This is a genomic window from Luteibacter jiangsuensis, from assembly GCF_011742555.1.
In the GTDB taxonomy this organism is placed as follows: Bacteria; Pseudomonadota; Gammaproteobacteria; order Xanthomonadales; family Rhodanobacteraceae; genus Luteibacter; species Luteibacter jiangsuensis.
The window spans coordinates 1-115,343 of sequence record NZ_JAAQQR010000007.1; the positions used below are offsets into that span (position 1 = coordinate 1).

At 65.8% G+C, this 115,343-nt stretch carries 100 protein-coding genes and 1 riboswitch (1 of these 101 running past the window's edge); of the genes, 42 read left to right on the forward strand and 58 right to left on the reverse strand.

The features are described 5' to 3' along the window. Positions 1–104 precede the first annotated feature (104 nt). From HBF26_RS14740 to HBF26_RS14750, 3 genes are read right to left on the reverse strand one after another with little or no spacing between them, the layout of a single operon-like run. Complete coding sequence (locus HBF26_RS14740; RefSeq protein ID WP_167128076.1) at positions 105–818, reverse strand: hypothetical protein; 714 nt, start codon at positions 816–818, stop codon at positions 105–107. A gap of 2 nt (positions 819–820) precedes the next feature. Beyond that, positions 821–1,777: a ParB/RepB/Spo0J family partition protein gene (locus HBF26_RS14745; protein ID WP_167128079.1), complete on the reverse strand. Its 957-nt coding sequence runs from the start codon at positions 1,775–1,777 to the stop codon at positions 821–823. Continuing rightward, a complete protein-coding gene (locus HBF26_RS14750) occupies positions 1,774–2,979 on the reverse strand; it encodes a DNA adenine methylase (protein ID WP_167128082.1) in 1,206 nt (401 codons plus the stop codon). Before HBF26_RS14750 ends, HBF26_RS14745 begins: the two co-directional genes overlap by 4 nt. A gap of 419 nt (positions 2,980–3,398) precedes the next feature. Between HBF26_RS14750 and HBF26_RS14755 the strand changes: the two genes are divergently transcribed. Continuing rightward, complete coding sequence (locus tag HBF26_RS14755; RefSeq protein WP_167128085.1) at positions 3,399–4,769, forward strand: glutamate--cysteine ligase; 1,371 nt, start codon at positions 3,399–3,401, stop codon at positions 4,767–4,769. Positions 4,770–4,870: 101 nt separating this feature from the next. On the opposite strand, the gene HBF26_RS14760 is transcribed toward HBF26_RS14755, so the two are convergent. Next, on the reverse strand, positions 4,871–6,298 hold the full coding sequence (locus HBF26_RS14760; protein ID WP_167128088.1) for an OmpP1/FadL family transporter: 1,428 nt from the start codon (positions 6,296–6,298) through the stop codon (positions 4,871–4,873). A gap of 239 nt (positions 6,299–6,537) precedes the next feature. On the opposite strand from HBF26_RS14760, the gene HBF26_RS14765 reads away from it, so the two are divergent. Continuing rightward, a complete protein-coding gene (locus HBF26_RS14765) occupies positions 6,538–6,840 on the forward strand; it encodes a YcgL domain-containing protein (protein WP_167128091.1) in 303 nt (100 codons plus the stop codon). 90 nt (positions 6,841–6,930) lie between these two features. Further along, positions 6,931–10,359 (forward strand): ankyrin repeat domain-containing protein, encoded by a 3,429-nt coding sequence (locus HBF26_RS14770; protein ID WP_167128094.1) that lies wholly within the window; start codon positions 6,931–6,933, stop codon positions 10,357–10,359. A gap of 67 nt (positions 10,360–10,426) precedes the next feature. Here HBF26_RS14770 and HBF26_RS14775 read toward each other — a convergent pair whose 3' ends face one another. The 3 genes from HBF26_RS14775 to HBF26_RS14785 all read right to left on the reverse strand — a co-directional run bounded on the left by HBF26_RS14775 (position 10,427) and on the right by HBF26_RS14785 (position 14,539). Beyond that, positions 10,427–12,235, reverse strand: coding sequence for a monovalent cation:proton antiporter-2 (CPA2) family protein (locus tag HBF26_RS14775; protein WP_167128097.1), 1,809 nt, complete (start codon positions 12,233–12,235; stop codon positions 10,427–10,429). Positions 12,236–12,350: 115 nt separating this feature from the next. After that, complete coding sequence (gene hemB, locus HBF26_RS14780; protein WP_167128100.1) at positions 12,351–13,340, reverse strand: porphobilinogen synthase; 990 nt, start codon at positions 13,338–13,340, stop codon at positions 12,351–12,353. Between the two features lie 104 nt (positions 13,341–13,444). After that, complete coding sequence (locus HBF26_RS14785) at positions 13,445–14,539, reverse strand: ABC transporter ATP-binding protein (protein ID WP_167128103.1); 1,095 nt, start codon at positions 14,537–14,539, stop codon at positions 13,445–13,447. Between the two features lie 214 nt (positions 14,540–14,753). On the opposite strand from HBF26_RS14785, the gene glk reads away from it, so the two are divergent. Next, the gene (gene glk, locus HBF26_RS14790; RefSeq protein WP_167128106.1) at positions 14,754–15,794 is read left to right on the forward strand and encodes a glucokinase; all 1,041 of its coding nucleotides are present in this window, start codon (positions 14,754–14,756) and stop codon (positions 15,792–15,794) included. Between the two features lie 9 nt (positions 15,795–15,803). Here the strand turns inward: glk and HBF26_RS14795 are convergent, their stop codons facing one another. The 5 genes from HBF26_RS14795 to secB all read right to left on the reverse strand — a co-directional run bounded on the left by HBF26_RS14795 (position 15,804) and on the right by secB (position 21,141). Further along, positions 15,804–16,088 carry an addiction module antidote protein gene (locus HBF26_RS14795; RefSeq protein ID WP_167128108.1) on the reverse strand — a complete coding sequence of 95 codons (285 nt, stop codon included), beginning with the start codon at positions 16,086–16,088 and terminating at the stop codon, positions 15,804–15,806. Beyond that, positions 16,085–16,387 carry a type II toxin-antitoxin system RelE/ParE family toxin gene (locus HBF26_RS14800; protein WP_167128111.1) on the reverse strand — a complete coding sequence of 101 codons (303 nt, stop codon included), beginning with the start codon at positions 16,385–16,387 and terminating at the stop codon, positions 16,085–16,087. Before HBF26_RS14800 ends, HBF26_RS14795 begins: the two co-directional genes overlap by 4 nt. A gap of 89 nt (positions 16,388–16,476) precedes the next feature. Beyond that, positions 16,477–19,485 (reverse strand): DEAD/DEAH box helicase, encoded by a 3,009-nt coding sequence (locus HBF26_RS14805; RefSeq protein ID WP_167128114.1) that lies wholly within the window; start codon positions 19,483–19,485, stop codon positions 16,477–16,479. Between the two features lie 126 nt (positions 19,486–19,611). Then, positions 19,612–20,646 (reverse strand): NAD(P)H-dependent glycerol-3-phosphate dehydrogenase, encoded by a 1,035-nt coding sequence (locus HBF26_RS14810; RefSeq protein WP_167128117.1) that lies wholly within the window; start codon positions 20,644–20,646, stop codon positions 19,612–19,614. A 3-nt stretch (positions 20,647–20,649) separates the two neighbouring features. Then, positions 20,650–21,141, reverse strand: a complete 492-nt coding sequence (gene secB, locus HBF26_RS14815; RefSeq protein ID WP_167030705.1) for a protein-export chaperone SecB — start codon at positions 21,139–21,141, stop codon at positions 20,650–20,652. A 302-nt stretch (positions 21,142–21,443) separates the two neighbouring features. Between secB and rpmB the strand changes: the two genes are divergently transcribed. Further along, positions 21,444–21,680, forward strand: a complete 237-nt coding sequence (rpmB, locus tag HBF26_RS14820) for a 50S ribosomal protein L28 (protein WP_089981369.1) — start codon at positions 21,444–21,446, stop codon at positions 21,678–21,680. 12 nt (positions 21,681–21,692) lie between these two features. Next, positions 21,693–21,857 (forward strand): 50S ribosomal protein L33, encoded by a 165-nt coding sequence (rpmG, locus tag HBF26_RS14825; RefSeq protein WP_036109728.1) that lies wholly within the window; start codon positions 21,693–21,695, stop codon positions 21,855–21,857. Between the two features lie 50 nt (positions 21,858–21,907). On the opposite strand, the gene HBF26_RS14830 is transcribed toward rpmG, so the two are convergent. The 3 genes from HBF26_RS14830 to HBF26_RS14840 form a co-directional block, all read right to left on the reverse strand. Continuing rightward, positions 21,908–22,339, reverse strand: coding sequence for a nuclear transport factor 2 family protein (locus tag HBF26_RS14830; RefSeq protein ID WP_167128119.1), 432 nt, complete (start codon positions 22,337–22,339; stop codon positions 21,908–21,910). A gap of 14 nt (positions 22,340–22,353) precedes the next feature. Next, positions 22,354–23,211, reverse strand: a complete 858-nt coding sequence (locus tag HBF26_RS14835) for an AraC family transcriptional regulator (RefSeq protein WP_167128121.1) — start codon at positions 23,209–23,211, stop codon at positions 22,354–22,356. Positions 23,212–23,325: 114 nt separating this feature from the next. Beyond that, positions 23,326–24,519: a DesA family fatty acid desaturase gene (locus HBF26_RS14840; protein ID WP_167128122.1), complete on the reverse strand. Its 1,194-nt coding sequence runs from the start codon at positions 24,517–24,519 to the stop codon at positions 23,326–23,328. A gap of 235 nt (positions 24,520–24,754) precedes the next feature. Between HBF26_RS14840 and HBF26_RS14845 the strand changes: the two genes are divergently transcribed. From HBF26_RS14845 to HBF26_RS14870, 6 genes are all read left to right on the forward strand, one after another. After that, positions 24,755–25,486 (forward strand): ABC transporter ATP-binding protein, encoded by a 732-nt coding sequence (locus HBF26_RS14845; protein WP_167128123.1) that lies wholly within the window; start codon positions 24,755–24,757, stop codon positions 25,484–25,486. Next, positions 25,483–26,238 carry an ABC transporter permease gene (locus tag HBF26_RS14850; RefSeq protein ID WP_167128124.1) on the forward strand — a complete coding sequence of 252 codons (756 nt, stop codon included), beginning with the start codon at positions 25,483–25,485 and terminating at the stop codon, positions 26,236–26,238. Before HBF26_RS14845 ends, HBF26_RS14850 begins: the two co-directional genes overlap by 4 nt. Beyond that, positions 26,238–27,584, forward strand: a complete 1,347-nt coding sequence (locus HBF26_RS14855) for a GldG family protein (protein WP_167128127.1) — start codon at positions 26,238–26,240, stop codon at positions 27,582–27,584. Before HBF26_RS14850 ends, HBF26_RS14855 begins: the two co-directional genes overlap by 1 nt. Before the next feature lies 1 nt (position 27,585). After that, positions 27,586–28,074 (forward strand): hypothetical protein, encoded by a 489-nt coding sequence (locus HBF26_RS14860; protein ID WP_167128130.1) that lies wholly within the window; start codon positions 27,586–27,588, stop codon positions 28,072–28,074. A gap of 64 nt (positions 28,075–28,138) precedes the next feature. Then, complete coding sequence (mutM, locus tag HBF26_RS14865; RefSeq protein WP_167128133.1) at positions 28,139–28,951, forward strand: bifunctional DNA-formamidopyrimidine glycosylase/DNA-(apurinic or apyrimidinic site) lyase; 813 nt, start codon at positions 28,139–28,141, stop codon at positions 28,949–28,951. A 158-nt stretch (positions 28,952–29,109) separates the two neighbouring features. Next, a complete protein-coding gene (locus HBF26_RS14870; RefSeq protein WP_167128135.1) occupies positions 29,110–30,036 on the forward strand; it encodes a phosphoinositide-specific phospholipase C-related protein in 927 nt (308 codons plus the stop codon). 4 nt (positions 30,037–30,040) lie between these two features. Here HBF26_RS14870 and HBF26_RS14875 read toward each other — a convergent pair whose 3' ends face one another. After that, positions 30,041–30,814 (reverse strand): hypothetical protein, encoded by a 774-nt coding sequence (locus HBF26_RS14875; protein WP_167128138.1) that lies wholly within the window; start codon positions 30,812–30,814, stop codon positions 30,041–30,043. Beyond that, complete coding sequence (locus tag HBF26_RS14880; RefSeq protein ID WP_167128141.1) at positions 30,811–31,464, reverse strand: thymidine kinase; 654 nt, start codon at positions 31,462–31,464, stop codon at positions 30,811–30,813. The genes HBF26_RS14875 and HBF26_RS14880 overlap by 4 nt, the downstream gene beginning before the upstream one ends. A gap of 87 nt (positions 31,465–31,551) precedes the next feature. Here HBF26_RS14880 and HBF26_RS14885 point away from each other — a divergent pair, with 87 nt between their 5' ends. Continuing rightward, entirely contained in the window at positions 31,552–33,546 is a 1,995-nt protein-coding gene (locus HBF26_RS14885; protein ID WP_167128144.1) for a UvrD-helicase domain-containing protein, read from the forward strand. An 11-nt stretch (positions 33,547–33,557) separates the two neighbouring features. Here the strand turns inward: HBF26_RS14885 and HBF26_RS14890 are convergent, their stop codons facing one another. Together HBF26_RS14890 and HBF26_RS14895 are read right to left on the reverse strand one after the other, a co-directional pair. After that, positions 33,558–34,577 (reverse strand): AI-2E family transporter, encoded by a 1,020-nt coding sequence (locus HBF26_RS14890; RefSeq protein ID WP_167128148.1) that lies wholly within the window; start codon positions 34,575–34,577, stop codon positions 33,558–33,560. Positions 34,578–34,625: 48 nt separating this feature from the next. Next, positions 34,626–35,645, reverse strand: coding sequence for an AI-2E family transporter (locus tag HBF26_RS14895; RefSeq protein ID WP_167128151.1), 1,020 nt, complete (start codon positions 35,643–35,645; stop codon positions 34,626–34,628). 139 nt (positions 35,646–35,784) lie between these two features. Here HBF26_RS14895 and HBF26_RS14900 point away from each other — a divergent pair, with 139 nt between their 5' ends. The 6 genes from HBF26_RS14900 to HBF26_RS14925 all read left to right on the forward strand — a co-directional run bounded on the left by HBF26_RS14900 (position 35,785) and on the right by HBF26_RS14925 (position 44,367). Beyond that, a complete protein-coding gene (locus tag HBF26_RS14900; RefSeq protein ID WP_167128154.1) occupies positions 35,785–36,693 on the forward strand; it encodes an HAD family acid phosphatase in 909 nt (302 codons plus the stop codon). A gap of 254 nt (positions 36,694–36,947) precedes the next feature. Continuing rightward, positions 36,948–37,922 carry a hypothetical protein gene (locus HBF26_RS14905; protein WP_167128157.1) on the forward strand — a complete coding sequence of 325 codons (975 nt, stop codon included), beginning with the start codon at positions 36,948–36,950 and terminating at the stop codon, positions 37,920–37,922. A gap of 32 nt (positions 37,923–37,954) precedes the next feature. Continuing rightward, positions 37,955–40,552: a glycerol-3-phosphate 1-O-acyltransferase PlsB gene (gene plsB, locus HBF26_RS14910; protein WP_167128444.1), complete on the forward strand. Its 2,598-nt coding sequence runs from the start codon at positions 37,955–37,957 to the stop codon at positions 40,550–40,552. Between the two features lie 57 nt (positions 40,553–40,609). Then, the gene (gene ubiE, locus HBF26_RS14915) at positions 40,610–41,359 is read left to right on the forward strand and encodes a bifunctional demethylmenaquinone methyltransferase/2-methoxy-6-polyprenyl-1,4-benzoquinol methylase UbiE (protein WP_167030652.1); all 750 of its coding nucleotides are present in this window, start codon (positions 40,610–40,612) and stop codon (positions 41,357–41,359) included. A 64-nt stretch (positions 41,360–41,423) separates the two neighbouring features. Next, complete coding sequence (locus tag HBF26_RS14920) at positions 41,424–43,274, forward strand: M1 family metallopeptidase (RefSeq protein WP_167128160.1); 1,851 nt, start codon at positions 41,424–41,426, stop codon at positions 43,272–43,274. A gap of 94 nt (positions 43,275–43,368) precedes the next feature. Beyond that, positions 43,369–44,367 carry an alpha/beta fold hydrolase gene (locus HBF26_RS14925; protein WP_240151372.1) on the forward strand — a complete coding sequence of 333 codons (999 nt, stop codon included), beginning with the start codon at positions 43,369–43,371 and terminating at the stop codon, positions 44,365–44,367. Positions 44,368–44,500: 133 nt separating this feature from the next. Here the strand turns inward: HBF26_RS14925 and HBF26_RS14930 are convergent, their stop codons facing one another. The 4 genes from HBF26_RS14930 to ttcA form a co-directional block, all read right to left on the reverse strand. Further along, on the reverse strand, positions 44,501–45,268 hold the full coding sequence (locus HBF26_RS14930) for a M48 family metallopeptidase (RefSeq protein WP_167128163.1): 768 nt from the start codon (positions 45,266–45,268) through the stop codon (positions 44,501–44,503). A gap of 71 nt (positions 45,269–45,339) precedes the next feature. Beyond that, the gene (locus tag HBF26_RS14935) at positions 45,340–46,248 is read right to left on the reverse strand and encodes a recombination-associated protein RdgC (protein WP_167128166.1); all 909 of its coding nucleotides are present in this window, start codon (positions 46,246–46,248) and stop codon (positions 45,340–45,342) included. 77 nt (positions 46,249–46,325) lie between these two features. Further along, positions 46,326–47,513, reverse strand: a complete 1,188-nt coding sequence (locus tag HBF26_RS14940) for an amino acid aminotransferase (protein WP_167128169.1) — start codon at positions 47,511–47,513, stop codon at positions 46,326–46,328. Positions 47,514–47,544: 31 nt separating this feature from the next. Further along, positions 47,545–48,417 (reverse strand): tRNA 2-thiocytidine(32) synthetase TtcA, encoded by an 873-nt coding sequence (gene ttcA, locus HBF26_RS14945; RefSeq protein ID WP_167128172.1) that lies wholly within the window; start codon positions 48,415–48,417, stop codon positions 47,545–47,547. Positions 48,418–48,516: 99 nt separating this feature from the next. Between ttcA and HBF26_RS14950 the strand changes: the two genes are divergently transcribed. Together HBF26_RS14950 and HBF26_RS14955 are read left to right on the forward strand one after the other, a co-directional pair. Continuing rightward, positions 48,517–48,723, forward strand: a complete 207-nt coding sequence (locus HBF26_RS14950; RefSeq protein ID WP_167030632.1) for a YdcH family protein — start codon at positions 48,517–48,519, stop codon at positions 48,721–48,723. A gap of 4 nt (positions 48,724–48,727) precedes the next feature. Beyond that, complete coding sequence (locus tag HBF26_RS14955; RefSeq protein ID WP_167128175.1) at positions 48,728–49,318, forward strand: GNAT family N-acetyltransferase; 591 nt, start codon at positions 48,728–48,730, stop codon at positions 49,316–49,318. A 99-nt stretch (positions 49,319–49,417) separates the two neighbouring features. On the opposite strand, the gene HBF26_RS14960 is transcribed toward HBF26_RS14955, so the two are convergent. The 8 genes from HBF26_RS14960 to HBF26_RS14995 form a co-directional block, all read right to left on the reverse strand. Next, positions 49,418–50,437: an HlyD family secretion protein gene (locus HBF26_RS14960; protein WP_167128178.1), complete on the reverse strand. Its 1,020-nt coding sequence runs from the start codon at positions 50,435–50,437 to the stop codon at positions 49,418–49,420. Positions 50,438–50,448: 11 nt separating this feature from the next. Then, on the reverse strand, positions 50,449–50,646 hold the full coding sequence (locus HBF26_RS14965) for a DUF1656 domain-containing protein (protein WP_167128181.1): 198 nt from the start codon (positions 50,644–50,646) through the stop codon (positions 50,449–50,451). Then, the gene (locus tag HBF26_RS14970; RefSeq protein WP_167128183.1) at positions 50,636–52,762 is read right to left on the reverse strand and encodes an FUSC family protein; all 2,127 of its coding nucleotides are present in this window, start codon (positions 52,760–52,762) and stop codon (positions 50,636–50,638) included. The genes HBF26_RS14965 and HBF26_RS14970 overlap by 11 nt, the downstream gene beginning before the upstream one ends. 15 nt (positions 52,763–52,777) lie before the next feature. Further along, a complete protein-coding gene (locus HBF26_RS14975; protein ID WP_167128185.1) occupies positions 52,778–53,269 on the reverse strand; it encodes a MarR family winged helix-turn-helix transcriptional regulator in 492 nt (163 codons plus the stop codon). 153 nt (positions 53,270–53,422) lie between these two features. Next, positions 53,423–55,663 (reverse strand): NADP-dependent isocitrate dehydrogenase, encoded by a 2,241-nt coding sequence (locus tag HBF26_RS14980; RefSeq protein WP_167128188.1) that lies wholly within the window; start codon positions 55,661–55,663, stop codon positions 53,423–53,425. 240 nt (positions 55,664–55,903) lie between these two features. Further along, the gene (locus tag HBF26_RS14985) at positions 55,904–59,032 is read right to left on the reverse strand and encodes an efflux RND transporter permease subunit (RefSeq protein WP_167128191.1); all 3,129 of its coding nucleotides are present in this window, start codon (positions 59,030–59,032) and stop codon (positions 55,904–55,906) included. A gap of 133 nt (positions 59,033–59,165) precedes the next feature. After that, the gene (locus tag HBF26_RS14990; protein ID WP_167128194.1) at positions 59,166–62,408 is read right to left on the reverse strand and encodes an efflux RND transporter permease subunit; all 3,243 of its coding nucleotides are present in this window, start codon (positions 62,406–62,408) and stop codon (positions 59,166–59,168) included. A gap of 69 nt (positions 62,409–62,477) precedes the next feature. Beyond that, entirely contained in the window at positions 62,478–63,725 is a 1,248-nt protein-coding gene (locus HBF26_RS14995) for an efflux RND transporter periplasmic adaptor subunit (RefSeq protein WP_167128197.1), read from the reverse strand. A gap of 358 nt (positions 63,726–64,083) precedes the next feature. Between HBF26_RS14995 and HBF26_RS15000 the strand changes: the two genes are divergently transcribed. Continuing rightward, entirely contained in the window at positions 64,084–64,581 is a 498-nt protein-coding gene (locus HBF26_RS15000) for a c-type cytochrome (RefSeq protein ID WP_167128450.1), read from the forward strand. A gap of 62 nt (positions 64,582–64,643) precedes the next feature. Here HBF26_RS15000 and HBF26_RS15005 read toward each other — a convergent pair whose 3' ends face one another. After that, the gene (locus HBF26_RS15005) at positions 64,644–65,228 is read right to left on the reverse strand and encodes an ACP phosphodiesterase (RefSeq protein ID WP_167128200.1); all 585 of its coding nucleotides are present in this window, start codon (positions 65,226–65,228) and stop codon (positions 64,644–64,646) included. A 48-nt stretch (positions 65,229–65,276) separates the two neighbouring features. On the opposite strand from HBF26_RS15005, the gene HBF26_RS15010 reads away from it, so the two are divergent. The 4 genes from HBF26_RS15010 to HBF26_RS15025 all read left to right on the forward strand — a co-directional run bounded on the left by HBF26_RS15010 (position 65,277) and on the right by HBF26_RS15025 (position 68,406). Continuing rightward, the gene (locus HBF26_RS15010; protein WP_167128203.1) at positions 65,277–65,975 is read left to right on the forward strand and encodes an alpha/beta hydrolase; all 699 of its coding nucleotides are present in this window, start codon (positions 65,277–65,279) and stop codon (positions 65,973–65,975) included. Then, on the forward strand, positions 65,972–67,084 hold the full coding sequence (zapE, locus tag HBF26_RS15015) for a cell division protein ZapE (RefSeq protein ID WP_167128206.1): 1,113 nt from the start codon (positions 65,972–65,974) through the stop codon (positions 67,082–67,084). The genes HBF26_RS15010 and zapE overlap by 4 nt, the downstream gene beginning before the upstream one ends. A 90-nt stretch (positions 67,085–67,174) precedes the next feature. Beyond that, positions 67,175–67,621, forward strand: a complete 447-nt coding sequence (locus HBF26_RS15020) for a hypothetical protein (protein WP_167128209.1) — start codon at positions 67,175–67,177, stop codon at positions 67,619–67,621. Next, positions 67,618–68,406 carry an N-acetylmuramoyl-L-alanine amidase gene (locus HBF26_RS15025; protein WP_167128211.1) on the forward strand — a complete coding sequence of 263 codons (789 nt, stop codon included), beginning with the start codon at positions 67,618–67,620 and terminating at the stop codon, positions 68,404–68,406. Before HBF26_RS15020 ends, HBF26_RS15025 begins: the two co-directional genes overlap by 4 nt. Before the next feature lie 64 nt (positions 68,407–68,470). Here HBF26_RS15025 and ltaE read toward each other — a convergent pair whose 3' ends face one another. Further along, positions 68,471–69,481, reverse strand: a complete 1,011-nt coding sequence (gene ltaE / locus HBF26_RS15030) for a low-specificity L-threonine aldolase (RefSeq protein WP_167128214.1) — start codon at positions 69,479–69,481, stop codon at positions 68,471–68,473. Positions 69,482–69,622: 141 nt separating this feature from the next. Here ltaE and HBF26_RS15035 point away from each other — a divergent pair, with 141 nt between their 5' ends. Continuing rightward, entirely contained in the window at positions 69,623–70,120 is a 498-nt protein-coding gene (locus HBF26_RS15035; protein ID WP_167128217.1) for a gluconokinase, read from the forward strand. Between the two features lie 64 nt (positions 70,121–70,184). Continuing rightward, positions 70,185–71,408 carry an MFS transporter gene (locus HBF26_RS15040; protein WP_167128220.1) on the forward strand — a complete coding sequence of 408 codons (1,224 nt, stop codon included), beginning with the start codon at positions 70,185–70,187 and terminating at the stop codon, positions 71,406–71,408. Here the strand turns inward: HBF26_RS15040 and HBF26_RS15045 are convergent. From HBF26_RS15045 to HBF26_RS15055, 3 genes are all read right to left on the reverse strand, one after another. Continuing rightward, entirely contained in the window at positions 71,401–73,857 is a 2,457-nt protein-coding gene (locus tag HBF26_RS15045) for a membrane-bound PQQ-dependent dehydrogenase, glucose/quinate/shikimate family (protein ID WP_167128223.1), read from the reverse strand. The genes HBF26_RS15040 and HBF26_RS15045 overlap by 8 nt on opposite strands. A gap of 130 nt (positions 73,858–73,987) precedes the next feature. Beyond that, a complete protein-coding gene (locus tag HBF26_RS15050; RefSeq protein ID WP_167128226.1) occupies positions 73,988–75,679 on the reverse strand; it encodes a methyl-accepting chemotaxis protein in 1,692 nt (563 codons plus the stop codon). A gap of 71 nt (positions 75,680–75,750) precedes the next feature. Next, positions 75,751–78,303 (reverse strand): alpha-L-rhamnosidase, encoded by a 2,553-nt coding sequence (locus tag HBF26_RS15055; protein ID WP_167128229.1) that lies wholly within the window; start codon positions 78,301–78,303, stop codon positions 75,751–75,753. A gap of 157 nt (positions 78,304–78,460) precedes the next feature. Here HBF26_RS15055 and HBF26_RS15060 point away from each other — a divergent pair, with 157 nt between their 5' ends. Beyond that, positions 78,461–79,369, forward strand: coding sequence for an SDR family oxidoreductase (locus HBF26_RS15060; protein WP_167128232.1), 909 nt, complete (start codon positions 78,461–78,463; stop codon positions 79,367–79,369). A 22-nt stretch (positions 79,370–79,391) separates the two neighbouring features. Here the strand turns inward: HBF26_RS15060 and HBF26_RS15065 are convergent, their stop codons facing one another. Continuing rightward, positions 79,392–81,011, reverse strand: a complete 1,620-nt coding sequence (locus tag HBF26_RS15065) for a response regulator (protein WP_167128235.1) — start codon at positions 81,009–81,011, stop codon at positions 79,392–79,394. 159 nt (positions 81,012–81,170) lie between these two features. Further along, positions 81,171–81,380, forward strand: a riboswitch (cobalamin riboswitch). Positions 81,381–81,532: 152 nt separating this feature from the next. Here HBF26_RS15065 and HBF26_RS15070 point away from each other — a divergent pair. From HBF26_RS15070 to HBF26_RS15105, 8 genes are all read left to right on the forward strand, one after another. Continuing rightward, entirely contained in the window at positions 81,533–84,052 is a 2,520-nt protein-coding gene (locus HBF26_RS15070; RefSeq protein ID WP_167128238.1) for a ribonucleoside-diphosphate reductase subunit alpha, read from the forward strand. A gap of 31 nt (positions 84,053–84,083) precedes the next feature. After that, positions 84,084–85,112, forward strand: coding sequence for a ribonucleotide-diphosphate reductase subunit beta (locus HBF26_RS15075; RefSeq protein WP_167128241.1), 1,029 nt, complete (start codon positions 84,084–84,086; stop codon positions 85,110–85,112). A gap of 58 nt (positions 85,113–85,170) precedes the next feature. After that, positions 85,171–85,563, forward strand: coding sequence for an acyl-CoA thioesterase (locus HBF26_RS15080; protein ID WP_167128454.1), 393 nt, complete (start codon positions 85,171–85,173; stop codon positions 85,561–85,563). Between the two features lie 51 nt (positions 85,564–85,614). After that, positions 85,615–86,607: an aldo/keto reductase gene (locus HBF26_RS15085; protein ID WP_167128244.1), complete on the forward strand. Its 993-nt coding sequence runs from the start codon at positions 85,615–85,617 to the stop codon at positions 86,605–86,607. Positions 86,608–86,662: 55 nt separating this feature from the next. Further along, a complete protein-coding gene (gene queF / locus HBF26_RS15090) occupies positions 86,663–87,490 on the forward strand; it encodes an NADPH-dependent 7-cyano-7-deazaguanine reductase QueF (RefSeq protein ID WP_167128247.1) in 828 nt (275 codons plus the stop codon). A 129-nt stretch (positions 87,491–87,619) separates the two neighbouring features. Then, on the forward strand, positions 87,620–88,225 hold the full coding sequence (locus tag HBF26_RS15095; protein WP_167128251.1) for a hypothetical protein: 606 nt from the start codon (positions 87,620–87,622) through the stop codon (positions 88,223–88,225). A gap of 95 nt (positions 88,226–88,320) precedes the next feature. Further along, entirely contained in the window at positions 88,321–88,743 is a 423-nt protein-coding gene (gene arfB / locus HBF26_RS15100; RefSeq protein WP_167128254.1) for an alternative ribosome rescue aminoacyl-tRNA hydrolase ArfB, read from the forward strand. Beyond that, positions 88,740–89,327, forward strand: a complete 588-nt coding sequence (locus tag HBF26_RS15105; RefSeq protein ID WP_167128257.1) for a 1-acyl-sn-glycerol-3-phosphate acyltransferase — start codon at positions 88,740–88,742, stop codon at positions 89,325–89,327. The genes arfB and HBF26_RS15105 overlap by 4 nt, the downstream gene beginning before the upstream one ends. Before the next feature lie 36 nt (positions 89,328–89,363). Here HBF26_RS15105 and HBF26_RS15110 read toward each other — a convergent pair whose 3' ends face one another. Beyond that, complete coding sequence (locus HBF26_RS15110) at positions 89,364–89,762, reverse strand: hypothetical protein (RefSeq protein ID WP_167128260.1); 399 nt, start codon at positions 89,760–89,762, stop codon at positions 89,364–89,366. A 230-nt stretch (positions 89,763–89,992) separates the two neighbouring features. Between HBF26_RS15110 and HBF26_RS15115 the strand changes: the two genes are divergently transcribed. Then, a complete protein-coding gene (locus HBF26_RS15115; RefSeq protein WP_167128263.1) occupies positions 89,993–90,454 on the forward strand; it encodes a hypothetical protein in 462 nt (153 codons plus the stop codon). On the opposite strand, the gene HBF26_RS15120 is transcribed toward HBF26_RS15115, so the two are convergent. Beyond that, on the reverse strand, positions 90,455–91,474 hold the full coding sequence (locus tag HBF26_RS15120) for a LysR family transcriptional regulator (RefSeq protein WP_425483004.1): 1,020 nt from the start codon (positions 91,472–91,474) through the stop codon (positions 90,455–90,457). Positions 91,475–91,605: 131 nt separating this feature from the next. Here HBF26_RS15120 and aceB point away from each other — a divergent pair, with 131 nt between their 5' ends. The 3 genes from aceB to HBF26_RS15135 all read left to right on the forward strand — a co-directional run bounded on the left by aceB (position 91,606) and on the right by HBF26_RS15135 (position 95,813). Beyond that, entirely contained in the window at positions 91,606–93,204 is a 1,599-nt protein-coding gene (aceB, locus tag HBF26_RS15125) for a malate synthase A (protein WP_167128266.1), read from the forward strand. 18 nt (positions 93,205–93,222) lie between these two features. Continuing rightward, positions 93,223–94,512 (forward strand): isocitrate lyase, encoded by a 1,290-nt coding sequence (gene aceA / locus HBF26_RS15130; protein ID WP_167128268.1) that lies wholly within the window; start codon positions 93,223–93,225, stop codon positions 94,510–94,512. 359 nt (positions 94,513–94,871) lie between these two features. Continuing rightward, positions 94,872–95,813, forward strand: a complete 942-nt coding sequence (locus HBF26_RS15135) for an MBL fold metallo-hydrolase (RefSeq protein WP_425483005.1) — start codon at positions 94,872–94,874, stop codon at positions 95,811–95,813. On the opposite strand, the gene HBF26_RS15140 is transcribed toward HBF26_RS15135, so the two are convergent. From HBF26_RS15140 to HBF26_RS15220, 17 genes are all read right to left on the reverse strand, one after another. After that, positions 95,808–96,764, reverse strand: coding sequence for a TauD/TfdA family dioxygenase (locus tag HBF26_RS15140; protein WP_167128274.1), 957 nt, complete (start codon positions 96,762–96,764; stop codon positions 95,808–95,810). The genes HBF26_RS15135 and HBF26_RS15140 overlap by 6 nt on opposite strands. 25 nt (positions 96,765–96,789) lie before the next feature. After that, positions 96,790–97,926 (reverse strand): ATP-grasp domain-containing protein, encoded by a 1,137-nt coding sequence (locus tag HBF26_RS15145; protein WP_167128277.1) that lies wholly within the window; start codon positions 97,924–97,926, stop codon positions 96,790–96,792. Further along, on the reverse strand, positions 97,926–98,999 hold the full coding sequence (locus tag HBF26_RS15150) for a cupin-like domain-containing protein (protein ID WP_167128280.1): 1,074 nt from the start codon (positions 98,997–98,999) through the stop codon (positions 97,926–97,928). The genes HBF26_RS15145 and HBF26_RS15150 overlap by 1 nt, the downstream gene beginning before the upstream one ends. Then, positions 98,996–99,868, reverse strand: a complete 873-nt coding sequence (locus HBF26_RS15155) for an arginase family protein (protein ID WP_167128282.1) — start codon at positions 99,866–99,868, stop codon at positions 98,996–98,998. Before HBF26_RS15155 ends, HBF26_RS15150 begins: the two co-directional genes overlap by 4 nt. Further along, positions 99,865–101,061, reverse strand: coding sequence for an arginase family protein (locus tag HBF26_RS15160; protein ID WP_167128284.1), 1,197 nt, complete (start codon positions 101,059–101,061; stop codon positions 99,865–99,867). The genes HBF26_RS15155 and HBF26_RS15160 overlap by 4 nt, the downstream gene beginning before the upstream one ends. A 5-nt stretch (positions 101,062–101,066) precedes the next feature. Continuing rightward, positions 101,067–102,140 (reverse strand): cupin-like domain-containing protein, encoded by a 1,074-nt coding sequence (locus HBF26_RS15165; protein ID WP_167128286.1) that lies wholly within the window; start codon positions 102,138–102,140, stop codon positions 101,067–101,069. A 22-nt stretch (positions 102,141–102,162) separates the two neighbouring features. After that, positions 102,163–103,005 (reverse strand): arginase family protein, encoded by an 843-nt coding sequence (locus HBF26_RS15170; RefSeq protein ID WP_167128288.1) that lies wholly within the window; start codon positions 103,003–103,005, stop codon positions 102,163–102,165. Next, entirely contained in the window at positions 103,005–104,207 is a 1,203-nt protein-coding gene (locus HBF26_RS15175; protein ID WP_167128290.1) for an arginase family protein, read from the reverse strand. The genes HBF26_RS15170 and HBF26_RS15175 overlap by 1 nt, the downstream gene beginning before the upstream one ends. 1 nt (position 104,208) lies before the next feature. After that, positions 104,209–105,507: a hypothetical protein gene (locus HBF26_RS15180; protein ID WP_167128292.1), complete on the reverse strand. Its 1,299-nt coding sequence runs from the start codon at positions 105,505–105,507 to the stop codon at positions 104,209–104,211. Between the two features lie 114 nt (positions 105,508–105,621). Next, positions 105,622–105,759, reverse strand: a complete 138-nt coding sequence (locus tag HBF26_RS15185) for a hypothetical protein (RefSeq protein ID WP_167030490.1) — start codon at positions 105,757–105,759, stop codon at positions 105,622–105,624. Between the two features lie 87 nt (positions 105,760–105,846). Continuing rightward, a complete protein-coding gene (locus HBF26_RS15190) occupies positions 105,847–105,984 on the reverse strand; it encodes a hypothetical protein (protein ID WP_167128294.1) in 138 nt (45 codons plus the stop codon). Between the two features lie 118 nt (positions 105,985–106,102). Next, positions 106,103–107,401 (reverse strand): lysophospholipid acyltransferase family protein, encoded by a 1,299-nt coding sequence (locus HBF26_RS15195; protein WP_167128296.1) that lies wholly within the window; start codon positions 107,399–107,401, stop codon positions 106,103–106,105. After that, positions 107,398–108,852 carry a radical SAM/SPASM domain-containing protein gene (locus tag HBF26_RS15200; protein WP_205287654.1) on the reverse strand — a complete coding sequence of 485 codons (1,455 nt, stop codon included), beginning with the start codon at positions 108,850–108,852 and terminating at the stop codon, positions 107,398–107,400. The genes HBF26_RS15195 and HBF26_RS15200 overlap by 4 nt, the downstream gene beginning before the upstream one ends. 150 nt (positions 108,853–109,002) lie before the next feature. Beyond that, on the reverse strand, positions 109,003–110,253 hold the full coding sequence (locus tag HBF26_RS15205; protein ID WP_167128298.1) for an ABC transporter permease: 1,251 nt from the start codon (positions 110,251–110,253) through the stop codon (positions 109,003–109,005). 9 nt (positions 110,254–110,262) lie between these two features. Continuing rightward, a complete protein-coding gene (locus tag HBF26_RS15210; protein ID WP_167128299.1) occupies positions 110,263–111,579 on the reverse strand; it encodes an ABC transporter permease in 1,317 nt (438 codons plus the stop codon). A gap of 479 nt (positions 111,580–112,058) precedes the next feature. Next, on the reverse strand, positions 112,059–113,558 hold the full coding sequence (locus HBF26_RS15215) for a YifB family Mg chelatase-like AAA ATPase (RefSeq protein ID WP_167128301.1): 1,500 nt from the start codon (positions 113,556–113,558) through the stop codon (positions 112,059–112,061). A 171-nt stretch (positions 113,559–113,729) separates the two neighbouring features. Then, positions 113,730–113,984, reverse strand: coding sequence for an accessory factor UbiK family protein (locus HBF26_RS15220; protein ID WP_167032269.1), 255 nt, complete (start codon positions 113,982–113,984; stop codon positions 113,730–113,732). Between the two features lie 181 nt (positions 113,985–114,165). On the opposite strand from HBF26_RS15220, the gene glnK reads away from it, so the two are divergent. Further along, positions 114,166–114,504, forward strand: a complete 339-nt coding sequence (gene glnK, locus HBF26_RS15225; RefSeq protein ID WP_166699925.1) for a P-II family nitrogen regulator — start codon at positions 114,166–114,168, stop codon at positions 114,502–114,504. Between the two features lie 24 nt (positions 114,505–114,528). Here the strand turns inward: glnK and HBF26_RS15230 are convergent, their stop codons facing one another. After that, positions 114,529–115,056 (reverse strand): CcdC protein domain-containing protein, encoded by a 528-nt coding sequence (locus HBF26_RS15230; RefSeq protein WP_167128303.1) that lies wholly within the window; start codon positions 115,054–115,056, stop codon positions 114,529–114,531. Positions 115,057–115,168: 112 nt separating this feature from the next. Beyond that, a protein-coding gene (gene gpmA, locus HBF26_RS15235; protein WP_167128305.1) for a 2,3-diphosphoglycerate-dependent phosphoglycerate mutase crosses the window boundary here: on the reverse strand, positions 115,169–115,343 show its 3' portion. It continues 563 nt past the right edge of the window; only the last 175 of its 738 coding nucleotides appear in the window; the start codon falls outside the window, past its right edge; it ends in the stop codon at positions 115,169–115,171.

Genomic DNA, 115,343 nt, shown 5'->3' on the forward strand with positions numbered 1-115,343 from the left:
CGTCAGCCTGCTTGATAAACCCGATGATCTGCTCGGTGGTGAAACGACTCTTCTTCATATCCGTCCTCGTGATTGACGGACTTTACAGCTTCATGTGGTACGGCTCAGTGGGGGCAGGTCAATTCGCTGATGTAGCTCTGGACACCGCCAATCGCGGCAGCAGCATTTTTAAATTGCGGGCCTTGTTGCATCGCCAACAAAGTCTTAGCCGGAGCGCCCGCACTCGCATCACTCTTGGCTAGCCAGCCTTTCTTCACAGCATCGCGACCAGCCTTGAGAACAAGACCTTCAAAAACCTCGGCGATATCTGACGCCCCCGACAAAGGGTCGCTGTTATAGCGCTCAAAAGATTCCGCAAGGCGGGTTCTTAAAGAGCGAGGCAGGCCTTTCATAGCATCCGCAAACTCACTCGAAGGTATCAACTGAATTAGCGGAACACAGGGATTGCGTCTTGTGACGTTGCCTTCCGCATCAACAGTTAGCAAGCCATAGCCGTGCGAGACCAACTCCTTAACCTGCGATTGATCATCCAGATATGCCTGCTCGGTACAAACTGAGTAGATGGCTATGGGCATATTCAATGCGAGGATATCAGCTCTTCGCATCCTTAGAATAAGCGGATATGGCTTGTCGGGCGAAACCTCCGCAACTATCATCCGATGGTTGTGAATTTTGAAACTTAAGGAAGGGCTCCAATTAAGACTGCGATCTATAGGCTGCCCCAAAAGAATCGAATTAGTCTGATAGGTCTGCGCGAAAAAACTTTGTGCCGAAGCGGTAAGAAATGCTGATCCTGATGTAATCCCCTCTGAGGACATATTCAGCCCCTCAACACGGCATCAATATGCGCCTGCAGCTCGCGCAACAACGAGATCAACTCCGCATCCAGATCCTCTGCCCGCTCTTCATCCTCAACCGCTTCCAGGAATTCAGTCAGGCCCGTCACGAGGCGTGAAGCGCGCTTCTCGATATATTCGAAAGCAACAGTTGACTCGTAAGCCTCTCTGATTCCGGTTGGCTTCGTGATATCAAAGACCTTATCGAGAGCCTTTCTCGCGACTCTCTCTTTCAGTCCAAGTGAATGCACGGCCGTCGCAATCTTAGCCAACTGACGAAAATCCGTTACGGCAGGAATCGATCCCTTCTGAAACTTCTCGACAAGTGCGTCACGAATATCGTCCAACCTCTCCTCATACTCGGGGAGGCGGCGAGTTACGGTCTTGAGCGATCGTTCCATTTCAATGAAAAAGTCCTCAGACAGCCGCTGGCTTGACTTAGGCTTTTCAAGCTCATGCAGAAGTAAATCTTTGAATCGAGAGGGCAAGTCGATCAGAAGCTGGCAGCGGCGAATTGCTCCACGAGTTAGCCCTGTTAACTCGGAAAGCCTCACTTCGTTCGGCCTCTCCCCATATTCAACAGCATAGAGCTCGATCACCCTCTGGAGCTTTGAGGCAATGGTGTAATAATCCCATTGCTCGCGAAGAGAGTGAATGTTGTACATCAGAACGAGATTTTCCAACTCGCTCGGCCGTGTTTGGACAATTACTGGAACCGTGCGGAGATTGAGCTTGGTCGCGCAGCGCCAACGCCTTTCACCATCTAGGAGCGTATAGTGGTCACCGTCTCGATATACCGTCAGAGGAACTTGGATCCCATGACGGTCGATCGAAAGCATCAGGCTCTCCATCTCCTCTTGACGAAATACCAACCGCGGATTCTCCGGATTCGGCCGAATCTCCGCTGGCGCCACCAACTTGAGCTTCTGTTGTTCGCTCATTTGATATTGACCCTATAAAGAATCTCGGTCACAGCCTGACGTTGCGACCCTTTCGATGCCCCCATCGTCGAATGTGAGTAGTCGATCTTTACAATCTGGGGCGCACGTTTGTAAAACCGCCTTAGGAGGTCAGGGATTCTTCTTTCCGAATCCTCAAGCAATCCATTCGCTGGATAGCTGATAATTAGGTCGGCCCGGAGCTGTGCTGCATTGCGAATAAGCTCATCGAAAGAACGCTCAACGGTGCTCTTTTGCGAAAACGTTGACGCGTGACGCCCGTCCCGATACATGCCTCGCCCTGAAGCAGATGGGTAGTCGTACAGCACCGCTGTTTCATATATATGGTAGTACCGTGAGTACTGATCCGCGGTGTATGGAGGATCCGCATATATGACTGAGGGTTTGCGTGTTGACGTCGTCAGTGAGGGTAGTAGCCCCAACACGTCCGACCTGAAGGCGCGGTTAGATGCCCGCCATTGCCTCGATCCTACGGGCGCTAATTGCTCCATTGCTCGAAGCCACTCGAACCGAAGCGACCGCGCACGCTGCGCCTTGAATCTTGTAAACGTATTGTCTTTTGGGCGCAATGCCTGGGCGAAATGCCCGGTCGTAGTCGAACATTTTGACAATGCAACGCAAAGCCCGAGGATCGACCAATGGTGCCCTTCCTCACAAAGCTTGCCGTTTTTCAGCAGAACATCAAGAGCAAAGCGCAGCGCATCGAAATCCATCGCTTGCTCGTATCCGATATAGCTTCCCGCGAATCTCCGCATAAATAGATCGTAGGATCCATATCCAGCGCCTTTAATCAGTCCATTCGCTCTCTCAATCGAATGGTCAAAGACAAGGTTGTAGCCAGAGCAAGAAGGCAATGCTAGAGCGAGACGCTCCGCTGCAAGTTCTTCGGCAAACTTGTGCCGCAATGAAGCACGATGAGCTTCATAAGAACACGCGCACAGGTCGTTAAGCGATTCACTTGCGGGAGCTAGATTACTGGAGCAGAAGGTCGCGTTCGCAACAAGATGTGCAAAATGCTGTACGTCGTTTGTCCAGATAGATCTAGAGGTACCGACCGAGTGACCAACAGCGCACATACCTGAGAACACGTCTAAGAGCGGGCCAGGACGACTCTCCCTCACGAGATCACCGACCCTTCCCGCCAAGTTACGCTTTGTCCCCATGTAGGAAATCAGCTGCGTCATAGCAAATCCATAGCCTTCCCTGCGGCCCCTGGTCCCAATGCTAGCTAATTTTTCTTCATTCGGATATCGAAGGCCGGATAGCCAGTCAGACCGTACCCAATCCCATATCCCGCCCCCCTTTCCTCGTAGAAACATTGATTTGCCGCTACCGAACGAGCCCGAATCGTCCATCCAACTATTCTTCACGACTCAGGAAGACCAATCTCGTAGGCCTTAGGTCATACGAGGGACTGGCGATAGGTGCCCCGAATTCGGAGAGGGAGTTCTGACATTTGTTGGACTAGCTCGCCGCCGGAGGACACTTTGGAGACGGCACCGACCTGCGATGCTACGCTCCGCGCCCAGGCACCTTTTGCTTGCCGCCAGCCGCCCCCATGTCGACCGGCTATCGGCCGTCAGCCCTACGTCAAGGAAAGTCCGTGTCCATCCCCAGCGCCGCGAAGAACACGCCCATTGGCGACCGCCACGATCTGGCCGCCTATCTCGCCAAGGGCGAGAAGCCGCGTGAAGACTGGCGCATCGGCACGGAGCACGAGAAGTTCGGGTTCTACACCGACGACCTCACGCCGCCGCCGTTCGATGGCGACCGCCCGGGCATCCGTGCCGTCCTCGAAGGGCTCGCGTCGCGATACGACTGGAACATCGCCCGGGAAGGCGATACACCTGTCGCGCTGACGAAGGGCAAGGCGAACATCACGCTCGAACCCGCCGGGCAGCTCGAACTTTCCGGCGCACCGCTGGAGACGATCCACGAGACCTGCGACGAAGTCACCAACCACCTGAAGGAGGTGCGTTCGGTGGCCGAGGAGCTCGGCATCGGCTTCCTCGGCATGGGCTTCCAGCCGAAGTGGCGCCGCGACCAGATGCCGTGGATGCCCAAGGGCCGCTACAAGATCATGCGCGAGTACATGCCCAAGGTCGGCTCGCTCGGCCTGGACATGATGACGCGTACCTGCACCGTGCAGGTCAACCTCGATTACGCGAGCGAGGCCGACATGGTGAAGAAGTTCCGCGTGGGTCTTGCACTGCAGCCCATCGCCACCGCGCTGTTCGCCAACTCGCCTTTCACCGAAGGCAAGCCGAACGGTTACAAATCGTATCGCTCGCACGTGTGGACCGACACCGACGCCGACCGCACCGGCATGCTCGACTTCGTGTTCGAGGACGGCTTCGGTTACGAGCGCTATGTGGATTACATCCTCGACGTGCCGATGTATTTCAGCTACCGCGACGGCAAGTACGTCGATCTTTCCGGCCAGGACTTCAAGACCTTCATGCGCGGCGAACTGCCCGCGTTGCCGGGCGTGAGGCCCACCCTGACCGACTGGGCCGACCATCTCACCACGGCGTTCCCGGAAGTTCGCCTGAAGCAGTATCTGGAGATGCGCGGCGCGGATACCAGCACATGGAATTCGCTGTGCGCATTGCCTGCATTCTGGGTGGGTCTGCTGTACGACGACACCGCTCTCGACGCCGCCTGGGACCTGGTGAAGGATTTCAGCCGGGAAGAACGCCATGCGCTGCGCGACGGCGTACCGAAGGAGGCGCTCGATCTGCGTTTCCGGAGCCATACGGTGCGCGATCTGTCGCTCGAAGCGCTGAAGATCGCGCAAGCCGGACTGAAGCGCCGCAACCGCCAGGGCAATCGCGGCGTGGACGAATCGATCTACCTCGAACCGCTGATGGAGATCGCGATCTCGGGCAAGACGCAGGCCGACGCGAAGCTCGAACTGTTCCACGGCAAGTGGAACGGCAGCGTCGATCCGGTGTTCCGCGAATACGCGTACTGATGCACGTACTGCCTGCATCTGGCGGCTCCCACAGGGCACAAAAAAACCTCCCCGTTGCCGGGGAGGTTTTTTTATGGGCCATCAGCCGATCGGGGAGCCGATCAGAACTGGTACTTGGCCGACACGCTGAGCAGGTTGCCCTTGTCGTCGCTGGCACCGACCAGGCGGTCGCCCGTACCGTCGGTCACGCCGGCGATGTGCGCGTTGTTCACGAAGATGTGAGCGTAGCCGGCGTTGATCTCGAAGCGATCGGTGGCCTTGTAGCCGATACCGAAGGCAAGCCACTTACGGGTCGAGTCGGGCACGCGCGGCGAACGCGTATCGTCGTAGGTCGGGGTGGTGTCAACGGCCACACCGCCGCGCAGGGTCAGCTTGTCGTTGACGTAGTACTCGCCACCGACCGACGCGAACCAGGTGTTGCGCCAGCCGTAGTGCTCGGTGGTCGGCGGCTGGTTCGGGTTCGAGTAATTGACCGTGAGGTCCTGGAACGAATCCCACTTCGTCCACGACAGGTCGAAGCCCAGGCCGAACTTCTCGTCCTGGTGCCAGAAGCTGGCGGTGGCGATGGCCGGCGTGGTGAAGCCCGCCGTACCGTCGGTGTGGGTGAACGGCGGCTGGCCGCTGCCGAGCAGGGCGCCCACGGTGGGATTCGACAGCACGGCGCTGACGTTGGTCGGCATCGTGAAGTTGCCGGTACCTTCGAGCGTGTGCTTGATCTTGCTGCGGTAGTTGAGCGCGATGCGGTCGTTCTGGGTCAGCTTCCACAGACCGCCGACCTGCCAGCCGTAGGCCCAGTCGTCGCCCTTGATCTTGGCGTAGCCGTCGCTACCCGGCGGCACCACGGCGGCGTACTGCGCGGCAAGCGCGCGGGCGGTGGCGGGCGGCAGCTGGCCAGCGGCAGCGGCGCGCTGGATCAAGCCGAGGCCGACAGTGTTGTAGTTGATGGCGCTGGTAAGTTCCGCGCTGGTCTTCTGCGCGATGGCGCTGACGCCGACGGCGAAGTCGTCCGTCACGTCGAACGAGGCCGAGAGGGTGGCGTCGAACGACTTGAAGTCGGACTTGATGGCGTTGTAACGGCCCTTCCAGTCGGAGTCGTATTCGGTCTTGAAGCCGAACGGAGCGGTGAGGCCCAGACCGATGTGCCAGCGGTCGCCGACCTTCGACGCGAAGTACAGCGCCGGGACGGGAATGGTGGTGCCGGCGTCGCCGCCGTTACCGCCGCTGATGGGGCGGCCCTGCGCGTCGGTGGCGGTGCCGTGGAACTTGGTGCTGAAGTTGATGCCGGTGACGTCGGCCTGGAACACGTTGCCCTGGAGCATCGACATCGCGGCCGGGTTGTTGACGATCACCGAGGCGTCGTCACCCGCCGCGGCGGAGCCGGCGAAGGCGCGGCCGAGAGCCTTGGCGCTGTTTTCCTTCAGCTGGAAAGCACTGGCCTGGGCAGCCTGGGGAGCCACCAGGGCACCGGCGATGGCCAGCGAGAGGGCGGCAATGGCCAACGGACGGGTATGGAGGTTCAGCTTCTGCATTGGGTTCGGCTCCTGCTTTTCGTTACTGCTCGGGGGCGATGGAATACGCGGCCGAAAGCGGAAACTTTCCCGTTTTCATACGCGCGTTTAACATTCTGGGTTTGAACTCTGGACGAGTTGACGGCCGTTTTGCAAGTCTCGGTGCAACAAAGGTGAAACGGGCGGCTCCCGCGTCGCCCCGTTCGCGGCCGGCATTTGCTAGGGTGTAGAGCCCGCCCCCGCCAGCGAGACCTGCCGTCATGCACTGCTTCGTCTACGCCAGTCAGCGCAAACCGGACACCTACGTCTGGCTCGCTCGTCGCGAGGGTTTCGACCTTCTTCCCGAACCGCTCGCGCTCCTGCTGGGCGAACTGCGCTTCGTCCTCGAAGTGGAACTGACACCGCAGCGCAAGCTGCCCCACGACGACACGGAGCGTGTTCTTGCCAATCTCGCCGCACAGGGCTGGCACATGCAGACACCGCCCAACGAAACGCTGAGCGTGTGCAACCAGCCGAACCACAATCGCGAGATCGATCCCGACGAAACACTGGTGCGCGCTTGATCCGGTCGGCTCCGCCCATGCGGGAAACGTGCAACCCGAGTTAACGTCGCGTTACCGCGTAGGGCGGAACGGCTCCGTATACTCGCGCGCATGGCCAATTCCAAACGTCGTCGCCCGCCGCTGATCAAGGCGCTGCCCTGGTTCCTTCCTGCCCTCGCCGCGGTCGCCTGTGCGGGCCTGACAGCGTCGCCACTCGCGCTCATTCCGCTGCTCCTGGCAAACGCCCTGGCGATGGGCGCGGTGTGCCACGCCATCGGCTTCGATCCGGAGACGAGCTACCTGCGTACCGTGTTGCGGCGCGGATCCGCGCACCTGGTGATGTTCACGGCCTACACCTTCGTCGTTTTCGTACTCGTGGCCTGGCCACTGCTCAAGCTCACCCAGGCACCGAGCCTGGGGGCCGCCCTGCTGCTCGCCGCCACGCTCGTGGTCGCCCTCGCCGCCCTGTGGCGCGTGTGGCCGGCATTCGGGCTGGTGTTCGTCTGGGACGATGCCTACCCCGAAAGCAGCGGGGACGGATCGTGGATATTCACCGCCATGGCTCGCTCGATCACGTTCGGTCGGCACCTTTCCGCCGAGGAGCGGTTCTTCTCCCATTTCCTCCCCGCCTCCTTCGCCCTGCTCGTTCTGGCCTTCAGTGCCGTGGCGCTGTCCGGACTCTATGGCGTGCTGCCGCCGGAGATGCGCATCGCGGCGCTGGGCATCTACGGGCTGGTGCTGCTGCCGCTCGGCTGCATGCTCATCGCCAACCGCACCTTGCGCGCCCTGCTCTGCGATCGCCGCGAACATATCCGCGCGTCGCGGGCCGAGCCGCGGGACGGCACAGCGGCCACGCCCGCCGAGACCGTCCGCCCACCCATCCCCGTGCTCGCCAGCGAGGAAAGCGAGCCCGGCGTGCGCGAGCGCTCCCTGCTGGCGGCCACGCGCGCCGGCGACATCGCCCGGGCCGTCGCGCTGGTCGAAGCGGGAGCCGATCCCGAAACGGGTGCGGAGCCGGGCGACCGCGACCAGCGCCCGGTGCTCACGCTTGCGGCCCTGTCGCCGGATACGCGGCTGCTTCGTGCACTGATCGGAAAGGGCGCCCAGGTGAACCGCGCGCATAACGGCATGACGGCCCTGCTCGCGGCCAGCCGCGACAGCTGGCACGGCCGCCCGGAAGCCGTGCTCACCCTGCTCGCCAACGGCGCCAACCCCGCGGGCGCCGACCCGGAAGGCAACACGCCCCTGCATGGCGCGGCGCTCAGTGCGGAACCGACGGTGGCCGCCATGCTCCTGGATGCCGGAGCGCCCGTGGATGCCGTGAACCATGCAGGCGATACCCCGCTGGTGATCGCCTGCCGCGCCGCGAACTGGACGCTGGCCCGCTTTCTCCTCGATCACGGCGCCAAGCCCGCGCCGGTGGGCGGCGAGCCGGCGCTGGTCGCCGCGGCCGGCATTCCCGACGACGACAACGAGGGCGCCAGGCTGCTGCTGCGCTACAAGGCCCCCGTGAATGCGACCGATGCCGATGGCCGCACCGCGCTGCTGACCGCGGCGGCCGAAGGACACGAGCAGATCGCACGGGTGCTCCTTCAGGCCCATGCGAATCCCAACCTCGCGGACAAGAACGGCACCACGCCGCTCATGGAGGCCGCCCGTGCCGGGGCGCATGGCATCGTCCAGATGCTCGCCGACGCGAATGCCGATGCCTCGCCACGCGACGGCCATGGCCGCGACGCCCTCACGCTCGCCTGCCAGTCGCCCCGGGCCCAGGCGGCCACCGTCCGCGCCCTGCTGACCCTTGGCGCGCAACCGAAGGAACCCGCCGCGGACGGTCGCAGCGCACTCGACCATGCCGCAGCCATGGGCCGCTGGGATTTCGTCGCGCTGCTCGACCCGGAAACACCGCTGCCGAGTTCGCTGAGCGAATCGGTCGTACCGGAAGCCGGCGCGGACTCGCCACCGCACCTATACGATGCGCTGCGCTTCGGTCACTGGGCGGTCGCCTCCACCTTCGCCGCCAAAGCGCGGGAGTGGCCAACGCAGGCGCTGGCGGCCCTGTATGTGGACCTTGCCGGTACCGGCTTCGACGCCGCCCGGGCATGGCTCCTGGATCACGGTCTTCCCGCGGAAGCGCGCCTCGCACCGCCGGCCGACGACGAAGGGGTACTCGGCCGTCGCCTGTTCGACGCCCTCCTTCCGCAGTTGCCGCACTCCGCCGACGCGTTGCTGCAGCTCATGCGGGCCGGCGCCAGCCCCGCCGGCGCGGGGCTGCTCGGACACGCGATCTGCCGTCTGGAAGACACCGACGAGCGACTGACGCTGGCGATGCTCGAGGCGGGCGCCGACCCGTTCGGTACCGACGCACGCGGGCGCACGCCGCTGCACATGGCCGCCGCGACGGGGCGAGCGGGCCTGCTCGCCGCGCTGCTGGCGCGGGGCCTCGATCCCAACGTTCGCGATGCCAGCGGCCGCACCCCGCTGCATGCGGCGCTCGAACAGGGTGGCGACAGCCTTCCGCTCGTGCGCCAGCTGGTGGCGCACGGCGCCGATCCCGAGGCCGCCGACATCAACGGCGAAACGCCGTACGGACTGGGCATCGGGCACGGCGACGTGGAACGCTGGCTGAGCTGGTCCACATGGCCGTTGCCGCGGCGCGCGCTGCGGGCGGACGACCTTCCCTCCGCGGCTGCCGCCGGCGATCTCCAGGCCGTCGAGCGTCTGCTCGAACTCGGCTTCGCCGTTGACACGCGCGACAGCCAGGGTGCCACCGCCCTGCTCCGCGCGGCCGGTGCCGGCCACCGGGACGTGGCGGAGCGACTTCTGGCGGCGGGAGCGGATTCCACAGCCAGCGCGGCGTCGGGCGTCACGGCGCTCGCCGCGGCGGTGAACGCACGCCGCGACAACGTGGTGTCGCTCCTGATCGATCGAGGCGTCACCGTGGATCAGCGTCTCCCCGGCGACGCCACGGCGCTGATGATCGCCGCAACACTCGGATACCCCGACATCGCCGACCTCCTGCTGGGTGCCGGTGCCGACGTGACCGCGCAGGACGCGCACGGGCATACCGCCTTGCACGCAGCCGCGCAGTACTGCTTCGGCAGCAGCGACAGCCTGCGCGCGCGGCGCCTGCTCGACACCCTGATCGGCAAGGGCGCGGACGTGAACAAGCCCGACAAGGAGGGCGTAACGCCCTTGCTCATTCTCCTCGGGGCGCACATGCGTCCCGGCACCCAGGCCGACCCCACCCACCTGGGCGCCCTCGTACCGGTGCTGCTCGACGCGGGGGCGAAGCTGGAGCACGCCGACCATCGCGGCGTCAGTGCGCTTCATGCCTGTGCGATGCACGCGCTGCTGGCACCGGCCCGCGTGCTGTTGAACCGAGGCGCCAACCGCAACGCCGCCGATGCGTTCGGCCGCACGGCGGGCGACGTGGCGCGGCACCTCGGTTACGTGGACATCGCGCACGAACTGGGCACGCGCATCGGCGCCATTCCCAGCGTCAGGCAGACCTTGCGGCAGCCCGCGCAGCCTGACTGAGGCCCTAGCCCCACACGCGCCAGCTCCGAGGCACGGCCTCAAAACATGTCGCGCGCACGGCGCGCTCCTACCGCTCCCCTTCGCGGACGCGCTCTTCGACCGCGTCCGCCTCGAAGAGCTGCTGCAGGTCGTGCAGTGCCTCCTTCGTGGTCTGCACGAGCGCCGTTTCGTCGTCGTAGACGAGGTATTGCGCGCGAAGCACCTGGTCGTCATGCCTGCGGAAGCGCTCGAGGCGGCTGTGTGCCACTTCGGCACTCATGCCCAGCGACTCGAGCACGTGGCGGGTCATCTCCAGGCTGGAATAGAAGGTTTCGCGCACCGGATCCTCGACGCCTATGTCCATCAGACGGAACACGTGCTGACGATTGCGCGCGCGGGCAACGATCTTGAGGTGCGGGTACTGCCTGCGCACCAGCCGCGCCGTGCGCAGGTTCGCTTCGGGATCGTCCGTCGCGATGACGAAGACCTCGGCCTTGTCCGCCTGCGCGGCGCGCAGCATTTCCGGCCGCGCCGGATCGCCGAAGAAAAGCGAGGTGCCGCCGAAGCGGCGCGAGGTTTCCACCTGCTCCACCGAACTTTCCAGCGCCACGAACTGGATGCCCTGCGCGCGCAGGATGCGCGCGACTATCTGGCCCATGCGCCCGAAGCCGGCGATGATGACGCGCGGCGTGTCGGCCTCGATGTTGTCGAACTCGCGGTCGGGCTTGCGCACGCGCTCGGTCACCATGCGCGATGCCACCAGCACGAGCAGCGGCGTGAGTGCCATGGACAGCGAGATAGCCATCACCATCAGCCCGCGCTGGGCGTCGTCGATGACGCGCCCCTGCTGGGCCAGGTTGAGGATGACGAACGCGAATTCGCCGCCGCACGCAAGCACGGCCGCCAGGCGTACGGAGTCGGCCGTGGTCAAGGCGCCCACCAGCCTCCCAAGCGGCATGATCAGGACGGCCTTCACCACCATCAGCAAGGCGACCATGCCGAGCACCAGCAACGGCTTGTCGACCAGCATGGCCAGATCGACCGACATGCCCACGCTGATGAAGAACAGACCCAGCAACAGCCCCTTGAAGGGCTCGATGTTCGACTCGAGTTCGTGCCGGTATTCCGAATCCGCCAGCAGCAGGCCGGCGAGGAAGGCTCCCAGCGTCGTGGAGATGCCCGCCACCTCCATCAGCCACGCGGTGCCCATGACCACCAGCAAGGCGGTGGCCGTGAACACTTCGGTGCTCTTCGCGCGCGCCACGAAACGAAACACGTGGCGCAACAGCAGTCGTCCGCCCACGATCACGGCGAGGATCGTGCCGACCACCCGGACCACGCTCATGAGGTCGGGCGCATGCGCGTCCCGGGCGATGGCCCCGCCCAGCAGCGGTACCGCCGCGATCAGCGGAATGGCCGCAAGGTCCTGGAAGAGGAGGATGGCGAAGGCCTGTCGGCCATAGACGGTGCCGGCTTCCTTGCGTTCGGCCAGGATCTGCAGGCCGAACGCGGTGGACGACAGCGCAAGGCTGCCGCCGACGATCACCGCGGCCTTCCAGGTAAGACCGAACAGGAAATAGCCGATCGCACCGAGGGCCGCCGCACAGGCGAGCACCTGCAGGCTGCCGGTTCCGAACACCGCGCGGCGCATCACCCACAATCGCGATGGAGAGAGTTCGAGTCCGATGACGAAGAGCATCAGCACGACGCCGAAATCGGAAATCGTCGCGACGCCTTCCGTATCGCTCACCAGGCCCAGCACGGACGGACCGATGACCACGCCGGCGAGCAGGTAGCCGAGAACGGCGCCGAGGCGAAATCGCTTGGTCAGCGGAACGGCGATTACCGTCGCCAGCAGGAAGACGACCGCCGTCTCGAGAAAATGATGCCCGTCCATCCCGGCTCCCCGATAAGTCGCAAGGATTATGTCATGCGGGCGGACCGCCGTTTTGGCGAATCCTGTGGGAAGTGCGCCGTCGCGCCTCCCACAGGCTACGGCTGCCGTTGCAGGATCAGGTTTTCAACCAGCGTGCCACGTCGAGCGCGAAGTAGGTGAGGATCGCATCGGCGCCGGCGCGCTTCATCGACATGAGCGACTCCAACACCACGGCCTTCTCGTCCACCCAGCCGTTCTGCGCGGCGGCCTTGATCATCGCGTACTCGCCGCTGACCTGGTACACGAAGGTCGGCGCACCGAAGGTGTCCTTCACCCGGCGCAGGATGTCGAGATACGGCAAGCCCGGCTTCACCATGACGGCGTCGGCGCCCTCCGCGAGATCGAGTTCCACTTCGCGCAGGGCCTCGTCACTGTTGCCGACGTCCATCTGGTAGGTGTGCTTGTTGCCCTTGCCCAGGTTCGCCGCCGAGCCCACGGCGTCGCGGAACGGACCGTAGAAACTCGACGCGTACTTGGCGGAGTACGAGAGGATGCGGGTATGGATGTGCCCGGCGTCTTCCAGCGCCTCGCGGATGGCACCGATGCGGCCGTCCATCATGTCCGACGGGGCCACGAAGTCGAAACCCGCCTCGGCCTGCGCCACGGACATCTTGATGAGCGCCTCGACGGTCGGCTCGTTCATGACGTAACCGTCGGCGTCGATCAGCCCGTCCTGGCCATGCGTGGTGTACGGGTCCAGCGCCACGTCGCCGATCAGGCCCAGCTCCGGAAAGCGGCGTTTCAGTTCGCGCGCGGCGCGCTGGAAGAGGCCGTCGGGATTCCACGCCTCGCGTGCGTCCTCGGTTTTCGCCGAGGCATCCACGGAGGGAAACAGCGCCAGCGCGGGAATGCCGAGTTCGACGCATTCCGCGCCCAGCTTCACCAGCTCGTCGATGGAAAGGCGATCCACGCCCGGCATGGACGACACCGGCTGCCGCACGCCCTCCCCGTCGACCACGAAGGCCACCATGATGAGGTCGGACACGGTGAGCACGGTCTCGCGCATCAGGGCGCGGGAGAATGCGTCGCGACGCATGCGGCGCATTCGGACGGCGGGGAAGGTCATGGGACGGGCCTGTTCGTTGGCGATCCGCCCATTTTACTCCTCATGGCCCAGCCCTCGGGGGACACGGCGTCGCAGGCGGCGCCGGTACACGAACGGGCGCTCGCTCACGCCGCTATGCGCAACGTCGTCTCCGGATCGAAGAAGTGCAGCCTCTCCGCCTGGAAGCCGAGCGCCACGTCCGTGCCGGGCTGGATCGCCGAATGCGGAGGCACGCGGGCAACCAGCTCGGCGTCGCCGTGCCGCATGTTCAGGAACACCTCGTTGCCCACCGGTTCCACCACTTCCACGTGCGCGCGCAGGCGTTCCTCCACGCCCGTGTGATCGGCCACGGTAAGCAGGTCCTCGGGGCGAACGCCGACGATGACCGCCTTGTCCAGCCATGTTTCGAGAGCGTGCGCCTGCGTGCCCAGGGCGATGGTGCCGTTGCGCGTTTCCAGCTGCAGGCCATCGGCACGGCGCAGCGTGCCCTGAAAGAGGTTCATCGCCGGGCTGCCCAGGAATCCCGCGACGAAGAGGTTCGCCGGCCGGTTGTAGAGGTTCATCGGCGTGTCCAGCTGCTGCACGACGCCGCCGTTCAGCACCACGATGCGCTGGCCAAGCGTCATCGCCTCGATCTGGTCGTGCGTGACGTAGACCATCGTCGCGCCCAGGCGGCGATGGATGCGCGCGATTTCCACGCGGGTGGAGAGGCGCAGCTTCGCATCGAGGTTCGACAGGGGTTCGTCGAGCAGGAACACGGCCGGGTCGCGCACGAGCGCGCGGCCCAGCGCCACACGCTGCCGCTGACCGCCCGAGAGCGCAGCAGGACGGTGTTCCAGGCGCTCATTCAGCCCCAGCATGTCGGAGGCCACCGCCACGCGCCTGTCGATCTCCTCACGCGCCACGCCACGCAGGCGCAGCCCGAAGCCAAGGTTCTCGCGCACCGTCATGTGCGGATACAGCGCGTAATTCTGGAAGACCATGGCGATGTCGCGGTCCTTCGGTGCCACGTCGTTCACCACCCGGTCGCCGATACGCATCGTGCCGCCCGTAATCGACTCCAGGCCGGCGATCATCCGCAGCAAGGTGGTCTTGCCACAGCCCGAAGGGCCCACCAGGACCAGCAATTCGCCGTCCGCGATCTCGAAACTCGCCTCCTCCAGGGCCACGTGCCCGTTGGGATACACCTTGCGCACCTTGTCGAGGCGAACTGCTGCCATTTCCTGCTCTCCCGTGGGTCCGGGTCTGACGGGCGATGCCTGCCACTGCCCCGGGCAATAAGGTATTCTGCCGACGTAATCGTTTACGTCAAAGCCTCCGCCGGATAATCCGCTCCTGTAGGGCTTCATCCCCGCCCGGAGTAGGCCTTCACTAGACGTCAGCGCCCGCGCGAGGCACCCTTGCGGGCTTCCGTGACATGACAGGTTCCTCAACATGGCCAACGTTAGCGCCCCGGCGCCGACCCTGCTCGCCGACCTCGGCGGCACCAACGTGCGCTTCGGCATCGCTCATCCGGATGAAGACACGCCGCTCATTCAGGAAAGCATCCGGCGCTACCACGTCAAGGACTACGCATCGCTCGGCGAAGCCGCCCAGCAGTACTTCAGGGAAACGGGCCACCAGGCCCAGCGCGCCATCATTGCCGCCGCGGGCCGCATCGACAACGGCGAGACCGTAAAGGTCACGAACAATCCGTGGGCCATCTCGGCAAAGAACCTCACGAAGGAACTCGGGCTCGAGTGGGTCCACCTCGTGAACGACTTCGCCGCGCAGTCGATGGCGGTCATGCTGATGACCGACACCCCGGACGCCAAGGGCCATGCCGATCTGGTGCAGGTCGGCAATCCGACCATCCCGAAGATCGGCAGCAAGGAAGAGCAGACCTTCGTGGTCGTCGGCCCGGGTACCGGTCTCGGCGTGGGCGGTCTGCTGATCCGCGGCGACAAGGTGAGCGTGCTGCAGACCGAGGGTGGCCATGCCGGCTTCGCCGCGCACAGCGCCGAGGACATCGAGATCCTCAAGGTGCTCAACCTTCACTACGGCCGCGTGTCGAACGAACGCCTCATCAGCGGCGCCGGCCTCGTGAACCTCTACAACGCGATCTGCGAGATCTCCGGCCAGAAACCGGACGAGACCATCACGCCGGAAGACATCACGCGCCGCGCCACCGACGAATCCTGCCCGATGTGCAATCGCGCGGTCGAAACGTTCGCGGGCATCTTCGGCAGCGTGGCCGGTGATCTCGTCCTGACGCTGGGTGCGTGGGACGGCGTTTACCTCACCGGCGGCATGACGCCGATCCTGCTGCCGTGGATCCAGAAGGGCCACTTCCGTGAGCGCTTCGAAGCGAAGGGCCGTTTCCGCGACACGATGGAATCGGTACCCACGCAGGCCATCATGAACCCGGAACCGGGCCTTATCGGCGGCACGGCGCTGGCGATCGTCGAGGCCGGCGGCACACCGCTGCGCCGCTGAAGCACGGCGTCATGCCGCGCGCAGGTTGACCCCCAGCGCGCGCATGACGCGCATGACGGTTGCGAATTCAGGATTGCCGTCTGACGACAGGGCCCGATAGAGGCCCTCGCGAGAGATGCCCGTAGCGCGCGCGACGCTACTCATGCCGCGTGCGCGGGCGATGTCTCCCAAGGCTGCTCTCACGAGGCTTCCATCGCCGGGATCGTCTTCGAGGCATGCATTGAGGTAAGCCGTCTGCTCCGTCTCGGAGTGCAAGTGATCGACGGCGTCCCACCGGGTGAATTTCTCTTTCATTCGCTTTGGTCCCAAGCTGCCGCCAACGTGATGGCCTGCGCGATATCGGACTGCTGACTGCTCTTGTCCCCGCCGGTCAGCAAGACCACGAGTACCGATCGTCGGTGGATGTAGTAGAGGCGATAACCCGGGCCGTGATCGATGCGCATCTCGCGAACGCCCTCTCCAACGTGCTTTACATCGCCCGGATGACCGAGCGACATGCGGCGGAGACGAGCCTGAATTCTCGCCACTGCCATGCCGTCGCGAAGCCTGGAAACCCACCGGCGAAACGTTTCACTCTGGACGATCTCGTACATGGATCGACCGTAACCCATAAGTTACGGTATGTGACCCATGGATTACAAGGCCAGCGATCTCGACCGACGCATGTTTCGTCCGAAGGACATCAGACGGACGGCGCCAACAGCGCGTCGAGGTCGCTTTCGTCAAAGCTGAGGCGTTCGCGGCTACCGCCGCCTTCGAGCACGGCGTCGGCAAGTTCCGCCTTGCGGGCCTTCAGTTCCTCGATGCGTTCTTCCACCGTGCCGGCCGTGATGAGGCGGTAGACGAACACCGGCTTGTCCTGGCCGATGCGGTGCGCGCGATCGCTCGCCTGCGCTTCCGCCGCAGGGTTCCACCACGGGTCGTAGTGGATCACGGTGTCCGCGCTGGTGAGGTTCAGACCGACGCCGCCGGCCTTCAGCGACAGCAGGAACAACGGCACCTCGCCGTCCTGGAAACGCTGCACGGGTTCAGCGCGGTCGCGCGTTTCGCCGGTGAGGGTGACATAGCTGATGCGGCGGCGGTCGAGTTCGCCGGCAATGAGCTTGAGCATCTCCGTGAACTGGCTGAAGAGGAGCACGCGCCGGCCTTCGGCGAGTAGCGCGGGCAGCATGTCCATCAGCAGTTCGAACTTCGCCGATTCGCGCACGCCGCGCGCGGCTTCGAGCTTCACAAGGCGCGGATCGCAGCAGACCTGGCGCAGCTTGAGCAACGCATCGAGGACCACGATGCCGCTGTGTGCGATGCCACGCTGCGCGATCACCTCGCGCAGTTCCTCGGCAAGCGAAAGGCGCAGGCTCTCGTAGAGGTCGCGCTGCTTCGGCTCCATCACCACACGGCGCGTGATCTCCGTCTTCGCCGGCAATTCCGACGCTACCTGTGCCTTCGTGCGGCGAAGGATGAAGGGCGCGATACGGCGATTGAGCCGTTCCTGGCATTCTAGATCCTGGTGTTTCTCGATCGGCACGCGGTAATGGCGGCGGAAGGCGCCTTCGTCGCCGAGCAACCCCGGTACGGCGAGGTCGATCTGCGACCAGAGTTCGCCGAGGTGGTTTTCCAGCGGCGTGCCGGTGAGGCACAGGCAACGCGGCACCTTCAGCGTGAGCAGCGCACGGCGCGCCTGCGTGCGTGGGTTCTTCACCTGTTGCGCCTCGTCCAGCACCACCAGCGAGAAGGCCTGCTTCTTCAGGGTGTCGACATCGCGCGGCAGGAGCGCGTAGGTCGTCAGGATGACGTCGTGCTCGGCGATACGCGCGAACGTTTCCGCGCGTTGCGGTCCGTGCAGGGCGAGAAGGGTGAGGCCGGGCGCGAAGCGCGCCACTTCCGAGATCCAGTTGGGCACGAGACTGGTCGGCACGACCACGAGCGCGGGCGAGGCGAGGTTGCCGCTTTCCTTCAGCGCGAGCAGGTGCGTGATCAGCTGCAAGGTCTTGCCGAGGCCCATGTCGTCGGCGAGCACGCCGCCCGTACCGGCTTCGGCGAGCGCGTTCATCCAACGCAGGCCGTCGCGCTGATAGCCGCGCAGTTCGGCGCGCAGGCCCTCGGGTACTGCGTCGCTCGCGCGCTCGGCCGCCTCGCGCAGGCGCCGCGTGAAGCCGCGCAGTCGCTCGGGCGCTTCGAAGGAGCCACCGCTCGGCAGCGCCTGCGCCAGTTCCTCCAGGCGCCCGGCCTGCACCCGGGGAAGGTGCAACTGCTGCCGCGGCTTCTCCAGATATTCCGCCAAAGGCGCGAGAAGGCCGCGTAGTTCCTTCAGGCGCACCGGCACGCGGCGGCGCTCGTCCACGGGGGCGTACCAGACCGAGTCTGCCGCCTCGCCCGGCATAGGGCTGAGACTGAGCTGGTGCTCGGCCAGGGCCTGCGCCACGGCGGGCAGCAGGTTCACGCGCTTTCCTTCCACCTCGATGCCGATTTCCAGATCGAAGGCGCGGTCCGCGTCGTCCTCGTTCGCCTGGCCGTACCAGCGCACCGGCCCCTCGAGGACTTCGAACGGAAAGCTCGCGGCGTATTCGAGGAGGAAGCCGTCGGCCTCGAGCCTCGGCCGCAGGGCCAGCCAGCGGGCCGGTGTGTTCACCTCGAGCGCCCCCGCATACCCCTTCCCCGGGAACAGCCATGCGTCGTCGGGAAGCGTGTCGGCCATGTCCCAGGGAAGGCCCTCGGTGTCCACCGCCGGATTGAGGCCCGCGGTTTCGAGGGTTTCCATGGTGGCCAGTTCCTCGGCGCGACGCCGGGTGATTTCCAGCAGCACGCCGTTGCGTACGCGACGGACCAGCGGCTCGCCGCCGCGCCCCGGCAGGCGCTCACCGGCGTAATCGAAGGCCAGGCGCCCATAGGCCAGCGGCGGCGTGCCGGCCGCCAGCCGCGCATGCCGGGTCAGGGCATGCAGCACGAGCACGGGCCGAGGCGACACCTCGGCGCGGCGTACTTCGCCGAACACCTGCGGCACCGGTACGCGAGGACCCATGCGCGTGGATTCCAGCGACGTGCGGAAGGCGGCGGTGCTTTCGGGTGGCAAGGGCGGCAGGTCGAGCCAGGCGCTTTCTTCCTGCTCGCCCTCCAGCGGACCGACCTCGGCATGTTCGGCGTCGAGGAACCAGAGCGCCCCCACGCGGAACAGGCGCTGGCTCGCAGGAACGTCGGGCAAGAGCTTCTGGCTGCCGTCTTTTTCGAGGTTCCAACGCCAGCGCAGCGGCTGTGGTTTTCCGCGCGACAGTTGGAGGCCGGCCACACCGCCGAAGAAACAGGGTGCGCTGTCCAGGATCTCGGCAAGCAGCTGGTCACCGAGGTCGCCGGTGAACCGCGCGTAGCTGCGGCTCTTTCGGAGCGTCTGGGGAAGGCCCAGCAGCGTGGCGGCGAGGCGCTTCTCCACCACGGTGAGCGTCGCCTCCGGCAAGTGCCGGCTATCCAGCGGCAACGGTCGCGAGAAGCGGCCATCCGTGCCGACCGTCAGCAGGACCGGGGCAACGTCGAGGTACGCGGCAGGCTCGTGGTCGTCGTTGACGCCCTCGAGGAAGAAGCCGAGGACGGAGCCCTCCGTTGCGACCGCCCGCGCGGCCGAGCCCATGGCTCGCTGCCACGCCTGCGGCAGCGACTCCACGACGTCGTTCCGCCTGCGCTTGTCGTCCGGTTGATGCATCCGTAGCGATCCTGCCCGCGCGACCAAAACAGGAAGCTTAGCAAAGCCCGACGGCGTTACCCGTAGGACTTTTTACCCAGCGGACCGGGCCGGTTCAGGCAGTACGGGACGGCCGTGGTGCCGATCTCAGTCGCGTGCGGGGAAGAGATTCACGGGATATTCGGCCTTCTGCTCACGACTCATCAGTGTGCGCAGGGCTTCCTCAGGCGTGACCTCGCCATGGAGTACCGCCCGCACGCCGGCGGAAATCGGCAGGTCGAGACCGTGGAACCCGGCCAGACGGGCAACCTCGTCCGCCGTGACCACGCTTTCGACCACCTGGCCGATCTGGCGGATGGCCTCGGGCAACGGAACGCCCCGACCGAGGGCGAGGCCCAGGCGGCGGTTGCGCGACAGGTCGCCCGTGCAGGTGAGCACGAGGTCGCCCAGGCCGGCCAGCCCCATGAGGGTTTCCGCCCTGGCCCCCAGGGCCACCCCCAACCGCAGCATCTCGTTCATGCCCCGGGTAATGAGGCCGGCGCGGGCGTTCAGGCCGAGCTCCATGCCGTCGGCCACGCCGGTGGCCACGGCCAGCACGTTCTTCATCGCGCCGCCGAGTTCGGCACCCAGGATGTCGTTGCCGGTATAGGCGCGGAAATTCGGCGCATGCAGCAGCACCGCCAGTTCCTTGCCGAACGCTTCGTCGGTGGCGTGCACGGTGACCGCGCTCGGCAGGCCGGCCGTGACCTCGCGAGCGAAGGAGGGGCCCGTGACGACCGCCGCCGGGCGGCCCGGGAGTTTCTCGTTCACCAGCTCGTGCAGAAAGCGCCCCGTGCCGGTCTCGAAGCCCTTCGTGGCCCACGAAACCCGGGCGTCGGGTTCGAGAAGGGGCACGATCTGGTCGAGCATGGCGGCGAAGGCGTGGCTCGGCACCACCAGCAGGACGATACCGGCGCCCCGCAGCACGGCGGCGAGGTCGGCCTCGTAGACCAGTTCCGGCGGAAGGTCGAGGTCGGGCAGGTAGCGCAGATTGCGGCGCGCCTCGGCCATGGCCGCGAGCGCCTCGGCGTCGCGGCCCCACAGGCGCGTGGGAACGTCGTTACGCGCCAGCAGGGCTGCCAGCGCGGTGCCCCAGGACCCGGCGCCGAGGACGGCGACGGTGGGTCGGGAGGTGGCGCTCATCGCTCAGCTGTTGAGCGAGTGCGTACCTGCGCCTTCGAGCTGCTGGCGCTGCTGTTCGGCGTAGAGTGCATCGAAGTTGATCGGCTGGAGCAGGAACGGCGGGAATCCACCCTCCTGAATCATCGCGGAGACCATCTGGCGCGCGTACGGGAACAGGAGGTTCGGGCAGTACGAACCGAGGATGCCGTCGCGGTCGTCGCCCGAGAAACCGGCGATGCCGAAGATGCCGGCCTGGTGGACTTCGGCGAGGTAGGCGGTGCGCTCGCCCAGGTTGCAGGTGAGCGTGAGGCTCAGCACCACCTCGAAAAGGTCGTTGCCGAGGTCGACGGCCTTGTGGCCCAGGTTGAGCTGGACCTGGGGCTGTGCTTCGGTCTCGCCCATTTCCTGGAACACCTGCGGGGCGTTCGGGGCTTCGAAGGAGGCATCCTTCACGTAGATCTTCTGCAGCACGAGCTGCGGCTGGCCGGCCTGGCCGTTGGCGTTGATGTCTGCCATTGCGTGGTCCTCGAAAGAGCGTCGTGTGGGGTCGTGTGCCGCTGGCACGAAAGCACGGATTGTTTCACACAACCCGCCGCGCCGCACAGTCCGGCTTGCGCGTGGGCACCGGCTTCTGAGAGAATGCCCGGCTTCCCTATGCCAGCCCGACACGTCGGGAAAGTCCGTTACGCGATGCGGGCTTATACGGGCGGAAGCGCTCCACCCTCCAGCCATCGCGTGGCAGCCGGTCGAACGGCACGCCGCTGGGCCGATGCCGTCCTGGCCAAAGGGCGGTCCAACGAATCTATAAGGAGGCCCCCATGGCCCGTAGATGCCAAGTCACCAACAAGGGTGTGCAGACCGGCAACAACGTCTCGCACGCGAACAACAAGACCCGCCGCCGCTGGCTGCCGAACCTGCACGAGCGTCGCTTCTGGGTCGCCAGCGAGAACCGCTGGGTGAAGCTCCGCGTTTCCAATCACGCGCTGCGCACCATCGACAAGAACGGCATCGAGGCTGTGCTGGCCGACCTCCGTTCCCGCGGCGAAAAGATCTAAGGAGATCGAACCATGGCAAGCAAGCGCGATAAGCACCGCCTGATTTCCACCGCGGGCACCGGTCACTTCTACACGACCACGAAGAACAAGAAGAACACCCCGGAAAAGATGGTCTTCATGAAGTACGACCCCGTCGTCCGGAAGCACGTCGAATACAAGGAAGGCAAGATCAAGTAAGCGCCCGGCGCTTCGGATCTTCTGAAAAACCCGCCTCACGGCGGGTTTTTTTATGGCAAGCAGGCCCCAGGCGATGGCTGGAAGACGCTTCTGTCGCGCACGATCAATCCGTCGGAAACGGTAATGAACGCGGCGATCGGCACGTCGAACGGTTGCCCGCCCGCCGTGCCGCGGGAGTGGAACAGCACCGCTACCCGGTCGCCCTGCACCACCATCTCGTCGACGGTGTCGACGATATCCGGCGCCTCGTCGAAAAGCGCCTGATAGGTGCGCCGCACATCCTCGCGCCCACGCCGTGGGGCACAGAAGTCGGGCGACAGCAGCTCGGCATGGGGCGCGTACGCCGCGACCATGGCCGCGGCGTCGTGGCGATTGAATGCGTCGAACATGGCGCGAACCACGCTGGCGGCGTCGCTGCGCTCGCCCGCGGCGGCAGACGTGCCGGCGATCAGCATGGCCGCGGCGAATCCCATGGTTTTCATCGCTTGGAGTCCTCTCACAGAGGCTGCAACGGCAGGTAGATGTCCGTGCGGAGTGCGTGCTCCGGCGTCGCTTCGGGGTCGTCGATGTAATGGTGGAAAAGTGGCGCATCGGCAGGCTCCCTGCCCGAAGCCGGGAGCCAGTCTCGATAGAGCGCCGCGCAGGCGTCATCGATACCCACGTAGGACCCCGTCACCCGGGTGACGGCGTAATCGCCGCCATCCAGCACCATCACCTCCAGCGGCGCCGGTGGCGGTGGGCAGGCACCCAGATCCAGTCCGGCAAAGAAGATGGGCACCTCCGCCAGCTCCGGTTCGTTCCAGGGCACGCCGTAGATGCCACGCAGCCCCTCCAGGCGCCCTTCCCGCTCGGCCCATGCCCATGGCACCTGAAAATCCTCGGCGAGGTCGCTGTCGGTGTACGCGCCTGTGCGTCGCATCGCGACGATGGAAAGCGGCTCGATGTGCACAAGCCTCACTTCGATCACGGAGGATGCTGCCGACGACCCGGCGAGTGACCAGGGCGCCCACTCCGAGGGCGCGGCGCGATACTCGCTCGGCGTGGAGCCGCAAGCCGCCCGGAAAGCCCTGGCGAACGCTTGCGCCGAGGCGAAGCCCGCGGAAAGCGCGATATCCGTGACCGGGGCGGCGGACGCCCGCAGTTGATGCGCGGCGTGCTGCAGGCGCAACCGGCGAACGCTCGCCGCGACGGTCTCGCCGACCATCGCCGTCCAGAGGCGATGGAAATGGAACGGCGACATGGCCGCCACCTCCGCAAGCCGATCGAGCGACAGCGGCTCGTCGAGGTGGGCGGCCAGGTGGTCGGCCACGCGTTTCAGCCGGGACTCGAAGCGATTGACGGTTGTCGGTTTCATGGGCGCAAGATAATGCGCCCCCGGGACGGCCAGCGTTACATGGCTTGCGCTTTTGACGCAAAAAAAGACCCGCCGTCTTTCGACGGCGGGCCGGTCTTTACCGCGCAGCGACGCTTATGCGCCGACGGCGGAATAACCCTTCAGGCGCTGGGCGAACTGCTGGAGCGAGCGAATGCCGCTCTGTTCAGCTTCGACGATCCACTGCTGGAGCGCCTTCAGCGACTTCTCCGCGCCACGCTCTTCCATCAACGCGACGAGACGCGCGCGGAAGTCGCAGACCGTCTTGAGGGCCGGGCGGTTGGCCAGCGCGGCCTGCAGGCGGTCACGGGCGTCGTTGTCGAGCCAGCGGCCGCCGTCGGCCAGTGCGCGGCGCAGCCGGCGCGGCACGGACTTGATGCTCTCGCCGGCCTGGCCCATCTCCTCGCGCATCGTCGGAAGGATGACGTTGCGGTAGTAGTCGGTGGTGGCCTGGAAGCGCAGCGCAAGCACGCCCTTGAGCGTTTCGGCGTCCGGCAGGTGCACGTTGGGACGGATGTTGAGCGTGGGCGCCACGCGCAGCACCTTGGCCAAACCCACGAAGCGCAAGCCGCAGATGGCCACCCAACCGATGTCGAACTCCCACTTGCGCAAGGCGAACTTCGCCGAGCTGGGGAACGCATGGTGGTTGTTGTGGAGCTCTTCGCCGCCGATCCAGAAGCCCCACGGCGAGATGTTGGTCGCGGTGTCGGAGCTCTCGAAGTTGCGGTAACCCCACCAGTGGCCGATGCCGTTGACGAAACCGGCGGCCCAGAACGGGATCCAGATCATCTGGATGGCCCAGATCGCCATGCCCACCACGCCGAACAGCGCGATGTTGATGATGGCCATCAGGGTCGGGCCCCAGTAGGGGTGACGACCGAACAGCGTGCGCTCGAACCAGTCGTCCGGCGTGCCGCGGCCGTACTTTTCCATGTCCGCCTTGTTGTAGCTGGCTTCACGGTAGAGCGAGACGCCGTCGAGGAAGACCTTCTTGATGCCGAAGACCTGCGGGCTGTGCGGATCTTCTTCCGTCTCCACCTTGGCGTGATGCTTGCGGTGGATGGCCACCCATTCCTTCACGACCATGCCCGTCGTCAACCAGCCCCAGAAGCGGAAGAAGCCGTTGAGCGTCCAATGGAAGTCGACGCCGCGATGGGTGGCGCTGCGATGGTAGTAGAGCGTCACGGTGAAGATGGTGAGCTGCGTGACGACCAGCAGATAGACCAGCATCTCGCCCCAGCTTGCGCGGGTGAGGCCGTTGGCCAGGAAATCGAGCAGGGTGTCGAGCATCGGAGTCGTTACCGCACGGGTAGTTAGGGAGTTTTGCGCTATCAGTCTAGCGACCCGTCCCCATACCCACCAGCATGGAAATGGGCAAAGTGTGAAGACAGCGGTTGTCGGACCGAGAGGCCATTGCGCACAATCGCCCGATGACAGCGACCTCCCACGTTCAGCCAGGTCAACAGCCCTCGGCACGATCCTTACGCGATGGCCGACGTAGCACGCCGATCGGCGACGTAACCGCATGAGCGCGGCCCCATTGCTGAATGTCGAAGGTGTGTCCCGGCGCCGGGCCGGGCGCGCGGCCGTCGTCGACGTATCCTTTTCCCTGAACGCCGGTGAAGTCATGGGCCTCCTCGGCGTCAATGGGGCCGGCAAATCCACCTCGCTGGCCATGCTTGCCGGTGCGCTCCGGCCGGATGCGGGCAGCATCCGGCTCCGTGGGGAGGACTTCGTCGCCCAACCCGGGCTCGCCCGCCAGCTGATCGGCTGGCTTCCCGAGAACGCGCCGTCCTGGCCCGAGTTGTCCGTCGAGGAACACCTCGTGGCTTTTTCGCGGTTGCGCGGCGCCAACCGTCCCGCGGCGCGGCGGGCTGCCGATGCGATCGTCGAACGGCTGCGGCTGGGCGATCTGCGCCGGCGGCTGGCCGGCGTATTGTCGCAGGGCCAGCGGCAGCGCCTGGGCCTCGCCTGCGCGCTCGTGCACGAGCCGGCCCTCATCATTCTCGACGAACCCGCGAACGCGCTCGACCCGGTGCAGGTGGGCGAACTGCGCCGGCTGATCCGCGAACGCGCCGCCGCGGGCGCCGCGGTGATCCTTTCCACGCACGTGCTGGCCGAGGTGCTGGCCGTATGCGACCGGGTGGCGGTCCTCCACGAAGGGCGCCTGCGCCACGACGCGCCGCTGCGCGGCGACGAAGGCGCGGCCGCGCTCGAAGCCACGTTCTTCGCCATCGCCACGGGAGCTGCCGCATGAGCACCATGGCCGTCGCGCGCCTCGAACTCCGTCGCCTCGCCGTGCGTCCCCTGGCCTGGGCGCTGGCCGCGCTCACCATCGCCTGGCTGGCCTGGACCTTCATCCTCGGCCTGGGCCAGTTCCTCGGCGCGCAAGTGAAGCTGGCAGCCGTCGCCGATGCCCCCGGGTTCACGGACCTCGTGGCGATTCCCTTGCTCGCCGAACTGGCGAAACTGGCCTTCCTTGTCGTGCCGCTGATGACGATGACCCAGCTCGCCGGAGAGCGCCGCGGCGGCACGCTTGCCCTGCTTGCGTCGACCGGCCTCTCGCCTCGACACATCGTCATCGGGAAGTACCTCGCGGTGCTCGTCTGGCTGGGGCTGTGGTTGCTCGCGACCGTGGCCATGCCGCTCGTCGTCGGCGCGGAGTCCACCGCCGACTGGGGCAAGCTGGCATCGGCCACGCTCGGCACCGCACTGCTTCTGGCCACGCTCGCGGCCATCGGCATCGCCTGCTCCGCCGCCACCTCGTTTCCCGCGATCGCGGCGGCGATGGCGCTGATCGTCACGCTCATCCTCTGGACCATCGACCGGGGCGCGCAAGCCGCCGGCGTGACCGGCGGCTTCCTGGAGTGGCTGACCATGGCCACGCACCTGCAAAACCTCTTGCGCGGCCTTGTCGTGACCAGCGACCTCGTGTGGTTCGCCCTTGCGATCGCGTTGTCGCTGGCCCTCGCCATACGCCGTCTTGGCGCCGATCGGGAGCGCCAGTGATGCGCCGCTTCGACCGCTGGTTCGTCGTCATCGGGCTTGTCGTCGCGACAGGCTGCATCGGTTTCCTGAGTTCCCGGCACGCGTGGACGTTCGACTGGACGCGCGGCGCGCGCGCGAGCCTCGCCCCCGAGAGCGTCGCGGTGCTGGACAAGCTCCGCGGCCCGGTCGACGTCGTCGGCTACATCTCGCCCACGGGCCCGCTTCGCGAGCAGATCGCCGCCGTCATGGAGCGCTACGTGAGGGAAAAGAAGGATCTTCGCCTTTCCTTCGTGGATCCCGATCTCGATCCCGCGGCGTCGCGCCAGCTGGGCATATCCGGCGACGGTGCGCTCCTGGTTCGCTACGCGGGTCGCGAAGAGCGCGTGGAAAGCCCCATCAACGAACGCAACCTCTCGAATGCACTCGAACGCCTGGCGCGAGGCGGGGAACGCATCGTCGCCTTCGTCACGGGCGACGGCGAGCGGCAGGCCGATGGGCACGCGAACGCGGACCTCGGCACCTTCATGAGCCAGGTGGAGCGCCGCGGCATCCGTGCGGTCCCGCTCAATTTCAGCCAGACCCGCGGCGTTCCGGAGCATACCGATCTCGTCGTGCTCGCCAGCCCGATCGCACCCTTGCCCGCGGCAAGTGTCGCGGCGCTCGTCGATTACGTGCGCGGTGGCGGCAACCTGCTGTGGCTGACCGAACCGGACAACCAGGACCTCGGCACCGGTCCGCTGGCCGACGTGCTCGGCATCCGCGTGCTGCCCGGCGTGCTCGTCGACGGCCAGGGCAGTACGCTCAACGTGAACGATCCACGCATCGTGGTGCTTGGCGACTACCCCTTCCACGCGATCACGCGGGCGTTCCGCGACACGACGCTGTTCCCGCAAGTGTCGGCCCTCGCGCAGGTGTCGGCACACGAATGGGCCGTCGTCCCGTTCCTGCGTTCGGGCGAGCGCAGCTGGACCGCCTTCGGCGGCATCGACAACGACAAGCCGTCGACCGTTGCCTTCCATCCCGAAGCGGGGGAACTCAAAGGCCCCCTCGACTTCGGTTTCGCGCTGAACCGCCTGTCGCCGAGTCCGGCGAAAAGCGAGCAGCGCGCCGTCGTCATCGGCGACGGCGACTTCCTCTCGAACACCTATGTCGGTAACGGCGGCAACCGCGCCCTGGGAGAACGCATCCTGGACTGGCTGCTCGGCGATGATGTGCTGGTCGACCTTCCCTCCCGCGGCGCGCCCGACCGGGTGATCTCCCTGTCGCAGGACGGGCTCAACCTGGTGACCTTCGGCTTCCTCGTTGGTCTTCCCCTCCTTCTCCTCGGCCTCGGTGGCGGCATCGCGTGGCGCCGGAGGCGGCGCTGAAGTGAGGGCCCGACTCGCCGGCATCGCATGCGTCGTCGCACTCGTTGCGGCGGTCGCCTGGCAATGGCGCGCCGACGACGCCGACGCTCGCGCCCATACGCTGACCGGGCTCGACCCGGATGCGGTGCGGCATATCGACGTGCAGCTGCGCGGCTTGCCCGACCAACGTTTCGACCGGCATGACGGCCATTGGACGAACGCGGGCGCGAAGGCGGACGAAGGCCGCGCGGAGGACCTCGCATCCCTTGCCGCCACGCCGGTCGCTTCCTGGCGGGCCGCTTCGGAATTCGACGCGGCGAAGATCGGCCTGTCGCCGCCCGTGGCGGTGCTTGTGCTCGACGATGTGCGGCTGGAGTTCGGCGACATGACCGCGCTCGGCAAGCAACGCTATGTGAAGGTGGGCAATCGCATCGCCATCGTTCCCGCGCAGGCGTTACCTCGCGCGCCGCGCACGGCGTCGCTGCCGACGACCGCCGGGGCCGTGCCCTAGCGGGTCGCTTGCCTGGGAATCGGCAGCGCTTGCCAGCGGCGTCCCCGCCCCCCATCTTTCCGTCATGCCTGAATTGCCCGAAGTCGAAACCACCCGCCGCGGCATCGCCCCGCACGTGTCGGGCCGCCGCATCACCGGCGTCGTGCTGCGCCGTCCGGACCTGCGCTGGCCGATTCCTCCGGAAATCTCGACGCTGCTGCCCGGACAGGTGATCGACGATGTCGAACGCCGGGCCAAGTATCTGTTACTGCGCACCCGGGTGGGCACCGCGTTGTTCCACCTGGGCATGACCGGGGTGCTCCGCGTCCTGCCTGCCGACACGCCCGCGGGCAAACACGATCACGTGGATATCGCGCTCGACTCCGGCCAGGTGCTGCGCTTTACCGATGCGCGCCGCTTCGGTGCCCTGCTCTGGCAGATGCCGGGCGAAACGCATGAACTGCTCGAAGGCATCGGCCCGGAGCCGCTCACCGACGCGTTCGACGGCGACCTGCTCTGGCGTATTTCGCGTGGCCGCTCGGCGGCCGTGAAGACCTTCCTGATGGACAACGCCGTCGTCGTCGGCGTGGGCAATATTTACGCGAGCGAGGCCCTGTTCGCTGCCGGAATCGATCCGCGCACGCAGGCGGGAAAGGTGTCGCGCGCGCGTTACGCGAAGCTCGCGGGCGAAGTGAAGCGCATCCTCGCCTACGCTATCGAACGGGGCGGCACCACCTTGCGCGACTTCGTCTCGCCCGACGGCGCCCCCGGCTACTTCTTCCAGGAACTGTACGCGTATGGCCGCGCCGACAAACCGTGCAAGGTTTGCGGCAAGGCCATACGCGTGGCAACGCTCGGCGGCCGGGCTTCGTTCTATTGCCCGGGCTGCCAACGCTGACCCATATCGACGACGCCGTACCGATCTGAACGGACGGCGTCGACACCGCGGACATAGCCGGCGGGGCCAGCAACTACAAGCCGCAATGGCGTTGCCCTACGGTAGCGCGAGGGCGAGCCTTCCTAGACTCGGATTTCCCATCAAGGAAGGCCCGCATCATGACGTCCAACCCCCTTATCGCCCGGGCGATGTGCCTTCTCGCCGTCGCCTGGCTGGCCGACACCGCGAGTGCCCAGGCGCCCATTTCCAGGGATCTCCCCTTCGATCGTTACACCTGGGTCACGACCCACAATGCCTTCACCAGCAACGGACTGGCTCCCAACCAGAGCCAGACGATCGCGCAACAGCTGGAAGAAGGAGTCCGCGCATTCATGCTGGACCTTCACTACTACGACAAGCGCGTGCGCCTTTGTCACAACCGGTGCACTGGACCGTCGTCGGTGCCACTGGCCGATCTGCTCAACGAAACGATCCGCCCTTTCCTCGAGCAGCATCCGGACGCGATCCTCACGTTGCACCTGGACGACTTCACCGAACGACAGCAACTCGTCGCCGAACTGGACCGCGCCCCATTTCTCGGCGACGCGACATTCGACCCATACAGTTGGTCGACACCCACCTGGCCGACCTATGCGGACATGGTTAAACGTGGACAACGCGTCCTGATCTTCAGCCTCAATCGCGAAAACAGCGATTCGCTCATGACACGCGGGGGCGCCGTGACGCTCATGCCGAGCGAGGATTTCACTGTGGAGAACTACTGGAGCCTGGGGACGACACCCTTACAGCACGACCGCAGTTGCTACAGCCGATGGGGAGAAAGCCGGCCGCTTTCCACGGCCGAGATCGAGGAAAAGCCCGGCTGGCCCCCGCTCTTCACGATGAACCAGTTCCATGGCCTGCCGCTGCGTTCGCACGCGTACCACGACAACGCGTTCGACGCGCTATGGGATCGCTACACGAACTACTGCAAGCCGGCCACGAGGCGAAAACCCAACTACGTTGCCGTGGACTTCCACGAGGAAGGAGGCGCGCATGCATTTGTCGAGTGGCTGCAGGCGCAGCCACTCGACGCCGACCGTTGATGCGTCAGTCGGGCCAGCGCATCGCCGCGTGCGTGTTGTTGAAACGCGGGTCTTCCTCGTCGCCGGAAAGTTCGACCGTGAGCCCGCCCGCCACGCCGTCCACTTCGATCGGCTGGGCCGGATCGAAATGGGCACCGAGCGCGCCGAGTTCCACGAAGCGTTCCGCCAGCGCGCCGGCGCGGTCGATCTCGCGATCGGGCACGTTCGTCAGGCTGATGTCGGGACGGCCGAACTTGCGCATGCCGCGCGTGCGTATCCAGGAGCGGCCCTTGGTTTCCTCCGGGCTGCACAGGATGAGCACGTGATGACGCGGCGGCGCGCCGCCAGGCACCAGGTAGTGCTCGCGCCAGGCAGCCGCGTCGAAAAGCGTCAGGATCTGCGGATCGACCACAGCCTTGCCGCCGATGTCGGTCAGCGCCGCGACCACGCCCAGCGTGTCGCGCAGGTAGTCGAGGCGGTCGCGGTCGGGAAAGCGGCCGCGTATGGCAACGACGTGCGGCGCGGCCTTGGCCTCCTTGAAGGCCTCGGCGTTGTCCTCACGCAACAGTTCTCCAAGCGCCCCCGACAACGGATAGCCCTCCCAGCGCGACAGCACCGCGTTCTGGAAGCGCTGCAACTCGACGCCCTCGGGCAGCCCCGGACTGCCGTAGCGCGCGGCCGGGATGGCCAGGTCCTCGGGGAAGGCGCCAAACACGAAGAAGAGCAAGACGCCCTGCTCGTCGCTCGGCTTCCAATAAGGGCGCGGCCATTCGGCGGCGTTGGTCGTCGTCTCGGTCACGCGTCGTTTCCTTCTTCCGGATCGTTTTCGCCAAGCGGCAGCATGGGCTGTTGCAACTCGATTCTGCCGTCGCCGCCGGTGATGCTCTTGAACTCGGCCCGGCTCACCGAGACATAGCGGTCGTTGCCACCGATCTCAACTTGGGGGCCCTGGGTGACCGCGCGGCCGTGCTCGTCCACGCGCACCACCATGGCGGCCTTCTTCCCGGAGTGGCAGATGGTCTTGATCTCGTCGAGATTGTCGGCCCAGGCAAGGAGGTACTTGCTGCCCTCGAACAGTTCGCCCCGAAAGTCCGTGCGCAGGCCATAGGCGAGCACGGGAATGCCCAGCCGGTCCACCACGTCCGTGAGTTGCCAGACCTGGGACTTGCTCAGGAACTGGGCCTCGTCGACCAGCACGCAGTGGAGCGGCCCTCGCCTGCCGATATCGGTCTCGACGATGGCGAAAATATCTTCCTCCGACGCAAAACGCATGGCACGGGCCTGCAATCCGATCCGCGACGCGACCACGCCCTCGCCATACCGGTTGTCGAGCGCGGGCGTGAGGATGAGCGTGCGCATGCCGCGCTCGTGGTAGTTGTGCGCGCTTTGCAGCAGGGTAGTGGTCTTGCCGGCGTTCATCGCCGAGTAATAGAAATAGAGCTTGGCCATGCGGGCGGTCCGGTGCGTGACCACACATGGTACCGCACCCACCTGCTACCATCCTCGGCCTCGTCCGCCTGTCCGCCCCGGTCGACCATGCTGAATCCCCAACAACACGCGGCCGTCGAGTACTGCGACGGCCCCCTGCTGGTGCTGGCCGGTGCCGGCTCCGGCAAGACCCGCGTCATCACGGAAAAGATCTCGCACCTCATCTCGCGCCGGCACCTCGCGGCCGAGAAGATCGCCGCCATCACCTTCACCAACAAAGCCGCGAAGGAAATGCGCGAACGCGTCGGACGGCTGATTTCCGACGATGCCGCGAAGGCGCTCACCGTCTGCACCTTCCACGCGCTGGGTTTGAAATTCCTCCAGATCGAGCACGATCGCGCGCGCCTGCGCCGCGGCTTCTCGGTGCTCGATGCGGACGACAGCGCCAACATGATCAAGGAGCTGTCGCCCAAGGGCGTGAAGCCGGAAGTGATCCTCGGCATCCGCAATCTCGTCGGCCGGGCCAAGAATGCCGGCATGACGCCGGAAGAGGCGATGGCGTCCGCGCGCAGTCCGCGCGAGATCGAGGCGGCCACCATCTACGATCTCTACCAGCAGCGTCTCGCGGCATTCAACGCCGTGGATTTCGACGACCTCATCCGCCTGCCCCTGCGCATCCTCGAAACGGACGACGACGCCCGCGCCATCTGGCAGGAGCGCCTGCGCTACCTGCTGGTCGACGAATACCAGGACACCAACGACGCCCAGTACCGCCTGCTGAAAGCCATCGCGGGGCCGAAGGCCCGGTTCACCTGCGTGGGTGATGACGACCAGAGCATCTACGCCTGGCGCGGTGCGAATCCGGAGAACATCGACCAGCTGGGCCGCGACTTTCCGCAGCTCCGCGTCATCAAGCTCGAGCAGAACTACCGCTGCGCGAAGCGCATCCTGCGCGCGGCGAACCACCTCATCGCCAACAACCCGCACGTGCACGAGAAGAAGCTTTGGAGCGACCATCTCGAGGGGCCGCCGATCCGCGTGCTGGAATGCAAGGACGGCGACCACGAAGCCGAGCGGATCGCGGCCATCGCGTTCAACCTGCACGAGAAATACAAGGACAAGGGTGTTCGCTGGGATGACTTCTGCATCCTCTATCGCGGGAATTTCCAGGCCCGCGCACTCGAGAAGGCGTTGCGCCTGGCCCGCGTGCCATACCACCTGAGCGGCGCGCTCTCGTTCCTCGACCGCGCGGAAGTGAAGGACATCCTCTGCTACCTGCGCCTGCTTACCAACCCGACCGACGATGCCGCCTTCCTGCGCGTGGTGAACGTGCCGAAACGCGAGATCGGTGCCACCTCGCTCGAGAAACTGGGGCAGATCGCGCAATCGCGCAACGCGTCCCTGCTCGATGCCGCGCGCAGCGACGCCGCGCTCAAAACCATCGCGCCGCGCGCCGCCTCGGCCCTGGCCGGATTCGCTCGCCTGATGGACGAGCTGCGCAGCCACGCCGTGCACGAAAGCGCGGCCGACCTGGTGCATTCCGTCATCGAAAAATCCGGCTACGGCGCGCATATCGCGGCGTCCACGCCCGACGAGACGCTGCGCGAACGGCGCCTGGGCAACCTGCGCGAACTGATGGACTGGTTCCGGGCCATGGGCAAGGACGGCGGCCGCACCGGTGACATCGCGGCGCAACTGGCCCTGCTCAGCCACGCCGACCGCGACGATCCGGGCAACGCGCTGCGCATGATGACGCTGCACTCGGCGAAGGGCCTTGAGTTCCGCTTCGTGTTCATCGTCGGCTGCGAGGACGGCACGCTGCCCCACGAGGGCGCCATCGATGAAGGCCGGCTCGACGAGGAGCGGCGCCTGATGTACGTGGGCATCACCCGCGCAAAGGAAATGCTGACCCTGTCCTTCGCGGCGAAGTCGCGCAAGTACGGCGAGATCCTCTCCAACGACCCCAGCCGCTTCCTCGCCGAACTGCCGCAGGACGACCTGCACTGGGACGGCAAGGACCCGGATGCGGATGCCGAGGTGAAGAAGGAAACGGCTGAAACGCACATGGCACGCATCCGCGCGATGCTGGCCGGAGGCGGTTAGTTTCGCACCCCCTAGATAAGCCGCTCCGCCTCCAGCTCGCTCTTCAAATACGCGTAATAGATCGGCGCCGCCACCAGCCCGGCAAGGCCGAAGGCCGCCTCGAAGACCAGCATGGCCACGAGCAGCTCCCATGTGCGTGCGCGGATCTGTCCGCCGACGATGCGCGCGTTGAGGAAGTACTCGAGCTTGTGCACGACGATGAGGAAAGCCAGCGCGGCCACGCCGACCCATAGCGATACCGACAGGCCCGCGATGGTGATGAGCGTGTTGGACACGAGATTGCCCACGACCGGCAGGAGCCCGGTGACGAAGGTGACGATCACCAGCGTCTTGGCAAGGGGCACGTGCACGCCGAACGAAGGCAGCGCCACCAGCAGGAAGATCGCCGCCAGGGCGGTGTTGATGGCCGAGATCTTCAGCTGCGCGAAGATGATGTTGTGGAAGGCATGCGCAAGGCGCCGCGTACGCGTCGACAGTTCGAACGACAGGGGACGCGCGACGCGGCCGCCCGCGCCATGGGATACCGCCACGATCGCGCCCAGCACCAGGCCGATCACGATGTGCACGAACACCCGCGCGGCCGTGGTGCCTACCAGACGCAGGTCCTCCGCGTGCGCGTGCGCCCAGGCCATGCCCTGCTCACGGAAGTCGACGAAGCTGTCGGGCAGGTTCGTGGTCAACCACGCCGGCAACTGTTCGTGTGCCTTGGTGAGCAGCGGCAGGAGTTTCTCGTCCCAGAGCCCCTGCGGATCGCCGAGATCGCGGCGATAGAAAGCCAGCGTGGCAACCACGAGCAGGATGATCACGCCCACCACGACGACCGTGACCAGCGCCACGGCAATGGGCCTGGCACGCTCGTTCGGAGCGATGCGCCGGATGAGCGGCGTGAGGCTTTCCACCACCTCGTAAACGAGCATCCCGGCCAGCAAGGCCGAGATGAGGTGGAGCCAGAGCACCGCCCACAGGGCGACCGCCGCCAGCACGTAGCTGGCGAGACGAAGGGTACGCGTGTCCTGCGGTTTGCCGACCATGCCGGGACTCCTTGGGGTGGCGCGATTCCAGCAGGCGATGGATGAACGCTAGATCAAGCGCTCGGCTTCGAGTTCAGCCTTCAGGTAGGCGTAGAAGATGGGCGCCGCCACCAGCCCGGGCAGGCCGAACGCGGCCTCGAACAGCAGCATCGCCACCAGCAGTTCCCATGCGCGGGCGCGGATCTGTCCGCCGACGATACGGGCGTTGAGGAAGTATTCGAACTTGTGGATGACGATGAGGAAAGCCAGCGCGCCCAGGCCCACGTACAGCGATACGGAGAGGCCGACGACGGTGATCGCCGTGTTCGAGAGGAGGTTGCCGATGACCGGCAGCAGTCCGACCACGAATGTGATGACGATGAGCGTCTTGGTCAGCGGCAGGTGCACGCCGAACATGGGCAGGACGGCAAGCAGGTAGATGCCGGTGAAGAGCGTGTTGAACAGCGATATCTTGATCTGCGCAAACACGATGTTGTGGAAGGCGTCCGCCAGGCGCGCACTGCGCAGGCTCAGTTCGGCCGCGAAAGGCCCCACCTGGTGCGTAGGCCGCGCGCGGCTCAAGGCCACGATGGCACCGAGCACCAGGCCGATGATGATGTGCACCACCACGCGCGCGGCTTCCTTGCCGGCAAGCTGCAGCGTCACCGCATGCGAGCGCGCCCAGTCCATGGCGGTAATGCGGAGCGCATCCACGCTCTCCGGCAGGCGATCGACCACGGCCGGAGGCAACTGCTGCCGCGCACGTTCCACCAGCGGCATGAGGCGGTTCTGCCAGAGGTCTTCCGGGTTGCCGATCTCGTTGCGGAAGAAGCTGATGCCACCCAGCACCAGGAGGGTAAGCAACCCCACCACGACCACCCCGACCAGCGCCACGGCCAGTACCCGCGCCCGGTCGCCCGACAGGCGCCTGCCCATCAGGGGCGCGGTCGATACCACCACCTCGTACACCAGCAGGCCCGCCAGCAAGGCCGGCAGCAGGCGCAGGTAAAGCACGAGGAAAAGGCCGAGCCCGGCGGCAATATAGCTGGCGATGCGCACGGCTCGTGTCCGCGAATTGGCGGCTTCCATGGACGGTCCCGTCGTGGATGAGCGCGCAGTCTGTCAGGACGCAGGGGGCGTGGGAAGCACGACCGCCGCCTTCACAGTGTCGTAAACTCACCCGACAATCGCCGCCCTCGGCGCGCGATGCGTCACCCAAGGGGTTTCCATGCTGAAGTTCGTTCCGGCCGCCGTCGCGCTCGCCCTTTCCCTGGCAGGCTGCGCCCACACGCCACCCGCCGCCGTGCCCTCGCCGGCCCCCGCCCCGGAGGCTGCCGCTGCGGCCAATGCCGCCGGCCCGGCGGCGGACGACAACCTCAACGCGGTCGCCTGGACGCAGAACGCCAGCGAGCATGACTTCATCTACGTGCAGACGTATCGCAATGCGCAGGAGAAACTCCTCAAGGCGAAGAGCGATCCGACCTGGGACGCACTGCCGAAAGACGATCGCGCCGCGCATGCCTCCCTCAAGGGACTGAAGCCTGCCGTCGTCCTCGACATCGACGAAACCGTGCTCGACAACTCCCCCTACCAGGCGCGGCTCATCCGCTCCGGGGGCGAGTTCAACGAGGCGGACTGGGCCGCGTGGTGCAAGGAGGCCATCGCGCGTCCCCTGCCCGGCGCGCTGGCGTTCACGAAGTTCGCCGCGGCGCACGGGATCGCCGTGATCTACATTTCCAACCGCGCCAAGGACCTCGACGAAGCGACGCTCGCCAACCTGCGCGCGGCCGGCTTCCCCGTGGCCGGCAAGGATTCGTTCCTCGGCCTCGGCACCTTCGTCGAGGGCTGCGAACAGGTGGGCAGCGAGAAGGGTTGCCGCCGCCAGCGCGTGGCGAAGGATTACCGCGTGCTCATGCAGTTCGGCGATCAGATCGGCGACTTCGCGAACGTGTTGGGCAATACGGCCGAGGGCCGGGAAAAGGCCATGGCGCCCTACACGGGCTGGATCGGCGAACGCTGGTTCGTGCTGCCCAACCCGACCTATGGTGCGTGGGAAAGCGCGTTGTTCGACAATGACTACTCACTGCCGCGCGCGGAACGGCGCCAGAAGAAAATCGATTCGCTTCGCGCGAAGTGAAATCAATAACTTAGGCAAGATAAGCTGACATATTGCTTTAGCAATGTCAGCCAACTATCATCTCTCACGCCGAAACCTGTGGCGCCAAAAGCAATGCAGGCAAGGCCATTTCCCTTTCCGGCTTCGGGCTGGATAACCCCGTGAGGCCTCGCGTCTCCGGGGTTTTTTCTTTGCGGCGTCCGGCAGCGCGGGTTCCCGCTTCCCCGCCCGTGTATCCTCCACCTCCTCCAAGCCCATCGCGCCGCCCGAACCCCATGCGCCGCCATCGTTCCATCCTTCGTATCGCCCTCGTCCTGTTCGTGGTGCTCCTGGCTGCCTGCAACAAGCAGAAGGAAGCGCCCGGCACGCCCGGCGGCGGCTCCCCCGAGGACGCCACCCGGGAATCGCTGGCGTTGCTGCGCGACGGCAAGTTCGACCTCTTCTGGAAGCACGCCCTGCCGCCCGCGGATTTCGCCGCCTTCAAGGCCGACTGGCCACGCCTCAACGCCGTGCAGACCGCGGTAGAGCCGGACGACGAGGCGAAGTTCGAGGCAGGCGTGAAACGCCTCACCGAGCCGGACGCGGAAAAAAAGCTCTTCGCGGAACTGCGGCCCACCCTCGTCCGCTTCGATCGCGACTACAAGGACCAGATGCCGCTCGTCGCGGGCATCGGGCAATCGATGGCACTCACGGCGATCGACCAGGCGAAAGACCTCACGCTGTCGCAGAAGCGGCAGTTGCGTGAAGCGGTGAACGTGGTCGGCCCCTGGGCCCGGACGGTGCCCTGGGGCGATCAGGCAAAGGCGAAGGAGGCCATCGCCATCGTCGTGGACACGGCCCGAAAGGCCGGGCTCTCCACGCCGGAAGCCTTGCATGCCATGAATTTCGAGCAGTCCATGGCCACCTGGTCCACGGCATGGCTCGGTTTCAAGCGCCTGCTCGACGTCTACGGGCTGTCCATCGACAAGAGCTTCGACTCCGTGAGTATCGACACGATCGAGAGCAGCGACGGATCGGCCCACGTGAAGATCACCTACACATTGCTGGACAAGCCCATCCAGACCGACGCAACCCTGGTCCTGCTGGACGGGCGCTGGTATGACAGCGATCTGCTCCAGCGCGTGCGCGACGAGCATGCCAGGCTGGCACCCCCGGCGCCCGCCTCCAGCGTGCCCGCGCCGTCGGGCACCGCGTCCGCCCCGGGTACGCCGATGCCGGGCGCACCGGTCGCGGCCGCCAAGGGCCGCTGAGGCCTTACAATCCCGGGATGTCCGAAATGCAGATGAGTGCGGATCCGCACGTCCACGTCGCCCGTTCGCCCTGGTGGTTCAAGCTGCTGGGTCGCATGCTCGAACCCTGGGTGCGCATCAAGCGCGATCCCGCCGAACCCGCTGGCCTTCTCGGCAGCGGCGCGGCCGTCTGCTACGCCATCGAGCGCGACGGCACCTCCGACGCGCTGATCCTCGAGCGCGCCTGCCGCGAGGCGGGCCTGCCCAGCCCGATGCAGTTGCTCGACCTGCCGGGCCGCCGCCGGCGCTCGGTGTTCTCGCTGAGCCGCCGCCATGGCTGGCTGTTCGGCCGAACCGACGCGCGGGGTCCGCGCGAGCCCATCGGCCAGCTCATCCGCGCCATCGAGGACGATCCGTCGCGCGACATCCAGATCGTACCGGTGTCGATCTACGTCGGCCGCGCACCCAATCGCGAAAGCGGCTGGTTCAGCGTGCTGTTCGCGGAGAACTGGCTGGTCGTGGGCCGCTTCCGGCGCATGCTTGCCCTGCTGCTCAACGGGCGCGACACCGTCGTGCATTTCTCCGCGCCGGTGTCGCTGCGCAGCGTGCTGGCGGAATCGCGCAACCTCACGCCGGAGCGCCTCACGCGGAAGATCGCACGCGTCCTGCGTACTCACTTCCGCCGCATCCGCGCCGCGGTGATCGGCCCCGACCTCTCGCATCGCCGCACCGTGGTGGACGCCGTGCTGAACACACAGCCGGTGCGCGACGCCATCGCCGCCACGGCCAGCAAGGAGAACATCACCCTTGCGAAGGCGCAGCGGCGCGCACGCGATTTCGCGCTGGAGATCGCCGCGGACTATTCGCATCCGGTCGTGCGTTCCACGTCGTTCCTGTTGTCGAATTTCTGGAACAAGCTCTACGACGGCATCGCCATGCACCACTTCGACAAGGCCCGCGCGGCGGCGCCGGGGCATGAAGTGGTGTACGTGCCGTGCCACCGCAGCCACACGGATTACCTGCTGCTGTCGTACCAATTGCACCACTCCGGCGTGGTGCCCCCGCATATCGCCGCGGGCGTGAACCTCAACCTTCCCGTGGTGGGCCCGATCCTCCGCCGGGGCGGCGCCTTCTTCCTGCGCCGCAGCTTCAAGGGCAATGCGCTGTATTCCGTCGTGTTCAACGAATACCTCGCGCAGCTCGTGGATCGTGGCGTGCCGCTGGAATACTTCATCGAGGGTGGCCGGTCGCGCACCGGCCGGCTGCTGGCGCCGCGCGCCGGCATGCTGGCGATGACCGTGCGCGCCTTCCTGCGCGCACCGCGCCGCCCCGTGCTGTTCCAGCCCGTGTACATCGGCTACGAAAAGCTGATGGAAGGCAAGTCGTATATCGGCGAACTCTCCGGCAAACCGAAGGAGAAGGAATCCCTGCTCGGGCTCCTTCGCGGGTTGAAGGTGCTACGCCAGCGCTATGGCCACGTCACGCTCAACTTCGGCGAACCCATCCTGCTCACCCCCCTGCTCGACGAAGCGGCACCCGATTGGCGCGCGACCACCGCCGATCCCGACGTGAAGCCGGAATGGATGAGCGGCGTGGTGGACGATCTGGCCGAACGCATCCAGGTGAACATCAATCGCGCGGCGGACGTGAATCCGATCAACCTGCTCGCGCTTGCACTGCTGGCCACACCCAAGCACGCCATGGCCGAGAACGACCTTCTCGCCCAGCTCGAACTCAGCAAGGCCCTGCTGCAGGAACTGCCTTATTCCGACCGGGTCACCCTCACCCCGATGAACCCGCAGGGCATCGTGGCCTACGGCGAGCAGATGGGCTGGATCCGGCGCGTGCGCCACCCCCTTGGCGACGTGCTGGTCGCCGAGGGCGAGCAGGCCGTGCTGCTCTCCTATTTCCGCAACAACGTGCTGCACCTGAACGCCGCGGCGGCCTGGGTGGCCGCCTGCTTCCTCAACAACCGGCGCATGTCCCGGTCGTCGGTGCTGCGTCTGGGCCGCATCATCTATCCGTTCATCCAGGGCGAACTGTTCCTGCCGTGGGACGAAGACGGTTTCGCCGCGCAGGTGCAGGAAACCATCGAGTTCTTCGTCCGCCGCGGCATCCTCGAAGCCAGCGGCGAGGGCCGGGTGCTCGAACGCGGCCCCGGCCAGGACGACGGCGCCTACCAGCTGCGGGTGATCGCGCGCAGCATGCTGCAAGCCTTCGAGCGTTACTACATCGCCATCGCGGCGCTGGTGAAGAACGGTCCGCACACGATGAGCGCCGGGGAACTGGAAACGGCATGCACGCTCACGGCGCAGCGCTTGAGCCTGCTCAACGAACTGTCGGCACCGGAGTTCTTCGACAAGGCGCTTTTCCGCGGCTTCATCCAGAAGCTGCGCGAAGCGAAAGTCGTGTGGACCGACCCGGAGGGCAAGCTGGATTTCAGCGAGACACTGGAAGACATGGTTCGGGACGCGCGCGTGATCCTCGCTCGCGAAGTGCGCCATTCGATCCTCAAGATCACGCCCGGCGGTGACAACGACCGCGACCTCGATGCAAGGCCGCCGGTCGATCCGGACGACGGTTCGGCCGGGGAATCGCTGCACGACCGGCACGTGGCGAACGAACGCGAAAGGCACGACAGGCACCACTGATCCCCTGCAGACGCCTCCCACCCGGCACCCTGGACCCAACGCGAGTACCATCCCCGCATGGACAACGAGAAAATTACGCATTTCGGCTTCCGCGACGTTCCGGTGGCCGACAAGCAGAAGCTGGTCGGCCAGGTCTTCACGTCGGTGGCTCGCAACTACGACCTGATGAACGACCTTATGTCGTTCGGCATCCACCGGTTGTGGAAGCGTCATTTCGTGGCCGTCAGCGGCGTCCGCCGTGGCGATCGCGTGCTCGACCTGGCCGGCGGCACCGGCGACATCGCCGCCTTGCTGAAGCCGGTGGTGGGTGATGAGGGCGAAGTGGTGGTCGGCGACATCAACGCGGCCATGCTGGGCGTCGGGCGCGACCGCCTCACGGATCGCGGCCTCGTTTCCGGCCTGCGCTGGGCGCAGATGAACGCGGAAGCCCTGCCCTTTCCGGACAACAGCTTCGACGCCGTCACCATCGCGTTCGGTCTGCGCAACGTCACGGACAAGGACAAGGCGCTGGCGGACATGCACCGCATACTGAAGCCCGGCGGCCGTGCGCTCGTACTGGAATTCTCGAAGGTGCAAAGCCCGGTGCTGTCCAAGCTGTACGACGTGCACTCGTTCAAGATCCTGCCTCGCCTCGGCCGCCTGTTCGCCAACGATGCCGACAGCTACCAGTATCTCGCCGAGTCGATCCGCAAGCATCCGGACCAGGAGACACTGAAGGGGATGATGCTCGGCGCGGGTTTCGGGCACGTGGAAGTGCGCAACCTGAGCAACGGCATCGTGGCCATCCACCGCGCGTACAAGCTTTAGGGCCGGGCTACGCCGGCGAGGGAGTGGCATACTGGGGTCTCCCTCAAACGGATGACCTCAAGCGATGCGTCTGCTTCCCGTCCTGGCCCTCACGATGGCCTTCCCCGTCGTGGCCTTTGCCGCCGACCCGCATTCCTACGCCCAGCCGGATGCCGTGCGTGTCACCCATCTGGACCTCGATCTCAAGCTTGACTTCGGCAAGCGCGAGCTGGCCGGCAACGCGACGCTGAAGCTCGACTGGAAGGACGCGAAGGCGAAGGACCTCGTACTCGACACGCGCGACCTGAAGATCGCCGGCGTCGAGGCGGTGGATGCCTCGGGCAAGGGCACGCCGCTCAAGTTCGCGCTGGCGCCGCGCGACAAGGAACTGGGCTCCAAGCTGACCATCGCCGCGCCGACGCATCCCGCGGCGGTACGGATCACCTATGCCACCGTTCCTGAGGCATCCGGCCTGCAATGGCTCACGCCGGAGCAGACGGCCGACAAGAAACAGCCCTTCATGTTCTCGCAGTCGGAATCCATCCACGCGCGCTCCTGGGTGCCGCTGCAGGATTCCCCCGCCATCCGCTTTACCTACGATGCGCACGTCACCGCGCCGAAAGACGTGCGCGTGGTCATGAGCGCCATCAACGACGCGAAGCATCCGCTGGATGGCAATTTCTCCTTCGACCAGCCGCACCCCATTCCGTCCTACCTCCTCGCCATCGCGGCGGGCGACCTCGCGGTGAAGGAAACCGGCCCGCGCAGCGCGGTGTATGCCGAACCCAGCATTGTCGGGAAGGCCGCGCACGAGTTCGAAGATACGGAAAAGCTGATCGCCACCACCGAAAAGCTCTACGGTCCTTACGCCTGGGGCCGCTACGACATCCTCGTGCTGCCGCCGTCGTTTCCCTTCGGCGGCATGGAAAACCCGAACATGACCTTCGCCACGCCGACGGTGCTGGTCGGCGACAAGAGCCTGGTCTCCCTGGTGTCGCACGAGCTGGCGCATTCGTGGTCGGGCAACCTGGTGACGAGTGCCGCATGGCGCGACATCTGGTTGAACGAGGGCTTCACCACCTACGTGCAGGGCCGCATCACCGAGGCCGTGTACGGCAAGGCGCTTGCCGACGAGGAAGCCCTGCTTTCGGCGCGCGCCCTGCAGAAGAGCATCGGCCACATGCCCGCGAACGTGCAGAAGCTCACGCCCGACCCGCGGGGCATCGGTGCGGACGACGCGCTTTCCAGCGTCGCCTACGACAAGGGGTCATGGTTCCTGCGCACGCTGGAGCAGCGCTTCGGGCGTGAGACCTTCGACGCCTACCTGAAGGGCTATTTCGCGCACTTCGCCTTCCAGAGCATCGATACCGACACGATGTTCGCGTACCTGAAGGCCAATCTGCTCGACAAGTATCCGGGCAAGATGAGCGAAGCCGAAGCCCGCGCCTGGATCTGGCAGCCCGGCATTCCGAAGGATGCCCCGCTGCCGTCGTCACCGCGCTTCGATGCCATCGACCGCGAACGCACCGACTTCCTGTCCGGCAAGCTCGCCGCCGACAAACTCGACGCGAAGGGCTGGAACACGCAGGAATGGATGTATTTCCTCGACCGCCTGCCCGACGTGACCCCGCTGGCGAAGATCAAGGAAATCGACGCCGCATGGCACCTCACCGGCACGCCCAACGCCGAGATCGGCATGCGCTGGTACGCGCACGCCATTGCCGCCGGCGACAAGGACGTGTGGACGGCCGCTGCCGAACACATGACGCGCATCGGGCGCCTGTACCTCACCACGCCCGTCTACCGCGCCTTCGCCCGCACGCCGGAAGGCCTTGCCTTCGCCAAGCAAACCTATGCAAAGGCGAAAAGCGGCTACCACCCGATGACCCAGCAGGCCGTGGAGCGCATCCTCGCCGGCAAGGATCGGCAGCACTAACGCAAGATTTCGCGCCGCCCGCGAGGGCTCGCACTTGCATCCTCCAGCGACGCCCCGCATCTTGCGGGGCGTCCTTACGTTCCGGGTTCCCTTCATGGCCAAGATCCCCTCCCTCGCCACCGCCGACAACCGACCGCTCTGGCAACGGCTGCTGCTACGCCGGCTGAAGTTCCTGGTCGTCGTGGCCGTGGTGCTCGGTCTGGGCGCAGGCATGGTCTATGTTTTCGCACCGGGCCTGCTGCTGAAGGCGGATGCGGCACGACAGGCGATGTCCGCACACCTGGAAAAAAAGAGTGTCGTCGCAGGCGACACCACCTGGTCGTACTACGAGGGCGGCGAAGGCCCCACCATCGTGTTGCTGCACGGATTCGCGGTGAACAAGGAAGTCTGGCTCGAGATGGCCAAGGGACTCACCGATCATTTCCATGTCGTGATTCCCGACCTGCCCGGCTGGGGCGATTCGTCGCGCATCGACGGTGGCGATTACGGCATCGATGCACAAGCCGACCGCCTCGAACCATTCGCCGCGGCGATCGGGGCGCAGCGCTTCCTGCTCGTGGGGCATTCCATGGGAGGCGCCATCGCCGGCGTCTACGCGCAGAAGCATCCGGAACGTGTCGCCAGTCTGGTGCTGATGAGCTCCCTCGGCCTCACGTTCAAGGAAAACGACTTCGCCCGCGAGGTGAAGGCCGGAGGCGATCCGTTCCTCTACCACGATCGCGCCGGACTGGAAGCCCTGCTCGCGCGCCTTTTCATCAAACCGCCGCAACTCCCGGGCCGTGTCGAGGACGCGCTGATCGCGCGCAACGAGAAGGACCACGCGTTCATCGAGCGCACGTTCAACGAACTGAAGCAACCGGCGCAGGCCTTCTCGCTCGATCCCGTGATCGGCAAGCTTCCCATGCCGGTGCTCGGGGTGTGGTGCCATGACGACAAGATCATCGATGTGTCCGCGCTCGACACGCTACGCGCGGGGCTGACGAGTTCACCGTCGATCGGCGCAACCGTCATGAACGGCTGCAATCACATGCCGATGCTGGAAAAGCCGGTGGAGACCGCGCGCATTCTCACGGGATTTGCACTGGCGCATTGACTCAGTGCCAGGAATGCGGCGCGATTGTGGGAGCCGGCTTCGCCGGCGATCCCGCGGCAGCGGGCACGCTCACGCAAGCTCCCATCGCCGCTGAAGCGGCTCCCACAGGAACGTAACGGGTTTGCCGGAAGCCTCAATCGGCCACGTCGGCGATCAGGCGATCCAGCTGCCGCTTCAGGGCGCTGCCGTTCGCGCGCAACCAGGCGCGCTGCTCCTTGTGGTCGGGGAATACGCTTTCCACCCAATGCCAGAAACGCGGCGAGTGGTTGCGCACCTTCAGGTGACAGAGCTCGTGCACCAGCACGTAGCGCAGTGCCGCGGGCGGCGCGAGGGCCAGGGCCAGGTCGAGATTGATCCTGTCACGCGTATCCAGGCTGCCCCACAGGCTCTTCAAAGGCCGGATGCGCAAGGCGGTGGGCGCCGCGTTGATCTGCGGTATGTAACCCGGCAGCCAGCGGGAGACGTCGCGGCGGATCTGCGCTTCGAAATGCGTGGCAAGCAGCCCGCGTGCCACCAGCAGCGCCCGGGTGTGCGGACGGGGAATGCTGAGTACCAGGCTTCCCGGCTCGTGGTCCACGCGTGGATACGTGCCTTCCGCCCAGTCCAGAACGACCTCCTCGCCCCGGAATGGGAACGTGGTGGGCACGCCGACGCGCAATGGCGGCAGTGGCACGGCGTCGAGATGGAACTCGCCCAGCTTCTGTTCCAGCCAGTCGGCATGGTGGCGCAGGAAGGCTGTCATCTGCGCCACATGGGTGCCGTTCGGGTACGTGAGACGCGCCCCCTTGGGGGTGACCGTGAGGCGCAGGCGGCGGGCACGCGGGTGCGCCGCCTTCAGCACCTTGATGGTGCCACCGGTGGGGGTTGCAAGTTCCAGCCAGTCGCCGTCTTCCGATGCCATGCCGCGAGTCTCGTACCGATCCCGACGAACATCCCACCAACCCGTATCACCGCCTGCGACCCCCGAATCCGTCATTCCGGACGGGGGAGCTTGAACCACTCTTCCAGCTTGCCCAGCAGGCGCTCGTATTCCAGCGCCATGAGGGCGAAGTTGGCGTCCATCTCGGCGGCGGCGGATTCCGGGCTGTCGGCCTGTTCGTCCAGCACCACGTCGGTGAACTTGATTTTACGCAGGATCAGGTCTTCGCCAAGTACGAAGGAAATGCGGTCGTCGAACAACAAACCCAACTGGAACACCTGTTTGCCGGTGCGCAGGTGCTCCCGAATCTCATCGGTGTCGAGATCCTGCCGGCGGCAGCGCGCGATGGCGCCGGAAGCGGTGGCAGGGTCGCGTAACTCGCATTCGTCGCCCAGCGACAGGCCCGCCGGGAGCTCCCCCGAGGCCACCCAGTGGGTCATGAGGATACGGGGCGATTCCTCCGGCGCCAGCGGCACGGCGGGGAAACTGCCCAGGGCCTCGCGGATCTGGCTCAGGGTGTTTTCGGCCGACTTGCGGCTGGAGGTATCCAGCACCAGCCATCCGTTCTTCCGATCGGCGTAGGCCCGCATCCTCGAACTGCGCACGAACGCCCGGGGCAGCAGCTCGTTCATCACGTCGTCCTTGATCTTCTTGCGCTCCCGGCCGCTTACCTTTCGGCCTTCTTCCTCGGCGATCTTCTGCACGCGATTGGCCAGTTCGTCGTTCACGACCGACGACGGCAGCAGCTTATCCTCGCTGCCCACCGTGACCATCGTGTTTCGGCCCACGACGTGGGCCAGGCCTTCCTCGTTGCGGCCCAGTGGCGAGACGAAACCGCGCGTGGACATTTCCATGGGCCCCACCGGGCGCAGGCGATGCTCGGGAAGCACCTCGTCGAGGCGCTCGAGGTCGGCGGCCACCGGTTCGGAAAAGCGGAACAGCGTCAGGTTGCGAAAGAACATGTATCGACGAATCTCATGCAAAGGAATGGCACCGGCGGTCGCGGAGCGGCCGCCGGCGTGACGATCGGTGAATCCGCTTACACGACGCGCGCGATGGCGTCGGCCACGCGGTCGAGGTTGCCCTCGTTCAGCGCCGCGACGCAGATGCGCCCCGTGCTCACGGCATAGATGCCGAACTCCGTGCGCAGCCGCTCTACCTGGGCGGCGCTGAGGCCGGAATAGGAGAACATGCCGCGCTGCCTTTCGATGAAGGCAAAATCGCCCACCTTCGACAGCCGTTCGGTCAGGCCACGGCGCATCGCGCGGATACGCTCGCGCATCTCGCCCAGTTCGGTTTCCCACGTGGCGCGCAGCTCATCGTGGTTCAGCACGGCCGACACCACGGCCGCGCCGTGCGTCGGCGGGTTGGAGTAATTCGTGCGGATCACGCGCTTCACCTGCGACTGCACGCGCAGCGCCTCATCGTGCGACGCCGTGACGATCGACAGGGCGCCCACGCGTTCGCCGTAAAGAGAGAACGACTTGGAAAAGGAACTTGCGACAAGGAAGGACACGTCCGCCTCGGCGAAAAGGCGTACCGCCGCGGCATCGGGTTCGATGCCGTCGCCAAAACCCTGGTATGCGATGTCGAGGAACGGCACGAGGCCGCGCTCGCGCACGGTGGACACCACACGCTGCCAGTCGCCGGCCGTGAGGTCGACGCCGGTCGGGTTGTGACAGCAGGCATGCAGGACGACGATCGCGCCGGCCGGAAGTTTCGCGATGGCGGCGAGCATGCCTTCCACGTCCACGCCATGGGTGGCCGCGTCGTAGTACGGATATTCCACCACCTGGAAGCCGGCGCCTTCGAACAGCGCACGGTGGTTCTCCCAGCTGGGTGTGCTGATCGCAACCGGCACCGACGGATTCAGGCGCTTGAGGAAATCCGCGCCCACCTTCAGCGCGCCCGTGCCGCCCAGGGACTGCGCGGTCACGACGCGGCGGTCGGCCAGCAGCGGGGAACCGGCACCGAAGAGCAGCTTCTGCACGGCCTGATCGTAGAGCGCAATGCCGTCGATAGGCAGGTAGCCGCGCGGCAGCGCCGCGTCCACCCGCGCTTTCTCGGCTTCGCGTACGGCGCGCAGGAGCGGCACGTGGCCGTTCGCGTCGTAATACACGCCGACGCCCAGATTGACCTTGTCGGGGCGGGTATCGGCACCGAAGGCCTCGTTGAGGCCGAGGATCGGATCGCGAGGGGCGAGTTCGACGGAAGAGAACAGGGTCATGTCGTGGGCCTTGGAACGTATGAAAGGAAGGTCATTCGGTATCGCCAGCGGCGTCGCTACCCGCCAGCCAGGCATGGACGTCGGCACGCGGTGCGCCGTCGCGCGCCCCGAGCGCCGCGAAATCGAACAGATTGCGGTCGGTCAGCTGCGACGGCGCGATGTTGCCCATGGCGCGGAAGATCGTCTCGCTGCGCCCCGGGTGCGACTTTTCCCATTCGGCGAGCATGCGCTTGACGACCTTGCGCTGCATGTTCTCCTGCGACCCGCAAAGGTTGCAGGGAATGATCGGGAACTGCCTCGACTCCGCATAGGCCGCGATGTCGTCCTCGCGGCAATACGCCAGCGGGCGGATCACCACATGGCGACCGTCGTCGGACAGCAGCTTGGGCGGCATCGCCTTCAGGCTGCCCTGGTAGAACATGTTCAGGAAGAACGTACCGAGAATGTCGTCGCGGTGGTGGCCCAACGCGATGCGGGTCACGCCGTTCGCCGCAGCCCATTGGTAGAGCGCCCCCCGACGCATGCGCGAGCAAAGGCTGCACATCGTCTTGCCCTGGGGGATCACGCGGGTGACGACGCTGTAGGTGTCCTGCTCGATGATGTGGAACAGCACACCGCGCGCCGTGAGGTACTCCGGCAGTACGTGGGCGGGGAAATCCGGCTGCTTCTGGTCGAGGTTCACCGCCACCAGCTCGAAGCGCACGGGCGCCTTCGCCTGCAGCGACAGCAGCATGTCCAGCAACGTATAGGAGTCCTTTCCGCCGGAAAGGCACACCATCACCTTGTCGCCTTCCTCGATCATGCCGTAGTCGGCAATGGCCTGGCCGACCTGGCGGCGCAGGCGCTTGGCCAGCTTGCCGGCTTCGTAGGTCTGCTTGCGGGTCGGGTCTGGGATGGCGGACATGCTGCGATGGGAACCTGGGAGGGACCCCCATTGTAGCCGCTGCGGCCGGCCCCGCCTGGCGGTACAATCGCCCCTTCCTTCCTCCGCCGGCCCAATGCGATGCAGGTTCAGGATCCCGCACAGCTCGCCCAGCGCCTCGCCGAACTGAAGGTGGAGCACCGTGACCTCGACGCCGCCATCGACCACCTGGCGGCCGCCATCAGCCGGGACGAACTCCAGCTCACCCGCCTGAAGAAGCGCAAGCTGCTCCTGAAGGACACCATCGCCCGGATCGAAAGCCGCCTCATCCCCGACCTGGACGCCTGAGACCATGGACGCCGTTCGCCTGGAAAACGAGTACGTCACGCTGGAGCCGCTGGCCCTCGAACACATCGAGGCGCTGGAGCGCGCGGCGGGCGACGGCAATCTGTGGGACCTCTGGTTCACCTCGGTGCCCGCACCCGGGCGCATGACCGAGTACGTCGAAGCCGCCCTGCGCGGCCAGGAAGAGGGGCGCATGTCGCCCTGGGCCGTGCGCGAGAAGGCCACCGGCCAGATCGTCGGATCCACGCGGTTCTACGACATCGTGCCCGACCCGAGCCGCGTCGCCATCGGCTACACCTGGTACGCCCGTCGCTGGCAACGCAGCCACGTAAACACGGCCTGCAAACACCTGCTGCTCTCCCACGCCTTCCTGAACGTGGGCGCCGTGGCGGTGGAGTTCCACACCGACGCGTACAACCAGGACTCGCAACGGGCGATCGAGAAGCTGGGCGCGAAGCGCGAAGGCGTCCTGCGCGCCCACAAGCGTCGCAACGACGGATCCCTACGCGACACGGTGTGCTACAGCATCCTCGCCACCGAATGGCCCGACGTGGACAAGTGGTTGCAGCTGCGCCTGCGTCGCCTCGCGCCTGTGTAGGAGCGCGCCTTGCGCGCGACGGGTTTTCGCGCCTGTCCTCAAGCTGGCGCGCCAACTCCTGGTCACGGCCTCAAAACATGTCGCGCGCAGGGCGCGCTCCTACCGCACTGCCACCGCATCCGGATGCGAAGGCCGCACGATGAGCGTCGCCGTCATGCCGGCCGACAGCACCGTGCCCGCCGGCAGGTGTGCCGTGTCGATCTTCACCCGTACCGGCACACGCTGCGCCAGCCGCACCCAGTTGAAGGTGGGATTCACGTCGGCGAGAAGATCGCTGCCGGTGGGATTGTCGGCATCGGTGATACCGTGCGCGATGCTTTCCACCGTTCCGCGCAAGTGGACGCCGCCGCTCATGAGCCGGATATCCACCGGATCGCCCACGCGCAGACCGGGCAGTTTCGTCTCTTCGAAATAGCCATAGATCCAGTAGGAGTCGCGGTCGATCAAGGCCATGCGCGCCGCGCCGGCGTTCGCATAGTCGCCCACCCGAACGTCCAGGTTGGTGACATAGCCGTCCACCGGTGCGAGCACGCGCGTGCGATCCAGGTTCAGTTGCGCGGAAGCCAGTTCCACCTGCGCCTGGGCCACCGCCGCGAGCGCCTGCTGCTGTGCGGCGCTCGCCTGCTTCGTGCTGGCCTGGGCCTGCTGCCAGCCCGCGCGAGCGGCGTTGGCGGCCGCCACGGCGTTGGCCTTGTCCTCGGCCGAGATCACGTTGTTGATGAGTTTCTGCCGTCGTTCCGACTGCGCCTCGTACATCTCGTAGTTCGAGCGGCTTTGCTGGGCGCCGGCGAAGGCGGCGCTGATGTTCGCGCCGGCGGCACGGGCGGCGGCCTCGGCGGCGTTGAGGTTCGCCCTGGCCTGCGCCACGGCGTTCTCGTAGCGCGCCTGGTCGACCACGAACAAGACGTCGCCCTTTTTCACCGTCTGATTGTCGACGACCCGCACGTCGGTGACGATGCCCGCGACGTCCGGCGCGATGCGCACGATCTCCGCACGTACGCGGCCGTCGCGCGTCCATGGCGAGTACATGTAGTGCTTCCACAAGGCATGCGCGACGAACGCGGCGGCCAGCACGACCACGGCGGTGATGGCGAAACGGACGAGGGTGGCGAATTTCATCACGGGATCACTCAGTACAGGAACAGCGCGAAGGCGCCGAAGACGCACACGAACACGGCAAGCCGGAACAACGCCGGATGCCAGACGAGGCGATACAAACCGAAACGGCCGGCCACGGCGTCGAGCAGCCACCACACCAGCAGCGCGAGCAGGAAGAAGACGAGCAGCCCCGGAACCAGGGCGTCGCCGAAAGCAATTTCACGAGGCATGGGCAACCTCCTTGGCAAGCGGAACATCCGGCATGTAGGCAGCGAGCACGGACTCACCGTCGAGCAGCGCCATGCGGACAAGATGGAGGTGGTCGAGCAGGTAGCTGGTGCCTTCATGCTCGCCGACGCTCGCGATGGCCGTGGCGACCGCGTCGCGCGCAAGCAGGTAGCCCGTCGCATCCGGGTTTTCGTAGAAGCGCGCCAGCGTGCGCAGCGCCGCCTCGAGGTAGGGCCGCAGCGTGGACGGCACACCCTGCCGCGACATGTCGTGACGAAGTTCGATGAGTGCCCGCCCCGTCTCGTGCACCGCCAGGGCCCACGCGATGAGTGTGCGCGAGTCGGCGCTACCGGGTTGCGTCTGGGCCACCACCTGGCTCACCAGGTCGTGGTTGACGCTCTCGAAGCGATGGCGAAGCCCGGGAAGCGGAGCCTCCGCGGCCAGAGCCACCTGCGCACGCAAGCGCGCAAGCTGGCGCCGGCGCAGCCACGCACTGCCGATGGCCGGAGGAATGACCAGAAAGGAAATGGCGGCTGCCCCAAGGCCGATCACCTGAGCGATGGCGTCATTGATGAAGTGGGCCGGGTCATAGGTCTGCAGGTTCTTCAGCGCCAGGACGTACGCGAATCCCATGGCCCATCCCAGGCCGTACGACGCCAGCGACGGCGTCATCATCATGACCAGCCCCACCGCGAGGAAGGGCGTGACACCCGCGACCATCAACCCATAACCGTCCAGTTGGGTGAGCACGAAGAACTCGCATACGAAGGCCGCCGTCATGCCCGACAGATAGCCCAGCATGACGATCCAGGTCACCCGGCTCGGGTTCGGTGTGCTGGCAAAAAGGCCGGCGAAGACCGTCGCCAGAAGCATGGCGCTGGCCCCCATCGGCCACGCGCTGGCGATCCAGAACGCGCCGAGCACGAGCATGGTGAGGGTGGTACGCGCCGTCGCGATGCCGGCGCCGAGGAAGTCGTTTCCGCGATCGAAACGCACGCGTTCGGCCGAACCGGCGATGACCCTCGGCGCTTGCAGGGTTGCAGCGGCATCCACGTAATCGTGCAGTTCGTCGACAAAGCGGAGCAGCAGCGTCGCCCCGGTGTCGAAGTCACGCAGGTCCTGTGCGTCGTCGAGCGACGCGCGCAAGGCGGGTGCCGATGCCCGCATGTCGTCGCGCGCTGTCGCCAGGCGCGGCAACAGCACTCGCGCGGCCGCACCGGCCTCGATGGGGGCATCGAGGGCGCGGCCGATCGGCGCGTAAAGGCGAATCAACGTGCTTGCCGCCGTGTCGCGACGAGCACGCTGCAGACGGTTGATGAGGTGATGCACGGAGTGAAACGTGGTGGACGTTGCCATGAAGCGCTGATTGAACAGACGCAGATGGTTGCTGCGCGCCCGAGCTTCGGCGTCCTCGAAGATCACCGAGCTGCGCAGGTCTTCCAGCATCACCGCGTTGCGAACGAAACGCAGGTGCGCTTTTTCCATGGCTTCACGGGGAATGGCCCCGCCCGTGCTGTCGCGGATGAATGCCACGAAGTGCGCGAACTGGTCGCGAGCGGTACGGCGCAGCACGTCGCGCATGCGACTGGGAAACACCACATCGCTCACCGCGGCACTCACCAGCAGCCCAAGCAGCACTTCGCTGATGCGGGCCGTGGCCGAATCGAACACCCCCAGCGGATTCTCGATAACCGGAATGGCAACAATGGCGGCGGTGTAGCCGCCAAGCACGAAGGCGTATGACTTGAAGTTACGGTAAAGGGTGGCGCCGCCTGCGCACACACCGATCCACAGCGAAAGCACGAGAAGGAACAGGTCGCGTTGCTGCGGGAAGAAGGCCACGATGCCGACCGCGACCACCGCACCGGCAAGCGTGCCGATGGCGCGATAGAAACTCTTCGCCAACACCATGCCGGACTGGCGGTTGGCGACGATGATGGTGGTCAGCATGGCGGTGGACGGCGAAGGCAGTTCCAGGCGCATGGCGATCCACCCTGTCAGGAAGAACGCGATGAGCGTCTTCACGACGAACAGCCACGCCGCGGCCTCTTCGCGGAAGGTCTCTACCACCACGTCGCGCGTGGGCAGCGAACGGGTCGCGATGTTGGAGGCGGCCATGATGCGTGTCCTCCCCTACTCCCCGAAACCAGCCAGCATCTTCTTGAGCAGAACCTCGAGCTGGTCCTGTTCGCCGGCGGTGAGGTTGCGCGTCTGCTTGTGAAGCAGCGTGACGATGCCGGGAAGAAAGCCGTCGATGAGCGCAAGGCCTTCCGGAGTCAGCGTGAGCGTGACCTTGCGCCGGTCGGCGTCGCTGCCCGAGCGCGCCACGTAGCCCTTCTCGCAGAGCTGCGTCGTGAGGCGCGTGATGTTGGCCGATTTCTCGCCCGCGGCGTCGGCCAGCGCGGACGGATGCATGCTGTTGTCGGGCGACCCGTACAGCATCATGAGGATGTTGTACTCGGGGTGGTTGAGCCCATAGGGCCGCAGGAGCGCGTTCGCCTCGTCGTGGATTTCCTTGAAGAGGTGCTTGATCAGCCGCACCAGCACGGCAGGCCCCCGGGGGAAATCGGGGTATTTGGCCCGGGTGACGTCCAGGCGGGCTTCAGTAGGGGCGAACGCGCTCATTACGACGTTCCCAGGAGGTTACCTCATAAGTATATAGTTCATTTGTGTATATTCAATACCTGTAATGTTTACAGGCCTCGCTCCCGATGAGAGCGAAACAGCACCGGGACTGGACGCGCCTGCCCGGCAGGCAGGCGCGTCTTCCTTCAGCGGTTACCGGCTGGCCGAACGCAGCCCGTCGATCACGGCATTGAGCGTCGCGCTAGGACGCATCGCGGCGCTGACGCGCTGCATGTCGGGGTGGTAGTAGCCGCCGATCTGCTGCGGCTTGCCCTGCGCACCGATCAGCTCGGCGTCGATCTTCGCGGTGTTCTCTTCCAGCGTTTTCGCGACACCGGCGAACTTCGCCTTCAGGTCCGCATCGTCGTCCTGTGCGGCGAGGGCCTGGGCCCAGTACAGCGCGAGGTAGAAGTGGCTGCCGCGGTTGTCGATCTCGCCGACCTTGCGCGCCGGCGACTTGTTGCTGTCGAGGAAGCGGCCGTTCGCCTGGTCGAGGGTTTTCGCCAGCACGCGGGCATGGCGGTTGTCGTAACGCTCGGCGAGGTGTTCCAGCGACGCTGCCAGCGCCAGGAATTCGCCCAGCGAGTCCCAGCGCAGGTAGCCCTCTTCCACGAACTGCTGCACGTGCTTCGGCGCAGAGCCGCCCGCGCCCGTCTCGAACAGGCCGCCGCCGGCCATCAGCGGCACGATGGAGAGCATCTTCGCCGACGTACCCAGTTCCATGATCGGGAACAGGTCGGTGAGGTAGTCGCGCAGCACGTTGCCGGTGACCGAGATGGTGTCTTCGCCCTTGCGAATGCGCTCGAGCGAGAGCTTAGTGGCGTCCACCGGCGAGAGCACGCGGATGTCGAGCCCGGCGGTGTCGTGGTCCTTCAGGTAACGCTCGACCTTCGCGATCACCTGGGCATCGTGCGCACGGTTGCGGTCCAGCCAGAACACGGCGGGCGTGGACGAGAGCCGGGCGCGCTGCACGGCGAGCTTCACCCAGTCCTGGATGGGGGCGTCCTTGGTCTGGCACATGCGCCAGATATCGCCCTGCTCCACCGCGTGCTCGAATACCACCGAGCCATCGTCGGAAAGCACGCGCACGGTGCCGTCGGCGGGGATCTGGAAGGTCTTGTCGTGCGAGCCGTATTCCTCGGCCTTCTGCGCCATGAGGCCCACGTTGGGCACGCTGCCCATAGTGGCCGGGTCGAACGCACCGTGCGCGATGCAGTCCTCGATCACCGCCTGGTACACCCCGGCGTAGGAACGGTCGGGGATGACGGCCTTGGCGTCCTGGAGCTTGCCTTCGGCGTTCCACATGCCGCCCGAGTCGCGGATCATCGCGGGCATGGAGGCGTCGACGATCACGTCGCTGGGCACGTGCAGGTTGGTGATGCCCTTGTCGGAATTCACCATGGCCAGCGCCGGGCGCTGTGCGTATTCGGCCTTCAGGTCGGCTTCGATGGCCGCGCGCGTGGCCGGGTCCAGCTTGTCGAGGCGCGCGTAGAGGTCGCCGATGCCGTTGTTGGCATCGAAGCCCACCTGCTTCAGCGCGTCGGCGTGCTTGCTCAGAACGTCCTTGTAGAACTCGCGCACCACGATGCCGAACATGATCGGGTCGGACACCTTCATCATGGTGGCCTTGAGGTGCAGGGAGAACAGCACGCCCTTGGCCTTGGCGTCGGCGATCTGGGCGTCGATGAACGCGGCCAGCGCCTTGCGGCTCATCACGGCGGCGTCGACAATCTCGCCGGCCTTCACCGCCACTTTCTCCTTCAGGACTTTCGCCGTGCCGTCCTTGCCGACGAATTCGATGCGCAGGCTGCCGGCCTTGTCGAGCGTGGCGGATTTCTCGCTACCGTAGAAATCGCCGCCGTCCATGTGGGCGACGTGCGATTTCGAATCGGGCGACCACTTGCCCATGCGGTGCGGGTGCTTGCGGGCATAGTTCTTGACCGAGAGCGGCGCCCGACGGTCGGAATTGCCCTCGCGCAGCACCGGGTTCACGGCGCTGCCCATGGCCTTGCCATAGCGGGCGTTGGTTTCCTTTTCCTCGTCGGTGGACGGGGCATCCACGTAATCGGGCAGCGCATAACCCTGCGACTGCAATTCGCGGATGGCCGCCTTCATCTGCGGCACGGAGGCGCTGATGTTCGGTAGCTTGATGATGTTGGCTTCCGGTCGGGTGGCCAGTTCGCCAAGCTCCGCGAGGTGATCGCCGATCTTCTGCGCGTCGGTGAGGCGGTCCGGGAACTGCGCCAGGATGCGGCCGGCCAGCGAGATGTCGCGCGTTTCCACGGCCACGCCGGCGGTTCCGGCGAAGGCCTCGACGATCGGCAGGAAGGAAGCGGTGGCGAGGAACGGCGCTTCGTCGGTAAGCGTGTAGATGATCTTGGGCGAGCTGGACATGATTCGGCGAGCCTTGTGCTTGAGTGGGCCAGGTCATGGACTGGAAACCTGTCCATTGTGGCCCGACTGGCGCCGGAGGGGGAAGCGAAGCCCTGGAACGACTGTTTTGCCGCGACGGCAAGAAGGCGCCCGGCTACCTTGTGGGAGCCGCTTCAGCGGCGACAGGTGCGGCAAGAGTGCCCGCTGCCGCGGGATCGCCGGCATAGCCGGCTCCCACAATAGAGCTCGCTCTCACAGGGTTCATGACGCCTTGGCCAACGCGGCCCGGCGGCGTTCCAGCCGCCGTGCCTTGCGCGCCTTCCAGCGTTCCGACAGGCACGCGAAGATCACGTACAGCGCCGGGGTGGACAGCAGGGTGAGGCTCTGAGAGATCACCAGGCCGCCGATCATGGCGATGCCGAGCGGGCGGCGCAGCTCCGAGCCCTCGCCCAGGCCGATCGCCAGCGGCGTGGCGGCCAGGATGGCCACCATGGTGGTCATCATGATGGGCCGGAAGCGAACCAGGCAGGCCTCGCGAATGGCTTCCTTGTAGCTCAGCGCATGGTCGCGTTGGGCCACCAGGGCGAAGTCGATCATCATGATCGCGTTCTTCTTCACGATGCCAATGAGCAGCACCAGCGCGATCATCGCCACCACCGACAGTTCGGTGTCGGTGATGACGAGGGCCGCGAGGGCGCCGACGCCCGCGGCAGGCAGTGTGGAAATGATCGTCACCGGATGGATGAGGCTCTCGTAGAGCATGCCCATCAGGAGGTACACGACGACGATCGCGGCCAGGATCAGCAGGGGCATGTTGCTCTGTGCCTGCTGGAAGCGGCCGAAGCTGGTGCTGGTATCGAGGCGGATGTCGCCCGGCATGCGCATGCCTTCCACGGTCTTCTGGATGATTTCCATGGCCTCGCCCATGCTCACGTTGGGTGCGAGGTTGAAGCTCACGCTCATGCTGGTGTACTGGTCCTCGTGCACGATCTGCGTCGGCGCGAGGCCGGGCTCCTGGCGCGTCACGGCCGAGATGGGAATCATGGCCCCCGACGTCGTCGAGCGCACGTAGATCTGGTTGAGCGCCTCCGGCGTCGCCGCCATCTGCGGCAGCGCATTGATGATGACGCGATACTGGTTGATGTCGGAGTAGATCGTCGACACGGCGCGCTGCCCGAAGGCGTTATACAGCGCGCCGTCGATATCGCCGATACCGACGCCCAGGCGGGCCGCTGTGTCACGATCGATCACCATGTTCTGACGCAGCCCCGCCGCATCGATGTCGCTGCCGACGTCCTTCAGCATCGGGTTCTTCTTCAGGGCATCCACCAGCTTCGGTATCCACACCTGCAGCTCGGCGACGTCGTCGCCCTTCAGCGACACCGAATACTGCCCGCCCTGCGAGCTGCCGCCACCGCCGCCGGTTGGGAGGTCCTGGATCGGGCGCAGGCGCAGGTTGAGGTCCGGAAACTTGTCGGCCTTCGCGGAAAGCCGGTCGAGTACCGCGAACGTGGTTTCCTTTCGCCCTTCGGCCATGGTCTTCAATTCGATGTTGAAGAACCCACTCGATCCGGTGCGGCTGGTGCCGAGCCGCGAGCCGACCGCCTTCACCGCGGGGTCGGCCAGCAGCATATCGGTGATGCGCGCTTGCCGTTCCTTCATCTCGCCGAACGACACGGTGGAACTGGACGTGGCACGCGCACCGATGAGGCCGGTGTCCTGTGGCGGGAAGAACCCGCCTTTCACCATGCCGAAGAGCACGATGGTCACACCCACGAGGATCAACGGCGTGAGCGCCATGAGCAGGGCGTGACGCAAGGTCCAGTCGAGCGCGCGCCGGTACATGCCCAGCATGCGTTCGTGTCCGCGCTCCAGCGCACGGCCCAGCCGCGACTCCGGCTTCTCGTCCTTGTGCGCGGTGAGGAAGTGCGCGCACAGCGATGGCGTCAGCGTCAGCGACACCAGCGCCGACACGACGATGGCCGAAACCAGGGTGACGGTGAATTCCTTGAAGAACATGCCGATGACGCCGGGGGCCAGCAGCAGGGGAATGAACACCGCGACGAGGGAGCCGGTAATGGAGACGATGGTGAACCCGATCTCGCGCGCGCCGAGCAGGGCCGCCTCGAAGCGGGGAATGCCCTCGTCCATGTGGCGGATCACGTTCTCGATCACCACGATGGCATCGTCCACCACGAAGCCGATGGCGATGACCAACGCCAGCAGCGTGAGGTTGTTCAACGTATAGCCGAACGCGTACATCGCGATGAACGCGCCTGCGAGCGACAGCGGTACCGCCAGGCCGGCAATCAGCGTCGGCGCCAGCCGGCGCAGGAACAGCGCCATCGTCATGATGACCATGGCCAGACTGATCAGCAGGGTGGCCTGCACCTCGTGCAGCGAAGCGCGGATGGTGGGCGTGCCGTCGAAGAAGGAATGCAGCTGCACGCCGCCCGGGAGCCATGACTGCATCTGCGGCATCAGGTTTTTCACCCGGTCCACCGTCTCGATGACGTTGGCGTCCGCCTTCTTGTAGACGTACATGAGGATGCCGGGCCGGCCGTTGAACCAAGCGGCCTGGTAGGCATCCTGCTGGCCGTCGTACACCTTGGCGATGTCGGACAGCCGGATGGGCACGCCGTCCTTCACGCCGATGATGAGCTTCGCGAATTCATCGGCCTTGTGCAGCGAATCCGTGGCGGTCACCGCCATCGTCGTGTGTCCGTCGCTCAGGAATCCCTGCGGCGAAGTGACGTTGGCGGCGGTGAGGGCATTGCGCAGCTGGTCCGGCGAAAGCCCCATGGCATTCAGAGCGCGCAGGTTCACGTCGACACGGATCGCCGGCGTGGCGCTGCCGGCGATGTCCACGGTGGCGATGCCCTCCTGCTGGCGCAGGCGCTGGGCAAGCACCGAGTCGGCGATGTTGTAGAGGTCGGTGGGTGCCACCGTGTCCGAGGTGAGGGCCAGTACGATGATCGGATCGTCGTTCGGGTTCGCCTTCGTATACGACGGCTGGTTCAACAGGCCGGTGGGCAGGTCCGGCTGGGCCGCGTTGATCGCCGCCTGCACGTCGCGCGCCGCGGAGTCGATGTTCACGCCGTTCTGGAAGAACAGGAGCACGAAGGTGCTGCCCTCGGAGCTGTTCGAGCGCATCGACTCCACGCCGGGCACCTGGCCGAGGTGGCGCTCCAGCGGCGCGGCCACGGTGGAGGCCATCGTGCTCGCATCCGCCCCGGACTGCTGGGCCTGCACGAAGATCGCGGGGAACTGGATATTGGGCAGCGCGGCCACGCCGAGCAGCGCATAGCAGATGATGCCGATCACGAAGACGCCGATCGCCAGCAAGGAGGTACCGATGGGGCGGCGGATGAACGGACCGGAGATATTCATTGCAGGGACGGGCTTGTGTGGGGCATGGAAAGGCGGGGCATCCGGTCCCTAACGCACCAGCCGAAAAAAGGTTTCGCCGGGCGGCGAGCCGTCCGGCGAATGGGTGGTTGCTTTGCCCGCCGCGTGGGTGCCATCAGCCCGCGGTTTGGGGGTGGGCGTCGTGCGCCAGGGCGCGTCGTCGCTTGCGTTCGGCCAGCCAGTCGGAGAACCGCTCCATGTACAGGTAGATCACCGGCGTGGTGTACAGGGTGACCAGCTGCGACAGCAGCAGACCGCCCACGATCGACACACCCAGCGGTTTGCGCAACTCCGAACCGATGCCGTTGCCCAGCGCCAGAGGCAGGGCGCCGAGCAGGGCCGCCGCCGTGGTCATCATGATGGGCCGGAAACGCAGCAGACAGGCGCGGCGGATGGCCTCGGCTGCATTCATGCCCGTGCGCTTCGCCTCGATGGCGAAGTCGATCATCATGATCGCGTTCTTCTTCACGATACCGATCAGCAGCACGATGCCGACGATGCCGTCCACGGACAGGCTCATGCCGCAGAGGAGCAGCGCCAGCAGCGCACCCACGCCGGCGGGGGGAAGCGTGGAGATGATCGTCAGCGGATGGATGTAGCTCTCGTAGAGCACGCCCAGCACGATGTAGATGACGATGATGGAGGCAAGGAGCAGCAGCACTTCGTCGCCCACCGACGAGGAGAACTCGGCGGCCTTGCCGATGAACTGGCCGCGCACCTGCGGCGGGAAGTTCAAGTCCTTCTCCACTTCGTGGATGGCGTCCACCGCGCTCGACAGCGAGTAGCCGGGGGCGAGATTGAACGAGATCGTCACCGAGGGCAGCTGCTGCAGGTGGCTGACCACCAGCGGCGCGCTGGTGACCTGCGCACTGGCCAGCGCGGCCAGGGGAATCGTGCCGCCGGCACCGACCTGGAAGCCCACATTGCCTGTATTGCCGATACCCGCCGGCGTCGCCGAATTGCTCGACGCAAGCTGGCCGAAGCTGGTGGCGTTGGAGCCCGTGAGCGCACCGTTACCGTTGCCGCGCACGGTGAGCTTGTTCAGCAGGTCGGTACTGTTGCGGTACTCCGGCGACACCTCCAGCACCACGCGGTACTGGTTCAGCTGGGTGAAGATGGTAGAGATCTGGCGTTGGCCGTAAGCGTCGTAGAGCGTGTCGTCGATCGTCTGCACCGGCACGCCGAGGCGGCTGGCGCTGTCGCGGTCGATGGTGAGCTTCAACGCATTGCCCTTGTCGGCCAGGTTGTTGTCCACGTCGGCCAGCTCGGGCCGTTTGCGCAGTGCCGAGGTCATCTGCTGCGCGTAGCCGGAGAGCTCCGCCGAATTCACGTCGGACATGGAGTACTGATACTCGGTAGCCGATACCTGGCTATCCAGCGTCACGTCCTGCACGGGCTTCAGGTACAGCGCCACACCGGCCACGTTCGCCACCGCGCGCTGCAGGCGCGGCAGCACCTCGTCTAGGCCGTCGCGATCGCCACGGTCCTTGAGCACCAGCGAGATCTGGCCCTGGTTCAAGGTGGGATTGATGGAGCCGGCGCCGATGAAGGCTGCGACACCGGACACCGCCGGGTCCTTTGCCAGCGCATCGGCCACCGCCTTCGTACGCTGCTCCATCTGCGGGAACGCCACGTTCTGGTCGGCCTGCACCACGGCGGTGATCAGACCGGTGTCCTGCTCGGGCAGCAGACCCTTTGGAATCACGATGTAGAGCACGACGGTCAGGGCCACGGTGAGGCCTGCGACGATCATGGTGAGGGGACGGTGGTCGAGCACCCAGTCGAGGCTGCGGCCGTACCCTTCCACGATGCGCGACCACGTGGTGTGCTTGCCCGCGGCGGCGGCATGCTCGTGCGCATCCTCGGCGTCGGGAAGCTGGTCGGCCTTCAGCAGGTAAGCGCACATCATCGGCGTGAGCGTCAGCGACACGAGCATGGAGATCGCGACGGCGATCGTCAGCACCCAGGCGAATTCATGGAACAGGCGCCCGGTGACGCCCGGCATCAGCAGCAGCGGCAGGAACACGGCGATCAGCGACACGGTCAGCGACAGCACCGTGAAGCCGATTTCCTTCGCGCCGACCTCGGCGGCCGTCTTTGCGTCCTGGCCCTGCTCGATGTAGCGGACGATGTTCTCGATCATCACGATGGCGTCGTCGACCACGAAGCCGGTGGCCACCGCGAGCGCCATGAGCGAAAGGTTGTCCAGCGACATGCCGGCGAAGGCCATGACGCCAAAGGTGCCCATCAGCGACAGCGGCACCGCCACCGACGGGATCACCGTGGCCCACAAGCGGCGCAGGAAGACGAAGATCACCGCCACCACAAGACAGATGGTGAGGATGAGCGTGAACTGCACGTCCTCCACCGAAGCGCGGATGGTGATGGTGCGATCGGAGAACACCTTCAGGTGCACGTCGGCCGGCAGCACTTTCTGCAGATCCGGGATGGTCTGGCGGATCTGCTGCACCGTCTGCACGATGTTCGCGCCCGGCTGACGGCGGATGTCGAGCAGCACGGCGGGCTTGCCGTTGGCCCACGCGGCCAGCTGGTCGTTCTCCACGCCGTCGACCACGTTCGCCACATCCGACAGGCGCACCGGCGCGCCGTTCTTGTAGCTGATGATCGTGCCCTTGTATTCGGCGGCGTCGGCCAGCTGGTCGTTCGTGCCAATGCTGTACGACTGCGTCTTGCCGTTCAGCGTGCCCTTGGGCGCATTGACGTTGGCCTGGGTGAGCGCGCTGCGCACGTCTTCCATGGTGAGGCCGAGGTTGGCCAGCTGCGCCGGGTTCACCTGGATGCGCACGGCCGGACGCACGTTGCCGGCGATGGAGACGAGGCCCACGCCCTGCACCTGGGAGAGCTTCTGCGCCAGGATGGAGTCGGCGAAGTTGTTCACGTCGCGCAGCGGGCGCGTGTCCGAGGTGAGCATCAGCGTCATGATCGGCGCATCGGCCGGATTCACGCGGTTGTACACCGGCGGATAAGGCAGGTTGTTGGGCAGCGTGCCGCGCGCCTGGTTGATCGCGGCCTGCACGTCCTGCGCCGCGATGTCGATGTCGCGGTCCATGTTGAACTGCAGGATGATCGTCGACAGGCCGGCCGAAGAGTCGGAGCTCATCATGTTGAGGCCGGAAATCTGGCCGAAATTCCGCTCCAGCGGCGTCGTGACCAGTGCGGCCATGGTCGTGGCGCTGGCACCGGGGTACTGCGTGGTGACCACCAGGCTCGGCGCGTCGATCTCCGGCAGCGCCGACACCGGCAACTGGCGATAGCCGAGGATGCCGAGCAGCAGCACCGCCACCATGAGAAGTGACGTGGCGATGGGGCGGCGGATGAAGAGTGTCGAGAAACCCACGGTGTGTTCCTGGTATCGGGACCGATGCGGTCCATGGTGGCGCGCCCGTCGTGGGCGCGCCGCTCGCTATCAGCCGCCGCGACGTCCGCCCTGGCGGCCCTTCTTCGCCGACGCCTTCTGCAGTTCCTCGGCGGTCGGCGCGGCCGGTACCTGGCCCGGCGCCAGCGGCTGCACCTTCGAGCCCGGCTTGAGCCGGAACTGGCCTTCCGTGACCACCTTCTCGCCGAGCTTCACGCCCTTGCTCAGCAGCACGTGGCTGTCGCCGACTTCGCTGGCGGTTTCCACCGGCTGCATCTTGACCGTGTTGTCGCCCTGCACGAGATACACGTAGTCGCCGTCGGGGCCGCGCTGCACCGCCTGCGCGGGCACCACAAGGCCACCCTTGACCGTGCGTACGCGCACGCGTGCGTTCACGAACTGGCCCGGCCAGAGTTCGGTGTTCTGGTTGTCGAAGATCGCGCGCAGGCGGAAGGTGCCGGTGGTCGTGTCGATGGTGTTGTCGATGACGTCGAGGCGGCCCGTGGCCACCACGTGCGCATCGACGCGATCGAGTGCATCCACTTCCAGGGGCGTGGCCGGGTCGTCACGCATGGCGCTGCGGACCAGGTCGAGATTCTTCTCGGGCAGGTTGAACGACACGTAGATCGGGTGAACCTCGGTGAGGGTGACGATCGAATCGGTGGTTGAGACGATGTTGCCCACGTCCACGGCGCGAATGCCGGCAAGGCCGTCGATCGGTGCGACGACCTTGGTGAAGCCCAACTGCACCTGCGAGGCGCGAATCGAAGCCTGGTCGGCCACCACGGTGGCGTTGGCCTGGTCGAGCGTGTTCTTCAGGTTGTCGAGATCCTGCTTGGACACGTACTGCTGGCCACCCTTGCTCACGAGGTTCTGCGAACGCTCGAGGTTGTTCTTCGCGGTGGCGGCGGCGGCCTGGTCCTGGCGCAGTTTCGCCGTGGCCTGGTCGTACTGCGACTGGATGGTGCGGGGATCGATTTCCGCCAGCACCGTGCCGGCCTTCACTTCCTGGCCTTCCTGGAAGTTCAGCTTCATGAGCTGGCCGCCCACCTGCGGTCGCACGACCACGGAATTGCGGGCCTGCGCGGTACCGGTGGCGACGAGGTACACCGGCACGTCCTGCGAGACGACCGGGACCACGGTGACCGGCACCGGCGGCTGGTCGCCCTGCCCCTCGCCGTTGGCCTTGCCCTGTGCATTGGCATCGGTGCCGTGGTGACCCAGGCGGGGAACGATGAAAATGCCCGCTATCACCAGAACCACGATGACCGCCAGCGCGATCTTCCAAAAACGCGACATGCAACACTCCCAGGATGAATAGCCGGACGACTCACGGTTCCGCCCGATACGCCGTGTGCCACGGGGGTTTATACCCCCAAAACGTGAATGATAGACGGCGCCAATATAGGTGTACGGGAACGGCATTGAACAATGCCGGTTGACAGGGGTGTGCCATGACTGACGGCATGTATCGACCCCGCCCCGCGGGCATCTGAAGGGGGACGCTGACTCCCGCGGAGGTTCCGTTATACTCCCTGAGTTCGACGCCGCCATTGCGGCCGGCAGGCACGCCGGATCCCGGGGAGGGGGACGGCACACCCAAAATCAGTGGAGTCAATGCGTGAGCGGTTCTCCGAGCAAGTCCGACCAGAACTTCATGCGTCAGTTCTCATGGCTGACCGCCGGCCTCAGTGTCCTGGCCCTCGTCCTGATGGTCATCGCGTATGCCATCTACAGCAACATCCCCAAGGAGCAGGACCCGGCGGTGGCCAAGCGCACCGAGGCCCGGATCGCTCCCGTGGGCGGCGTTTATGCCGGTGACACGGGCCGCGCCGCCATGCTGGCCGCCCAGGAAGCCGCCGCCAAGGCAGCCGCGTCGCAGGTGGCCTACGGCGGCAGCACCGACGGCAAGACCATCTACGACAACCTCTGCCACAGCTGCCACACGGCCGGCGTGGCGGGCGCGCCGAAGCTCGGCGACAAGGGCGCCTGGGGCAGCCGAATCGCCCAGGGCCTGGCCACCCTCACCAAGCACGCCATCGAGGGCTACACCGGCCCCGACGGCAACCACATGCCGGCAAAGGGCGGCAACCCGGCGCTGACCGACGAGCAGGTGGGCAACACGGTGAAGTGGATGGTCGACCAGACCAAGTAACCGCGCGCCCCGTCCGTTTCTCCGAAAAGCCGCGATCGATTCGCGGCTTTTTTCGTAACGCCTCACATGGCCGCGATGCGGGCTTCCGAGAAGCGGCGGAGGTCGGGGAAGAAGTTCGCGAAAGTTCTTTCGAGTTCGGCCGCCTGCGCCTGCAGGACGGGCACCCCATCGGCCACGGGATTGGCCCGCGAGAGTCGCTGAGATAGCCCCGCGAAGGCGCCGGCCACGCGCTCGACGTTGGCATAGCCCGCCGGCAGGTCGTTTCGGTCCATATAAGAGAGGAAGCGCTTCAGGCCGTCCGGGAGGATGGCCTCGGCGGCGTGTAGCTCCCCGCGCAGGCTTCGCGAGAACGCATCGAGCGGCACGTCGCTCCACGCCGCGAAATCGCGGGCCAGCAGGTGGTCGAACCAGACGTCGAGCAGAATGCCGGCGTAGCGGCGGAACGGAGGCTGCATGCGCTCGCGCGCCGCGCGCACCTCGGGGTGAGCGTCGGTGAAGCTGTCGATGGCCCGATGCAGGTGGATGCCCTCGCGAACGCGCGGTGGCAAGGCCGGATCGGGCGTGCCGTGGACGAAATCGCCCAGCACACCGCCCAGTCTGAGTTCGGCATCGCCACCGGCCAGGAAAGCATGGGCCAGCACGTTCACGGCGTGTCTCCGCCGCGAGGCACGCGGTCAGCGGGTATCATGGCGGGCATGAGCGATCTACTACCTGCAGCGCCGGAACGGTTTCCGGCCGAGAACACCAGCTTCGCGCTCGCCGGCCCGGCGGGCAAGCTGGAATGCGAAGCGAAGCCGGCTTCGCCCGATGTCGCCCGCGATGCCGTCGCCGTGATCTGCCATCCACTTTCCACCGAAGGCGGCAGCATGCACAACAAGGTGGTGACGATGATCGAGCGCTCGCTGCGCGAGTCCGGGGTCGATACCGTCATCTTCAATTTCCGCAGCGTGGGCCGTTCGGAAGGCAGTTTCGATCACGGCAAGGGCGAGAGCGACGACCTCGCGGCCGTCGTCGACTGGGTTCGGAAGACGCGGCCTGGCGCGGCTCTCTGGCTCGCCGGGTTCTCGTTCGGCAGCTACGTGACCCTGCTCAACGCGGTACGCCTCGGCGCCGATGCCCTCATCAGCATCGCGCCGCCCGCGGCCGGACGCAGCTGGGATTTCTCCCGGATCGACCTGCCGGCGTGCCCCTGGCTCGTGGTCATGGGCGACGCGGACGAAATCGTCGAACCGCAGGCCGTCTACGACTGGGTGGACAGCCTGCCGGAAGCGAATCGCCCGCAATTCGTGAAGATGGAAGAAACCAGCCACTTCTTTCACCGCCGCCTGATGGACCTGCGCGGCGTCATCAAGAACGCGGTGAAGGACTGGCTGCCGGGGCCCCGTAACGCATGACCTGCACGGAAGCGACCCCCGGCGAACGCTACCGGGACGGCATCGCCGGGCATCGCTGGGAATCCGATCCCGCCCAGCTTCCGGTGATCGCGGAATTCGACCGCCTGCATGCGGCCCTGTGCGCGCCGCAGCCGGGTAACGGCGGCCTGTTCGGCCGCCTGCGCACCATCCTCGGGAACGAACCGCGCAAGGCCGTGCCCGGGCTGTACCTGTGGGGCAGCGTGGGCCGGGGCAAGACGTTCCTCATGGATCTCTTCGTATCCAGCCTCTCGCCCGGGCTCGCCCTGCGCCGCCACTTCCATCGCTTCATGCTGGAGGTGCACGCCACGCTGCGGGAACTGGGCGACCGGCAGAATCCCCTCGACGAGGTCGCCGAACGGCTCGCCGCGAAATGCCGCGTGCTGTGCCTCGACGAGTTCCTCGTATACGACATCGGCGACGCCATGATCCTCGCCGGTCTTCTGGACGGCCTCTTCGCACGGGGCGTCAGCCTCGTCACGACGTCCAACACGGCGCCGCCCGGCCTGTACAAGGACGGCCTCCAGCGAGCCCGTTTCCTGCCGGCCATCGCCGCCATCGAAAGGCACTGCGTGGTGCACGAGATGGTCTCGCCGAGGGACTGGCGACTGCGCGCGCTGAGCCAGGCGCCCGTGTACCTCGTACCGCCGGGTGCGGAATCGGAGCGCTCGCTGGCACGAATCTTCGCCGACCAGGCCCAGGGCACGATCGTGGAAGGCGGCACGATGCACCTGCAAGGGCGCGACGTGCCCGTGCGCAAGCGCGCGGACAACATCGTGTGGTTCGATTTCGCGGCGTTGTGCGAGGGCCCGCGCGCCGTCGCCGATTACATCGAACTGGCGAAGGCATACCCAATGGCGATCGTTTCCAACGTGCCGCAGTTCACCGTCTACACGGAGAACGAGGCCAGGCGCTTCGTCCTCCTGGTGGACGAGTTCTACGACAGGAGCGTGAAGCTGGTGGTGTCCGCCGCCGCGCCGATCACCGAGCTGTACGACGGCACGAAGTTGCGCGCGGAATTCGGCCGCACCGAATCCCGGCTCATCGAAATGCAGAGCGAGGCCTACCTCGGCCGTGACCATAAACCCTGAACCGAGGTGGACGGAACCGGCTGGTCCGTCGCATCCTTCTACCTTCATGCTTCATGAGCGGGTCTTCCGCGCCATCTGACGAGGTACGCCATGGAACAATGCGAGCTGGTCCCCGGTCGGGGCATTCGTTGCGGCAAGACAGAGATCTTCTTCGGCATGCCGCGAGCACGACTGCGGCAGGACCTCGACCACAAGGCGCCGAACGCCGGCGAATCCATGTGGGACGACGAAGACGAATACTCCGACGGCGACGGCGCCGAGTGGCTGCGCCTGCGCTTCCTCGACGACAAGCTCTGCGACATCGAGGTGCTGGGCGGCAAGCTTACACACGAGGGCATCGAGCTCCTGGACACCGACATGCCCGCGCTCAGGAACGCCCTGAAGGCAAGCGGCATGGCACTGGAGAAAACCGAATGGCTCACCGAGGGCCATGACTGCATCGACCTCCAGATCGTGGTGGCCTCTCGCGAAGACACCGGCGACGCCGGCGAAGAGATCGCATGGGTCATCACCAGCAGCGATTTCCGCGTCGAATGACACTGCCGCTCGCGCATCGGCGCCACCTCGGGTTTGCTTTCGCCCTGGCGGCGATCGCCGTCCTCGCGGGCTGCGCCGGCTCACCGCGCGTTCGACCGGAGCGCAGCGCCCTCGCCCAGTGGGTGCCTTCGCCCAACTACAACGCCCGCAAGGCGCAGATCATCGTGCTGCACCACACGTCGATCGGTAACGCGAAGGAATCGTTGCGCGTGCTCCGCACGAGCAGCAGCGAGGGCCAGGTCAGCGCGCATTACCTCGTCGAGGCCGACGGCCGCATCGACCAGCTGGTGGACGACGGCGACCGCGCGTGGCATGCCGGCGCATCCCGCTGGGCCGGCATGACCGACCTCAATTCCTCGTCGATTGGCATCGAGATCGACAACGACGGCAAATCGCCCTTCACCCAGCCGCAGATCCAGTCGCTGGTGAAACTCCTGGCCGACCTCACCTCGCGCCTGGGCATCCCGCGCGAGGCCGTGGTCGGCCACGGCGACATCGCGCCGGGGCGCAAGACCGATCCAAGCGCGCTGTTTCCCTGGGCCACGCTCGCCAGCTACGGCTTCGGCCTCTGGCCCGATCCGGTACTGATCCCCGCGCCGCCCGCCTTCGACAGCCTGGCCGCCATGCGCCTGGTCGGCTACGACGTCTCCGAGCCGCGTGCGGCCATCGCCGCTTTCCATCGGCATTACCGCGCGATGGAAAGCGACGCCCAACTCGACGCGACGGATGCGGCCATCCTCTATTCGCTGCAGCGGAAGTTGATGGCGCCGCGTCCTGAGCGGTAGAGATCGGGGACAAGGCTTCATCGCCTTGTCGGCTTTTCGCCGCTGAAGCGGCTTCCACATTTCTTCAATAGGCGAACGACGCGAATGCGTCGATAGTGCGCTCGATCGCGGCGTCGTCTATATCCAGGTGCGTCACCAGACGGATCGACGGCAGGTAACCGATGCTGAGCCGCACGCCGTGCGCCGCCATGTGCGCGGCGAGGTCCTTCAGCCGCGCCGCCGGCACATCCACGAAAACCATGTTCGTGTGGCAGCCCTTGACGACGAGTCCGTCGACGCGGCGCAGACCTTCCGCGAGACGGGCGGCCCGCTCGTGATCGTCGGCCAGTCGCGCCACGTGGTGGTCGAGCGCGTGCATCGCCGCCGCGGCCAGCATCCCCGCCTGCCGCCAGCCCCCGCCGGCGACCTTGCGCCAGCGCCGTGCGCGATCGATCAGCGCGGCGCTGCCCAGCAACACCGAACCCACCGGCGCGCCGAGCCCTTTCGACAGGCAGACCGACACGCTGTCGAAGGACGCCGCCACGTCGCGGGCCGGGCGATCATAGGCGATGGCGGCGTTGTACAAGCGCGCGCCGTCGAGATGAAAGCCCAGCCCGCGCCGTGTGGCGAGCGCGCGCGCCTCGGCGAGGTAATCGAACGGCAAGGGGCGGCCGTGCCAGGTGTTTTCCAGGGTGAGCAATCGCGTGCGCGCGAAATGCGGATCGTCGGGCTTGATGGACGCTTCGACCTTGTCGAGAGGCAGCGTTCCATCGGTCTCCTGCGCGATCGGCTGGGGCTGAATCGAACCGAGCACTGCCGCGCCGCCGCCTTCGAAGCGATACGTGTGTGCATCCGCACCGACGATGTATTCGTCGCCGCGCTCGCAGTGGCTCATGAGGGCCAGCAAGTTGCTCTGCGTGCCGGTGGGGACGAACAGTGCGGCAGCGAAGCCCAGGTCGGCCGCCAGGCGTTCCTGCAAGGCGTTGACGGTAGGATCTTCGCCGTAGACGTCGTCGCCCACCGGGGCGCGCAGCATCGCTTCGCGCATGGCATCGGTGGGTTGGGTGACGGTGTCGCTTCGCAGGTCGATGAGCATGGTCGCGTGAACCGTAAAGAGTGAACCGTGAACAGTAAGGAGCAGACCGTAAGGCCACCGTACGCTTTACACAAGCACGGTTCACGGTTCACGGTTCACGGTTCACTGTTCACGCTTCACGCCGGATGGCATCATCCGGACATGATCACCATCGTCATGGGCGTGTCCGGCAGCGGCAAGAGCACGATCGGCGAGGGCCTGGCCACGCGGCTCGGGCAAGCCTTCGTCGACGGAGACAGCCTGCATCCGCAGGCTAATCGCGAAAAGATGGCGCGCGGCATACCGCTCGACGACACCGACCGGCAGCCCTGGCTCGCAGCCATCGTTGCCGAGATGGACAGGTACCGCGCCGCCGGGGAATCGCTCGTGATCGCCTGTTCCTCACTGAAGCGAAGCTATCGCGATATCTTGCGAGCGGGTCACGACGACGTGCGCTTCGTCTACCTGCGCGGCGCGCGGGAACTGCTGGCCGAACGCCTCGCACGGCGCGCGGGTCATTTCTTCGATCCCACCCTGCTCGACAGCCAGCTCGCGACGTTGGAGGAACCCTCGGAAGACGAGGCCTTGCGCGTCGAGGTCGGCCTGCCGCCTGCCGAAGTCGTCGAATCCATCATCCGCGCCAGCTGCACGGGCGCGTAGGGTCACTGGCCCCGCCGGCGGGCGCGTGTTCTCATAGGCGGTCCCCGCACCCCAGGAATGCCCCATGCAAGCCCCCGTCGACGCGGCGCTGGACGGCCGTCGCACAGACACGACCGTCTTCGGCGTGATCTTCGCGATCAGTTTCTGCCACCTGCTCAACGACATGATGCAGTCGCTCCTTCCGGCGATCTATCCCGGCCTGAAATCGGACTTCCAACTGGACTTCGGCCAGATCGGGCTCATCACCCTGACCTACCAGATCACCGCATCGATCCTGCAGCCGCTGATCGGCCTTTACGCGGACCGGCGTCCGACGCCACTGGCGCTCCCTGCCGGCACGCTGTTCTCCCTGCTTGGGCTGCTGGTGCTCTCCAGGGCGCACGCGTATCCGATCCTGCTGCTGGGCGCGGCGTTGCTCGGCATGGGCTCATCCGTATTCCATCCGGAATCCTCGCGCGTGGCACGCATGGCCGCGGGCGGGCGGCATGGGCTCGCGCAATCGCTGTTCCAGGTAGGCGGCAATGCCGGCCAGGCGCTGGGCCCGTTGGCCGCGGCGCTCGTGGTCGTTCGCTGGGGCCAGTCGAGCCTCGCGTTCTTCGCACTGCTTGCCCTGCTGTCGTGCGCGGTGTTGTGGAACGTGAGCCAGTGGTACCGCCACCACGGATTGCCACGCATGAAGATCGGCGCCGGTGCCCGGCAGCACGCCGCGCCCGCCAGCGCCGAAGCGAGGCGCGGCATCGCCGTGCTGCTCGCGCTCATCTTCTCCAAGTACGTGTACCTCGCGAGCCTCACGAGTTATTTCACCTTCTACCTGATCCATCGCTTCGGCGTGTCGGTGGAGAGCGCGCAGTACTACCTGTTCGCCTTCCTGGGCGCGGTGGCGGTCGGCACGATCCTGGGCGGGCCGCTGGGCGACCGTATCGGACGCAAGCGCGTCATCTGGTTTTCCATCATGGGCGCGCTGCCGTTCACGCTGCTGCTGCCGCACGCCAACCTCTTCTGGACGGCACCGCTCGCCATCGCCATCGGCCTGATCCTGGCCTCGGCGTTTCCCGCGATCGTGGTGTTCGCGCAGGAACTGGTGCCAGGCAAAGTCGGCATGATCTCGGGCCTGTTCTTCGGCTTCTCGTTCGGCATGGGCGGCCTCGGCGCGGCGGTGCTGGGCGAACTGGCCGACCACATCGGCATCGAGGCCGTGTATTCGATCTGCTCGTTCCTGCCTGCCATTGGATTGCTGGCGGCATTGCTACCCGATCCGACGCGCGCGGCGCGCGCGCCGGTCATTTAGGCAACGCATACACCACCACCCAATCGCCGAGCTTCGTGCCGAGCGAGCCGTGGCCGCCCGCGGACACCAGTACGTACTGGTGTCCGGAGCGGTCGGCATACGTCATCGGCGTGGCCTGGCCGCCTGCTGGCAGCCGGGCTTCCCAGAGCTTGCGCCCCGTGCGTACGTCGTAGCCGCGGATGTAGTTGTCGAGCGTGCCGGAGAGGAAGGTGACGCCTCCGGCGGTGGTCACCATGCCGCCCATGCTCGGCACACCGAGGGGCATCGGAATGGGCAGCGGGGCGCTGTCGACGATGGTGCCGTTCTTGTGCCGCCACATCGTCTTGCCCGTACGCAGGTCGACGCCAGCCACATAGCCCCACGGCGGCGCCTGGCATGGAATGCCCAGCGGGGAGAGGAATGCCTTCAGCTCGATGGCGTAGGGAATGCCCTTGGCCATCTTCACGCCCTCGGTCTCGCTCTTGGCCGGCCCGAGTTCCATCTGCGCCAGCTTTTCCTTCGGAATGAGACGGGACTGGAAGGCCATGTAGCTCGGGTTGAGGAGCATGAGCTGGCGCGCCGGGTCGACGGAGATGCCGCCCCAGTCGAAGACACCGAAATTGCCGGGGAACACCAGGGAGCCCTGCTCCGAGGGCGGCGTGAACATGCCGTCGTAGCGCAGGGAGCGGAAGCGGACGCGGCACCAGAGCTGGTCGAGCGGCGTGGTGCCCCACATGTCTTTCTCGCGCACGTCGGGGGGCGCGAAATTCAGGTCCGACAGCGGCTGCGTGGGCGACGTATGGTCGCCGGGCACCGCGCCCTGCGGACGCGGAACCTCGCGAATGGGAATGATCGGCGTGCCGTCCCGGCGATCGAGCACGTAGATGCTGCCTTGCTTGGTGGAGGCGAGCAGCGCGGGCTTCATGCCGTCGGCCGTCTGCATGTCCATCAAGGTCGGTTGTCCGCCGATGTCCATGTCCCAGAGGTCGTGGTGCGTGAACTGGTAGTTCCACCTGACCTTGCCGGTGGCGATGTCGAGCGCCACGATGCCCGCGCCGTATTTTTCGGAAGCAGGCGTGCGGCCCGCGGCATACTGGTCGGGTGTCTGGTTGCCCATCGGCAGATACACCATGCCGAGGTCCTCGTCGACGCTGAACATCGACCAGACGTTCGGCGAGTTGCGCGTGTAGGTGGCGCCGGGCGCGATGGGTTCGGTGGCCTCGGGATTGCCGGCATCCCAGTTCCAGACGAGGTGACCGTCGTGCACGTCGAAGGCCCGGACGACACCCGAGGGCTCGTTCGTGGATTCGTTGTCGGTGACGTGACCGCTGATGATGACGAGGTTCTTCGTGACCGCCGGCGGCGAGGTCGAGTAATAGCCGCCGGGAGTGAACGGCCCCAGGTTCGCGCGGAGATCCACGGTACCGTGGTTGCCGAAGTCGTCGCAGGGCCGGCCGGAATCGGCATCGAGGGCAATCAGGCGCGCGTCGGCGGTGGGAATGAAGATGCGCCGCGGGCAGATCGCGGACACGACCGCCGGCGGCGGCGGGAGTGCCGTGGACGCCGTGGCAGGCAAGCCACTCGTCGTGGCCGGCGCCGGAATCGTCGCATCGGCGTACTTCGCGTCGTCGTGATACGAAACGCCGCGGCAGGTCATGTGCTCCCAGTGCTTGAATCCCACCGGGCTCTGGATCCTGGGATCGAATTCCCAGCGCTTCTGCCCGGTCGCCGCGTCCAGCGCGATCACCTTGCTGTGCGGCGTGCACAGGTACACGGTGTCGCCGATCTTGAGCGGGGTGTTTTCCAGGGTGATTTCCGTCGGATCGTCCGGACCCGGCATGTCGCCGGTACGGAACGTCCACGCCACCTGCAGTTGCCCGATGTTGGCAGGGGTGATCTGCTTGAGCGGCGAATAGCGCTGGCCGTACGCCGAACCGCCGTAATCGGTCCAGTCGGCATCCGGTTGCCACGACCTGTCGCCTTGCGCACCGGACACCTCGGTCATCGGCAATTCGCCGGCCAGATCGGGCTCGGGATGCAAGGCGCCAGCCACGCCGACGACCGCCACCACGAGGAGCGAGACAGCGAGGAACCCGCCTCCCGTTCGCCGCGATGTGTCGTACAGGCTGTCGCGACGGAGTCCGCGCCTCGGCCAGGGCAGGAGCAGCCACAGCCCGAGTGCAAACCAGATGTCGAGACGGGGCAGCAACTGCCACCAGTCGAGCCGCACTTCCCAGACCGCCCACGCCGCCGTGGCGATCAGGAACAGGCCATAGATCGGCACGGCCGCGCGCATGCGGAACAGGAGCAACGCGGCGACCACCAGCGTGACGGCACCGGCGACGAGGTAGTAGGCCGAGCCGCCGAGGTTCACCAGCTTGATGCCGCCAAGCAGTGTGGCGGCACCGACGAGCGCGAAAACGAACGCGGTGAACAACGTCGCCGGATGGAATCTCCTTGCGCGCCTCACGATGGCCTCCCAGGCGAACGACGGGCTCTCCCGTATCCGCCCAGGGTGACCGCGCGATCGTGAAACCGGAGTGGAGGGCGACGCGTCGACCGTCGGCGAACAGGCGTCGCCGGCGGTCGATCAAGGCCTCTCAGGCAAATTCGGCCCAAGCATCGGCGTCTGCGGTCTTGCGAGTGTCGACGGAACGCTGACCGAACTTCAGGTCGTGCGTGGTGCGCTCGGACGCCGTGCGCGCCTGCCGTGCTTTCCCGTCGTCGTCCACGGTGAAGAAGGCCACTTGGTCGTGCAGCGACGCCGCCTGATCCTGCATCGACTTCGCGGCGGCCGCGGCTTCCTCGACGAGGGCCGCGTTTTCCTGCGTGACCTGGTCGATCTGCGCGATGGCGAGGTTGACCTGATCCACACCCGACGATTGTTCCGCACTGGCCGCAGCGATTTCCGCGACGATGTCGGTCACCTTCTTGACGCTGTCGACGATGTCGCGCAGCGCAAGCGACGACTGCTGGACCAGCGCGGTGCCGGCTTCGACGCGCTCGCCGCTTTCGTGGATAAGCCCCTTGATTTCCCGCGACGCCGCGGCGCTGGACTGCGCCAGCCGGCGAACCTCCGCGGCCACCACGGCGAATCCGCGGCCCTGCTCTCCTGCACGTGCCGCCTCCACCGCCGCGTTGAGCGCGAGCAGGTTGGTCTGGAAGGCGATGTCGTCGATGAGCCCCACGATGTCGCCGATGCGGCGGCTGGAATCGCCGATCTGCTGCATGGCGTCCATGGCCTGCGCGACCACGGCGCCCCCCTTTTCCGCTTCCCCGCGCGCATGCCGCGACAAGCGGTCGGCCGCCAGGGCGTTGTCCGCGTTCTGGCGGACGGTGGCGGTCATTTCTTCCATCGACGCCGCCGTCTCCTCGAGACTGGAAGCCTGTTCCTGCGTGCGCTGCGACAGGTCGTCGTTACCGCGTGCAATCTCGCCCGACGTGGTGGAGACGACGTGCGCCCCTTCCTGCACCTCGGTAACGATGGATGCCAGCGTGCCGCGCATGCGCTCGAGCGAACCCAGCACGCTTTCGGGTGCATACGCCGCCGAAGTGTCAGCACGCAGGTCGCCACCGGCAATGCGGCTTGCGATCGCCATGGCATCGCGCGGCTCGCCGCCCAGCGTGGCACGGATGCTGCTCATCGAGAACCACACGATGAAGAGCGCCAGCAGCGCGATGAGGCCCGACTGCAGGAGATTCGACTTCAACTGCGCTTCGAAGCTGGCGTCGATCTGCTGGAAGTACGCGCCGGAGACGAAGTGCAGGTCCCAGGGCTTGTACCAGGTGGAATAGCTGATCTTGTCACGCAACTCGTTCGTCTTCGGCATGATCTGCGTGTAACGCGTCATGCCATGGCCGTCTTTTCTGTTGGCCTCGAGCATGGCTTCGTAATGGTGGAAGCCCTTGCCGTCGACATCGTTGCGGATGTCCTTGCCGATGTCGCCGTGGCGCAGCGGGTGCAAGCGCATGCGCAGATCGGAATCGAAGGCGAAGACATAGCCGGAACCGTTGTCCCAGCGCATCGCTTCGATATCCTGCAACGCCTCGGCCCGGGCCTTGTCCATGCTCATTTCGCCCTTCTCGGCGCGCACACGAAAGCTGTCGGCAATGGCTACCGCCGCGGCCACGTGCTGGGCCAGCGACTCCTGAAGCCGCTGCATCTGCATCCGGCGGCTTTCCACGCCTGACATGACCGTCTGTGCCACCAGGCCCAGCACGACTACCGTCATGACCATCCACACACGCGTATTGAGCCGCGTGCGGCCGAACCAATTCGTTACCGCCGACATTACCGTCACCCTCGTGTTGCCCCCGTGTGACTGTAGCGGCAGCGATCAGCAAGACTTTACGAACCCCCGTTTCACGGCGTGAAGAGCGTGTGCCGCCCCGCCCCCAAAACGCGGACCGGCAGGCCCGGCAGGGTGACCTTGGCCTCGGCGCCTACCGGCACGACGACGTCCGCCCTCACCTTCCCGGCCGTTCTGCGCCATGCCACCGACGCTTCGCCATACGGCGTCATGACGGCGGCCGAGGCGTGGTCGAGGAAGGCCGTAAAGGCCGGACGGACCTCGAAACGGTGCCAGCCAGGCTCCAGGGGGCGGAGACCCGCCACGTCGCCGTACAGCCAGTCGTCGACCGTGCCGAGGAAATAATGCCCCCTCGACCGCGACGCCAGCTTCCAGTGTTCCCAGAGACTGGTGGCCCCGTTGGCGCGCCAGAACCCCCAACTGGGGAACGTCGTCTGCGTCGCCACGGCCCATGCCTCGGCCGCGTGGCCCGTGGCGGTCAGCACCGGGAGGATGATCTTCGTTGCCAACGCACCCGTGTCCAGGTGATTGTCTCGCCCCTTCACATCCGCCGCGACACCCGCGGCCACCTTGCTCCTCAGCTCGTCCGGCACGAGGCCGAATGCGAGCGCCAGCAGGTTATGTGCCTGCCTGTAACCCTTGTCGCCTTCCCCGCGATAACGGCCCGCTTCGCGATCGAGGAAGCGTACGTTGAATGCCTCGCGCACGGCGTCCGCGCGCTTGTCGAACCACGCGGCGCGAGCGGCGTTACCCGTGAGCCGCAACATGTCGGCCGTGCGGCGCTCCATGCCATAGAGGTACGCAGTGGCGGCCACGCGTTTGTCCTCGGGTGCGTTTTCGCCGGCAGGGTTGGTCTCCGGGCTTACCCAGTCGCCGAGCTCCGTATCGGCGATGCCGCCGGGCGAGCGTGCATCTTCCATGGCCACGTAGCGGGCGATGCCGTCGATGTGTTCCTCGATGGGCTGCATGTCCCCCGTCGCCATCCACAACGACCAGGGAATGAACACATAGGCGGAATGCCAGGTGGGTGCGCGGACATCGCCCCAGCCGGGATTCGGGGCGATCAGCAGCGGAGCGCCTTCGGCGTTGCGTGCATCGGAAATATCGCACAACCATTTGGCGAACAGGCGCCCGGCATCGAAGTTGCGAAGGAACATGTCCGCGCCGAGCATGCCGTCGCCCGTCCAACCGTTCTTTTCGTACATCGGCGTATCGGTCGGGATGCCATGCAGATTGTTGAGCATGGTGTCCACGGCGGCGGCATGGATCCAGTCGAGGAGCTCGTTGGAACTCTCGAAGCGCCCCGTGATGGCCACGTCGGTATGCACCGCCTGCGCCGTCACCGCCGCCGGCGATGGCTTCCCGCCCGGCCAGCCTTCCACCTGCACATAGCGGAAACCCTTGTACGAGAAACGGGGGTGCCAGCGCAGCGGGCGCCCCGCCAACGTGAGCCTGTCCGTCTGAAAACCGTCCTTGAAGTAGTGATGTTCGTCGCGTGCGTCCACCGTGCCGTCAGGTAACAGCTTTTCGCCGTAGCGGGCCACGATCGTGCTGCCTGCCGGACCGTCCACATCGAACGTTGCCCACCCGGCAATGACACGCGGGAAGGCGAATACATAGACGCCCGGCCGCGGTTCGGTCACTCCGGTGGCGGCGAACGACGTGACGGCGCGGATCGGTTGCTCGGTCTGCGCCACCAGCCTGCCGCGAGGCGCGGGAAGTTCGCTGGCCGCTTTCCACACCTGCGGGTTCGCGAATCGCGCATCGTAGGTTTCGCCGCCGTAGAGGTCGTCGCGTCGCGTCGGACCCTCCGCCACGTGCCAGCGGGTGTCGGTGCCGATCGTCTGGACGCCACCGTTCGCATATTCGATGCGCAACAACGCGCGCACTCGCGGCCGTCCATGCCACGGCGCGCGCTCCCAATGCCACACGTCGCGGTTGGTGAGCCCGTAGAAGCCGCGCCCGAGTTCCGCCGCCAGCACATGTTCGCCGGGTTCGAGCTTCACTTCGGTGCCCACCACTTCGACGCGCTTGTCGTAGTCGGTGAAACCTGGGGACAGCACCGCGTCGCTCACCGGCTTTCCGTCGATCGACATATCGGCGTAGCCGCCGGCCGCGACGTAGAGCATGGCTCGCTTCACCGAGTCGTCCACGCGGAAGGACTTCCGCACGATCGGGGCCGGGAGTGAATCGTCTCCCTTGCCTATCCAGTGCGCCGCCGACCATCCGCCGGTGTCGAGCGCGGTGTCGAAGCGGGACGACGTGGTGGCATCGCCTGCGGAGGTTCGCACGTCTGCCCGCCATTCGTAGCGTTCGCCGGGCGGCAAGGCAGGGCCGCCGTACGCGATGTCGAACGAACGCGCACTGTCGACCCATCCGCTGTCCCACACGATGGTGCCGCGTCGCGACACGGCGATGCGATAGCCGGTCTGCCGCGTGCCGTTCGTATCGCCGTGCACGATCCATGAGAAGCGTGGCCGGGCGACGTCGACGTAGGTCGGGGCATCCGCGTGTTCCACACGGGGGGTATCGACGAACACGGACGCGTCGGCGAGTGCCGGAACGAGGCAGAGCGCAGCGACGAGAACAAGGCGGTATGCGGTCAAGGGAGCGGCCCTGGCATCGGCAAGAACCTCCGAGCATACCCGTGCCTGCCGCGGAAGATGATCGCATAGCTCCCCCGACGTGACATGACGTGGACGGCGCATGGACGCGCCCCTTCGTAAACAGGAAGGCCTCATCCCCCAAATGCGAGAACTCCCCATGGCCAACGCCGTCGAGAAAGATCCCTATGCCATGCGCGATCCGCGCACGCAGTATCCGCAGCCCGAATTCGCCAAGCAGCCGCAGCCGGCCCCCGGCCTGGCGAAGGAAATGGTGCCGAAGCCCGACCACGGCGAAACGAGCTATCGCGGCAACGGCCGTCTGAAAGGCCGCAAGGCACTGGTGACCGGCGGCGACTCGGGCATCGGCCGCGCGGCCGCGATCGCCTTTGCGCGCGAAGGCGCCGACGTGGTGATCAATTACCTTCCGTCCGAGCAGAAGGATGCCGGTGAGGTCATCGCCCTGCTCAAGGGCGAAGGCCGAAAGATCGTGGGCGTTCCCGGCGATCTGAAGGACGAAGCGTTCTGCAACGAACTGGTGGCCCGCACGGTGAAGGAACTGGGCGGGCTGGACATCCTCGCCAACGTCGCGGGACGCCAGCAGTTCGCCAAGTCCATCGATGAACTGGACAGCGAATCGTTCGAGGCGACGTTCCGCACCAACGTGTTCGCGCTGTTCTGGCTGAGCAAGGCGGCCCTTGCACACATGCCTCCGGGCGCCGCCATCGTGAACACGGCGTCGATCCAGGCGTACGAGCCCTCGGACATCCTGCTGGACTATGCCCCGACCAAGGCGGCCATCGTGGCGTTCACCAAATCGCTGGCGAAGCAGGTGGCCGACAAGGGCATCCGTGTGAACGCCGTCGCTCCCGGCCCCGTGTGGACGCCGCTACAGCCGAGCGGCGGCCAGCCGCAGGAAAAGGTGGTGGAGTTCGGGAAGAACGTGCCCCTGGGCCGCCCTGGCCAGCCGGTGGAATGCGCGCCGGTGTACGTGTTGCTGGCCAGCCAGGAGGCCAGCTTCATCACCGGCGAAACCTATGGCGTCACGGGTGGGCACATGCTCCCGTGAAGCGCCGCGCTATCGCCGGTCTTCAACGACCGGCGATCCGCCCTATCGCGTCCATCAGGTCGGCGACGCCGTACGGCTTCACGATGACCTCCGTGCGTTCGTCGCGCTGCACACCGTTCGCGGTGTGATCGCCAGTGGCGTAAAGCACGGGCAGAGCGGGCTGTGCTTCCCGCAACTTTGCAGCCACTTCGACACCGTTCATGCCCGGCAGGCCTACGTCGGCAAGGAGTACATCGATCTCCTGCGCTTCATGCAGGCGCAGGGCCTCCTTGCCGTCCGCGGCTTCGAAGGCCACATGGCCCCGGCTTTCCAGCATCTCGCTGATCGACATGCGGATCAGCGTGTCGTCTTCCACCACCAGCACACGCAGCGGGCGCGCTGCCGGCGGCCCCGGAATCGCGGCCATGACGTTGGCGGCTTTCCGTTCTTTCTCCGCAAGCACATGGCGAATGCGGCGAGCGAGCTGGTCGCGCGTATACGGCTTGCTCAGAAGTTCGACACCCTCGTCCAAGCGACCGCCGTGCACGATGGCGTTCTCGGTATAGCCGGAGGTGAAGAGCACGGCGATGCCCGGCTGCCTTTCCACGGCCTTGCGTGCCAGTTCCGGGCTCCGCAGCGAGCCGGGCATCACCACATCGGTGAACAGCACATCGATGGCGATGCCGCTCTCGATGATCGACAGCGCGCTGGCTGCATCGCGCGCCTTCAGCACCCGGTAGCCGAGGTCGCTGAGCATGCTCACCACGGTATCGCGCACGGCGTCGTCGTCTTCCACCACCAGCACGGTCTCGTCGCCGCCACGGAGGTCTTCGTTCTCGATGTCCACGATCCGGTCCTCGCTCTGCGTCGACCGCGGCAGGTAGAGCTTCACCGTCGTGCCATGTCCAGGCTCGCTGTAGATCTTCACATGGCCGCCCGACTGCTTCACGAAACCATAGACCATGGAAAGGCCCAGGCCCGTGCCCTGCCCTTCCGGCTTCGTCGTGAAGAACGGCTCGAACACCTGGTCGATGATCTCGGGCGGGATGCCCGTTCCGGTATCGGTGACCGCGATCATCACGTACTGGCCCGGCCGGAGGTCGCCGTGCGCCGAAGCGTAGTTCGAATCGAGCAGGGCGTTGCCGGCCTCGATGGTCAGCCTGCCCCGGCCTTCCATCGCATCGCGGGCATTGATGGCGAGGTTCAGCAGCGCGTTTTCGACATTGCTGATGTCCACAAGCGTGTTCCACAAGCCGCCCGCGATGACGGTTTCCACTTCGATCTCTTCACCGAGCGTGCGGCGAAGCAGGTCGTCCATCTCGCGCACGAAGCGGCCGATGTTCACCACCTTGGGCGCCAGGGGCTGCCGGCGCCCAAAGGCCAGCAACTGGGCGGCGAGCTTAGAGCCACGGGTCACGCCGGCCATGGCATTGGCGAGGCGCCGCTCGGCACGCGGATTCCCGGCCACGTCGGCAGCGAGCAACTGGAGGTTGCCGCTGATGACCTGGAGCAGGTTGTTGAAGTCGTGGGCCACGCCGCCGGTGAGCTTGCCGATGGCGTCCATCTTCTGCGCCTGGCGCAGCTGGTCCTGGGTTAACCCCGCGGCGAATTCGACGGTGACGTCGCCCTTCGTGGCGGATGGCTCGTTGGAAGGTGGCAGCATCGGCCTCAAGGATGGTATCCGGTGGGGCACGGATTCTATCTTCGGAGCAGCGAGCACTTTGTGTAGACGATCTTCACGAAACCTCCACGCCGTAGTTCACGGTCGATCAGTCACTTGCGCCAATCACTACATATGGCGTTGACCACACCTCCTGGGACCTATATCGTGTGTCGCGCTGGTGTCCGGAGAGGCGCGACTGCCCGTCGGACTTAATAGGGAATCCGGTGAAAATCCGGAACTGCCCCGCAGCGGTAAGTGGAAACGACCCCGTTCAATGCACTGGCCCTCCGCGGCTGGGAAGCGACGGGTAGGCAAGGCCTTCGGGCCCCGTCCACGAGTCCGAAGACCTGCCAGCAATCGGTGCCTTATCGGCAGCGATTGCAGTGACGGCTTCCGCGGGGAGGCACGTCGCGGACCGGAGCCGTCCTGCGCGCTCCGTCCCGGCCCGTCCCGTGTTGCCGTCGCTTCGAGCCCCGTCCGAGGGAACGGGAGTTTGAACCTGGCCCCGGGGCACGCCACTCATGACCACGATGGATTCCGCAGCGCACGAGCGCACCGCGACGGCCGACGCCGTCTCCACCCCTACCGCCGTCGCGACGAACGGGACACCCCCCGCCGCCGGCTACCGTAACGACCCGCCGCCGGCCTTCGCCCTCACGCCACCCCACAATCCGGGCCAGATGCGCGTGACCAAGCGCAATGGCGGGCACGAGATCGTCGACGTGAACAAGATCGTGCGCGCGGTGACGCGCAGCGCCGATGGCCTGTACGCGGTCGATCCGATGCGCGTGGCGCTCAAAACGATCGGGGGGCTCTACGACGGCGCCACCACGCAGGAACTGGACCAGCTGTCCATCCGCACCGCGGCCGCGCTGACCGCCGAAGAGCCGGAGTACGGCCAGCTCGCTGCTCGCCTGCTCGCGGCCTTCATCGACAAGGAAGTGTCGGGACAGGACATCCACTCCTTCTCGCAGTCGATCGCCACCGGATTCGAGTTGGGTATCCTCAACGACCGACTGCGCGACTTCGTGCAGGTGAACGCGCGCAAGCTCAATGACGCGATCGACCTGACCGCATCGCGCCGCTTCGAGTACTTCGGGCTGCGCACGGTGTACGACCGCTACCTTCTCCGCCACCCGACGAAGCGTTTCGTGATCGAGACGCCGCAATACTTCTTCATGCGCATCGCCTGCGCGCTCGGCGGGAACGACGTGGCCGAGACGCTGGAGCTGTACCGCATGCTCTCTTCGCTGGAGTATCTGGCCAGCTCGCCGACGCTGTTCAACGCCGGCACGGCGCACGAGCAGCTGTCGTCGTGCTTCCTGCTGGATTCCCCGCAGGATGCCCTGGAATCGATCTATGCGAAGTACGGCGACGTGGCGCAACTGTCGAAGTTCGCCGGTGGTATCGGCCTCGCGTATTCGCGCATCCGCTCGCGTGGCTCCCTGATCAAGGGCACCAACGGGCACTCCAACGGCCTGGTGCCGTGGCTGAAGACGCTGGACGCTTCCGTGGCCGCCGTGAACCAGGGCGGCAAGCGCAAGGGCGCTGCCTGCGTGTACCTCGAGTCCTGGCACGCCGACATCGAGGAATTCCTCGAACTGCGCGAAAACACCGGCGACGACGCGCGCCGCACGCATAACCTGAACCTCGCGAACTGGGTGCCCGACCTGTTCATGCGCCGAGTGGAAGCGGACGGCGACTGGTCGCTGTTCGATCCGAAGATCGTGCCGCACTTCGTGGACACGTGGGGCCCCGCGTTCGATGCCGCCTACGAGAAAGCGGAGGCCGACGGTCTGGCCGCGAAGACGATCAAGGCCCGCGAACTCTACGCACGCATGCTGCGTTCGCTGGCCCAGACCGGCAACGGCTGGATGACCTTCAAGGACCGTTCAAATGCCACCAGCAACCAGACGGCGCTGCCGAAGAACGTGATCCACCTGTCGAACCTGTGCACCGAGATCCTCGAGGTGACCAACGAGAACGAGACGGCGGTGTGCAATCTCGGTTCGATCAACCTCGCCCGGCACGTGGTGGATGGACAGTTCGACTACGACAAGCTCGCCGCGACCGTGCGCACCGCGGTGCGCCAGCTCAACCGCGTGATCGACCTGAACTTCTATCCCATCGCGACGGCGAAGACGGCGAACATGAAGTGGCGCCCCGTAGGTCTTGGCGTCATGGGCCTGCAGGACGTGTTCTTCAAGCTGCGCCTCCCTTTCGACTCCGACGAGGCGCGCACCCTGTCCACGCGCATCGCGGAAGAGATCTACTTCCATGCGCTGTCGATGTCCAACGAGATCGCGGAGCGTGACGGGGCCCATCCCGGTTTCGACGAAAGCCGTGCGGCGAACGGCGAACTCCAGTTCGACTACTGGCCTGCTGCAACCCCCGCCGGCAAGGACGCGCGCTGGGCGCAACTGCGCGAGAAGATCAAGGCCAAGGGCCTGCGCAATTCGCTGCTGATCGCCATCGCACCCACGGCCACCATCGCTTCCATCGCCGGCTGCTACGAGTGCATCGAGCCGCAGGTGTCCAACCTGTTCAAGCGCGAAACGCTGTCGGGCGACTTCCTGGTGGTGAACCGCTACCTCGTGGAGGAACTGAAGACGCTGGGCCTGTGGACGTCGGAAATTCGCGACCAGATCAAGCTGGCCGAGGGTTCGGTACAGGGCATCTCGGCCATCCCCGCCGAACTGCGCAGTGTGTATCGCACCACCTGGGAGCTGCCGCAGAAAGCGCTGATCGATCTCGCCGCGGCCCGCGGTGCCTACATCGACCAGAGCCAGTCGCTCAACCTGTTCATGGAAAACCCGAACATCGGGCAGCTTTCTTCGATGTACATGTACGCCTGGAAGGCCGGCATCAAGACCACGTACTACCTGCGCTCGCGCCCGGCCACGCGCATCGCGAAGACCACGGTGAGTTCGTCGGCCGCGGCACCGGCACCCGCTGCACCGGTTGCAGGTACGCAGGAACAGGCAGAGGCGGCCGTGTTCTGCTCGCTCGAGAACCCCGAGTACTGCGAAGCCTGCCAGTAATCGACCTGCACCGATTTCCAGAGGTAATACGATGTCTGTTTCCCCCGTCACCCGCGACACCCACATTCTCGACCCGGGCTTCGAACTCACCCTGCGGCCGATGAAGTACCCGCAGTTCTACGAGATGTACCGCGCCGCCATTCGCAATACGTGGACGGTGGAAGAGGTGGATTTCTCGCTGGACGTGACCGACCTCAAAGCGAAGATGTCCGACGCGGACCGCCACCTGATCCATCGGCTCGTGGCGTTCTTCGCTACCGGCGACACCATCGTGTCGAACAACCTGGTGCTGAACCTGTACCAGCACGTGAATTCGCCGGAGGCGCGCATGTTCCTGTCGCGCCAGCTGTACGAGGAAGCGCTGCACGTGCAGTTCTATCTCACCCTGCTGGACACTTATATCCCCGAGCCTGCCGAGCGGAACAAGGCGTTCGCCGCTATCGAGAGCATTCCTTCGATCCGCCAGAAGGGCGAGTTCTGCTTCAAGTGGATCGACTCAATCCAGAACCTCAACCGCCTGGAAACGCGCGAGCATCGCCGCCAGTTCCTGCTCAACCTGATCTGCTTCGCCGCCTGCATCGAGGGATTGTTCTTCTTCGCCGCGTTCGCCTATGTGTATTACCTCCGGTCCCGCGGACTGCTGCATGGCCTTGCCTCGGGCACCAACTGGGTATTCCGCGACGAGTCGGGCCACATGGCGTTCGCGTTCGAGGTAGTGCGCACCGTGCGCGAGCAGGAGCCCGACCTGTTCGACGACGACATGCGCATTCAGGTGGAGGCCATGCTGGAAGACGCCATCGCCTGCGAGACGCAGTTCGCCCAGGACGTGCTGTCCGGCGGTGTCGCCGGCCTCTCCGTGGCCGACATGCGCCAGTACTTGGAGTACTGCGCCGACCAGCGCCTGGTGCAACTGGACATGCCGAAGAAGTACGGTGCGAAGAACCCGTTCGACTTCATGGACCTGCAGGACGTGCAGGAACTCACCAACTTCTTCGAACGCCGCGTGTCCTCGTACCAGGTGGGCGTGCAGGGAGAGGTGGCCTTCGACCAGGCGTTCTGAGCCCCCGTGGCGCCCGGGGAGGGGTAGAATGCCTGCCATCATGACCGACAACGCCGCCATGCTCCCCATCGCCCGCCCGACCGAGGCTCGTGTCCTCGAGATCGTCTTTCCCGATCACACCAACCACCTCGGTACGCTCTTCGGCGGCCAGGCGCTGGCATGGATGGACAAAGCGGCCTTCCTCGCCGCCTCGCGCTATTCGCGCAAGGTGGTGGTCACGGCCCGCTCCGAGCAGGTGGACTTCCACGTCCCGGTTCGGAAGGGGCAGATGGTAGAGCTGGTGGCCACGGTGGTTTCGGTGGGGCGCACGTCGATGAAGGTCGACGTCGCCATGTTCACCGAGGAACTCCTGACCGGTGCCCGCGAGCTCTGCACGCGCGGCACCTTCACGATGATCGCCCTGGACAACGACCTGAAGCCGACGCCGGTGGATTCCGCCCCGCAGGCCTGAGCCCGCCCCTGCTGTGGCCGCCCTCGCCACCGGCCTCGCAAGGAGACACGCATGATCACCCGCAAACTCGGCAAACATGGCCCCGAGGTTTCCATCCTGGGCCTCGGCTGCATGGGCATGAGCGAGTTCTACGGCGCCGGCGACGAGAAGGAATCGGTCGCCACTCTCGAACGCGCGCTGGAGCTCGGCATCACCTTCTGGGATACCTCCGACGCTTACGGACCGCATACGAACGAGGAACTGCTGGGCCGCACCTTGCAGGGCCGGCGGGACAAGGTGTTCCTCGCGACGAAGTTCGGCATCGTGCGCGACCCCAACGATCCGATGAAGCGCGGCATCAGCGGCCGGCCGGAATACGTGCGCGAGTCCGTCGAGGGCAGTCTCCGCCGCCTGAAGACCGACTACATCGACCTCTACTACCAGCACCGCGTGGATCGCACGGTTCCGATCGAAGAAACCGTTGGCGCGATGGCCCGCCTTGTCGAGGAAGGCAAGGTGCGCCACCTTGGCCTTTCCGAGGCGTCCGCGGCATCGATTCGCAAGGCGGCGCGCGTCCATCCGATCACCGCGTTGCAAAGCGAATACTCGCTGTGGACCCGCGATCCGGAAACCACGGGCACGCTCGCGGCCTGTCGGGAGAACGGCGTGGCGCTGGTGGCGTACAGCCCCCTGGGCCGCGGCTTCCTCACTGGCGCCATCACGAAACCCGAGGACTTCGCCGAAGACGATTACCGTCGCGTGAATCCGCGCTTCACCGGCGAGAATTTCGCGAAGAACCTCGCCATCGTCGACAAGGTGAAGAAGTTCGCCGCCGACAAGGGTTGCACGCCCGGACAGCTGGCCCTCGCCTGGGTCATTGCCAAGGGCGACGACATCGTGCCGATCCCAGGTACGAAGCGGGTGAAATACCTGGAGGAAAACGCCGGCGCGGTCGACGTGAAGCTCAGTGCCGCCGAGGTGGCCGACATCGACGCCGTGTTCCCACCGGATGCCGCCGCCGGCGATCGGTACGCCGCGAACATGATGGGCTCGCTCAATGCGTAAGTCCTTGTCGGCGTAAGGCCTTATAATGGCGGTTTGTTCGCAGCAGCAAACCGCCATGTCGTCCCCCGAACATTCGCCGCTGGGCAAGTCCACCGTCTATGCCGACCGCTACGACGCGGGGCTGCTCTTTCCCATTCCGCGCCAGGGCAAGCGGGACGAGATCGGTGTCTCCGGCGCCGCCCTCCCGTTCCACGGCGTCGACATCTGGAACGGTTACGAGCTGTCGTGGCTCGACGCACGCGGCAAACCCGTGGTGGCCGTGGCGGAATTCCGGTTTCCGGCGAGCACGCCGAACATCGTCGAATCGAAGTCCTTCAAGCTCTACCTGAACGGATTTGCGCAAGAACGCATCGCCCGTGCCGAGATCGTGCGCGACACGCTGGTTCGCGACCTCTCAGCCGCCGCCGGCGGCCCGGTCGCCGTGACGCTCCGCTCCCCCGGGGAGTTGGAAGGCACCGTGCTCGCCGAACCGGAGGGCGTCCTCCTCGACGCGCTGGAACTCGACATCGACAGCTACGGCCCGCCCAGGCCCGACTTCCTCGGCGCGCACGAAGGCCATGTGCGCGAAGTGCTGATATCCCACCTGCTACGTTCCAATTGCCCGGTCACGGGCCAGCCGGACTGGGGCAGCGTGCAGATCGCCTACACGGGCCGTCCGATGGACCGCGAAGGGCTCTTGCGCTACCTCGTCTCGTTCCGCGAGCACAGCGAATTTCACGAACAGTGCGTCGAACGCATTTTCATGGACGTGAGCGCTCGTTGCGCCCCCGAGGCGCTGTCGGTGTACGCACGCTATACGCGCCGCGGCGGCCTGGACATCAATCCGTTCCGCAGCACCGATCCGGCCTCCGTCCCCGGAAACCCGCGCGGAGCGCGGCAATGATGAACGCAGTGTTCATGCGCTCTTCATTGGTCTTGCCTTTAGTTGTGTAGCCTGTACCCTGCGGCGGCCGAGGGGGTTGCCCCTCCAACGCCTCGTTAGAACCCGACAAGCCATCCCGGAATCCAGAACATGAAGCTTTCCTTCCGCTCGTCCGCTCTCTGCACGGCCACCGTGGCCGGTCTGCTGGTCCTCACCGCCTGCGGCAAGAAGGAAGAGCAGCAGAACAACGCGCCCGCCGCCGCCTCCACGGCGCCGGCCGCCCCTGCCGCTGCCCCCGCCGCCACGACTCCGGCAGCGGCCGGTACCGCCGCGGCCGCCGCCACGCCCGCCGCGCCCGCACCTGCCACGCAGCCGGCTACCGCCCCGGCGGCTCCCGCTGCCGCCGCCGACACGCTGAAGGTCGGCTCCGTCACGCTGGGCAGCGCTGTCGGTAGCGACAAGAAGGTGTCGAAGGAAAAGACCACCTTCTCCCCGAGCGAGAAGACGATCTACGCTTCGGTGGCCACCGAAGGCACCACGGCCGGCGCCACGTTGAACGCCAAGTGGACCTACCAGGACGGCGAGACCACCACGACGGTGAGCGACATCAGCCAGTCCATCAGCACCGACGGCCCGGCAGTCACCACGTTCAAGATCCAGAATCCGAACGAGTGGCCGGAAGGCAAGTACAAGGTCACCATCTCGCTCAACGGTCAGGCCGTGGGCAACGAGGCCTTCGAAATCAAGAAGAAGTAAGACCGTTCCAGGTCGACCGGAAAGGGCGCGGCGCGAGCCGCGCCCTTTTTCGTTGGACAGTCCGGAGGAACGACGCTGCTAGAATCGGTCCCGATATGCTCATCGTGACCCGCTCCATCGCCATTCCCGACACCGAACTGGTCGAACGCTTCACGCGTGCCGACGGACCGGGCGGGCAGCACGTGAACCGCACGGAAAGCGCCGTGGAATTGCGTTTCGACGTTGCCGGATCGCCTTCGCTACCCGAGGATGTACGCGCGCGGCTGCTCGCACGCCGCGACCGCCGCATGACCGATGCCGGCGTGCTCGTCATCCAGGCCCGGCGCTTCCGTGACCAGGCGCGCAACCGGGAAGACGCCCGCGAACGCCTCGCCGACGTGCTGCGCGAAGGCACCGTGGTGGCCAGGAAGCGCGTGGCGACGAAGCCCACGCGCGCGTCGAAGGAGCGCCGCCTGGCTGGCAAGGCCCAACGCTCGCAGACGAAGAAGACGCGCTCGCGCGACTGGAGCCGGGAGTGAGCACCGCACCGCCTCCGCTCCCCCCGCAGGCGCCATCGTTGCCGGACTCGTGGTGGAAGAGGTTCTGCCGCTGGGCCATCGGCCTCAGCGGCTGGCGTGTCGTCGGCGAGCTCCCGAACCTGCCAAAGCTCATCCTGATCGGCGCGCCCCACTCGTCCTATTGGGACGGCGTGTGGGGGCTGCTGATGAAATCCGCCCTGGGGCTCGATCTCGGTGTGATGATCAAGCGCGAAGTGCTCAACGGCCCCTTCGGGCCGATCGTCCGCCGGCTCGGCATGATCCCCATCGACCGCTCGGCGGCCACCAACGTGGTCGACCAGATGGTGGCCCGCTTCGCGAGCCACGAAAAGATGTGGCTGGGCATCACGCCCGAAGGCACGCGCAAACCCGTGAAGCAGTGGAAGTCCGGATTCCTGCGCATCGCGCGCGCCTCCGGCATTCCGATCCAGCCGATCTTCATCGACTACCCGACGAAGACCTTCACGGTAGGCCCGCTCGTGACCGCCAGCGACGACCCCGACGCCGACATGGCGCGCATCCGCGCCATGTTTGAGGGGTATCGCGGCAAGCATCGTGGTGCTTGAACGTAAGCGCCACGATGCGCCGACGTGTTCGCGCGGTTAACCGAGGCCTTGATGGTGGCGAACCTTGAATTTGGTTCGCAACGGTCCGTTGTTGTAAGCAACAATTCTGTAAGTACCCGGGCCGAGGTCCTGGATGTTGGCTGAGATTCCGACCGCCAGATTGATCCATTTTTCGCCCGTCATTCGTTGAACGTAAATGGTTACCCCGGATGCTGAAGCGGTAAATGCGCTATGACATGTTGTGCTCCAGGCATGGACCACTCTGTACTCGCCCGAAGCAAGCCATCCCTCCGAGATCGCTTGCGGCAGGTGACCAATGCATCGACCGCGATTCCCATGAGACCGAGTCGGCTTACTCCACGAGTACTGCGCGTGCGACACCGCGGTGACTGAAAGAAGCGCGGTGGCCGCGAGGATTAGCGTCAAGCCTTTCATGAAAACTTCCGTTCGCGCGCCACATGGCGCCGAAGAAAAGTAGCGAACGGGCACAGTTGAACTGTAGCTCTCCCGGCATATTTCGCGCACCAAACGTCTCGCGGCCGGTCGAGAAAGACCTACTCCGTGCAGGGCGGAGCAACCTTTCGCAGCGATACTCGCTTACTGCGTACGTACATCCGTATCGGGATAGTTCTCCTCACTGATCTGACGAAAAAGCGAGGGAACGCATGGAATATGCTATCGGCATGAGGTCTCCGGGCATCCTGACGGCTGGCAGGCAACTGGGTAAGGAACGTTCGAACGAGTACGGATTCCGGGACAACCCCATCGAGAACGGACGACCTGACCAGGTCGCAGATGACCTGCCGGAGAGCATTCGAAACCGGTTGCTGAATTTGGATCTGAATTCCATTTCTCCCGAAGATCTAAGGTATCTGGCCGGCACGTTGTATTGGGAGGGCTACATTTCTGCGGATGCTGGCGGGGAACTCGGGCTCTATCACCTCGACCACCCCGGCCCCATGAATCTCGCCAACTGGATCGATGAGGCAACGGCAACGCTCAACAGCGGCGATCTCGCTGAATACCCCGTGGCAATCCGCAGTTATCAGGCGGGGATCGATGCAGCCAGGGGAATATGGCAACTGGTCGAATACCTCAATGGACGGTTGCTGGACGTCCAGGCCTGATCACCGTTCTGAATGCCCCGGCTCGTCGTAATCGCGATGCGTCAGCAGCCCAGGGCGGATGAGGTCGATGAACGCGCGCGCCTCGGGGCTGAGGAACTTGCCCTTGCGCATGACGACGCCGTAACTGCGTTGCGGAAAGTAGCGACGCAGGTTGCGCACGACGAGCCGTTGCTTGTCCGCTTCCGTGATGCAGATGCCGGTGACGATGGAGATACCGAGGCCCATCGCCACGTACTGCTTGATGACGTCCCATCCGCCGACCTCGATGGCTACGGTATACGGCACGTGCCGCTGCTGGAACACCATGTCGACAAGGCGGAACGTGGTGAGGCGCTCCGGCGGCAGGATGAGACCGTAGGGGGAGAGGTCTTCGAGGTGGATGTCGTCCTTGGCCGCCAACGGGTGGTCGGGCGGCATGATCAGCATCGGGTCGTAGTGGTAGACGGGGGCCCACGCGATGTCCTGCGGCACGTCGAGCATCGAGCCGATGGCGATGTCGGCTTCATCGGCACGCAGGAGCGCCAGCCCGTCTTTCCCGGTGACATTCGCCAGTTGCAGGTGCACCGACGGGTAACGCTCGCGATAAGCCTTCACCAGGTCCGGCAACAGGTATTGGATCGTCGAGGAACCCGCGGCCACCGTGAGCTTGCCGTCCTGCCGTCCTCGCGTCTTCGCGTGGAACTCGCGGTCGAGGTTTTCGAAGCCCTCCACCAGGGGCCGCGCGATCTCGTAGAGCGCTTCGCCCGCGTCGGTGAGCGTGATGCGGCGTCGCGTCCGCTCGAGCAAGGGCGCCCCCAGTTCCCGCTCCAGTGCCTTCAGCTGCAGGCTCACCGACGGCTGAGACAAGAACAGCGCTTCCGCTGCCCGGCTCAACGTGCCGAGGCGGGTCACGTAGACGAAGGCGCGAAGCTGTTTCAGCCGATTGCCCTTGTAGTAAAACCGCCCGCCGTCCTCCGCCGAGGTACCGCGGCGGGGTGTTCTGGTCTCTTTAGAGGCTCGATTCAGCTTTCGCGGGGGCACAATAGCTCCGTTAATTCAATGGATTATATTCACTATTAACGTGATTAATGGATTTCTTTGAAACATATGCTTTGTCAAAAGCATAGCTCCGGGCCTAGCGTGGATGCCACACCCGTACCGGAGCACGTTTCATGGCCGTTCCCCAAAGTGCGCTCGACCCGATGTCCGGCCTCCGCCTCCACGCAGACAGCGAGGCCTACCGGGACATCCTGACACCCGGCGCGCTTTCCTTCGTCGCCGGTCTGCACCGCCGCTTCGACTCGCGCCGCCGCGACCTGCTTGCGGAACGAGCGACGCGCCAGCAGCGCTACGACGCCGGCGAGCTGCCCGACTTCCGCGCCGACACCGCCGCCATCCGCGAAGGCGACTGGGTCGTCGCCCCCATTCCCGCCGCGCTGCAAGACCGCCGCGTGGAGATCACGGGCCCGGTCGAACGCAAGATGATCATCAACGCGCTGAACTCGGGCGCGAAGGTGTTCATGGCCGACTTCGAGGATTCCAGCGCCCCGACCTGGGCCAACCAGATCGACGGCCAGCGCAATCTGCGCGATGCAGTGGATGGCAGCATCGAATTCACGAGCGGCGAAGGAAAGGTGTACCGCGTTGGCGCCAACCCCGCCGTACTTGTCGTTCGCCCGCGCGGGTGGCACCTGCCAGAGCGCCACGTGACCGTCGACGGCGAGGTGGTATCCGGCGCGCTCGTCGATTTCGGCCTGTTCGCTTTCCACAACGCCACCGCGCTGCATGCACGGGATCGCGGGCCGTACTTCTACCTGCCGAAGCTCCAGTCCATGGAGGAAGCGGCGCTCTGGAACGACGTGTTGTCGCATGCCGAGTCGGTGCTTGGTCTGCCGAACGGCACGATGAAGGCCACGGTGCTGATCGAAACATTGCCCGCCGTGTTCCAGATGCACGAGATCCTGCACGCGTTGCGCGACCGCGCCGTGGGCCTGAACTGCGGCCGCTGGGATTACATCTTCTCCTACCTCAAGACGTTCCGCGCGCATCGCGACCGTCTGCTCCCGGAGCGCGGCCAGGTGACGATGAATGTGCCCTTCCTGAAGGCCTACTCGGAACTCCTGATCCGCACCTGCCACCGCCGTGGTGCGTTCGCCATGGGTGGCATGGCGGCGCAGATCCCCATCAAGGGCGACGAGGAAGCGAATGCCGCGGCCATGGCCAAGGTGCGCGCCGACAAGCTGCGCGAAGTCACCGCGGGCCACGATGGCACCTGGGTGGCGCATCCGGCCCTGGTACCCGTGGCGCAGGCGGTCTTCGACCAGCACATGCCGACGTCCAACCAACTGCATGTGTCGCGCGACGATGTCGAGGTTTCGCGCGACGCGTTGATAGCGCCGGCAATCGGCACGATCACGCGGCAGGGGTTCGACAACAACGTCGAGGTGTGCCTCCGCTACACCGCCGCATGGCTCGACGGCCTCGGTTGCGTGCCGATCCACCATCTGATGGAAGACGCGGCCACGGCCGAGATCGCGCGCGCGCAGCTATGGCAGTGGCTGCACCACGGCCCGCTGGAATTCAGCGACCACGCGGACGTGAATTTCGCCCTGTTCGACCAGGCCCTCGCCGCGCATTGCCACCGCTTGCGCGAGAGCGGGCATCCGGGAGCGCGCCGCGCCGACGAAGCCGCCGCGCTCATCGCCGCGCTGACCCACGCCGACGAACTTCGCGACTTCCTCACCCTTCCCGCCTACGAGCACCTTTCCTGACCCATCGGAGCCACGACCATGAAGATGCACACCGCCGAACAGATCGCGCTCGACTGGAAGAACAACGAACGCTGGAATGGCATACAGCGGCCCTACACCGCCGAGGACGTGGTGCGCCTGCGCGGCACCGTGCCGGTGGAGCACACGCTCGCTCGCCGCGGCGCGGAACGCCTGTGGCGATCGCTCGAGGACAAGCCGTACGTCAACGCACTGGGCGCACTCACCGGCAACCAGGCGATGCAGCAGGTGAAGGCCGGCCTCGAGGCCATCTACCTGTCCGGCTGGCAGGTCGCGGCCGACGCGAACACGGCCGGCACGATGTATCCCGACCAATCGCTGTATCCGGTCGACTCCGTGCCGAACGTCGTGCGCAAGATCAACAAGACCCTGCTGCGCGCCGACCAGATCCACCACGCGGAAGGCAAGGACGGTATCGACTGGCTGGTGCCCATCGTCGCCGATGCGGAAGCGGGTTTCGGTGGTGTGCTCAATGCCTATGAACTCATGTCGCACATGATCGAGGCAGGAGCCGCCGGCGTTCATTTCGAGGACCAGCTCGCAAGCGCGAAGAAGTGCGGCCACATGGGTGGCAAGGTGCTGGTGCCGACGCAGGAAGCGGTGCAGAAGCTGGTGGCCGCGCGCCTCGCCGCGGACGTGGCCGGCGTACCCACCTTGATCGTCGCCCGCACCGACGCCATGGGCGCGGGGCTGGTGACCTCGGATGTGGACGATGCCGACAAGCCCTTCCTTACCGGCAAGCGCACCGTCGAAGGTTTCCACGAGTCGCGCCAGGGTATCGAGCAGGCCATCGCGCGTGGTCTCGCCTACGCACCGTATGCCGACCTGATCTGGTGCGAAACCGCCACGCCCGACATGGAGCAGGCGCGCCGTTTTGCCGAAGCCATCCATGCGAAATTCCCCGGCAAGAAGCTCGCATACAACTGTTCCCCGAGCTTCAACTGGAAGAAGAACCTCGACGAAACCACCATCGCGGAATTCCAGAAGCGGTTGGGCGCGATGGGTTACGCCTTCCAGTTCATCACCCTCGCCGGCTTCCATGCGCTCAACTACTCAATGTTCCAGCTTGCCCGCGGCTATCGCGACCGCCAGATGGCCGCGTACGTGGAACTCCAGGAAGCGGAATTCGCCGCCGAGAAGGACGGCTACACCGCGGCGAAGCACCAGCGCGAGGTCGGCACGGGCTACTTCGACACGGTGAACCAGGTCATCGCCGGATCGTTGAGTTCGCTCTCGGCATTGAGCGGTTCCACGGAGGAGCAGCAGTTCCATCCGGCGTCGGCGGCCTGACGGACACGCAGCACGGCCCTCGCGGGACCGCGATCGCGGACAGCAGACAAAGGAAATCGGCCAGCGCCATGGAAGGCGGGCCGATGCGCGGGAACGGGTGAAGCGCCGCTGGAAGAAGGCCGGGCCCCGGTGCTGGAGCGGGGGGAGGGAGGGGTATCCAGCACCGGGACGGGGCGGGCAGCCCATTAAGAGAACCGCCTGGTACAGAATTCTCCCCTCGCCCCCTCTATTTGTCAACTACTCGGTACATGAAATAAGTATTAACTCTTTGGAGGAAGGTCGACGCCCGCTTGCGCGATGTGGCGCCCTCCCTTGGAACTATGCAAGCTTGGGGCCTACTTGTTGCTCGGGAACCGGCCGTGAATACACCCGCCTTCGTGGATTCGCCATTGGAGCGGGCCCGCAGCATCGTCCAAGATGCGCGCTCGCATCGCGCGCCGTCGCCTCACGTGACGACCTTCTTCGATCCAGCCACCTTCACCGCCAGCCACGTGGTGCGCGACCCGCAGTCATCGGCGTGCGCCATCATCGATAGCGTGCTCGATTTCGACGTGGCCTCGGGCCGCACCGCCACGGATTCGCCCTCGGCGCTGGTCCGCCACGTGCGGGACGAGGGCCTGGACGTGCAATGGCTGCTCGAAACGCACGCGCATGCCGACCATCTGTCGGCCGCGCCATGGCTGCAGGAACAGGTCGGTGGGACATTGGCCATCGGTGAGCACATAACCATCGTGCAGGACACCTTCGGCAAGGTCTTTAACGCCGGCACGGCGTTCAAGCGCGACGGCAGCCAGTTCGATCGTCTGTTCGCCGATGGCGCGTCCTTCAATATCGGTAACCTGCAGGCCACCGCCTTGTACGTACCGGGTCATACGCCGGCATGCGTGGCCTACGTGATCGGGGATGCCGTGTTTCCCGGCGATACCCTGTTCATGCCGGACTATGGCACCGCCCGCTGCGACTTCCCCGGCGGCTCGGCGCGTCAGCTCTACCGTTCCATCCAGCGCCTGCTCGCGCTGCCGGACGACACGCGGGTATTCCTCTGCCACGACTACAAGGCTGCCGGCCGCGACCAGTTCGCGTGGGAGACCACCATAGGTGCCGAACGAACCGCCAACGTGCATGTACACGAAGGCGTAACAGAGGACATGTTCGTCGAGATGCGCGAGAAGCGGGACGCGACGCTTGCCATGCCCAGGCTGTTGCTGCCGTCCGTGCAGGTGAACATGCGTGCAGGTCACCTGCCCGAACCCGAAGACAACGGCGTGCGCTACCTGAAGCTGCCGGTGAACGTGCTATGACCCTTCCCGCGTTGCACCCACGGGAGCCGTATCGAGGCGAAACCGCGAGCTGAAGGAACTCAGCATGACGATGTCGCGGGTCGGATCGGACGTCTGGTTCCGGCCATGCAGCATGCGGTTGTTGTCGATCAGCACGAAGTCGCCGGTCTGCCAGCGGATGCCGCGGGTGAGCGACCGCGCCACCTGCTTCAGGTCATCGAGCACCTCGTGAGGTATCTCGCTGCCGTCTTCCCAGGTCACCAGGGTACTGAAGGATCCGTCGGCCTCGTCGTCCGTCGGCTTCTTGTAGGCATCGGTGAACATGTTCTGACACACCCGCATCCTGCCCGCATCGCCTATCGGCCGCACGGACGGTGCGACGAACTCGAAGACCACCCTGCTTCCGGACGTTTCCGTCACGCGGAAGTCCTGCGTCCGACTGAGTGCCCCGACCACGTCGGGCCCGACCAGTGAACCGACTGTCTCGTTCTTGCTGAGGATCGCTTCAAACGCGTCGGGCGGGACGAAGTTGCGATACATCACCCGCCGTGCCTTGAGCGCCTCCTGCGTTTCCGGTCGCAACTTCTCGAAGATGGCCGCCCCATCGGCCAGCAGTGTTTCGCCGCCCGTACCTTCGGAAGCGGCTTTCCGACAATAGAACCACAACAGGTCGGGCCTCAGCGGGCTGTTGCCGTATTCGAAATGGAGACTCAGGCCCGCCTGTCCGACCGTGACGGTCTGCAGTTCGTTCCGGTCGCTGGCGGGCTTGCGGTCGCCGAACGGCGATACGAGAAACCCGCGACTGAAGCGGGAGGCAACGTCGTAGAACCCGTCCGCGTCGAGCCCGAACCCCCGGAACAGGATGGCCCCGTGCGAGGCGAGGCTGTCCCATATCTCGTCGTCCGGTATGTCGGCCGCGTGGCGTCCCTGGCTGTGAAGCAGCAGCGGACGATCGTTGATGGTCTGGCTCATGGTGACTCTCCTGGATGCCTCACGGTTACGCGTAGCCGATGGATGCCAACAGCTCGCAACGACGTTCCACCACTTCGGAAAGGCTGTCGCCCTTCAACACCGCCTTGAACTTGCCGTCGGCGCAATGCAGGCTGCGGTCCCTGCCGTCCTCGGCGACGAAGAATTCGACCAACCACGGCAACCCACGAAGCCGGCCGGCGTCGATGTCCAGGGATACCCCGTGCGGCACGAGCAGCCACGACGTTTCCGTGCGGCGCATGGAAGGCAGTTCGACGGGCCTGCCGCACTGGGCGAGGAAGGCAGCGCGATACAGATTGATTCCATAGGCCTCTTCGAGTGCGCGCACGATCCCGATGCCGCCGGGCCTGCTCGCGATTTCGCAGAAGACCATGTCCGTATCGGAATAGAACATCTCCAGGTGGAACGCGCCGTCCTGGAACGAGGGCAACAGCTGAAACACCTCGCGCATGGCCAGCTCGGCCCTGGCATTGAGCCGCGCGTCATGGGAGAACTCGCTGCCGACGTACTTGAAATCGGTGAAGGACAGGCAGAAGTTGATGTACTTGGAAACGACGAAGAAGCGCACCTCCCCCCCGACGATCAGCCCGTCGACATGCAGCATCGGCAGGTCGACGAACGACTCCAGCATCTCGTCCTGCGCCACCTCCCCCATGGCGTGGAGGCTTTCGGCGATGGTCACCTCCATGCCGCCGGAGCCCAGGATCGGCTTCCGCACGATGCGCCCGTCGTTCGCGCCACCGAAGACGGCAGCCACATCCTTGCGCTGGATGGGCGACCAATAGCGGGGCAAGGTGAAATGCTCCGCCGTCTTCAGGAATTCCTTCATGAAGAACTTGTTGCGGAACGCTCGGGCGCTCATGAACGACTGCCCGACGACACCCAGCGCTTCGCGGATCTTCGCCGCAACGAGGATGTACTGCTCGTCCACGCAGACCACCCGCGCCACCTGGCCCGCGAGCCCTTCGGCTTCAAGCCTCGACACCACGCACCCGACCGTCATCTCGTCGACGATCAGCAGCGACATCGGCCCGTCGCTCTGCACGTTGACCGCAGCGCCCACGGGCTTTACCACGTAAAGGTGCGGTGTCGCCGGAAGCCGGAGCGGCTCCGCGCCGGCGATGAAAAGCACCACGTCATCCATCACGCGGCTCCCCGCAAGCCGTCGTCCTCAAGGTGATCGAGATAAAGCTGCCGTATACGCGCGTCCTCACTTCCCGAGGAGGCGATCGACGCCTTGAGGATCGCTGTCATGGCAAGCCTCCCGACTTCCACAGCCGACAGGCTTTCGACCTGGCCGCGCGTGAGGGCGCCCGCCAGTTTGTCCACGAAGATGTCCGGCCTGCTCTTGACGCGCGCCCCCAGGACGGAAGACCAGTCGGGGGAACGGGCATAGGCGGCGATGTTGCTCCGGTCGACGAAGTCGAAGCTGACCGAGATCGAACGCTCGATCGTCCTCACATGATGCGCCCAGCCCGTGCCCACGAAGAGGACCTGCCCTTCCGTCAGATCCGCGGTCCAGGCCACGGCCTCGTCGCAGGTGGGGAAATCCTCGCGGTTCGGGTGCTCGGGATCCATGTATCCGACCGCCGGGTTGTGCACGTGGCGATGGTGCGCGGGCGAATAGAGCGTGGCCCGCTTGCGCCCCTGCAGCTGGGCTATCAGGGCGATGGTCCCGTTGTTGTCCACGTGCAGCGGCGTCAGCGATCCCGGGAGGCTCACCAGCAGCCACAGATGATTGAACAGGGAGTAGTAGTACGGCAGCGCGTGGTTCCAGGTTTCGATGGGGGCCGGCACGAGCGGGCGGAACTCCTCGAAAGCGGGATCCGTCGCGGTGTGGACGAAGCGCAAGGTGCCGCAGTACAGGGGCAGTCCTCGCTGCACGAACTCGTCGTATGAACCTTCCAGCCAGCGGCCCTCGAACAGTTCCTTCGCCCGGTCCGGAGCACGGATGTAACCGAGGTAGCGCGCGAAGTCCGTTTCCACGCTGACCAGACCGTCGTTCCGGTTCGTTATGAAGTTCGGCGCCTTCGCAAAGGCAGAGAGGTGGCCGAGGCGCTGCTCGAGGTAATCGACGTCCTGCCAGCGGCGATAGCCCGGCCACTCCTGGATGTATCCGGAAACGATCCACGGGCTCTCGTGCAGGAGGTCGGGATTCTTCACAAAGAGCTCTGCGAAGTCTTCGGCCGATACGGTGGGAATGTCCTTCTGTTTCATGCGAGCGCTCCGTCTGTCGCGGGTAAAGAGTGCGGAAGCCTGGCGCGCACCAGTACCGAGAGCACTTCGGCGGCGGCGCGGCTGGTCATGGCCTCGTGATCGAGCAACGGATTCACCTCCATCACGTCAGCCCCGACGATGTGTCGGCGGCGCGCCACTGTTCGAACCATGTTGCACAGCGTGTCGAGGCTCAGGCCTCCGGGAACCGGATGACCGGTGCCCGGCGCTATGCACGGATCGAGCACGTCGATGTCGATGGATACGTAAATCGGCCGCTCGCCTTCCAGCCAGGGGGAAGGAATGGAAGGCGCATGGCCTGGCGACGCCGACCGAACCACCTCGAGCGCGGGCCATTGCAGCGATTCGTCGAAATACGTGATGCCGCGGTGACCCACGACCAGCAGGCGGCCAACGTGCGGAAGCGAGGCGATCCTGCGCAGCACCTGTTTGTGGTTGTGCCAGTCCGCGCCGTGCCACGGGCAGAAGTCGGTGTGCGCATCGAACCAGACGATGTCGAACGTGCCGACACGATCGAGTGCCGACACCGCCGCATACGACACGGCATGATCGCCCCCGAGCACGAGCGGCATGGCGCCCTGGCCCGCTATCCGGCGCACCCGCTCCCCCGTACGTTCGACGATCTCGGGCCAGTCCGCTCCGTCGAATACATCGACGTCGCCGAGGTCGTGGCCGGCCACGTCTTGCAACGGCATGCTCGCGCTCGATCGCCGAATGGCTTCCGGGCCCGCACGCGTTCCCGATACATAGGCATTGCCGAAGTCGCTCGGTACACCGATCACCCCCACGTCGCCGGGTACCAACGACGTGATCTCGCCTCGCGGCCAGCCGAACAGGCCGTGGTCGGTCATACCGGATCCTTCGCGGCACCAAGCGCCGTCAGCAGCAGATGCAACGCCGTCATGGCCACGCCGCCCCAGCCGGCCACTCCGGGGTCGGCGCCGCACAGGTCCACGGATACGATGCGGTAACTGCGACCGATGGCCAGCAGCAGCTCGTGAACCTCCGCATAGGTATGCGACGGCAGCGAAGGGCTATCGGATGCCTTCGCAAGCGAGTCGATATCGATGCCCACGTGTACGCGCTTCCGCTCCTGCGACGGATCCCGTAGCGCAGACAGCGCCGCCGCGTCGCCGTCGACGGCGACGCGAACGTAACGTTGCGACCGGTCGACACCGTCCCCTTGCATGACCGTCGGTACGACGTCGACATAGCGCTCTACATTCGGCAGCGACAGCGCGTACCCCGGCAGCGATTCGGCGGTCAGGCGAGGGGCATCTAACGCATTCGCGTCGCACAGCGTTCGCCCGATGCGTATCACGTCGAGGGGACCGGCGCGCTGGGCCAGCTCGATCACCGGAAAAGCGGTGGACGCGTCGCCGCCGATCGACACGGGCAGCGCGCCGTCGCGTGTGAGTGTGGCGAGAACCTCGCTGGCTCGCGCAAAGGCGGCAGCGTGCCGCTCGCCGTGATTCACGACGATGTCGCCGGCATCGGCCAGCGAGACGCCCGTCAGCACGGGGCAACGACGGTCCGCGTCGAACCAGCCGAGCGGGCGGCCGGTGAGCCGGTCCAATCCGTAGAGGATCTGCAACGAGGCCTCGCGGAGCGCGGACGGCCCGCGCCGGGCACCCGCGGCCGTGTACGAGCCGAAGTCCCAGGGCATGCCGAGGAAGACGATGTCCGCCTGCGCGGCGCGCAACTTCTGTGCCGGCGCGTCGAACATGCGAACGGGCGGATCCCACACGAGACGCTCGGGCGGAACCGCCGCGCTGCCAGGTGTGGCGAGAAACCCCTTGGCCGCCAACTGGGCCATGGCCCGCATCGCCGGCGCGGCGGGATCGCTCGTTCCGCATACCTCGTGCGGACTGGTTGCCGTCGCGAACCGAAGCAGCAGGCGATGGAGCGAGCGCGGGATGCGGAGGCGCGTGCCGTCGGACGAGAGAAAGATCGTGGCGGCCGAATCGTCCAGTTGCTCCACGGACATCCAGGGCGACAACACCAGGGGGTCGTCGGGCGAGAAGCTTGCGTCGGTGCCCACCATGACGTTCAGGCAACCTCGGTCGAACGGTTGCCGACGGCATGCAGCAGGCGCTCCTTCACCTGCCGCGACGTCGGGGAGAGCTCGGCCGCCAGGGCGGCGCGCAGCACGCAGGCCATCAGCTCCCGTCCAAGGTCGCAAACGTCGCCCTCGTCCAGGCGGCTCAGCACCTCGTCGTACTGCACGCGGCTGCGCACAAGGTCCGCATGCTTCCTCGCAAAAAGGCCCAGCTCCGAGCACCAGTCCATCGACGTGGCATAGGCGTTGATGTTCAGGGCATTGACGATGTCGAAGCTGACGGTGATCGAGTCCGATCGCGTCACGACGTGGTGCGCCCAGTCAGGACCCCAAATGAGCAGTTCGCCCGGGGCGAGCGAACCTTTCCACGGTTGCGCTTCTCGCCACGTGGGGAAGTTCTCCTCGTCGGGATGCAACGGATCGAGATACCCCACGGCGGGATTGTAGAAATGGCGCTTGTCTTTGGGCGCGAAGAGGATCGCCTCCTTGTGTCCCTCGATCTGGGCGAGGTACGCGATGACCGCGTTGTTGTCCTGGTGCAGCGGCGTCAGCGCGCCCGCCCGGCTCACATACAGCCAGACATGGTTGCCGGACTGGTAGTAGTACGGAATGTGATCGTTGTAGACAGGAAGGCCACCGGGCACGAGTGGCGAGATGTCGGCCAGCACGGGCTCATTCGCATGCCTGACCAACTGGAGGTTGCCGCAGTACAGCGGCAAGTCCAGTTCCCGCAGGAGTGCCGGATCGCCCTTCGTCCAGCGGCCCTCGAAAAGTGCTTCGAGCCTGTCGGGGTGGCGCACGTAGTCGAGGTAGGTGGCGAAGTCGGTCTGCACCTGGCACATGCGCGAGTGCGTGTTGGTGACGAACTGCGGCGCCCCCGCCGTGACCGGCAGGTGGCCGAACAATTGCGAGAGCGTGTCGAGGTTCCGCCAGCGCCGATAGGCGGGCCATGTCTCCACGAAGCCGGTGACATGGCATGGATGCCGTGCGAGCACATCCGGTGCCTTTTCAACCAGCGCCGCGAACTCGTCGAGGGTAAAGCTCGGGATCTTCCTGGCTTCCATAGGCCCACTCCAGTCTCGGTTCTCAAAGTCCATCCGCAATCGTCCACAGGAGCCTTGCCGCGATGGCACTGGTGATGTCGTCGACATCCAGTCGGGGATTCACTTCCACGACATCGGCACCGACCACCCTTCGCCCGTCGACGATCACCGCGAGGAATTCGCGAACCGTCGACGGCTCCATGCCATCCGGCACCGGCGCGCTGGTGCCGGGCGCGTGGAAGGGATCGATCGCATCGATATCGATCGACACGTACCAGTCCAGGTCATCGGGCATGAGTGCGAGCAGCTCCGCGCTCGTCAGGTGCCGTGCCGCTTCGGAGGTCACCACGGTGGCCTTGTCGCCCAGGTGCCGCTCGTCGCCCGCCGTAAGGCCGCGATACCCGATCTGCAGCACCCGCTTGACACCCGGCAGTGTTTCGATACGGCGCAACACCTGTTTGTGACTATGGCCCTGCCCCTCCGCCCACGGGCTGAAATCGGTGTGCGCATCGAACCAGACGACGCCGATATCGCGCCGCCGCTGGAGCACCGACACCGGCGCGAAGGTAATCGAGTGGTCGCCACCGATGATCAGTGGCCGAAAGCCGCCTTCCACGGCCTTGCACGTTGCCTCGGCGAGCCTCGACAGCACCGTCTCCGGATCCGCCGCACGGCACCCCGGCACGTCACCGGCATCGATGCCTGCTCCCCGCGGCACCGGGAGCAGGCGGGCGGCCCGGCGCACCGACGCAGGGCCACGAGCCGCGCCTCGGGACACGCCATTGCCGTGGTCGGCGGGTACGCCGATGACACAGAAGCCCCCGCCGCAGCCGGCCGTCGAAGCCGAGCCCCAACCGAACAACGTCGGATGCGCTCCCCCGTCCATCAGGCCACCCGCCGCAGGGTCGCCACATGCAGTGCCTGCAATGCGAGGTTGCAGGCGCCGATGGCCGCCACGTGCCCCATCGGCAGCGACGGATCGAGGCCCGAAACCACGACGCCCACGATGCGATGCCGGCCGCCGATGGTGTGGATGGCGTCGCTCACTTCGCGCAACGACATGCCCTTGCCCGAAGGCGGCGTCGAGACGTCGACCACGCTCATGTCGATGGAGAGAAGCACGTGTTCAGCACTCGGCAGTTCCGCGACGAGATCGCCTGGGTCGCCGGCGCGAAGGCGGGTCGCGCCGACTTCGCTGATCCCGGGTGGCAGCGCATACCCCGAAGCCTCCCGCAGTCCTGCGGTGACGACGGAGTGCACGCCGGCAACATGGATCATGGCGCGGGCAACGTCGCGCACGGTGACCGCCTCGCCCTCGCGCTCCGCGGCTGCGCCTTCCGCGGCAAAGTGGACGACGGACAGCGGATGCCGCCCGGCGCAGCACGCGGCGACTGCGTGGCTCACCGACGCGTCGCCCGCAAGGACGAGGGGAACTCCATGAGGCGGCAGGAGCTCGTCCAGTGTTTCGACGACGCGCTCGAACACCACATGCTGCGGTTCGCCGTGGATCCATGGAATATCGTCGGCATCGGCGATGCGCACGCCTTCGAGAATCCGTACACCTGCGCCGGCGTCGAACCAGCCGGCAGGCTGTCGCGTGTCGAAGTCCACCATATACGTGTAGTCCAGCGACTTCTGCCGGATGGCCAGCGGTCCGTCGCGGCCGTTGTCCGAACCGCCCAGGTCATACGGCACGCCAAGCACCACGACGTCCGCAACCGCACCGGATGCCGAGTACGACGGTGCATTGCAGAAGCGGAAGGGAGAGGGCCGCCGCCTCGGCTTCGCGGCCGCTCGTTTCGCCTCGGCATCCCACAGCAGCCCATGTTCCACCAATGCCCGCACGCGCGAAGCCGCGCGGCCCTCGTCCGAACGGCCGAAGACGTCCGAGACAGTGCGCGGCACATCAAACCGGGAGAGCATGCGAAAAGCGGTTATCGACACCTTGGCCCGGGCACCCGTGGCGGTATTTACGACGACCGCGTGCGCGTCGTCGTGCGCCTCCAGCATCAGATGTGGCGCAACGACGTAGCGCCTTTCGGCGACGGATTCGCTTGCCGGTCGCTCGCTGACATCGCACTGCGACATGTCACGCCCCCTCCGCCGCGGTCCGCGCCACCCGACGAAGGCGGCCGAGCATACGACCGAGGGCCTTGCCGATGTTCCAGAAGGTGAAACCGGCGCCGAGGATGACGAGGATGCGCCATCCTGTTTCGGCGACGGCATGAAGTACATTCGACCACGTGGCGTCCGACGCGAGCTTGCTCCACGTCTCGTTGGCGAACTGCGGCAGGTTGGTCAGCACACTGAGGACGACCACCACGAACATCGTCTTCATGACATAAGCGATGAAGAGCGTCCCGAGGATGGTGTAGACCGCCAGCACACGCTTGGCCATCGGCTTCAACGTGCTGCGGCTCGTATGAGTGCGCGGATGGAGTATCCGCTCGATCAGATCCTGCCACCATATCTCCTGCTGCTTCCGCAGGTTCACGATGCCGAATAGATCGCTGACGAGCCAGTAGCCGTCCATGCGAAGGAATGGGTTGAAGGTGTTGGCGATGGATAGGTCGACGAAGATGAAGCCGAACAGGAAGATGGGATTGTTCGTCGCCAGGTAGCCGACCAACAGCGCGAAAAGCGCGAACGATTCGAAATACACGCCGCCGATATCGACTATCGCGCGATGTTTCCTCGGCAGCTTCCATGCATCCGAAACGTTCGTCCACAGGACGGTGTAGATCAGGTACACACCCCATCCGATCGTCATGTTGCGGCAGCCGAAATGGGCGGCGGCGGTGGCGTGGCCGAACTCATGGCAGATGGTGGCAAGGGTGGAGATCAGCATGAGCAGGAGCACGCTGGCGATGCCCAGTTCGCCGAACTCGAAATGCTGCCCTCGGAAGAGGAACCCGTACACGACCACGTGCATGGCCACGAACCCGACGAGGCCGACGATCATCGCCGCGGGCCGGTAGAGAAAGGAAAGGCTTCGGGCCACCGGCTCGACGAGGCTCGACCGTATGATGGGGAGCTTCACGTGCAGGAAGGCCTTGTCGGACTGGCTGCTGGTGGCGCATCGCGGATCCTGGTCCGCGCGGATCACGATGCCCTTGGGCACCAGCGATTCCGTCACCAGGCGGGTCAGCCACGACTTGTCCCGTTCGGGACGGTGCTTGTCGATGAACGACTGGATCGCCGCATCGGTGTCGCGCTGTCCGTCGAATTCGCGCGCGAGCGCCATGTAATCGGCCGGCAGCGCGAAGCGCACTTCGCCGGCCCCGCCCGCCCGGGGTATGAGGCACAGCTTCATGGGTTTCCCGGCATCCGAATCGAAGTCCGAGACTTCCAGGAGCGGGTTGATGACATGCGGGACGTCGTGGGTCATGTCGATGCTTGCCGGTGGAATGGGGCCAGAACAGTCAGGCTGCCTGGCCCCATCGTCATGCTCGGAACCCGCCGCTCTGGTCGAGTGGCGGGAAAGAAGTCACGACCTGCTGGATCAGCCGCCCGTCGGCTGGCTGGTCTTGTTGCAGCGGCCGTTACAGCGATCGGCGAGTTCCAGACGATCTTCGAGCTCGATGATCTCGAATTCGTCGATGAGCAGTTCGCCGTTGTTGCTTTCGATGTTCGTATTCATGACGGATTTCTCCATGAGATGGGTCGTTGGTTTCGGAACACGAAAGCCGCGCCGGCGCCGGCACGCCCTTCGCTAACGCGAGGCCGCTCAGGCGCTCGTGGGCTTGCTCTGGCCGTCGCAACGGCCGTTGCAGCGACCGGCGAGCTCGAGACGATCTTCCAGTTCGATGATCTCGAACTCGTCGATCAACAGCGATTCGTTGGTGTGCTCGGTGCTATTGGTCACGTCGATTTCCTTTTGATGTTCCAATGAAGGCGACGGGCGAACCGGCGCCGCGTGATGTGCGTGGTTTTCCACATCGCCGCCCCGCACATCGCAGGCGGCAATACCGATTCTTTGCGCCTCAGGCGGCCGACAGCGACACGCCGTCGAAGAGCGACAAGCCACGGCGCGACGCCAGCACACAGAGGAATCGCCAGACGCTTGCGCGACGCGCCGTGCCGAGTCCGTCCAGCCAGTCGCGCGTGATGCCGCGGCTTCCGTCCTGAAGCAGGTCGGCGAACTCGCCTTCCTCTTCCGGCAGCCGATAGCACTTCATGGAGTGCACATCGACGAACACGCGCTCCCCACGGCTGGACAGGGGCATCAGGCGCGACAGGTCGAGCGCGGCCCTGCCATGGCCGTCGAGCACGGACGCCAGCCGTGCTTCCGCCACCGACAACGGCTCCTCGTCGATTCCGCGCGGCAGCCTCCATTGATGGAACAGATCGCCGCCACACCACTCTCCCGCCGCATGCAACAGGGTTTCGGCCAGCACCTGGTAAAGATCGCGGACGGTGGCCTCCACGAAGTCGGTCGCTTCCTCACCGGTGAGCGGACGTCCGGGGTCCGCGACGGGGAAGACATGGCAGACTCGTTCCCCATCGACGGTGGTGGCGATGACGGGAATGATGGGAGCGCCGAACCTCGCCGCCATGGCGATCAGGCCGTTCTTCACGCGGGCTTCGGTGCCGAGCATGTTCACGATGGAACGCCGATCGCCGCCACGGGGGCCGTCGAGTCCGGTGTTACCGTCGATCGTGGACAGCACGCAGCCGCCACGCGCCAGGTGCCGCGCCAGCGCAAGCGAGCCTGCCGCCTCTTCCACGCACACGTGCCGGAAGCACTTCCAGAGGGCAGCCTCGGGGCAGTCCAGGCGCGCCGATTCATAGTTGCCGTAGGCATCACGCGCCAGCGGCACCATGATCGGTATGCCGGCATGGGCGAGGTCCGACGGAATGTCGCGCATATAGCCGAGGTGGAACGTCGCGATGATGGCGCCGCGTCCTTGCGCGAGGAGTCCTTTCACGGCATCGACCGGGAGGCCCCGCAGCCGCGGCGGTGGCGGCACCACGTCCAGCCTCGACAGATAGTGGTGGTGGTATTCCCAGCCGAGCCACATCTTGCTGATGGCCGCCTCGCGAGCGAGGCGCAGCACGGCATCAGGCGCCATGTGCCCACCCAGTAGCGCCATGAGGTTCATGCGGTACGAACGAAGCCCGTAGTGGGCAAGGTCGTCGTCGCTCAGGACCAGAAGCCTCGCATGCACCTCCGACGGATCCGCGTCGTCGGAGGAAAGCAGATCGTTCACCTGCCATACCGCCGGCGGCACCTGCGGCATGCCGTCGTCGCCGTCGCCGTCGATGCGCGGCACGGCGGTCACGGCGCGGGCTCCAGTGCCACGGCAGCCGCTTGCCGCTGGGTCGACTCGAAGTAGGCCACCATCTCCTGCTTCGCCGTGCGCCGGATACCCGGACAGGGGCGCTCGCCCGAATCGATGCGGATCTTGGGACAGTGCACGCCCTGACAAGCCGCGAGCATGTGGCAACTCTGGCATCCGGAATCGCGTTCGAAGGCCGGCTCGGTCCACAAGGCCATCTTGTCGACGTCGAGATCGAGCGTGCCGTCGGTCTTCAGCGTACCCACGATGTTGTGGTCGGCCTTGTCGAGGTCGATGGTGCATTTCATGAGATCGCCATGCGCACCGACGATGAAGTTGTACGGCCGCGCCGCGTAACACACTTCCTCGCCGGCACCGAGTCCGGGTTGCCATCCGCCGGTGACGTTGAGCCCCAGCGACCGCGCGAGCGCCGTCACCTTCGTGCGCACGGCCTGCGACTCGTCCACGCCGCACACGGCGAGGTTGGCATCGTTGGCGCCGCCCCACTGGCCCACCGAGTGGAACGCCAGCACGAACCGGTCGTCGTTCGCGAAGCGCTCCTGCAGCATCGGCAGGAAGGCTTCCAGGCCCGGCGAATTCTCCTTGTCGAAGTTCACGCGGATGACGACGGTAAAGCGATCAGGCCGCTCGGCCAGGCGGCAGAGGTTGTGGAAGATCGTATCGAACGTCTTGCCGCCGTCGCGCGCACCACGATGGCGGTCATGGTCCTCGGGCAGCCCGTCGAGGGTGATCTGGAAGTCGTTGATCCTGGCGGCCAGTAACCGGTCGGCCACGTCGTCGGTCAACAGGTAGCCGTTGGTGGTCATGTGGGTGTGGTAACGGAGGCCGGCCTCGTCCGCGATCTGGGTGAAGAACGGGCCCAGGTCGTCGATGGCCTCCATGCCGTAGAGCGGTTCGCCACCGAACCAGGAAACACTGAGTTCCTTCAACGCGCCGAGCCTGCTCCGCACGAGATTCTTGATGCCTTCGCGCACCTCGGGAAGCATCGTTCCCCGGCGGAAGTCCTCGTAACAGTAGGTACAGCGGAAGTTGCAGTCTTCCGAGGCGAGAAGGATCAGTTCGAGGCGATCGGTGCGGTGGTTCTCGGTGCCGAACGCATACTGCACGCGGCGCAGTTCGTCCGTCGCCATCGGTACGAGGAATCCGCGGTCGACGAGGTAACGGCTTATCTTGCGGCCTTCGTCGGCGTCGGTCTTCTGGCTGATCAACGCCCGGACCGCGTCGTGCTGTTCCGGACGAAAGGCGTTCATGGAGCCGCTGTAGGTATTCCACAACAGCAGCCAGCCTTCTTCGGTGGTGGCCTGCACGTTGAAGCGCGAAGGTTTCAGTCGGACGGGCGGCTTCCTGGCCGCGGTGCCAATCGGCTCTTCGACCAGGCGAATGGGAATGCGGTCCAGCGGTGACTTCGAGAGAACGTCGCTATTCGTACCCACAACAACCTCCAATGTCCTATGCACAAGAACGATGGCGCATCGGGGAGCGCCCGGCCGCGGTGCATTCCCGCGGCAGGTGTCCCATCCGGTGGATCCGGCATGGCTATGGAATTCACTGCGCGATGCCCCCCGGCATCGCGTTTTCACCCTTTACATCGAACGTATCGCGCTGGCGGGCTCGACGCGCGCCGCGCGGCGCGCGGGAACGAAGGTCGAAGCCTGGCTCAAGGCAAGCACGCACACGACGCCGAGCAGCACGTCGGTCACGGGCAGGCGATCCATTTCATAGCGCTTGATGAGCGCGAAATTCAGGCCGACCGCAAGCACGATGCCCAGTACGGCGCCGGAGCCCACGATCAGGAGATTCTCGACCTGGAAATAACCGAGGATGTCGCGGCGCCGCGCACCGAGCGCGCGCCGAATGCCGATCTGCCGCTCGCGCTGATCGACCCAGAAGCTGGTGAGCCCGAACACCCCTGCCGCCGTCACGCACAGGAGGATCAGCGACACGCCGCCCATGAGCATGGCCATGCCGATGTCCGCCCGGTAGGCGTCGTGGCGGATGTCCGCGTAGCTCTGGATGCCATCCTCCGCGATCACGCGCTGGCTGTTCGCCTGGTACAGCGCGTCCGGCGCGGCGCGCATCGCGGCGGCCAGGCGGCCGGGCTTCGCCCTCACCGCGTATCGCGAGAACGTGGAATTCAGGCGCGTGGGCACGAGAACGGAGCTATAGGCGAAGCTGGTACTGAACGCGTTGGTACCCGGCGTCTGCAGTCTCTCCACGATGCCGACGATCGAGGCCGGCGCGCCGCCTCCGTCCAGGTAGACGTTCTTGCCGAGGGCGCTGCCATCGGGGAAGAGCCTCCGGGCAATCTCCTGGCTGACGATGATCCGCGACGGCGTGTTCGCATCGCCCAGCGCCTTGTGCTCGACATCCGCGGCCGTGAAAGCACGCCCCGCCACGAGTTTCACGCCGAGCGCGGGCAGGACGTTCTCGTCCGTGAAATAGAAACTGGCCTGAAGGTTCGCCTTGGGCTGTTCGGGAGCAAGGCCGATGCCGCCGTTCCACGCCGCCGAGTTCAGCAGGGGCAGGGAATTGATCGGCGCGACCGATGCGACGTCCGGAAGTGCGCGCAGCACGGCCAGGTCTTCGCGCTGCATCGTGTCGAGGCGCTCGATAGCATCCTTCCCGTCTGCGTCGCCTTCGCTCACCCATTGTTGGGTGACCAGGAAGAGCCCGTCTTCGTCCAGTCCCGTCGCCCGCGCGATGCGTTCGATGCGCCCGCCGATGATGAAGACCGAGTTGCAGACGATCGCCAGGGTCAGGGCGATCTGCAACACGATGAGTGCGACACCGGCCTTGTGTCGACGCAATGCGGAGATCATGGGATGCATGGTCATGTCACCGCCTCACTGCGATTTCAGCTGCCAGGTGGGCTGTACCAGCGTCGCCCGGAAGGTCGGATAGAGCCCGGCGAGCAAGGTGGATATCAACGCAAGCAGCAGAGTGAGCACCAGGAGGGCGAAGTCGACACGCGCAAGCGACGCTATGTCGGCCGGCAGGAGCCAATGAACACACGCGACGCCCAGCCCGGTCAGGGCCAGCCCGAGCAACCCGCCGGCGATACCGATCATGCCCGCCTCAGTGAGGAACTGCGCATAGATCGCGCCGCGCGGAGCACCGATCGCGCGGCGGACGCCGATTTCTCCGCTCCTGCGCAGGAACTTCGCCAATAGCAGGCCCGAGGTGTTCACCAGACAGACGATGAGGAGACCGAGAGCGACCAGCAAGGAAACGCCCGTATCCGCGGGTACCACGTGCTGGGCATCGAGCCATGCGGGGACGTCGCGCAGGCGGTTGTTGGGTGCCCATGTCGTCGCACCGCTGTCTTGAAGTTGACGCGCGTAGCCGTCGAGGTAAGCGCGATAGGAGCGAACGGCGTTCGCATCGTCGAGCTGGACGAGATAGGAAATCCAGACGCACGTGGATTCCTTCAGTCCGGTGATGCCCCCTTCGCTCGGACTCTTGCTGCACCCCGTGTTGCCGGTGCTGGCCATGCCCGCGCCGACCGCCGTTTCGAACGGAAGGAACACGTCTTCGCGGGTGGTGGTGAAGCCACCGGTGTTGACGATGTCGAAGAACCGCGGCTGCGGATCCCAATGGGCCAGCACACCGACGATCCGGTAACTCTTCCCGGCCACCTGCAGCGATTCCCCGACGCTGTTGCGCCCCTGGAAAAGCCGCCGATTGAGCGTGTCGCCGATGACGACGACATTCGCCCGCCGTTCGTCGTCCTGCCTGCTCCAGCCGGAACCGAAAGCGAACGGCACCTCCAGCATCGGAAAGAAATCGCTGCTTACCGCATGCCCGTCCACGTTCACGGGATGGCTTCCGGCCCGCATCGCGAGCACCGCGGGCGAAACCTTGTAGATGGCGGCCTGCATCGAACCGCGTCGATCGTTCAACAACGAGGTGGCGGTGCGATAGTCGAGCGCGGCAGGCGGCTCACCGTCCTTTCCCCGCTCCGACGGGCCCCACACATCCACCTGGGGAACGAAAAGACGTTGCGATTTCCACGGAATGGGGTCGCCGGAGACCGCGCGAAAGACGGAGAACGTCGTCATCGAAGCGGCCACACCGAAACCGATCGCGAGCACCATGAGCGCCGTCAACCCCGGGCTGCGCCGGAAGCTACGTAAAGCAAGTTCAAGGTAATAGGAAAACAAACCCTGCCCCCTTGCCGTCATTGGCAATGCCGCTCACGAGCCGTTGCATCGAAGATGCACGGTACCCCCCGTCGTCACTTCGGACGTCACGCTTGCGAGCCGCACTCGATGGCGATGGGCTATTGCCGCGCTCATCGCGTGCCATCGCGGCCGCTTTGTGTGATGGGGATTGTCTATAAGGGCGAGCACAACAGCGTGTCAATACGAAATTGCCCAGCGTCGTTCATGTCGCAATTTTCTCGACGATGTCTGTGGTGCGCGTCACGATTTCATTTCGGCGCTTCGCGCTTGCAGTCAGCGTGCCGAGCGTCGTTGTGTAAGAGCATCCCGTGTAGGGGAACACCTACAAACGATTAAGTTCTGCCTTACACCGTTTCGGCAATAGCGTAGGAAATCGCGACGTGTCGATGAACGCGCATCCGCATGCAAAGTCATTCGTTACGTCGACCGTTGCCGAAAATGTGCCCGACTTCGGTATCTCAGAAGCGCCGGTAATGCAGCGCCTCCGCAAGATGCGGTTGCTCCACGCACCCTGCGCCACCTTCGAGGTCGGCGATGGTGCGCGCCACGCGCAGGATGCGGTGATAGGCACGCGCCGAGGCGCCGAGTTTGTCGAGCGCTTCCTGTAGCCAGTCGCGCTCCGCCGCAGGAAGTGCGCAGTCGCGTTCGAGGTTCACGACACTGAGTTCCGCGTTCGCCTGGCCCGCACGAAGCAGCGCTTTCTCGCGCGCGGCGATCACGCGTTGGCGGACAGTGGCGCTGTCGTCGTCGTGCGGGCCACGCGCGGCGGAGAGCTCGGCGATAGGCACTCGGGGCACTTGCACGCAAAGATCGATCCGGTCCAGCAGCGGCCCCGAGATGCGCGTGCGATAACGCAGCACCTGGTCCGGCGTGCAACGGCATTCGTGCAGGGGATCGCCCGCGTAGCCGCACGGGCATGGATTCATGGCCGCGACGAGCTGGAACTCCGCGGGAAACGTGGCCTGCCGCGCGGCGCGCGAGATGACGATCTGTCCGGACTCCAGCGGCTCGCGCAGCACTTCCAGTACGTGCCGACTGAATTCCGGAAGCTCGTCGAGGAAGAGCACGCCGTTGTGGGCCAGCGAGATCTCGCCGGGCCGCGGCGGCGATCCGCCGCCAACCAGTGCGACGCCCGACGCCGTGTGGTGCGGCGCGCGGAACGGGCGACGGCGCCAGCAGCGAGGGTCGATGTCTTCGCCGGACAACGAGCGAATGGCGCAGCTTTCCAGCGCCTCGGTTTCCGTCATCGGCGGCAGGATGCCAGGCAGGCGTTCCGCGAGCATGGTCTTGCCCGTGCCCGGCGGGCCTATCAGTAGCAGGTGGTGTCCGCCGGCGGCAGCGATCTCCAGCGCGCGCCGCGCCTGGAACTGGCCGCGAATGTCGTGCATGTCGGGGCCGCACGCGGGCATGGCGTAGAAATCGGCCGCCTCGGGGCCGACAAGCTCCGCCTGCCCGCGCAACCAGGCGCAGACCTCGGCCAGGCTGTCCGCCAGCAGTACGTCGCCCTCGCCGATCAACGCGGCTTCGGCCGCATTGGCGCGCGGCACCACGATGCGGCGGCCGCTGCGCCGTGCACGGATGAGGGCGGGAAGAATGCCGGGCACCGCCCGCAATTCGCCGGAGAGCGCCAGTTCCCCCAGGAATTCGCAGTCATCCAGCCGTTCCCGGGGTACCTGCGACCCGGCGGCGAGGATGCCGAGGGCGATGGCGAGGTCGAATCGCCCGCCATCCTTCGGCAACTCGGCCGGAGCCAGATTCACCGTGACGCGGCGGTTGGGATATTCGAAGGCGGTGTTCTGGATGGCGACGCGGACGCGGTCGCGCGCCTCGCGAACCGCCGCTTCGGGCAGGCCCACGATGGATGTGGAAGGCAGGCCACCGGAAAGGTGTACCTCGACGACCACCTGTGGCGCCGCGACACCTTCCTGAGCGCGCGAGAGGGTGACGGCTAGGCTCATGACGGCCGGTATCGTAACCGGTAACGGAGTTCGATTACCGGGCCGGGATCACGGTCCTTGCTGGATCCGGTCTGCACACGCACTCCTTGCGCTCTCGGGAAAATAACCGCCCCCGACCGCTCTCGGGGTGAGGGTGACGGATCGGGGGCGGTCCCGGGACGTGTGAACGACCTATTGGCCGCGTTGCGCCGCGCTCATTTCGAGGTCGGCAAGGCGCTTTTCCAGGAGTTCGAGCCGTTCGCGCGTACGCGCCAGAACCTGGCTCTGAACATCGAATTCTTCGCGGGTTACGAGATCGAGGCGGCGGAGTCCTTGCGCCAGAATATCTTTGAAGTTGGCGTGCAGATCCTCACGCGCTTGCGCCAATCCTGGCGGAACCAACGATGCCAACCGCTGTGCGAGTTGATCGATACCCTGCACATCCATCTTGCGCACCTCGATGTCGTGAATGAATTCTATGTATTCGTATTGTAGGCGCTATAGGCCGACGCCCACACATCGTGTAGGGTTTTTCCTACAAGCCACCGTATGGAGCCCGCCGCATGGAGACGCCCCGGGACCCGAATGGCACAATGGCGGTCCGCGCCTTGCGCATCGGGAGTGATACATGAAGCTGGTGGTCGCCATCATCAAGCCGTTCAAGCTGGACGACGTCCGCGAAGCCCTTGCCGACGTGGGAGTTCAGGGCGTGACGGTGACGGAAGTGAAAGGCTTCGGCCGGCAGAAGGGCCACACCGAGCTTTACCGGGGCGCCGAGTACGTGGTCGACTTCCTGCCCAAGATAAAGCTGGAAGTAGCCGTGGCCGACGACCAGATCGAGCGGGTGGTCGAGGCCATCCAGCAGGCGGCCCGTACGGGCAAGATCGGCGACGGCAAGATCTTCGTGAGCCCGTTGGAGCAGGTCATCCGTATCCGCACCGGCGAACTGGACAACGACGCCCTCTGAGCGGAGGGCGCCGGTCGGGTCGGATCAGGCAACCTGCAAGGACCGCTTGTAGCGGCGGTGGTGCAGCAGGATCCCTGCGTAATAGACCAGGTAATAGCCGACGGTGAGGCCGACGATCGCCATCGTCAGCGGGCTGTTGCCCGGCCCGGGCCCTTGGGCTACCGCCCCGCCCGCCATGGCCGGCGCCAGCATCAGGAAACGCCAGGCGAGGCGGCCGACCAGCAGCGCGGTCAGCGCACCGCCCATCCAGGCGTTGGGCACGTAGCAGTCCGCCCCGTCGCCACCCAGTTCGAACCGCGTGAGGCGCAGGCCGAGCAGCGCCGCCAGCGCGCCGCCGGCCAGCACGCCACCGAGGGCGCCCTCGGCAAGGCGGATGTCCTGCAGGCCGGACAGCATCATCAGGCCTATGAGGACAGCGAAAATCGCCACGCGGGCCGTCATCCGCCGGGTACGGATGGGCTGCCGGCCGAAGCTGCCGCGTACCCGGCGATACACGGCGAAGGCGATCAACGGGGCGGCGAACACGAAGGAAAGGGCGGAAGGAGCCAGCATGGCGAAACCTCTTGGGGTCGGTCGCTAGGAATGACTCAAGGTTAGCGACACGGCGCGCCTGTTCGAGGGGCGGTTGTGATCCATCGCGGGTGACGCCTGTCACCCGCCCCGTTCACGGCTTGGCCTTGCCCTGATTGGCTACCGCAGCCATCTTGGCCTCGATCTCGGCCTGGTCGCCCAGGTAGTAATGCTTCACCGGACGCAGCTCGGCATCGAACTCGTACACCAGCGGTATGCCGTTGGGGATGTTCAGCTCGGCGATGTCGTCGTCGGAGATGCCGTCGAAG

Bases quoted from the DNA above. Each gene is read 5' to 3' on its own strand.
- HBF26_RS14855 (WP_167128127.1), top strand. From the start codon at position 26,238: ATGCGCCGCTTCGACCGCTGGTTCGTCGTCATCGGGCTTGTCGTCGCG.
- HBF26_RS14845 (WP_167128123.1), top strand. From the start codon at position 24,755: ATGAGCGCGGCCCCATTGCTGAATGTCGAAGGTGTGTCCCGGCGCCGG.
- HBF26_RS15215 (WP_167128301.1), bottom strand. From the start codon at position 113,558: ATGAGCCTAGCCGTCACCCTCTCGCGCGCTCAGGAAGGTGTCGCGGCG.
- HBF26_RS14935 (WP_167128166.1), bottom strand. From the start codon at position 46,248: ATGTTCTTTCGCAACCTGACGCTGTTCCGCTTTTCCGAACCGGTGGCC.
- arfB (WP_167128254.1), top strand. From the start codon at position 88,321: ATGCTCATCGTGACCCGCTCCATCGCCATTCCCGACACCGAACTGGTC.
- HBF26_RS15095 (WP_167128251.1), top strand. From the start codon at position 87,620: ATGAAGCTTTCCTTCCGCTCGTCCGCTCTCTGCACGGCCACCGTGGCC.
- HBF26_RS15175 (WP_167128290.1), bottom strand. From the start codon at position 104,207: ATGTCGCAGTGCGATGTCAGCGAGCGACCGGCAAGCGAATCCGTCGCC.
- ttcA (WP_167128172.1), bottom strand. From the start codon at position 48,417: ATGTCCGCCATCCCAGACCCGACCCGCAAGCAGACCTACGAAGCCGGC.
- HBF26_RS14770 (WP_167128094.1), top strand. From the start codon at position 6,931: ATGGCCAATTCCAAACGTCGTCGCCCGCCGCTGATCAAGGCGCTGCCC.
- HBF26_RS14955 (WP_167128175.1), top strand. From the start codon at position 48,728: ATGGACGCCGTTCGCCTGGAAAACGAGTACGTCACGCTGGAGCCGCTG.
- rpmG (WP_036109728.1), top strand. From the start codon at position 21,693: ATGGCAAGCAAGCGCGATAAGCACCGCCTGATTTCCACCGCGGGCACC.
- HBF26_RS15145 (WP_167128277.1), bottom strand. From the start codon at position 97,926: ATGGATGACGTGGTGCTTTTCATCGCCGGCGCGGAGCCGCTCCGGCTT.
- HBF26_RS14985 (WP_167128191.1), bottom strand. From the start codon at position 59,032: ATGAATATCTCCGGTCCGTTCATCCGCCGCCCCATCGGTACCTCCTTG.
- HBF26_RS15025 (WP_167128211.1), top strand. From the start codon at position 67,618: ATGACACTGCCGCTCGCGCATCGGCGCCACCTCGGGTTTGCTTTCGCC.
- HBF26_RS15075 (WP_167128241.1), top strand. From the start codon at position 84,084: ATGTCTGTTTCCCCCGTCACCCGCGACACCCACATTCTCGACCCGGGC.
- HBF26_RS15035 (WP_167128217.1), top strand. From the start codon at position 69,623: ATGATCACCATCGTCATGGGCGTGTCCGGCAGCGGCAAGAGCACGATC.
- queF (WP_167128247.1), top strand. From the start codon at position 86,663: ATGTCGTCCCCCGAACATTCGCCGCTGGGCAAGTCCACCGTCTATGCC.
- HBF26_RS14995 (WP_167128197.1), bottom strand. From the start codon at position 63,725: ATGTCGCGTTTTTGGAAGATCGCGCTGGCGGTCATCGTGGTTCTGGTG.
- HBF26_RS14810 (WP_167128117.1), bottom strand. From the start codon at position 20,646: ATGAGCGCCACCTCCCGACCCACCGTCGCCGTCCTCGGCGCCGGGTCC.
- rpmB (WP_089981369.1), top strand. From the start codon at position 21,444: ATGGCCCGTAGATGCCAAGTCACCAACAAGGGTGTGCAGACCGGCAAC.
- HBF26_RS14745 (WP_167128079.1), bottom strand. From the start codon at position 1,777: ATGAGCGAACAACAGAAGCTCAAGTTGGTGGCGCCAGCGGAGATTCGG.
- HBF26_RS15080 (WP_167128454.1), top strand. From the start codon at position 85,171: ATGCTCCCCATCGCCCGCCCGACCGAGGCTCGTGTCCTCGAGATCGTC.
- HBF26_RS15070 (WP_167128238.1), top strand. From the start codon at position 81,533: ATGACCACGATGGATTCCGCAGCGCACGAGCGCACCGCGACGGCCGAC.
- HBF26_RS15180 (WP_167128292.1), bottom strand. From the start codon at position 105,507: ATGACCCACGACGTCCCGCATGTCATCAACCCGCTCCTGGAAGTCTCG.
- plsB (WP_167128444.1), top strand. From the start codon at position 37,955: ATGAGTGCGGATCCGCACGTCCACGTCGCCCGTTCGCCCTGGTGGTTC.
- HBF26_RS15165 (WP_167128286.1), bottom strand. From the start codon at position 102,140: ATGGAAGCCAGGAAGATCCCGAGCTTTACCCTCGACGAGTTCGCGGCG.
- HBF26_RS15000 (WP_167128450.1), top strand. From the start codon at position 64,084: ATGCGTCAGTTCTCATGGCTGACCGCCGGCCTCAGTGTCCTGGCCCTC.
- HBF26_RS14775 (WP_167128097.1), bottom strand. From the start codon at position 12,235: ATGGACGGGCATCATTTTCTCGAGACGGCGGTCGTCTTCCTGCTGGCG.
- HBF26_RS15170 (WP_167128288.1), bottom strand. From the start codon at position 103,005: ATGGACGGGGGAGCGCATCCGACGTTGTTCGGTTGGGGCTCGGCTTCG.
- HBF26_RS15140 (WP_167128274.1), bottom strand. From the start codon at position 96,764: ATGAGCCAGACCATCAACGATCGTCCGCTGCTGCTTCACAGCCAGGGA.
- HBF26_RS14925 (WP_240151372.1), top strand. From the start codon at position 43,369: ATGGCCAAGATCCCCTCCCTCGCCACCGCCGACAACCGACCGCTCTGG.
- HBF26_RS15115 (WP_167128263.1), top strand. From the start codon at position 89,993: ATGGAATATGCTATCGGCATGAGGTCTCCGGGCATCCTGACGGCTGGC.
- HBF26_RS15230 (WP_167128303.1), bottom strand. From the start codon at position 115,056: ATGCTGGCTCCTTCCGCCCTTTCCTTCGTGTTCGCCGCCCCGTTGATC.
- HBF26_RS15150 (WP_167128280.1), bottom strand. From the start codon at position 98,999: ATGAAACAGAAGGACATTCCCACCGTATCGGCCGAAGACTTCGCAGAG.
- HBF26_RS14980 (WP_167128188.1), bottom strand. From the start codon at position 55,663: ATGTCCAGCTCGCCCAAGATCATCTACACGCTTACCGACGAAGCGCCG.
- HBF26_RS14900 (WP_167128154.1), top strand. From the start codon at position 35,785: ATGCTGAAGTTCGTTCCGGCCGCCGTCGCGCTCGCCCTTTCCCTGGCA.
- zapE (WP_167128206.1), top strand. From the start codon at position 65,972: ATGACCTGCACGGAAGCGACCCCCGGCGAACGCTACCGGGACGGCATC.
- HBF26_RS14850 (WP_167128124.1), top strand. From the start codon at position 25,483: ATGAGCACCATGGCCGTCGCGCGCCTCGAACTCCGTCGCCTCGCCGTG.
- HBF26_RS14830 (WP_167128119.1), bottom strand. From the start codon at position 22,339: ATGAAAACCATGGGATTCGCCGCGGCCATGCTGATCGCCGGCACGTCT.
- HBF26_RS14960 (WP_167128178.1), bottom strand. From the start codon at position 50,437: ATGAAATTCGCCACCCTCGTCCGTTTCGCCATCACCGCCGTGGTCGTG.
- ubiE (WP_167030652.1), top strand. From the start codon at position 40,610: ATGGACAACGAGAAAATTACGCATTTCGGCTTCCGCGACGTTCCGGTG.
- HBF26_RS14965 (WP_167128181.1), bottom strand. From the start codon at position 50,646: ATGCCTCGTGAAATTGCTTTCGGCGACGCCCTGGTTCCGGGGCTGCTC.
- HBF26_RS15060 (WP_167128232.1), top strand. From the start codon at position 78,461: ATGGCCAACGCCGTCGAGAAAGATCCCTATGCCATGCGCGATCCGCGC.
- HBF26_RS14870 (WP_167128135.1), top strand. From the start codon at position 29,110: ATGACGTCCAACCCCCTTATCGCCCGGGCGATGTGCCTTCTCGCCGTC.
- aceB (WP_167128266.1), top strand. From the start codon at position 91,606: ATGGCCGTTCCCCAAAGTGCGCTCGACCCGATGTCCGGCCTCCGCCTC.
- secB (WP_167030705.1), bottom strand. From the start codon at position 21,141: ATGGCAGACATCAACGCCAACGGCCAGGCCGGCCAGCCGCAGCTCGTG.
- aceA (WP_167128268.1), top strand. From the start codon at position 93,223: ATGAAGATGCACACCGCCGAACAGATCGCGCTCGACTGGAAGAACAAC.
- HBF26_RS14920 (WP_167128160.1), top strand. From the start codon at position 41,424: ATGCGTCTGCTTCCCGTCCTGGCCCTCACGATGGCCTTCCCCGTCGTG.
- HBF26_RS14905 (WP_167128157.1), top strand. From the start codon at position 36,948: ATGCGCCGCCATCGTTCCATCCTTCGTATCGCCCTCGTCCTGTTCGTG.
- HBF26_RS15155 (WP_167128282.1), bottom strand. From the start codon at position 99,868: ATGACCGACCACGGCCTGTTCGGCTGGCCGCGAGGCGAGATCACGTCG.
- HBF26_RS14940 (WP_167128169.1), bottom strand. From the start codon at position 47,513: ATGACCCTGTTCTCTTCCGTCGAACTCGCCCCTCGCGATCCGATCCTC.
- HBF26_RS14975 (WP_167128185.1), bottom strand. From the start codon at position 53,269: ATGAGCGCGTTCGCCCCTACTGAAGCCCGCCTGGACGTCACCCGGGCC.
- HBF26_RS15085 (WP_167128244.1), top strand. From the start codon at position 85,615: ATGATCACCCGCAAACTCGGCAAACATGGCCCCGAGGTTTCCATCCTG.
- HBF26_RS14880 (WP_167128141.1), bottom strand. From the start codon at position 31,464: ATGGCCAAGCTCTATTTCTATTACTCGGCGATGAACGCCGGCAAGACC.
- HBF26_RS15065 (WP_167128235.1), bottom strand. From the start codon at position 81,011: ATGCTGCCACCTTCCAACGAGCCATCCGCCACGAAGGGCGACGTCACC.
- HBF26_RS14785 (WP_167128103.1), bottom strand. From the start codon at position 14,539: ATGGCAGCAGTTCGCCTCGACAAGGTGCGCAAGGTGTATCCCAACGGG.
- HBF26_RS15110 (WP_167128260.1), bottom strand. From the start codon at position 89,762: ATGAAAGGCTTGACGCTAATCCTCGCGGCCACCGCGCTTCTTTCAGTC.
- HBF26_RS15050 (WP_167128226.1), bottom strand. From the start codon at position 75,679: ATGTCGGCGGTAACGAATTGGTTCGGCCGCACGCGGCTCAATACGCGT.
- HBF26_RS14970 (WP_167128183.1), bottom strand. From the start codon at position 52,762: ATGGCCGCCTCCAACATCGCGACCCGTTCGCTGCCCACGCGCGACGTG.
- hemB (WP_167128100.1), bottom strand. From the start codon at position 13,340: ATGACCTTCCCCGCCGTCCGAATGCGCCGCATGCGTCGCGACGCATTC.
- HBF26_RS15020 (WP_167128209.1), top strand. From the start codon at position 67,175: ATGGAACAATGCGAGCTGGTCCCCGGTCGGGGCATTCGTTGCGGCAAG.
- HBF26_RS15220 (WP_167032269.1), bottom strand. From the start codon at position 113,984: ATGGATGTGCAGGGTATCGATCAACTCGCACAGCGGTTGGCATCGTTG.
- HBF26_RS14835 (WP_167128121.1), bottom strand. From the start codon at position 23,211: ATGAAACCGACAACCGTCAATCGCTTCGAGTCCCGGCTGAAACGCGTG.
- HBF26_RS14750 (WP_167128082.1), bottom strand. From the start codon at position 2,979: ATGACGCAGCTGATTTCCTACATGGGGACAAAGCGTAACTTGGCGGGA.
- glnK (WP_166699925.1), top strand. From the start codon at position 114,166: ATGAAGCTGGTGGTCGCCATCATCAAGCCGTTCAAGCTGGACGACGTC.
- HBF26_RS15185 (WP_167030490.1), bottom strand. From the start codon at position 105,759: ATGAATACGAACATCGAAAGCAACAACGGCGAACTGCTCATCGACGAA.
- glk (WP_167128106.1), top strand. From the start codon at position 14,754: ATGGCCAACGTTAGCGCCCCGGCGCCGACCCTGCTCGCCGACCTCGGC.
- HBF26_RS14895 (WP_167128151.1), bottom strand. From the start codon at position 35,645: ATGGAAGCCGCCAATTCGCGGACACGAGCCGTGCGCATCGCCAGCTAT.
- HBF26_RS15010 (WP_167128203.1), top strand. From the start codon at position 65,277: ATGAGCGATCTACTACCTGCAGCGCCGGAACGGTTTCCGGCCGAGAAC.
- HBF26_RS14740 (WP_167128076.1), bottom strand. From the start codon at position 818: ATGTCCTCAGAGGGGATTACATCAGGATCAGCATTTCTTACCGCTTCG.
- HBF26_RS14765 (WP_167128091.1), top strand. From the start codon at position 6,538: ATGCACTGCTTCGTCTACGCCAGTCAGCGCAAACCGGACACCTACGTC.
- HBF26_RS14795 (WP_167128108.1), bottom strand. From the start codon at position 16,088: ATGAAAGAGAAATTCACCCGGTGGGACGCCGTCGATCACTTGCACTCC.
- mutM (WP_167128133.1), top strand. From the start codon at position 28,139: ATGCCTGAATTGCCCGAAGTCGAAACCACCCGCCGCGGCATCGCCCCG.
- HBF26_RS15160 (WP_167128284.1), bottom strand. From the start codon at position 101,061: ATGGTGGGCACCGACGCAAGCTTCTCGCCCGACGACCCCCTGGTGTTG.
- HBF26_RS15040 (WP_167128220.1), top strand. From the start codon at position 70,185: ATGCAAGCCCCCGTCGACGCGGCGCTGGACGGCCGTCGCACAGACACG.
- HBF26_RS14890 (WP_167128148.1), bottom strand. From the start codon at position 34,577: ATGGTCGGCAAACCGCAGGACACGCGTACCCTTCGTCTCGCCAGCTAC.
- HBF26_RS14885 (WP_167128144.1), top strand. From the start codon at position 31,552: ATGCTGAATCCCCAACAACACGCGGCCGTCGAGTACTGCGACGGCCCC.
- HBF26_RS15205 (WP_167128298.1), bottom strand. From the start codon at position 110,253: ATGACCATGCATCCCATGATCTCCGCATTGCGTCGACACAAGGCCGGT.
- HBF26_RS14805 (WP_167128114.1), bottom strand. From the start codon at position 19,485: ATGCATCAACCGGACGACAAGCGCAGGCGGAACGACGTCGTGGAGTCG.
- HBF26_RS14840 (WP_167128122.1), bottom strand. From the start codon at position 24,519: ATGCTCGACACCCTGCTCGATTTCCTGGCCAACGGCCTCACCCGCGCA.
- HBF26_RS14930 (WP_167128163.1), bottom strand. From the start codon at position 45,268: ATGGCATCGGAAGACGGCGACTGGCTGGAACTTGCAACCCCCACCGGT.
- ltaE (WP_167128214.1), bottom strand. From the start codon at position 69,481: ATGCTCATCGACCTGCGAAGCGACACCGTCACCCAACCCACCGATGCC.
- HBF26_RS14800 (WP_167128111.1), bottom strand. From the start codon at position 16,387: ATGTACGAGATCGTCCAGAGTGAAACGTTTCGCCGGTGGGTTTCCAGG.
- HBF26_RS14760 (WP_167128088.1), bottom strand. From the start codon at position 6,298: ATGCAGAAGCTGAACCTCCATACCCGTCCGTTGGCCATTGCCGCCCTC.
- HBF26_RS14950 (WP_167030632.1), top strand. From the start codon at position 48,517: ATGCAGGTTCAGGATCCCGCACAGCTCGCCCAGCGCCTCGCCGAACTG.